Raw genomic sequence first — 91,838 nt, forward strand, 5'->3', positions numbered from 1 at the left:
AGGATTGTCGGCTCGTTAAGGCTTCCGTTACACTTTCCCGTCTTTATAAGCCGCGAGCCGTCGCCAGTGGCGGGCCCGCGGTGAACTTCGATATCAAGATTTGCGGAGTGCCGGATGGCCAACCAAGGGGTCAACGATCCTATCCATGAACCCGTCAACACCGGCCGACGCCGGTTCCTGACGGCGACCACCGCCGTGGTCGGCGCCGTAGGCGCGGGTGTTGCGGCTGTGCCGTTCATCAAGTCCTGGAACCCCAGTGCGCGCGCCAAGCTGGCCGGCGCACCGGTGACCGCGGACATCACGGCCCTGCAGGAAGGCGAGCGGCTCGTGCTGGAATGGCGCGGGCAGCCGATCTGGATCGTCAAGCGGTCCAAGGCGATCCTCGAGGCGCTGCCGACCCTGGACAGCCACCTGCGCGACCCGATGTCGGAGAACCCCGACCAGCAGCCCGCCTACGTGCTCGAGCACGACCCCGAGCTGCGCTCGATCAAGCCCGAGGTCTCGGTGCTCGTCGGCCTGTGCACCCACCTGGGCTGCTCGCCGGAGATGAAGGCCGAGATCCGGCCCGAGCCGTTCGATCCGGAGTGGAAGGGCGGTTACTTCTGCCCCTGCCACAAGTCGCGCTTCGACATGGCCGGCCGCGTGTTCCAGGGCGTCCCCGCCCCGACCAACCTGGTGGTGCCGCCGCACTACTACGAGAACGACACCACCATCGTCATCGGCGTCGATCCGCAGGGGGCCGCGTAAGCCATGTCCAACATCATCACCCGTACCGCCAACAACGTCTTCGACTGGGTCACCGCACGCGCGCCCGGCATGATGCCGGCCTACCGCAAGCACATGACCGAGTACTACGCGCCGAAGAACTTCAACCTCTGGTACTACTTCGGGTCGCTCGCGATGCTGGTGCTGGTCAACCAGATCCTGACCGGCATCTTCCTGACGATGCACTTCAAGCCGTCCGCGGCCGAGGCGTTCTCGTCGGTCGAGTACATCATGCGCGACGTCGAGTGGGGCTGGCTGATCCGCTACATGCACTCCACCGGCGCCTCGCTGTTCTTCATCGTCGTCTACCTGCACATGTTCCGCGGCCTCATGTACGGCTCCTACCAGAAGCCGCGCGAGCTGGTGTGGATCCTGGGCATGCTGATCTACCTGGTGCTGATGGCCGAGGCCTTCATGGGCTACGTGCTGCCGTGGGGCCAGATGTCGTTCTGGGGCGCCAAGGTCATCATCTCGCTGTTCGGCGCGATCCCCGTGATCGGCGGTGGCCTGGTCGAGTGGATCATGGGCGACTACCTGCCCGGCGACGCCACCCTCAACCGCTTCTTCGCGCTGCACGTCATCGCGCTGCCGCTGGTCCTGCTGCTGCTGGTCGTGCTGCACCTGGGCGCCCTGCACGAGGTGGGTTCGAACAACCCGGACGGCGTCGACATCAAGAAGGGCCCGAAGGGCAACCGCTGGGACGCGAACAAGCCCAAGGACGGCATCCCGTTCCACCCGTACTACACGGTCAAGGACCTGTTCGGCGTCGGCTTCTTCCTGATCATCGCCGCCTTCATCATCTTCTTCGCCCCGGCGTTCGGCGGCTGGTTCCTCGAGCACGACAACTTCGTCGAGGCCAACCGCCTGGTCACGCCCGAGCACATCAAGCCGGTCTGGTACTACACCCCGTACTACGCGATGCTGCGCGTCGTGCCGGACAAGCTGGGCGGCGTGATCGTGATGTTCTCGGCGATCGCGATCCTGTTCCTGGTGCCGTGGCTGGACAAGGCCAAGGTGAAGTCCTACCGCTACCGCGGCGTCTTCTCCTGGGTGATGCTGCTGGCCTTCGCCTTCGCCTTCGTGTGGCTGGGCAAGATCGGCGCCGGCCCGGGCACCGACCCGGTCGAGACCATCATCGGTCGCGTCCTGACCTTCTTCTACTTCGCTTTCTTCATCTCCATGCCGCTTTGGACCAAGCTCGACCGGACCAAGCCGGTGCCGGAACGGGTGACGATGCATGACTGACACCACCGCCAAGCACCGAACCGACCGAACCGACCGGACCCTGACCATCGTGAAGAAGTTCGCCCTGTCTTTTGCTGGAGTCTTCGTCGCCGCGATGCTGGTTTCCGCCAGCGCCGCCGCCGCGGAGGGTGGCGCCGTCGAGCATGCCGGCACCGACCTTGGCGACCGCGCGTCCCTGCAGCGCGGCGCCCACCTGTTCATGAACTACTGCTCGGGCTGCCACTCGCTCAAGTACCTGCGTTATTCGCGCATGGCCGACGACCTGGGGCTGACCGAGCAAGAGGTGATGGACAACCTCAACTTCACCGGTGCCAAGTTCGGCGAGCAGATCCAGGTGGCGATGACGGCCGAGCACGCGAATGCCTGGTTCGGCAAGATGCCGCCGGACCTGAGCCTGATCGCCCGCTCGCGCGGCAGCGACTGGATCTACACCTACCTGAAGTCGTTCTATCTCGACGAGTCGCGGCCGCTGGGCTGGAACAACAAGCTGTTCCCGAACGCCTCCATGCCGAACCCGCTGTGGGAGCTGCAGGGCCTGCAGCACGCCGAGTACGGCGAGCCGGACGAGAACGGCGAGCGCCACGTCACCGGCCTGAAGGTCACCGAGGCCGGTACGCTCGACACCGCCGGCTTCAACCAGGCGGCCCGCGACATCACTGCATTTCTCGAGTACGCCGGCGAGCCGGCCGCCCTCAAGCGCCACAGCCTTGGCGTCTGGGTGATCCTGTTCCTGACGGTGTTCACGCTGCTGGCCTGGGTGCTGAAGAAGGAATACTGGCGCGACGTGCACTGACCCGGGGGAACCGCCGATGCGTCAAGGCCCCGGCCGGGCGCATCGCAGCCGTCGGGGGCTTTACTGACAGGCGGCGGGCAGGCAGTCTCGAGACCGTGGCGACCGACCACAAGGGGTGGGCGGCGTCTTGATGACGGGTGGGCGCGGCAGTGCCCGCCGGTCCCAGGAGAGGTCGATGATGGCGGCAAGTCCCCGTATGCGAAATGCCCTGACACTGTTTTCCTCGACCGACTGCGTCCTGTGCCATCGGGTCCGGCTGGTGCTGGCCGCCAAGGGCGTCACCTACGATCTGATCCCGGTGGATCCGCAGAACCCGCCGGAAGACCTGATCGACCTCAACCCGTACCACTCGGTGCCGACCCTGGTCGAGCGCGAACTGGTCCTGTACGCCGCCAGCGTGGTCAGCGAATACCTCGACGAGCGCTATCCGCACCCGCCGCTGATGCCGGTCGATCCCTTGTCCCGCGCCCGACTGCGGCTGGCCATGCTGCGCCTGGAGCACGACTGGGTGCCGCAGGTTCAGGCCATCCAGCTGGGCAACAAGGCCCAGGCCGACGCCGGCCGCAAGCGCCTGAAGGACCTGCTCACCGCCTCGGTCCCCCTGTTCAAGGCCAGCAAGTTCTTCCTGAACCCGGAAATGAGCCTGGCCGACTGCGCGATGGCGCCGATCGTCTGGCGGCTTCCGGCCCTGGGCGTGGCCCTGCCCAAGGACGCCAAGGCGATCGAGGACTACGGCAACCGCATTTTCCGCAGCCCCGGCTTCTCGCGCAGCCTGACCGAGGACGAGCGCAAGCTGAACGAATTGCCGGTCTGATCACACCGGCCCTGCGAAGATCCGTGCGGGGCGCCGCGTCGACGCCCCCGGTAGGCCCGCCTGCCGCGTTCCCTGTGCTGACGAAGGGGTAAGGATCATGAAGACGCAGATTTGGCTGACCGGCGTGTCGCTGACCGTCGTGCTGGCGTTCGTGCCGGCCTGCGCGGGCGTACTCGACCCGCATTGCACGCCCGCCAAGGCCGCCAAGAGCGCCGCGGCGAAGGCAACGGTGGGCGTGGGCGGACGGTGCGATGCCAAGGAAACCATCAAGGACACCGCCGACGACGCCCTCGACCTGGACCTGGATGCGGACGACGCGAAGGACAAGCTGGACGACGTACGCGACAAGGCGGACGACGCCCACGACAAGCTCGACGACGCCGTCCACGACCGCGGCGATCGCGACGACTGACCTCCCGGGCGGCGTCCGCGCACGGGCCTGCCCCGTCACCGGCATCGACAAGCGCGCGCCGGGCCTGCAAAGTAGCAGGGCCCGCAGGGGGCGCGCGGCAACGCTTTTTTCTCGACCCGGCAGTAAATGCGCAATGACTGATGACTCACCCGGCATGACCAGCCACCGCCCCTACCTGCTGCGGGCGCTGTACGAGTGGATTGCCGACAACGACATGACCCCGCACCTGCTGGTGGACGCCACCCGGCAGGGCGTGCGGGTGCCGTCCCATGCGGTCAGCGAAGGCAAGATCGTGCTCAATATCGCCCAGCGCGCGGTCTCGCACCTGGAAATGGGCAACGAATCGATCGACTTCAGCGCGCGCTTTGGTGGCGTCAGCCAAGCCGTGTCGGTGCCGGTGAGCGCGGTGCTGGCGATCTATTCACGTGAAACGGGGCAGGGCATGGCCCTGCCCGATGACTCGGCGATGGCGGGCAGCGGCGGCGACGCCGGCCCGGACGAGGCGAGCGGGGACGACGTCGCGGGAAGCCCGTCGTCGCCGGCCTTGAGCGCGGTGCCCAGCGAGCGTGCCCCGGACGGGGATGGCGACGGCGACGACGACGGCCCGCCTTCCGGCCCGCGGCGTACCGGCCACCTGCGCGTGGTCAAGTAGGCGCGCCAGGGCGCTGGGGCCGTTTCAGGGCGTCGTGCGCCCGTCGGGCAGCGGCGGACCGCTGAACACGACGAGGCGGTCGCCCCGCAGCACCATCCGACCCGAACGGCGGTCCTCGCCGTCGACCGAATAGTCGAAACGGAAGCTGCGCTCCAGGCCCAGCCTGCCGTCCTCGTGGCGACACAGGCGCAGCCCGTGCGCATGCACGGTCTGGTCCAGCCATTGCACGCCGGCCGCTCTGCAGGCCTCGCGGCCCAGGCGCTCGGCCTGTTCGGCCGCGGCACGCGCGGCATTCCACCAGGCATAGCCGATGGCACCCAGCAGCATCACCACGATCGCGGTCGGCATGGGGGTTCCGGGTCAGTGCGGCGCAGGGCCGAGCTTGAGGGACAGGTCGATCGCGTGGACATGCTTGGTCAGTCCGCCGATCGAGATGTAGTCGACCCCGTCCTCGGCGATCGCGCGGAGGCCGGCGAGGTCGACGCCGCCGGAGACTTCCAGCGGAATGCGGCCGGAGAACGGCGCGGCGCGCGCGATCGCGACCGCCTCGCGGCGCATCGCCGCGCTGAAGTCGTCGACCAGGATGCGATCGCAGCCTGCCTCGAGCGCCTCGCGCAGCTGGTCGATCGATTCGACCTCCACGATCAGCGGCAGCGTGGGATGCATGGCGCGCGCGCCGCGGATCGCGGCCGTGAGCGAGCCTGCGGCACGCACGTGGTTCTCCTTGAGCATCACCTGGTCGTAGAGGCCCATGCGGTGGTTGACCCCGCCGCCGGTGCGCACCGCGTATTTCTGCGCCTGGCGCAGGCCGGGCAGGGTCTTGCGGGTGTCGAGGATGCGCGTGCCGGTGCCGCGGACGGCGTCGACGTGGGCCGCGGTGACGGTGGCCGTGCCGCTCAGGGTCTGCATGAAGTTGAGCGAGGCGCGCTCGGCGCTGACCAGGGCGCGGTTGCGCCCCTGCAGGGTCGCCAGCACCGTGCCAGCGTCTACCCGCTGGCCTTCCGCGACCCGCCAGTCGATGCGCACGAGCGGGTCCAGTGCGCGGTGGCAGGCGTCGAACCACGGCCGCCCGCAGACGACCGCGTCCTCCTTGCACAGCAGGTAGGCGACGTCCCCGGCATCGGGGAGCAGGGCGGCGGTGACGTCGCCGCTGCCGATGTCCTCGGCCAGGGCCGCGGCCACGTCGGCCTGTACGGCCGACGCGGGCGGGGGCGCGACGTCCGGCGCGTTCATGCCGCGGCGAAGCCCGCGATACCGTCGGTGGCGATGGCGTCCTCGGCCAGCAGCACCGGGATGCCGTCGTCCACGCGGTACACCGTGCGGCGGTCGCGGGTGACCAGCGCCTGCGCCAGCGGCGCGGCCTGGGCGCTGCCGTCGCCGCGCAGGGCCGTGCCGGCGTCGATGGCGGCGTTGACGGCCTTCAGGCCCGCGTCGTCGAGCAGGGCGAGGGGCTGGCGGGTGGTCGGGCAGACCAGGAGGTCGAGCAGCTTGCGATCCATGGCTTCACGTCGGTTCGGGAGGGAATGCGGCGGCACGGGAGCGCTGAACTACTCTGGCCGTGCCAACCGGCCTAGAATACCGTTTTGACGTTGGGCCAAGCCATGACTGATAGCAAGGCCGCGACCGACGCCCAGCCGCTGGTGGGCATCGTGATGGGGTCGCGTTCGGACTGGGAGACCATGCAGCACGCCGCTGCGAAGCTCGAAGCGCTGGGCGTGCCGCACGAGGTACGCGTGGTATCCGCGCACCGCACCCCTGACGTGCTGTTCGACTATGCCGCGACCGCGCGGTCGCGTGGGCTGCAGGCGATCATCGCCGGCGCCGGCGGCGCCGCCCACCTCCCGGGCATGCTCGCCGCCAAGACGCCGGTGCCGGTGCTGGGCGTGCCGGTGCAGAGCAAGGCGCTCAACGGCATGGACTCGCTGCTCTCGATCGTGCAGATGCCGGCCGGGATCCCGGTGGCGACCTTCGCGATCGGCAACGCCGGGGCCGCCAATGCCGCGTTGTTCGCCGCCGCGATGCTGGCGCCGACGCATCCGCCCATCGGCGAGGCGCTCGACGCGTTCCGCCGCAAGCAGACCGACGACGTCGCCGGCAACGACGACCCGCGCCAATGAGCGGCGGCACGATGACCACCGTGGGCATCCTCGGCGGCGGCCAGCTGGCGCGCATGCTGGCGCTGGCCGGCGCGCCGCTGGGCCTGCGCTTCAAGGTCATGGACACCTCGGCCGAAGCCTGCGCCGGGCAGTTCGCGCCGATGGTCGTGGGCGATTACCGCGACGATGCGGCACTGGCCGAGTTCGCCTCCAGTGTCGACGTCGCCACCTTCGACTTCGAGAACGTACCCGCCGAATCGGCGCAATGGCTGGCCGAGCGCTTCCCGGTGTTCCCCAGTCCCCGTGCGCTGGCGGTGGCCCAGGACCGGCTCGCAGAGAAGACCCTCTTCCGCGAGCTCGGCATCCCGGTGCCGGACTTCGCGCCGATCGACACGCGCGAAGACCTCGACGCGGCGCTGGCACGCGTCGGCGTGCCGTGCATCCTGAAGACGCGCCGGCTGGGCTACGACGGCAAGGGGCAGTTCCGCATCCGTTCGCTGGCCGACGCCGACGCCGCCTGGGCCGCGCTCGGCGAGCAGGCCGCTACCGTCGGCCTGATCCTGGAGGGCTTCGTCGCCTTCGACCGCGAGCTGTCGGTGGTGGCCGTGCGCGGCCGGGACGGCGAGTTCCGCACCTGGCCGCTGACCGAGAACTGGCATGTCGACGGCGTGCTCTCGGCCAGTCTGGCGCCGGCGGTGGCCGACGACGTGCTCACCGCGACCGCGTTCGACTACGCCCGCGCGCTGGCCGAGGCGCTCGACTATGTCGGCGTCTTCGCCCTCGAGCTGTTCTGCCGCGATGGCGAGCTGCTGGCCAACGAGCTGGCGCCGCGGGTCCACAATTCCGGCCACTGGAGCATCGAAGGCAGCGAGACCAGCCAGTTCCAGAACCACCTGCGCGCCGTCCTCGGCCTGCCGCTGGGCGACACGCGCATGGTCGGCCATGCGTGCATGCTCAACTGGATCGGCGCGATGCCCGATGCCGGCCCGGTGCTGGCCGAGCCGGGCGGGCACTGGCACGACTACGGCAAGTCGCCGCGCGAGGGCCGCAAGGTCGGCCACGCGACCCTGCGCGCCGACGGCGTTGCCGACCTGGGCCATGCCCTGGAGCGCGTCGGCCGTGCCCTGGGGCGCGAGGCGCAGGTCGCGCCGGTCATCGCCCGCCTGGGCTGAGTCCGGGGCGGCCGCGCCGCCGTCCGCCCCAACGCAGGACGGCCGGGTTGCCCCGGCCGTCCTGGTGGTACCGGTGGATCGCCCGCTTACTTCATCTGCGAGGCGATGAACTCCCAGTTGACCAGGTTCCAGAACGCGTCCATGTACTTCGGGCGCGCGTTGCGGTAGTCGATGTAGTAGGCATGCTCCCACACGTCGCAGGTCATCAGCGGGGTGTCCTCGCCGGTGAGCGGCGTGGCCGCGTTGGAGGTGCTGACCAGGGCGACGGAGCCGTCGGCGCGCTGCACCAGCCAGGCCCAGCCGGACCCGAAGGTGCCGACGGCGGTCTTGGTGAACTCGTCCTTGAACGTCGCGAAGTCGCCGAAGGCCTTGTTGATCGCCTCGGCCAGCTTGCCCGTCGGCTCGCCGCCACCGGCGGGGGACAGGCAGTTCCAGTAGAAGGTGTGGTTCCAGACCTGCGCCGCGTTGTTGAACATGCCGCCCTGCGACTTGCGGACGATCTCTTCCAGCGACAGGTCGGCGAACTCCGTGCCCTCGATCATCTTGTTGAGGTTGGTGACGTAGGTCTGGTGGTGCTTGCCGTAATGGAAGTCGATCGTCTCGCCGGAGATGTGCGGTTCCAGCGCGGTGCGGTCGTAGGGCAGGGCAGGCAGTTCAATCGCCATGGGGGGCTCCTTGTGGCTCGATTTGGTTGGCTGAAGGCGAACCCTGACGTGCCGGCGGCGGCCACGTCCAGGACTTCTTGAGGGCTTACAATAGGGGCAGTCGGCGCAGGCGGGATCGGCCGCGAGCCTCTCGACTGACCGCCCCATTCTATCCCCACCACGTGTTGGCGCACCGTCAAGCCGCGCAACAGCCCATTCCAGGAGTAGTCGATGTCCGTGCTCGAACGGATCCAGGCCGAGGTCGAGGGCCACCCGATCGTGTTGTTCATGAAGGGGACGCCGCAGTTCCCCATGTGCGGGTTCTCCAGTCGCGCCATCCAGGCGCTGACCGAGGCCGGCGCTACGCAGCTGCATACCGTCAACGTGCTCGAGGACCCGGAGGTCCGCGCCAACCTGCCCCGGTTCTCCAACTGGCCGACCTTCCCGCAGCTGTTCATCCATGGCGAACTGATCGGCGGTTGCGACATCACCGTCGAGCTGTTCGAGTCGGGCGAGCTGGCGCGCATGATCAGCGAGACGCAGGCATCGTGAGCGACGCATCGCCGCAGGCGGCCGACCCGGGCACGCGCCTGGACGGCCGGGTGGTGCTGGTCACCGGTGCGCACGGCGGGCTGGGCAGCGCCGCCGCCCGGGCCTGCGCCGAGGCCGGCGCGACGGTCGTGCTGCTGGGCCGCAAGCTGCCCAGGCTCAATCGCGTGTACGACGCCGTGGCCGCCGCCGGCCCCGAGCCGCTGCTGTATCCCTTCGACCTGGAGGGCGCGGCGCCGGACGATCATGCCGAACTGGCGGCGCGGATCGAATCCGAGCTTGGCCGGCTCGACGGGCTGCTGCACTGCGCCGCCGAGTTCCGCGGCCTCACCCCGCTGCCGCAGACCGACCCGGCGCAGGTGGCGCGCGCGATCCACGTCAACCTGACCGCGCCGGTCTGGCTTACCCAGGCCTGCCTGCCCGTGTTGTCGAAGGCCGCCGACGCGGCGGTCGTGTTCACCCTCGACGCGCCCGAGCGGGTCGGCGGCGCCTATTGGGGTGGCTACGGCCTCGCCCAGCACGGGCTCGCGGCCGCGGTCGGCATGCTGCACCACGAACTGATCGGTTCGAACATCCGCGTCAGCGGCCTGCGTCCCGGGCCGATGCGCACGCCGCTGCGCTCACGGGCCTATGCCGACGACAACGATCCGCGCACGCGCGATCCGTCGGTCTACGCACCGGCCTGCGTGACCCTTCTATCGGCGCGGGGCGGCGTGCACCGCGGCCAGGTCTGGAGTCCTCCGGCATGACCATCGCATCGGCGGCGCTGTTGCTGTTCCTGATCCTCGATCCGCTCGGCAACATCCCCATCTTCCTGAGCCTGCTGCGCAGCCTGCCGCCCCGGCGGCAGCGCATCGTCCTGGCCCGCGAGCTGCTGATCGCGCTGGCGGTGCTGATGATGTTCCTGTGGGGCGGCAAGTACGCGCTGGAGCTGATGCACCTGCGCCAGGAGTCGGTGTCCATCGCCGGCGGCATCGTGCTGTTCCTGATCGGCATCCGCATGATCTTCCCGCGACCGGAGGGCCTGATGGGCGAACTGCCCGACGGCGAGCCGTTCATCGTGCCCATGGCCATCCCATTGGTGGCGGGGCCATCGGGGATGGCGGCGGTCATGCTGATGGGCAGCGACGACCCCACCCGGCTGGGCGACTGGAGCATCGCGCTGCTGATCGCCTGGGGCGCCACCGCGGCGATCCTGTTCTCGGCCACCCTGCTCTACAAGTTGCTGGGCGGACGGGCACTTTCGGCCATCGAACGCCTGATGGGCATGTTGCTGGTGGCGATCTCGGTGCAGATGTTCCTCGATGGTCTCGGGACTTACCTGCAGATCGCCGCACCTTGAGCGAACTTGACGTCTTGTTCAGGTCCGTGTGAGGGGCGTGGGCCAATTCGATGACTTTCTTCACGATACTGTAACGTAGGGATCGTAGCGTGTTAAAGTGCCGTTAACCCGGAGGGGCGCACTGCGCCAGCCGGGCTCTAGCGGATGCACTTTGCTGATCGATGCGGGCGATGCGTTTCCGCTGCAAGGAAGCGTTCGCCTGCCAGAACTCCACGTTATTCGAGGCCCCGCCATGACCCATCCGAACCGTGTCCGGCTGTCCAGGCTTACGCTTGGCCTGCTCGCCGTACTCGCCACCGCTCCCGTCTTTGCCCAGAGCACGTCCGCCGGTATCGGCGGCGTCGTCACCGATGCCAGTGGGCAGCCCGTCCAGGGCGCCAACGTCACCATCACCCACGTCGAGTCGGGCACGGTGAGCCGGACCACCACCGACGACAGCGGTCGCTACAACGCGCGCGGCCTGCGCGTGGGCGGTCCCTACACCGTCACCATCACGGCGGCCGACGGTGAGACGACGACCGAGGACAACGTATACCTCGACCTGAACCGGGTGAACGCGATCAACGCGCAGCTCGACGGCGGCGACGCGGTCCTGCTGGACACGGTTTCGGTGACGGCCTCTTCCGACCTGTACTCGGTCTTCAGCCCCGACAACAAGGGCGTGGGCACCTCGGTCGCCGGCCGCGTGCTGGAGCTGACCCCGCAGGCGAACCGCTCGCTCGACGACGTCGCGCGCCTCGATCCGCGCGTCCAGGTGACCGACGCGGGCGATGGCTCGATCTCCGTCGCCGGCGTGAACAACCGCTTCAACAACATCTCCGTCGACGGCATGTCGCAGGGCGACCCCTTCGGCCTGAATGCCAACGGCATGCCCTACATCGGCACCCCGATCTCGGTCGACACCATCGACGCCTACGACATCAAGGTGGCCGATTACGACGTGGGCTCCGACACCGTCGGCGCCACCGTCAATGCGGTGACCAAGTCCGGTACCAACGAGTTCCACGGCTCGGTGTACGGCGCCCTGCGCGACGCCGACTGGATGGGCGACCTGGACGGCGACGGCTACCAGGGCTTCGACAACGACCGTACCTTCGGCGCCACCCTCGGCGGCCCCATCCTCAAGGACCGCCTGTTCTTCTTCGGTTCGTACGAAGAGCAGACCATCAAGAACTTCGGCGGCTCGGCCACCTCCGACGGCGTCGCCAACGGCGACGTCACGCAGGCCGACGTCGACCGCGCGATCGCCATCGCCGAGAGCCTGGGCATGCAGCCTGGTTCCTACGGCGCCACCGGCGTCAACCTCGAAACCAAGCGCTACCTGGCCAAGCTGGACTGGAACATCAGCGATTTCCACCGCGCCAGCCTGACCTACCAGCAGACCGAGGAGTTCCGCCCGTCGCCTTACGACGCGTTCTCCGACACCGTCGTGCTGACCAGCCACTGGTACAACATCGACAACGTCACCAAGAACACGTCGCTGCAGCTGTTCAGCGACTGGACCGAGAACTTCAGCACCGAAGCGAAGATCAGCTACAACAAGTTCGACCAGGTCAACGGCAATCCCATCGACCAGCCCGAGGTCGAGATCGAGACCGCCAACGGCGGTTCGATCTTCATCGGCGAGGACAACAACCGCCACGAGAACCAGATCAACACCGAGCGCGTCTCGGCGTCGATCTTCGGTACGTACTACGCGGGCGACCACGTCATCAAGGGCGGTTTCGACTACCTGCGCCACGACGTGTTCAATCTGTATGGCCGCGACCTGCATGGTTCGTACGTGTTCGAGAGCCTGGACGATTTCGCGGCGGGCGACTACGACGTCTACAACCTGCGCACGCCGGCCCCCGGCTTCGGCGTCGACGACACCGCCGCCGCGCTGGTCTACAGCCAGTGGAGCCCGTACCTGCAGGACACCTGGCAGGTCAACGACAACCTCTCGCTGACCTACGGCGTGCGAGTCAACATCCCCAGCGTCGACAAGGCCCCGGTCCGCAACGACGGCTTCGAGCAGGCCTTCGGTTTCCGCAACGACTACAAGCTCGGTTCCGACAACAAGGTCGTCCTGCCGCGCGTGTCGTTCAACTACATGTTCGACACCGATCGCTTCATGCAGCTGCGCGGTGGCCTGGGTTCGTTCCAGAGCGTGCCGCCCTTCGTGTGGCTGGCCAATCCGTACCAGAACAACGGTGGCATGACCGCCGTGTCGTATCGCGTGTTCGACCCGACCGAAGCGCCGTTCAGCCCCGATCCGTACAACCAGAACGTGCCGGCCGGAGGCAGCCCGTCGAACCAGATCGACACCATCGACCCGGACTTCAAGCTGCCGACGGTGTGGAAGGCCAGCCTGGGCTTCGACGCCGAGCTGCCGTGGTACGGCATGATCGGTACGGTCGAGCTGCAGTCCATCCAGGCGCGCGACGCGGCGTTCTACAAGGCGCTGAACATCGGCCAGGCCCAGGGCACGCTCGCCGACGGCCGCGAAAGCTACTGGTGCACGCTGGGCAACACCTCCAGTTCCAACAAGAACTGCGGCCGCAACCCGGACTACAGCTTCAACTCGACCGTGCTGGACAACACCGACAAGGGCGGTTCGAACTCGCTGACCCTGTCGCTGAGCAAGCCCATGTCGAACGGCTGGTACGGCAACATCAGCTACACCTACACCGATGCCGACGAAGTGGGCTCGGATGCCAGCTCGCAGGCATGGTCCAGCTACCAGTACGTCTCGCGCGTCAACCCGAACCAGGAGATCGCCACCACCGCCAGCCGCGAGATCCCGAATTCGATCAAGGCGTCGCTGGGCTGGGAGCACGCGTTCTTCGGCGACTACAAGTCCAGCGTCTCGCTGTTCTACTACGGGCGTGACGGCCTGCCGTACACCTGGCTGGTCAATGGCGACGCCAACGGCGACGGCATCTTCCAGGATCCGGCGTACATCCCGCTGGTCAACGATCCGAACGTGAGCTACGGCGGCGCAACCGCGGAGCAGATCGAAGCGTTCCACCGCTTCATCGCCAACGATCCCTACCTGCAGGCGCACCGTGGCCAGATCGCCGGTCGCAACGAAGGCCGCCTGCCGTGGGTCAACCAGCTCGACCTGGGCCTGCAGCAGGAGTTGCCGGGCTTCTTCGCCGACCACAAGTCGACGATCCGCCTGGACATCTACAACGTCCTGAACCTGCTCAACAAGGACTGGGGCGTCACGGACGAGATCGGTGGTTTCGATACGCGCTATCTGGCCCGGCTTGGCGGCGTGAACGCCGACGGCACCTACGTCTACGACCTGGGCACGCCGGACAACCCGAGCTGGCAGGACCTGCGTCCCTACGAGGGCCGCGTCCCGCGCGTGGTCTCGCGTTGGGCGGCGCAGCTGACCCTGCGCTACGAGTTCTGATCCCAGCGCTGTGCGCATGGAACGGCCGGGGATTCCCCGGCCGTTTTTTTTTGCGCGGCCTGCGCTAGAGTCGTCGCAGACCAGACGACACGAAAACGAGAAGAAGAAATGAGCAAAGAAGTCCCCGCCAGCCTGCCCACCGTCAACGCGCGCATCCACCCCAGCGGTGCGCTCGACATCCTGTCCCGCGACGAGGTCGCCCGCCTGCGCGACGCGTCGACCGGCATGCACGACCTGTTGCGCCGCTGCGCCCTGGCGGTGCTGACCACCGGCAGCGTGTCCGACGATCCGCGCGCCGCACAGGCGCAGTACGCCGATTTCGACATCCAGGTGCACCAGCAGGACCGTGGCATGCGCATCGACCTGGCCAACGCGCCCGCGATGGCCTTCGTCGACGGCGAGATCATCCGCGGCGTGGCCGAACTGCTGTTCGCGGTCGTGCGCGACCTGGCCTTCACCGCGATCGAGCTGGGCGAGGCCTGCGGTCGCGACCTCAACACCAGCGCCGGCATCACCGACGGCGTCTTCGACCTGCTTCGCAACGCGCGCATCCTGCAGCCCACCGATCCCCGCCTGGTGGTGTGCTGGGGCGGCCACTCGATCTCGCGCGACGAGTACATCTACACCAAGCAGGTCGGCTACGAGCTGGGCCTGCGGGGCCTGGACATCTGCACGGGCTGCGGCCCCGGTGCCATGAAGGGCCCGATGAAGGGCGCCAACATCGCGCACGCCAAGCAACGGCGCGAGCACCCGCGCTACATCGGCGTGACCGAGCCGGGCATCATCGCCGCCGAATCGCCGAATCCGATCGTCAACCACCTGGTGATCCTGCCCGACATCGAGAAGCGCCTGGAGGCCTTCGTCCGCATCGGCCACGGCATCATCGTGTTCCCGGGCGGCGTCGGCACGGCGGAGGAGATCCTCTACCTGCTGGGCATCCTGCTGCGCGAAGAAAATGCCGGGCTGCAGTTCCCGCTGATCTTTACCGGCCCCACGGCGTCGGCGGCGTACTTCGAACAGATCGACCGCTTCCTGCGGCTGACGCTGGGCGAGGCCGCGACGTCGCGCTACGAGATCATCATCGCCGACCCGGCCGCGGTGGCGCGGCGCATGACCGCGGGCATCCGCAAGGTCCGGGAGCAGCGCATCGCGCAGAAGGATTCGTTCTTCTTCAACTGGTCGATCGACATCCCGCTCGAGTTCCAGCAGCCGTTCCGGCCCACCCACGAGGCGATGGCGGCGCTGGACCTGCACAAGGGCCGCAAGCCGCACGAGTTGGCGGCCGACCTGCGGCGTGCGTTCTCGGGCATCGTCGCCGGCAACGTCAAGGAAGACGGCATGCGGCGGATCGATGCGCACGGACCGTTCGAGATCCACGGCGACCCGGAGATGATGCAGTCGCTCGACGCGTTGCTGCGCGCATTCGTCGAGCAGCGGCGCATGAAGATCGACGGCGACTACGACCCCTGCTATCGCGTCGTCGCCTGAGCCCCCTCGTGCAGCGCCCATCGCCCCTGGGCGGGGCGCTTCAGTGGCCGTTGACGGGCAGGCGGACGGTGGCGACGTAGAGGTCGCCTTCCCGTGAGGTGGTGACGCTGCCCTTGCCGCGGGTGAGCGCCTCCACGCGCTCCTGCGCGGCGTTCAGCCCGACGTTGTGCCCCGGTCGCGCGTCGCGGCCGCTGCCGGGCACGGGATTGCTGATGCGTACGATCACGCGCGCGTCCGACGTGGTGACCGCGACCTCGATCGTGCCGCCCTTCGGCAGGCGCTCGATGCCGTGGCGGATCGCGTTCTCGACCAGGGGCTGGATGGTCAGTGCCGGTACGGTCACGTCGGGTAGCGAGCGGGGCAGTTTCCATGCCACCTGCAGGCGCTCGCGGAAGCGCAGGCCCTCGATCTCCAGGTAGCGGCGAGCCAGGTCCAGTTCGTCCTGCAGCGGGATCTCGTGGGGGCCGGCGAGGGCGGCGCGGAACAGGTCGGACAGGTCCAGCAGCAGTTGCTCCACCGCCTCCGGGCGCTGGTGCACCAGTGCCGCGCCGGTGTTGAGGGTGTTGAACAGGAAGTGCGGCCGGATGCGCGCCTGCAGTGCCTCGAGCTCGGCCTGCTTGGTGCGGATCGCGAGCTGGCGGGCCTGCCAGTGGTTCTGGAACGTCGCCAGGCCGAGCAGGGCCACCGCCAACACGATGCCGGTGAAGCGCAGGGCGAGCCCGTCCCAGCCGTCCTCGGCCAGCGGCCAGTCCGGTCCGAGCGTGAAGCGCGCGACCGCGAGCACCAGCCACGTGTTGACCAGCAGCAGGCCCATCGCCGTCCAGGCCAGTTGCTGGGGAGGACGTAGCGAAAGCCGCCCGCGGAACAGGTACAGGGTGAGCAGCGTCAGCAGCGATATCCACTGGATCAGCAGCGACGCCAGTCCAAAGTAGACCCAGCGGTTCCCGCTGGCGCCGGGGGCAAGCGCGAGCACGCTGGCGAGGCATTCGCCGACCAGCAGGACCGAAATCAGCACCGGCGGCTGCCACAGCGCGTCGAGGGGCTGCAGCGAGGGTGGCGGGCGTGTCGGCATGTCGGCTTTCAAGGGCGCATCCAGGTCGTCGGGTGACGGGGCGTCGCGTGCCACCGCTGGAGCGGCCGTGAAGCCCGTCCGTCGGTGCCGGGTGGCGTTGCCGCCTGCGTCCCTTTACGTTACCCGAACGGAACCGTGCCAGGGGATAGCCACGTGCCAGCAATACCCGTCAGGTCACCCAGCGCCGCTTCGCGGTCGGGGGGCTTCACCGTCATCGAACTGATGGTCGCCATCGCCGTCCTGGCGATCCTGGTGGCCATCGCCACGCCCAGCTTCGTGGGCGTGATCAACAGCAATCGCCTGGCGAGCCACGTCAACGAATTCGTCGGCGCGGTGCAGACCGCCCGGATCGAGGCCGTGCGCCAGAACCGCCGGGTGGCGGTCTGCCGCAGCGCCGACAACGCGACCTGTTCGGCCGGCGCGGCCTGGACGGGCTGGATCACCATCGCCGACACCAACGGCAACGGCGCCTTCGGCGCGGGCGACACCGTCCTGCGCACCGGCAGCGCGAAGGCGCCCGTGCAGGTCAGCGTCGGGGCCACCATCACCAACAACAACAATGCGATCGTGTTCCGTCCGGACGGCCTGGCCTACGACACCAACGGCGCCCTCCTGGTGGGCGCGGTGACGGTCTGCATGCCCACCGACAAGCCCCGGATGAACCAGCGCGTCGTCAACATCGCCACCGGCAGTCGTGTGTCGACCACCCAGGCCAACGGTGCGGGAGCCTGTCCATGAACATGCGTGGGATCCATTCGGGCAGGGCGCCCGCCGCCCGCCGTCGTGCCCGGGGTGCCGGCCTGATCGAAGTGCTGGTGGCCGTCCTGGTGATGGCGATCGGCCTGCTCGGCATTGCCGCCATGCAGGCGACCGCGTTGCGCAACAGCCAGAGCTCGACCGAGCAGAGCATGGCCGTCGTCTACAGCTATTCGATCATCGACGCGATGCGCGCCAACCGCGACGCCGCGCTCGCCAATGCCTACAACATCGGCATGACCTGCGCGCCGCCCGCCGTCGGCACCCTGGCGCAGACCGACCTCAATGCCTGGCTCACCTCGATGCAGCAGGCGCAGTCGCTCGGGCCGGCGGCCTGCGGGCAGATCCAGCGCAATGGCGACATGTTCATCGTGACGGTGCGCTGGGACGACCGCCGCGCCACCGGCGCTGCCGCCGCCGACAATAAATCCATCGAAACACGGACCCGGCTATGACCTCCAGGCGCAATCACTCCCGTCGGGCCCGCGACATCGCCGGCTTCGGCCTGATCGAGCTCATGGTCGCGCTGGTGCTGGGCCTGCTCATCACCGGTGCGGCGATCAGCGTGTTCCTGTCCAACCGGCAGACCTATCGCACCACCGAGAATCTCGGTCGCGTGCAGGAAAGCGCGCGCGTCGCCTTCGAGCTGATGTCGCGCGACGTGCGCGAGGCGGGCGGCTTCCCCTGTGCGCGCAACCTGCCGGTCGGCAATGTCCTCGAGAACCAGGCGGCCAACTGGTATACCCAGTGGAGCGGGGGCATCGAAGGCGTCGACGGCGCTTTCGCCAATGGCAACCCCGCCAACCGCGTCGCCAATACCGATGCGGTCGAGCTGAAGTCGGGTGCGACCGGAGGCGTCACCGTCACCAGCCATAACGCGACCTCCGCACAGTTCAAGGTCAATACCGTCAACCATGACCTGCACGACGGCGACATCGTCATGGTGTGCGACTACCGCCAGGGCTCGATCGTCCAGGTCACCAACGCACAGCCGGGCACCAACGAGACCGTCGTGCACAACCCCGGCGGCGGCGTGGCCGTGCCGGGCAACTGCACCAAGGGCCTCGGCGTGCCTGTCGACTGTTCCAATCCGCTCGGCACGGCGTATACCTATGGTGTCAACTCCATGGTCGCCAAGCTCCACGCTTCGCGCTGGTACATCGGCACCAACGGCAACAACAACCGTGCCCTCTACCGGCAGAGCCTGCGCACCGTCGGCGGCGCCGCCACGGCGGTGTCGGAAGAGGTGACCGAGGGCGTGCGCGACATGCAGATCACCTATCTCCTGCCTGGCAACGCCGCCTACGTGAATGCCGGTGCCGTGGGCGCCCGCTGGAACGAGGTACTCGCCGCGAGGATCGAGCTGACGCTCGAAAGCCCCGAGGCCGTGGGTACCGACGGCAACCCCCTGCAGCGCACGCTCGTACACACCGTCTCGCTCCGGAACCGCAGCTCATGAAACGCGTCCACATGCCCACGTCCCCGCGCCACGCCCAGGAGGGTGCCGTCCTGATCGTGGTGCTGATCCTGTTGCTGGTGCTCACCCTGTTGGGCCTGGCCAGCCTGCGCGGCACGGTGATGGAGGAGCGCATGACCGCCAACCTGCGCGACCGCGGCCTGGGCTTCCAGGCGGCCGAAGCGGCACTGCGCGAAGCCGAAGCCCGGATCCTGGCCAACGGACATGCCGGTTTCCCCGCGGCGGGCGCGGGCGGCTGCAATGGACCGCTGTGCGACACCCCCGACGGCATCCAGGCCGATCGCTGGTGGAATGCCGCCGCCGCCTACTGGACGAATGCGAATGCCGGGGTAGGCAACATCGCGATCAGGCCGCAGTACTTCGTGGAATACATGGGCGAGGCGCCCAGCTGGCCCAAGTGCGACAGTGAAATCCCCGTGCACCCGCTTTGCCTGAAGCCCCGCTACCGTGTTTCGGCGCGCAGCAGCGCGGACGATCGCGCGACTGTGATCCTGCAATCCAACTTCGCCGGACCCTGATGGAGACCGACGTGAATATCCCCCGTATCCGCAAGAACGCCCCGCACCTGCTGCAGGCGGCCACCGTGGCCTTCCTGGCCACCCTGATGGGCCTGCCCGTACAGGCCGCGTTGACGGTACCTCCGGTGCCACCGCGCGCGGGCAACGGCGTGCCGCCGAACATCCTGTTCATCCTCGACGATTCCGGCTCGATGTCGTTCGAGAGCATGGAGAGCGCCACCGTCCCGTCGGTGACCTCGCCCACGATCACGAACAACACCTACGTCTCCAACACCATCTACTACAACCCGGCGATCACCTACCGGCCGTGGATGATGTCCAACGGCACGCGGCGCACCGGTGGTACCAGCTACAACGCCGTCTATCCCAGTTTCAATTACGTCACCGGCAACACGATCAACCTCGGCAACAGCAACGACTGCGAGTACGAGGACCGCAACGGCAGCAACACCCAGGTGTGCGGCGGCACGCAGACGTTCTACGTGCCCAAGAACCCCGCCAGCACCTCGGCGACCTACCTGTCGAGCGGCGCGAACTACTGGCGCTACCGGATCCTGGACAACAGCAACGGCGGCAATTCCGGCCGGGTGCAGCGCTGCGAGCGTGTCGGCAACAGCTGGACCAATTGTTCCTACAACACCCCGACCGGCCGCACCGAGGCCCAGGAACGCGACAACTACGCGACCTGGTTCTCCTACCATCGCACCCGCATCAAGGCCGCCAAGGCGGGCTCCAGCGAGGCGTTCCAGACGCTCGACGGGGACAAGTACCGCGTCGGCTTCACGACGATCTGGGGACCCAATGGCAGCGGTCCCGACAATCCGGAATTCCTGATCCCGGTGGGTACCGACAACGGCCTGTTCCGCGGCAGCAACCGGACGACCTGGTTCAGCTACCTGCACGGCGCGCGCGGCTACAACGGCACGCCCTTGTTGCCGGCCCTCGATCGCGCCGGCGGCTACTACTCCAATGCCTCCGACAACGGTCCCGGTGGCGGCCTGAAGAACAGCAACGGCCAGCAGTTCGCCTGCCGTCAGAACTTCGCCATCCTGACCACGGACGGTTTCTGGAACAACGGCTCGTCCGGCAAGGGCGATGCCGACAGCACGGCGGGCGCCACGATCACCGGCCCCAACAACGCCGACTACACCTATTCGCCCGTCAGGCCCTATGCCGACAACCGCGGCACCACGCTGGCGGACGTCGCGATGTACTACTGGAAGACCGACCTGCGGAACGACCTGGACAACATCGTGCCGCTGTCGCCGGGCAACCCCGCCTTCTGGCAGCACATGGTGACCTTCGGCATCTCGATCGGCCTGCAGGGTACCCTCGATCCGCAGACGGCCGTGACCGCGCCCGGCGCGAACAACGACCTCACCGACGGCGGTCTGTCCTGGCCCAATCCGCTCGACGCGGAAGACAACCATCGCATCGACGACCTGTTCCACGCAGCCGTCAACAGCCGCGGCAAGTTCGTGGCGGCGAGCGACCCGGTTGCCTTCGCGCAGGGCCTGCAGGACGCGCTGGCGGCGATCGCCAACACGACCAGCTCCAGCTCGAGCGTCTCGGCCAACAGCTCCTCGCTCAGCAACGACACCACGCTGTTCCAGGCCAGCTACATCGGTGGCCAGTGGACCGGCGAACTCCGCGGTCTCGCGGTCAGCTCGACCGGCATCGACGAGACCACGCCGAAGTGGGAAGCGTCCAAGAAGCTGCCTGCGTTCGGCAGCCGGAAGGTCTTCACCTTCGAGCCCACGCTCAGCGCGGGCGCCACCTTCCCGACGGTGACGCAGACAGTAGGCCTGAGCACGGCGGTGTCGCCGGCGCCGGCCAACGGCCTGGCCGTGGCGAACTACGTGAAGGGCGACACCTCGCAGGAAGTGCGCAACGGCGGAAGCTTCCGCGATCGCGTCAGCGTGCTGGGCGACATCATCCACAGCTCGCCTTACTACCTCGAGGACAACGACACCGTCTTCATCGGCGCCAACGATGGCATGCTGCATGCCTTCAACGCGACCACGGGCGTGGAGCGCTTCGCCTATGTGCCGCGCGGCGTGACGATGCCCAACTTGAAGACGCTGACCGACACCGCCTACGTGCACAAATATTTCGTCGACGGTCCGGTGATCGTTTCGACCAAGACCCAGACCCCGAACAAGAACATCCTGATCGGTACGCTGGGCCGCGGCGGGCGCGGAATCTTCGCGCTCGACGTGACCAATGCCGCCAGCTTCGGTGCGACCGACGTCAAGTGGGACATGGACGCGATCCCGCAGATGGGCAGCGTGCTTGGCAAGCCCTTCATCGCACGCCTCAACAACGGCAAGACCGGCGTGGTGGTCGGTAACGGCATGAACAGTCCGGGCGACAAGGCCTACCTGATAGTGCTCGACATCACCGATGGTTCGGTCATCGCGACGATCCCCACCGACGATGTCGCCGGCAATGGCCTGTCCTCGCCGCAGGGCTGGGACGAGGACGGCGACGGCGACGTGGACTACGTCTATGCCGGCGACCTGCGCGGCAATGTCTGGAAATTCGACCTCAGCGAATCCAACACCGGCAAGTGGGAGTCCGCGAACAAGACCGGCAGCACCCCGGTGCCGATGTTCGTGGCGAAGGACGCCAGCGGCAACCGCCAACCGATCACCGGCGGCATCACCGTCGCGATCGACCCGGCCACCTTCAAACGCTGGATCTTCGTCGGTACCGGACGCTACATCACCGATACCGACCCGCGCGACAAGTCGGTGCAGACGATGTACGGCCTGATCGACGAGGGCGCCACCATCAACTCGCGGGCCAACCTGCAGGAGCGGACGACGGTGGCGGTGTCCACCATCGACGGCCGCACGGTGCGTGGCTTCGAGGCCGCGAGCACCGCGCTGCCCCTGGACAAGAAGGGCTGGTTCATCGACTTCACGCCGCCTGCGCCGGGCACCGCGGAGGGTGAGCGGATGATCGGCGATCCGGCCGTCGTCGGTACCGTGCTCGCGTTCTCCACGATCATTCCCAGCGACGATCCGTGCACGCCGGGAGGCCGGGGCTTCATCAACGCGATCAATCCGTTCACCGGTGCCAGCGTCGCGCAGAACTTCTTCGACGTGGACGGCGACGGCAGCTACACCGACGACACCGTGGGCGGCATGCCGGTGGGATCGGTCGACACCGGCGTGGGCATGAACACCGACGGCGTCCTGCTCGACAAGATCCTCGGTGTCGGCGGCTCGAAGGGCAATACCGGTTCGGTCGGCGTCAACAATCCGGTCGCGCCGGGCCGAATCTCCTGGCGCGAAATCCTGAGGAACTGATGAGCATGCAGACAATGGGCACTTATGCGCGCCGGGGCACCCGGCGCTCCGGGAACACGGGATCGGCGGTGGGCGGTTTCACCTTGATCGAATTGATGGTCGTCGTGGCCGTCATCGCCATCCTCGCGGCCATCGCGATCAGCAGCTACGACTGGGCGGTGGTGAAGAGCCGGCGTGCGGCGGCCACCGGTTGCCTGACCGAGCGCGCCCAGTTCATGGAGCGCTTCTACACGACCAACATGTCCTACGTGGACGCGGCGGGCAACCCACCCGCGCTCGCGCCCTGCGAGGCCGACGTCGCCAATTTCTACAACGTCGGTTTTTCGGCCGCTCCCGCCCCCTCGGCGCGGGCGTACTCGCTGCAGGCGGTGCCCCAGGGCAAGCAGGCCTCCAAGGACACCAAGTGCGGCACCCTGACGATCAATTCGCAGGGCCTGAAGGGCGAGTCGGGTACGGCGGCTTCAGCCGACGACTGCTGGTAAACCGCCTCAAGAGCCCCGTGCCTGGGGCTCACACGACAAAAAGCCCGCCTAGGCGGGCTTTTTGCTTTCTGGTGTCTGGCGCCCGAAGTTGGACTCGAACCAACGACCCCCTGATTAACAGCTGTTCCAGAATCCCCTTCAACCCTCACCCAGCAACGCTCGCCGCTTGCCCGGGCCAGTTAGAATCAGCAGTTCGCAGTCCAAATTGGCTACGATATGGCTACGCTGCCAAAGCAATCCATAGGGGCCGCCTGAGCCCGTAGAGGAGGGGAACATGTCCGAGCGGGTCTGCGCGCCTTTGGATCAAATTCCGGATGCTCTGGCAAAGACGGGGTTCATCCTTGAGCATCAAGTTGCCCAGGAGTTCAAAAAAGCCGGATGGGCAACGATTGGTGGCCGTTTCTATGCGGATGATGTCGATGGACGGGCGAGAGAGTTAGACATAGTTGCTTATCGCACCTATAAGTCTAAAGAGCTTGACGTCGTAACTGGCGTTCTTATCAGCTGCAAGAAGGACGAGGAAACGACCTGGGCCTTTCTCACAAAAGATAAGCCTAAATACGATCCCAACTTTGATTGGAATCCCGTTCACTACTGGACGGATGTTGAGCCGCTACGCTCTTATCTGGCGAGTGACCCGTGGAAAGAGAAGTACATTACCTCCGCAGGAAAGCTTTACGACGAAAACTTCAGAGCCGCTCGGGATGTCTTCGCATTTCAGCAAGTCGCCTCGCTTAACGTCGCCGCCCGGAATGACAAGGCAATCTTTAACTCAATTGCGTCCCTGATGAAGGCGCTTGATCACGAGGTGGAGGCTGTTCCGAAACGCGCCAAAGGCCGAAAGCGCCTCTACTATTTCTCACTTGTCTCGGTCGTTGATGCCCCAATGGTCGACGTCAGCTACTCGGGAGAAGCGCCTGTAGCGGCGGAAGTGGCGCGCCTGACGCACCTTGCGCGCTATATGGTTCGAAGGCGAGACCTATCTGCCCTCATTCATTTCGTTCGAAGCGACAAGTTGCCGCAGTTTGTGGCGGCGCTTTCCAAGCTCGCGGATTTCAATGCGGCCCACATGACAAAACTGTTGGCTACGTCGTATGAGTCGATCCGCTGGAACGAAAAAGTTCGTGCGCATTTCGCGGATAGATTGAAGTGGCGGCTCGTCCTGAGAATTAACCAAGCTCTGCGCAAGAATGGAATCCCAGCTCCAAAGGTTGAGGACATGCGCATTGATTTTGAGGAGGGCCGGCTTAAGATTCTTATCGACACCTTCGACGGCGACGAATTGGAAATTCTCAATTCTGACGAGCCTTTGAAGACCCAAACCGCCAAGCTTTTAAAGGATGCCGCACGATACGAGGGCGACTTCGAATTCGAAGCCGACTTCCCCTTCTAGATGGGTCCGAATCACGATGCGTTATCCACGGACAGAGCTACCCGAAGCCCGCGCGGCGGTTCGGCGCCTCTGCCGAACCGAGCCGCCGCGCGGGTTGCTTCGCGCAGCGGAGCAAGGCTGTGGAGTCGGTGGGCAACGCGTACTTGACGACGCCGCGAGCCCTGTGGCAGCTTTGTCTCACACAAGTAGTAAATCGCAGCGCATAGTCGCGAAGTCGTGGTCGCGTCCACGACCCTCCAGAGCAGAAATAGGCAGGCTCTGGGGTGATGAAATAGATGCGCACTCATCTCGGGCCTGCCCCCTCCTTGTGATTTCCCGCAGCCATGCGGTGGAGTCATTTGGGCGCTCGAATGCCGTGACTCCTCCGCGCTTACCGGAGTCACGCTATGTCGATCAATTCAACCTCCTGCGGGCCGCTGGGCGCTGCATGCGATGTCGCGCAAGCGACACGCATGGGCGCCGGAGGCCCGGTGGTCGAGCAAGAGCCCCGTCCAGTAACACGGGGCGAAAGTCACACACACACCACGGCGCACGTAGATTGGTTTGCCTGCACGTTCCTCCCGGGAAGCGCAGGACTTGGCATTGTCGAATCTGTCTTCCTCCTCCCTCGCGCCGACTGGGTCAAGCGACCGGGAGGCTGGCAGGGTTACGACACGAGGATTGACCTTGGCGGGCTTGGACTGCTTGGCTACGGTGGTGAGCATCAGCGGGGCACCGTGCATCTGGAGCTCAACGCACTGGGCTGTGCTCGCGTCCGAGATTGGAACGCGGTGAAAGTCTGGTGTGAGGCTTACGGCGTACGAATCACCCGCGTAGATCTTGCCCACGACGACTTCACCGGAGAGGTTGTCAACGTGTCGCAGGCGCGAGCGTGGTTCCAACAGGGCCAGTTCACTACGGGGGGGCGTGCGCCCACTGCACGGTTGCTGGACGACCTCGGCTCCGACCGGGGCAAGACGCTCTACGTCGGGCAACGGCAGCACGGCAAGCTATGTCGCGTCTACGAGAAGGGCAAACAGCTGGGCGATAAGCAAAGCCCATGGTGTCGCGTCGAGGTCGAGTTCCGTGGGAAATCGCGCGTAATTCCCTATGACGTCCTCGTAAGGGCAGGGGACTACCTTGCCGGTGCGTATCCCTGCCTTGCCTACCTTTCGAAGCGCCAGGACAAGGTGCGGACCCTAAAGAAGTCCGCTGAAATTGGCTATGCCCGGATGGTTGAGTGCCTGCGAACGCAGTACGGCCCGGCACTAAACGCCATGCTCCGCGTGGAGGGCGGGGACCCCTTCGCGGTGCTTGAACAAGCCGTACGGCCGGGCGTGCCCAAGCGCCTCGCAAACCTGCCGCTGCCCCGACGAGGCAGCCGGGAAGGCCACGCAAAGTGATCACCCTCACCCTGCAAGAGGCCGCCGACCTGCTCAAGCTGCATCCGGTGACGGTTGCGGAGCGCGCCGCCGAAGGACGCATCCCTGCCGCCAAGATCGGCCGGCGGTGGGTGTTCATCCAAGATGACCTCATCGGCTACGTTCGGGCACACTACAAGCGGCGAGCGTTGCAGGGTGACAGCTCGGAGATTTCACAATGTCACTCTACAAGCGCAAGGACTCACCGTACTGGTGGGTCAAGCTCACGGTCAGCGGTCATCGCGTGTCGGAAAGCACTGGGACTGCCAACAAACGGCAAGCTCAGGAATACCACGACAAACGACGAGCGGAACTGTGGGAGCAGCAACGACTCGGCATAAAGCCGCGTCGGTCGTGGGATGAGGCGGTACTTCGGTACCTAGGTGAGGAGGTGAAGAAGAAGTCTGTTGGCGATGACAAGCTGCACCTTCGTTGGTGGCAGCCTCGACTCGAAGGCATGTGCCTGACCCAGATCACCCGTGATGTGGTGGACCGGTACAAGCAGGAAAGCCAGCGTAGCGGCGTCAGCGATGCAACTACGAATCGGCGTCTTCAGGTCTTGCGTGCAATCTTGAGGCGGGCCGCATTGGAGTGGGACTGGCTCGACAAGTTGCCTCGGTTCCGTCTGTTGAAGGAACCGCAAGGTCGCGTCCGTTACCTGACGCGAGAGGAGGCCGGGCGGTTGCTGGCTGAACTGCCGGAGCACTTGCGGGCCATGGCGCGTTTCTCGTTGGCAACGGGTTTGCGCCAAGGCAATGTCAAGGGGCTGCGCTGGGCGAAGGTCGATCTGGAACGTTGTTCCGCGTGGGTCGAAGCATCGGAGGCCAAGGGCAAGCGGGCAATTCCCGTTCCCCTGAACGCCGAAGCGATGCGGGTCCTCGAAGAACAGCGCGGGAAGCATCCCGAGTGGGTCTTCACGTTCCGGGGTCGGCCTTTCGAGTTCAAGACCAGCACGAAGGCATGGAGGAGGGCGCTACAGCGGGCAGGGATTGAGAACTTCCGCTGGCACGATCTCCGCCATACGTGGGCCAGCTGGCACGCCCAGAGCGGGACACCGATGCATGTGTTGCAGAAGCTCGGGGGGTGGCAGACCCCGGCCATGGTCCAACGCTACGCACACCTCGGCATGGATGACCTGAAGCGGTACGCAGAACAAGTTCAAATGGAGGAATCGAGCAGCGGCTACGATTTGGCTACGCCAGAAATGAAGAAGGGCCGCCGAAGCGACCCTAAATCATTGAAATTTTTGGCGCCCGAAGTTGGACTCGAACCAACGACCCCCTGATTAACAGTCAAGTGCTCTAACCAGCTGAGCTATTCGGGCGGGGACGTGAATTGTAAGGCCTCCAGAGCCGGGGTCAAGCCCTTTGGCGGCACGTCTTCAGGGCGCGCAGTCTTGGCCTCGCGGCAGGCGTTCGGTCCGAGGCCGTCCTGCATTGTTCACGATTATCCGGTGGGTGGCGCCCTTGCGTGGGGTGCACACTTCGATGGTCAGGTTGTGCCCGGCGGACCAGCCGTCGGGGCTGAACCGCACCCGGCTGCGGCCCGGCGTGCTGCGAATCGACAGGCCGTGGCCGACGCGCCCATCGTGTTCCAGGACGCGATCGGCCTTCACGGGTGCCGCCTGCCTGTCGGGATCGGCGTAGACGATCCATCCCGATTCCCATACGCCGTCGGTGCGGCAGTGCTGGCCGTCACGGCTGGGGCATACGGTGACCGGGTGCCCCAGCTTCACGGCCGCGAGGCGGCCCAGGGCGAGGGCGGTGGTCAGCCGATGCCGTGCGGCCGTCGCGGCGTGTGCCTCCAGCAGGGCGCCGAGCGGTGGCGATGCCAGGGCCGCGACGACACCCAGCACCGCCATGGCCGCCATCAGCTCCACGAGGGTGAATCCGCGGTTCAATGAGTTCCGGTCCATGCTTGCCTCCCTGGCCTTCGCTGGAGCCAGACTAGGCCGGCCGGCGGGGTGCGTCTGTCAGCAGACCCCGGACGCGGGGGTAGGAAAACTCCGCGGCGTCCCCATTCCTTTGTCTGACTACAATGGAGCCGACACCGCGATCGCCATGACTGACGCCTCCCCCGACAACCGTGTCGCCGATGCCGCTGCCGGACTCGATTCCCGCGGCTTCCGCCTGGTCGCGCCCTATACGCCGGCCGGCGACCAGCCCCAGGCCATCGAACGCCTGGTGGCCGGCTTCGAGGGCGGCCTGGCCCACCAGACCCTGCTGGGCGTGACCGGCTCCGGCAAGACCTACACCATCGCCAACGTCGTCCAGCAGGTGCAGAAGCCGACCCTGGTGATGGCGCCCAACAAGACCCTGGCGGCCCAGCTGTACGGCGAATTCAAGGCCTTCTTCCCCGACAACGCGGTCGAGTACTTCGTCAGTTACTACGACTACTACCAGCCCGAGGCCTACGTGCCCTCGTCGGACACCTTCATCGAGAAGGACAGTTCGGTGAACGAGCACATCGAGCAGATGCGGCTGTCGGCGACCAAGGCCCTGCTCGAGCGCCGCGACGCCCTGATCGTCTGCACGGTCTCGGCGATCTATGGCCTGGGCGACCCGAACGAGTATTTCCGGATGGTCCTGCACATGGTGCGCGGCGAACGGATCGACCAGCGCGAGCTGATCCGGCGGCTGACCGAGATGCAGTACACCCGCAACGACACCGAGTTGCGGCGCGGTACCTACCGCGTGCGCGGCGAGGTCATCGACGTGCATCCGGCCGAAAGCGACACCGAGGCGCTGCGCATCGAGCTGTTCGACGGCGAGATCGAGCAGCTGACGCTGTTCGACCCGCTGACCGGCGAGACGCTGGACAAGGTCCAGCGCTACACGATCTACCCCGGCTCGCACTACGTGACGACACGGCGGACCGTGCTCGACGCCATCGATACGATCAAGGAGGAGCTGCGGCTCCGCCTGGAGCAGCTGTATGCCGACAACCGGCTCGTGGAGGCCCAGCGCCTGGCCCAGCGCACCCAGTTCGACCTGGAGATGCTGGCCGAGGTGGGGTACTGCAACGGCGTGGAGAACTATTCCCGCCACTTGACCGGGCACATGCCCGGCGAGCCGCCGCCCTGCCTGTTCGACTACCTGCCGCCCGACGCGCTGCTGGTGATCGACGAGTCCCACGTCACCGTTCCCCAGGTGGGCGCGATGTACAAGGGCGACCGCTCGCGCAAGGAGACGCTGGTCGAGTTCGGCTTCAGGCTACCCTCGGCGCTGGACAACCGCCCGCTGAAGTTCGAGGAGTGGGAAGGCCGCTCGCCGCGCGCGATCTTCGTCTCGGCCACCCCCGGTCCCTACGAACTGAAGCATTCCGGCGACGAGGTGGTCGAGCTGGTGGTGCGCCCCACCGGCCTGATCGACCCCGAGGTGGAGATCCGCCCGGTCGCGACCCAGGTCGACGACGTCCTGGGCGAGATCCACGAGCGCGTGAAGCTCGGCGACCGCGTGCTGATCACGACCCTGACCAAGCGCATGGCCGAGAACCTGACCGAGTACCTGGGCGAACACGGCGTGCGGGTGCGTTACCTGCATTCCGACATCGACACGGTCGAGCGCGTCGAGATCATCCGCGACCTGCGCCTGGGCAAGTTCGACGTGCTGGTGGGCATCAACCTGCTGCGCGAAGGCCTGGACATGCCCGAGGTCTCGCTGGTGGCGATCCTGGACGCCGACAAGGAAGGGTTCCTGCGCTCGGCCGGCTCGCTGATCCAGACGATCGGCCGCGCGGCCCGCAACGTCCGTGGCAAGGCGATCCTGTATGCCGACCGGATCACCAATTCGATGCAGAAGGCGATCGACGAGACCGACCGCCGTCGCCAGAAGCAGGTCGAGCACAACGCCGAGCATGGCATCACCCCGACCTCGGTCAACCGGGCGGTGATGGACATCATGGAAGGCGCGCGAACCGAGCCCGATGCGGCGCGAAGCCGCGGCCGCGGTCGCAAGGTGGCCGACGACACGCCCGATTACGCCGCGATGGAGCCCCGCCAGGTGGCCGCCCGGATCAAGGCGCTGGAGCAGCAGATGTACCAGCACGCCCGCGACCTGGAGTTCGAGCAGGCCGCGTCGGTGCGCGACCAGTTGCGCCAGCTCAAGGAGCGCGGGTTCGCGGGCTGAACCCGGCAACGGGCCCGGATGCGACGAAACCTATTGTCGGGCGGCGCAGGCTGGGATACACTGCGCGCCCCTCGTCGGGTGGTTCGACGACGAATGGGCGGTTAGCTCAGCGGTAGAGCACTACCTTGACATGGTAGGGGTCACAGGTTCGAACCCTGTACCGCCCACCAGATTTGGTGAAGAAAGCCCCCGGTCCTCCGGGGGCTTTCTGTTTCTGGCGTCCGCAGCGGCGAGGGCGGTCATCAGGGCCGCAGTCGCAGGGCGTGCAGGCGTTCGTACGCGGGCCGGCAGGCCTCGGCGACGGCCCGCGCCGCGGGGGCCAGCCCGATCTCGCGCGGGCGGGGGCGCTCGAACCCGGTGGACTTCCAGACACTGTCGTACCAGTAGGGCGCCCAGATGCCGTCGCTGTCGCGCGGCCCGGCGGGCCAGGCCAGCATGCGCGTGCTGAAGGCGATCCCGAGGCGCTCGCACAGGGCCCTGAGGTGGGCTTCAGGGGCCTGCAGGAAGTCGGCGGCGTCGATCACCGGCGGGGTGGCACCCGCGGCGGTGAGTTCGGCATGCAGGCGGTCCTGCTGCAACAGGCCAATGTCCTCCGGGGCCACCGTCGCCCGCGACTGCAGATAAGACGCCACTACTTCGATGGGGTCGCGCACCAGGAACACGTTCGCCAGGCCGTGGATCCAGTCGTGGTCCATCTCCGGCAGCAGGTGGTGGCTCATGTGCTTCTGGTACCAGATCGGTGCACCGTCCGGGACAGGGCCGGAGGCCAGCGCTTCGACGACGTGTCGCCAGTCGGTCTCGCCGGCGGCGATCACCGCCGCGGCACCCGGGTGGTCCAGCCCGGTCCGCGCCAGGTAGGCCGCGTAGAGGGGCTCGTCGCTGACCACGCAGTCCGGCCGGTTCTCCCAGGCCCGCATCATCGCCGTGGAGATGTTGCGCGGGCCGCTCCACATCGCGATCCGCAGGGCGCTCACGCCAGCCGCTCTCCGGCGCGGAAGGCGATGTCGCGGGCCACGCGCTCGCGGTACAGCCCCTGCAGGCGCTCGACCATCGGCCCGGGGCGGCCGTCGCCCATGACCCGTCCGTCGACCTGGCGGACAGGCACCACGCCGGCGAAGGTCCCGGTGACGAAGGCCTCGTCGGCGCCGTAGACCTGGGTCAGGCTGAAGTTCTTCTCGAACACGGGGATGCCGGCGTCGCGGCAGGCGCCGATGACGTTCTCGCGGGTGATCCCGCCCAGGCAGTAGTCGCCGGTCGAGGTCCAGACCTCGCCCTTGCGGACAATGAAGAAGTGGGTGGAGTTGCAGGTGGCGACGAAGCCGTGCGGGTCGAGCATCAGGCCTTCGTCCGCGCCGGCCTCGGTGGCCTGGATGCAGGCGGTGATGCAGTTGAGCTTGCTGTGGCTGTTGAGTTTCGGGTCCTGAACGTCGGGGAAGCCGCGCCGCACGTGGACGGTGAACAGGCGCAGGCCGGTCGCCAGCGTCTCGGGCTTGGCGACCTTGTGCTCGGGGATGATGACCACCGTCGCCGGCCCCACGGTCACCCGCGGGTCCTGGTAGGGCGTCCGCTTCACGCCGCGGGTCACCATCAGGCGCACGTGCACGCCGTCGTGCATGCCGTTGGCGGCCAGGGTCTCGTAGAGCGCGGCGGTGAGCGCCCGCCGGTCCAGGCCGATGTCCATGGCGATGGCGCGGGCGCCTTCGTAGAGCCGGTCCAGGTGGGCGTCGAGGAAGGCGGGATGGCCGCCGACGATGCGCAGGCCCTCCCAGACCCCGTCGCCGAGGACGAAGCCGCTGTCGAACACCGACACCGTCGCCTCCGCCCGGGGCTTGAGCTGGCCGTTCATCCAGATGCGGATGTCGGCGTTGCGCGGGTCGTCGTGGAACTCGTGGATGCTGTGGGCCATGCGGCGTGCCTCGGGTCCGGTCGTGGGCGGGGGCTTATCGGCCGGCGCCGTCTTCCACCGCCTGCCAGGTGCGCAGCAGGTTGCCGCCCAGCAGCTTGCGGATGTCGGCATCGGAGTAGCCGCGCGCCTGCAGGCCGGCGACCAGGCGGGGATAGTCGGCCACGGTCTTCAGCCCGCTGGGCAGGTTGCCGCTTACGCCGTCGAAGTCCGAGCCGATGCCCAGGTGGTCGATGCCGACCAGGGCCACGCCGTGGTCGACCTGGTCGAGGACGGCGTCGATCGGCACCGTGCGGTTGGGGTGCGAGGCCTTCCATTCGGCGTCGAACTCGGCCTCGGTCTGCAGCGGCTGGCCGGCCGCCGCACGCGCGGCATTGGCCTGTTCCCAGGCCTCGGCGGCGACGAAGTAGTCCTGCAGGTCCTGCGCGGAAGCCGGATCGACGAAGCCGTTGCCGAAGGCCAGCTGGACGACGCCACCCTTCGCGGCGAGCTGCTTGGCCAGCGCGTCGCTGATGTTGCGCTCGAAGCCCGGGGTGAAGTGACGGAAGGCCGAGTGCGAGGCGATCACCGGCACGGTGCTCAGCTCGATTGCCTGGGCGGCGGCGTCGTCGGAGAGGTGGGAGACGTCGACCATGATGCCGAGGCGGTTCATCTCGGCCACCGCCTGCCGGCCGAGCGGGCTGAGCCCGTTCCACTTCTTGTCGCGCTGGTAGGAGGAATCGGCCAGCGCGTTGTTGGCACTGTGGGCCAGGGTGATGTAGCGGATGCCGCGGTCGAAGAAGAAAGCGATGTTCGACAGGTCCTTGCCGATCGGCGCGCCGTTCTCCATGCCCAGCGGCAGCAGCACCTTGCCGCCCTTGCGCAGGCGCGCCACGTCGCCGGGCGAGCGCAGCAGGGCGAATTTGTCGGGATGGCGCTGCACCAGCGCCTCGACCGCGTCGATCATCTGGTTGGCCACGCCCCACGCGGTACCGGCCTCGTCCTGGCCGGCCGAGGTGTAGATCGACATGAAGGCCACGTCCAGGCCGCCGGCCCGGGCGCGCGGGTAGTCGAACTCGCGGTCGGGCGCCTCGCCGTCCAGGTCGGCCCACTTCGACATCAACTGCCCGGGGGCATCGATGTGGGTGTCGACGATGACCGCGTCGCGCGCCAGCTTCTCCGCGGCCGGCGTGGCCTCGGCCGCGGCGGCCGTCGAGATCGCCAGCCAGCCGATCGCCAGCCCCAGTGGAATGCTCAAGCCTGTACGCATGCGGGTCGTTCTCCAATGTGAAGGGATGCCGGGCCCCCGGCGGGACGTCCCCAATGTAGCGGTCCGCGCGCCCGGATGCAGGCCCGCCGCCGCACCCGGTCCCCGTGGACCGTCGGCGGGGCCAGCGCGATCGTGCCCGTTTGATTGACTTGCGGCCCCCGGGCCACTAATTTGACGGTCCCCACGAGCAGAACAGGTGGCCCGCGGCAACCCGCCGGCCGAGCGTGCGACATGAGCACTACCACTGCCCATCGCTGAACCGCCCGAGGCCCCTGCACGCGCCGGCGCCCTCGTGGCGCTTTTTTTGTGCCTGTTCTTTTCTGCCACCACATATGTGATCCGTGATTCAGGCGCTTGATCGCGCTTGCCAATCACGAATATCCAATCACCAATAACGGTCTCCGTAATGATCACCATCACGCTCCCCGACGGCAGCCGCCGCGAGTTCGTCAATCCCGTGTCCGTCATGGACGTCGCCCAGTCCATCGGACCGGGGCTGGCCAAGGCCACCATCGCCGGCGCGGTGGACGGCAAGCTGGTCGACGCCAGCGACGTCATCGACCACGACGCCGCGCTGCGCATCATCACCGCCAAGGACGAGGAGGGCGTGGAGATCATCCGCCACTCCTGCGCCCACCTGGTCGGCCACGCCGTGAAGCAGCTGTACCCGGACGCCAAGATGGTGATCGGCCCGGTCATCGACGAAGGCTTCTATTACGACATCTACAGCGAGCGCCCCTTCACGCCGGAGGACATGGCCGCCATCGAGCAGCGCATGAAGGAGCTGATCGACCAGGACTACGACGTCATCAAGAAGATGACCCCGCGCGAGGAGGTCATCCGCGTGTTCGGCGAGCGTGGCGAGGACTACAAGCTGCGCCTGGTCGAGGACATGCCCGACGAGACGCAGATGGGCCTGTACTACCACCAGGAATACGTCGACATGTGCCGCGGCCCGCACGTGCCCAACACGCGCTTCCTGAAGGTGTTCAAGCTCACGCGCATCTCCGGTGCGTACTGGCGCGGCGACTCCAAGAACGAGCAGCTGCAACGCATCTACGGCACCGCCTGGGCCGACAAGAAGCAGCTCAATGCCTACATCCAGCGGATCGAGGAAGCCGAGAAGCGCGACCACCGCAAGATCGCGCGCCAGCAGGACCTGTTCCACCTGCAGGAAGAAGCCCCCGGCCTGATCTTCTGGCACCCGAAGGGCTGGTCGATCTGGCAGGTCGTCGAGCAGTACATGCGCCGGGTGTACCGCGACAGCGGTTACCAGGAGGTGCGTTGCCCGCAGATCCTGGACGTCTCCCTGTGGAAGAAGTCCGGCCACTGGGACAACTACCAGGAGAACATGTTCTTCACCGAGTCGGAGAAGCGCACCTACGCGCTCAAGCCGATGAACTGCCCCGGCCACGTCCAGGTGTTCAACCACGGCCTGCACAGCTACCGCGACCTGCCGATCCGCTACGGCGAGTTCGGCGCCTGCCACCGCAACGAGCCCTCCGGCGCGCTGCACGGCATCCTGCGCGTGCGCGGCTTTACCCAGGACGACGGCCACGTCTTCTGCACCGAGGGCCAGGTCGAGGCCGAGGTCACCGCGTTCCACGCCCAGGCGATGAAGGTCTATGCCGACTTCGGTTTCAGCGACATCCAGGTGAAGCTGGCCCTGCGGCCTGAATCGCGCCTGGGCGACGACGACACCTGGGACAAGGCCGAGGACGCCCTGCGCGCGGCCCTGCGCGCGGCCGGGGTGGACTGGGAGGAACTCCCGGGCGAGGGCGCGTTCTACGGCCCGAAGATCGAATACCACCTGCGCGACGCCATCGGCCGGACCTGGCAGCTGGGCACCATGCAGGTCGATTTCATGATGCCGGGCCGGCTGGGGGCGGAATATGTCGACGAACACAGCCAGCGCCGCCACCCGGTCATGCTGCACCGGGCCATCGTCGGCTCGATGGAGCGTTTCATCGGCATCCTGATCGAGCACCACGCCGGCCAGTTCCCGGCCTGGCTGGCCCCGGTCCAGGCCGTCGTCATGAACATCACGGACGCCCAGGCAGACTATGTCGATGGCGTTCGGAAAACCCTTTCAAATCAAGGCTTCCGGGTCCAGTCCGATTTGCGGAACGAGAAGATCGGCTATAAGATTCGCGAGCACACGCTGCAACGGGTGCCTTATCAGCTGGTGGTCGGCGACCGCGAGCGCGAGAATGGCATGGTCGCAGTGCGGACGCGAGGAGGGGAGGACCTGGGCACGATGACCGTCGCCGAGTTCGCCTCACGTTTGCGCAGTGAGCAGGTCGGCGCCGAAGGCGAAGGCTGACCCCGCAGTAGATTCACGGCACCGCCCCCGGCATGAACCCCGGGGCCGGCCCAACCCTCATTGGAGATCGCACAATCAGTACCCCCGACAAACCGAACCGCAGAAACCATGAGATCCGCGTGCCCCGCGTGCGCGTGATCGGTAGCGATGGCGAAATGATCGGCGTGCTCACGCGCGACGAGGCCCTCGGCCGCGCCGAGGACGAAGGCATGGACCTCGTGGAGATCCAGCCCAACGCCGATCCGCCGGTCTGCCGCATCATGGACTTCGGCAAGTACAAGTTCGAGTTGCAGAAGAAGGCCAACGCGGCCAAGAAGAAGCAGAAGCAGGTCGAGATCAAGGAAGTCAAGTTCCGTCCCGTCACCGACGAGGGCGACTACCAGATCAAGCTGCGCAAGATGCGCGGTTTCCTGGAGGAAGGCGACAAGATCAAGGTCAACATCCGCTTCCGTGGCCGCGAGATGAGCCATCAGGAGCTGGGACGCGAAATGGCGGCCCGGATCGAGGCCGACCTGGGCGAGGACATCGTCATCGAGTCGCGCCCGCGTCTGGAAGGCCGCCAGATGGTGATGATGATCGCGCCCAAGAAGAAGCAGTAGCCCGGCCGGCGCCTGGCTGAACCGCCTGGCGCCGCCAAAGCCACTGATTCGCAAGGAAAACATTGCAAGCCCGGCGAGCACCCGTCATACTAGGCGGCCCGGTTCGCCGGGTTTGTTGTTTCCGGTGGTTCCGTGCCGCCGGGTGACGACGTTCAGGACCTGTCGCTGATTCGTTTTGGATCAATGACTTACAAGCCGGCAAGGGCAGGACGGAAAGCGTGGCGCAGCCACCGCCCAGGCCAGTGACAAACATTCCGAAAGGACCCCGTTATGCCCAAGATCAAGACCCACCGGGGCGCGGCCAAGCGTTTTCGCAAGACCGCTTCCGGCAAGTACAAGGCTGGCCACGCCAACCGTAGCCACATCCTCACCAAGAAGGCGACCAAGCGGAAGCGCAACCTCCGGCAGACGAACCACGTTCGTGCCGAGGACGCAGGCCGTCTGGACCGCATGCTGCCGTATCTCTGAGGAGGACTGAAAAATGGCACGAGTCAAGCGTGGCGTCACTGCACGACGCCGTCACAAGAAGATCCTCAAGCAGGCCAAGGGCTACTACCACGCGCGCCGCAAGGTGTTCCGCGTTGCCAAGCAGGCCGTCACCAAGGCCCTGCAGTACGCCTACATCGGCCGCAAGCAGAAGAAGCGCAACTTCCGCTCGCTGTGGATCACCCGCATCAATGCCGCGGCCCGCATCAACGGCCTGAGCTACAGCCGCTTCATGAACGGCCTGTCCAAGGCCGGCATCACCCTCGACCGCAAGGTGCTGGCGGACATCGCCGTGCACGACGCGGCGGGTTTTGCCGCGCTGGCCGAGAAGGCGAAGGGCGCGCTCGCAGCGTAATTGTCACCGAAGGGCGCCCGCGCACCGCGCGGCCGCCCGGCCGGACAATGCAGTACACGCATGGGGAAGGGCGCAAGTCCTTCCCCATGTTCGTTTTTGGCGCGGGTGGATAGATGACTGGAATCGAATCACTGACAGACCGGGCGCTGGCCGAGATCGCCGCCGCCGACACTTCGGCCGCGCTCGAGGCCCTTCGCGTGGGGCTGCTGGGCAAGTCCGGCAGCGTGACCGCGCAGCTCAAGCAACTGGGCGCCTTGCCGGCCGACCAGCGCAAGGCCGCGGGCGAGGCGATCAACCGGGCCCGCGATGGCCTGGCGACCGCCCTGGCCGCGCGCAAGGCCGAACTCGACGCCGCCGCCCTGGAGGCGCGCCTGGCGACCGAGACCCTGGACGTCACCCTGCCGGGCATCGATGCCGGTCGTGGCGGCCTGCACCCGGTCAGCCGCACCCTCGAGCGCATGGCCGAGATCTTCGCCCGGCTGGGCTTCGAGCTCTCCGACGGGCCCGAGATCGAGGACGACTGGCACAACTTCGAAGCGCTCAACTTCCCCCCGCACCACCCCGCGCGGGCGATGCACGACACCTTCTACATGGCCCCCGACGGCACGGGCACCCCGCGCCTGCTGCGCACGCACACCTCCGGCGTGCAGGTGCGCTACATGAAGGAGCACTCGCCGCCGCTGCGCATGATCGCGCTGGGCAAGGTCTACCGCAGCGACAGCGACCAGACCCACACGCCGATGTTCCACCAGTGCGAGGGCCTGCTGGTCGACGAACACGCCAGCTTCGCCGACCTCAAGGGCACGCTGACCGAGTTCGTCCGCGCCTTCTTCGAGCGCGACTTCGAAATGCGCTTCCGCCCCAGCTACTTCCCCTTCACCGAACCCTCCGCCGAGCTCGACATCGCCTGGCAGCAGGCGGACGGCACGACGCGCTGGCTGGAAGTGCTCGGCTGCGGCATGGTGCACCCGAACGTGCTGCGCAACGTCGGCATCGACCCGGAGAAGTACACCGGCTATGCCTTCGGCATGGGCGTGGAGCGCCTGGCGATGACCCGCTACGGTGTCGACGACCTGCGCGCGTTCTTTGAAAACGACGTCCGCTTCCTCAGGCAGTTCGCTTGACGGCCGTGATGGGTGATGGGTGATTGGTGATTCGTGGTTTCACGAGTTGAATGCCAGTCCGCGTCTCCCCGTTGCGCCCCTCGAATCACTCATCGCGAATCACGCATAACGGCTTCGATACATGAAATTCAGCGAGAACTGGCTGCGCCAGCACGTTCCCACCTCCGCCGACCACGACAGGCTGGTGGCCACCCTGACCGCGATCGGCCTGGAGGTCGAGGACGTGGCGTCGATGGGCGATTCGCTCGACGGCGTGGTGGTGGCCTGCATCGTCAGCGCCGAGAAGCATCCCGAGGCCGATCGCCTGCAGGTCTGCCAGGTCGACACCGGGGACGGTCGGGTGCAGATCGTGTGCGGCGCGCCGAATGCGCGGCCCGGCCTGAAGGCGCCGCTGGCGAAGGTCGGCGCGGTGCTGCCCGGCGGCATGGCGATCAAGCCGGCCCGGCTGCGTGGGGTGGAGTCGATGGGCATGCTGTGCTCGGCCAAGGAGCTGGGTACCGACGTCGATGCCTCCGGCCTGCTCGAGCTGCCGGCCGACGCGCGGGTCGGCCAGCCGATCGCCGAGTGCCTGGGCCTGCCCGACGCCAGCATCGAGATCAAGCTGACCCCCAACCGCGCCGACTGCTTCAGCGTGCGCGGGATCGCCTACGACGTCGCCGCCGCCCTCGGCGGCCAGGTCGAACCGCTCGAGGCCGCGCCGGTGCCGGCGGCCAGCGCGATCGCGCCCCAGGTGCGCCTGGAGGCCGGCGAGAAGGTGCCGCGCTTCGTCGGGCGTGCGATCGACGACGTCGACGCCGGCGTCGACACGCCGCTGTGGATGGCCGAGCGCCTGCGTCGCAGCGGCGTGCGGCCGATCAGCTTCCTGGTCGATGTCACCCAGTACGTGATGCTGGAGCTGGGCCAGCCGATGCATGCCTTCGACCGCGACCGCCTGGTCGAGCCGGTCGTGGTCCGCCATGCGAACGCGGGCGAAGCGCTCAAGCTGCTCGATGGGCGCACGGTGGACCTGGACGGCGACTTCCTGGTGGTCGCCGACAGCCAGGGCGGCGAGGGCGCCCGCGCAGTTGCCCTGGGCGGCATCATGGGCGGCCACGACACCCGCGTCACCGACACCACGCGCCGGGTCTTCCTGGAAGCCGCGCACTGGGTGCCCTCGGCCATCATCGGCCGCAGCCGGCGCCTGGGCCTGCACACCGACGCCGGCCACCGCTTCGAGCGCGGCGTCGACCCCGAGCTGCCGCGGATCGCGGTGGAGTACGCCACCCGCCTGATCCTGGACATCGCCGGCGGCGCGCCCGGCCCGGTGGTCGAGGTGGCGCGCGAGGGCGACATCGCCCGGCCCGGGGCCATCGTCCTGCGCCGCGAGCGCCTGGCCCGCGTGCTCGGCGTGCGCGTGCCCGACGACGAGGTCGAGCGCATCCTGCGCGCGCTCGGCCTGGCGGTGGACACGGTCGACACCGGTTGGCGCGTGGTCGCGCCGACCCGGCGCTTCGACATCGCCATCGAGGAAGACCTGATCGAGGAGGTCGTCCGCATCCACGGCTACGACGCCGTGCCGACGACGCTGCCCGCTGGCGCGTCGCGCCTGGCGGCACCGGGCGAGGGCCGTGTGGACCTGCCCACGCTGCGCCGCCACCTGGTCTCCCGCGACGCGCTGGAGGCGATCAACTACGCCTTCGTCGACCGCGAGCTGCTCGAGGCCTGGTCGATGGACGCGGGCGCCGTGCCTCTGGCCAATCCGCTGAGCGCCGAACTGGGCGTGATGCGCACCGCGCTGGTCCCCGGCCTGGTCGCCGCGCTGGGGCGCAATGCCGCGCGCCAGCAGTCGCGCGTGCGCCTGTTCGAGGTCGGCAACGTGTTCGCCGCCAACCCGGCGGGCGGTGCCCGCGAGACCCTGCGCGTGGCGGCCGCCGTATGCGGCAGCGCCGGCGCCGAGCAGTGGGGCCAGCCGGAGCGGCCGGTCGGCTTCCACGACCTCAAGGGCGACCTGGAGAGCCTGGCGGCATTGGCGGGCGCGCGCCTGTCCTTCGTCGCCGCTCAGCCGGCCTGGGCCCATCCGGGCCGTTGCGCGGACGTCCTGCGCGACGGCGTGCGGATCGGTTGGCTGGGCGAGCTGCACCCCCGCCTGCGCGAACTCCTCGAGCTGGACGTGCCGGTAGTGGCCTTCGAGATCGACCTCGTGCCCTTGGCTGAACGGGCGATCCCGCGCGCCGGGCGCATCTCCAAGTATCCGTCCGTCCGCCGGGACCTTGCGTTCGTCGTCGCCGAAGGCCTGGCATGGGCGACGGTTTCGGCCTGCGTGGAAGCCGCCGCGGGCCCGGTGCTGCGGGATCTGGTGCTGTTCGACCAGTACCAGGGCAAGGGGGTGGAATCAGGATTCAAGAGTCTCGCTATGGGCTTGATTCTGCAGGATGAATCCCGCACTCTCACAGACCGTGACGTGGACGGGATCGTGGCCGCAGTGACGGCTTCGCTCCAGCGCGAGCACGGCGCGGTCATCCGCGGCTGAGGCTGAGGCAGGGGATAGAAATGGCATTGACCAAGGCGGAAATGGCCGAGCGACTGTTCGACGAGGTCGGCCTCAACAAGCGCGAGGCGAAGGAGTTCGTCGATGCATTCTTCGACGCGCTGCGCGAAGCGCTCGAGCAGGGACGCCAGGTGAAGCTGTCGGGTTTCGGGAATTTCGACCTGCGCCGCAAGAACCAGCGGCCGGGACGCAACCCCAAGACCGGCGAGGAAATTCCGATTTCGGCCCGCACGGTGGTGACCTTCCGTCCGGGCCAGAAGCTCAAGGAGCGTGTGGAGGCCTATGCTGGATCCGGGCAGTAATCGCGAGCTACCGCCGATCCCGGCGAAGCGCTACTTCACCATCGGTGAGGTCAGTGAGCTGTGCGACGTGAAGCCGCACGTGCTGCGTTACTGGGAGACCGAGTTCCCGAGCCTCAACCCCGTCAAGCGCCGCGGCAACCGTCGCTACTACCAGCGCCACGAGGTGCTGATGGTCCGCCAGATCCGCGCGCTGCTCTACGAGCAGGGCTACACCATCGGCGGCGCCCGGCTGCGGCTGGAAGGGGACTCGGCGAAGGAAGAGTCCGCCCTGAGCGGCCAGATCATCAAGCAGGTGCGGATGGAACTGGAGGAAATCCTCCAGCTGCTGCGCCGCTGACGCCACGCCGGCCGCGCCGGCACGCAAAAAAACATCGAAGGGATCGTTCCGGGCATGGCCGGAAGTCCCGACACTGGTTATACTTGCCGCCCGCTCGACCCAAGCGTCGGCGGCCGAAGCAGCATTCGGGGTGTAGCGCAGCCTGGTAGCGCACCTGTCTGGGGGACAGGTGGTCGTCGGTTCGAATCCGGCCACCCCGACCAATTTCCCCTTCGTGTTCAATAGGTTGAAGCGCCGCGCAACGCGGCCGAAATCGCCTTCACCCTATTCCCACCCTATTCCCACCCTATCCGGGCCGCTTGATGCCGGTGGTCACGTCCTGCCAGGGCGGCTCGTGCCCCTCAAGGTAGTGCTCCGTCATGGACGCGCTGGCGTGTCCCATGAGCGCCTGCACCTGCGCGACTGACCAGCCGGCTTCCTGCAGCAGCGCGCCGCCCAGGCTGCGGATCTCGTGGAAGGTCGGCGGGTTGTCGCCGCCCACCTCGGCCGCGTCCCGCGCCTTCGCGAATGCACGCGACAGCTGCTCGGGCAGTACCTGGGTGGCGTGCTCGCGGCCCTTGGCGCGCAGCCCCATGGGCCTGGCCTTCTCCGGCAGTCGGTGCACGATGAAGGGTGACACGACGTCGTCGCGCGCCTGCGCCAACACGCCTAGCGCCTCGTCGCTGAGGGCGATGCGCAAGCGCACGCGTGTCGAGCCCTCCGTCTTCGCCGGCACCACGTGGAGCATGCCGTCACGCACGTCTGCGAAGCGAAGCGACACCACGTCCTCGCGCCGCAGCAGGGTGAGCAGCGACAGGTCCATGGCCACCTGGAGCCACCGCGGCGCCTGCTGGCTGATGGCGGCATAGTCGGCCGCGGTCAGGCGCTCGCGCTTGCGCTGGTGGCCGAACTTGCGGGTCTGCATCGCGGGGTTCGAATCGATCCAGCCCTCTTCGACGGCGCAGGCGAGAATCCAGCCCAGCACCAGCCGAATCACCTGCCGGCTTCTTGTCGACTCGGTCTCGCCGCGGATGAACTCGGCGCAGTCCTTCACGCCCAGGGACTCGAGGTCGCGATCGCCGAGGCCGCGCTCAATGCGCTTGATGGTGATCTCGTACTCCGCGGCGGTCTTCGGCGCCCAGCGGCGGCCCGGGATGTCGTCCCGGCGGAACACCTCGATCGCGTCGCGCACCACCTTGCCGGCGCCGACCACGCGCGCGACGAGGTCGTCCGGCGCCGTCAGCAGTGCGTTCGCCTTCTTCGCCGCAGCGAACGCGCGGGCCTTGTCGCGGCCCAGCCACGTCTCCCGCTTCGTCACCGGGTTCCGATACTTGAACCCGTCGCGGTTCGGGTAGAGGTTCGGCGGCCAGCCAATGCGGCGCCTCGAGCGGGCACGTCCCATCATCGGAGGTTACCCCGCTTCCAGAATGCGCTGCACGAGGTCGTCGTCGCCAGCGAGCCAGGCGGTCTCGTCGATGTACCAGGTGCCCCCGACCTTGCGACCGGGCAGCTTCCCGTCGCGCAGCAGACGCAGGACGTTGAGGTGGGAGGGCGCCGACTCCGGATCGAAGTGGCGCGCCAGCCAGACGGGGACTGCTACGAGATTCATCACCCTTCCCCCGTTCCAGGCGGCGAGGGGGCGGCCCCGCCCCCTGCGAATCCGTACTTGCACGCCCCGAGACAATCGCATCGGGTTCGATGCGGGCATTTCACCTCCGCCACCGGCTTGAAGTTCTCCCAAGAGCTTCCCGGCTGGCCCGGCTCGTTACTTCCGGTGCAGGCGTTGACGTGATTGGTCGCCTTCGGGCATCGCTTGTTGCCGCAGTTCGGGCACATGATGAAGCGCATGTTGGTCGGCGTGTTCGGCCTGCATGTCTCGCACCAGCACATCTCCGTACCTGGCGGCGAGGGGAGGGGCATCCAGTGGGTCGGGTAGCAGGCGCTATGCCCGAACATCGTGGCCGCCGCGTCATCGGGGCAGTCGATTGGGCGTAGCGCGATGTAGCTCTCTCCGATGCCGCTCTCGTGGACAAGGATCGGAGTAACCCCATCCTTCGGCGCAGTCTCAATCGGCCGCCACGTCCCTGCGATTTCCCCCGACTCCACCGCAGCGAGCAGCGCCAGGGCGCGGGTGATGCGCGGGGATCGGCGGTTCCATGCGGCGATGGCTTCGGCCTCGCTGCTGTATCGGTCCTCGACTCTCGTCACGCATCCGGGGTTGCCGCAGTCGGCGACCCACAGCGTGCGCTCTCGATTCAGCGGGTAAATCTCCGGCTCCGTCGTGTCGCAAAACGGGCACGCGGCCAGATCGTTGATGGCTGAGTCTGGCATCACTCTCCCTCCTTTGCTCGGGCGGCGTCGATTTCCTCGTCCCACTCGTCAGCCTCGCGCCTCTCAAGAAGCAGGAACTTCGTCACGAGATCGGCCTTGTCTTTCAGCCACCGATACCGCTCCGCATCCTCCCGCAGCCGCGCCACCTCGGCCTCTAGCTCGGTGATGCGTTCCTGTTGACGCTTTGATCTGCGCTCGTTGACTTCTTCCATCAGGCGGCAGGTTTCCTGAAACGCCTTCAGCTTTTCCACAGTCACGACTGGCGGGTGTTCGTTTGGCTTGTCCATCACCCCTCCTCGCCGGGCTGGCTGGGCTGCGTGAGGGCGGCCAGTGCCGCGTCCAGTGCCAGCCCGACCATTCGCGCATCAGGCTGGTCACCATCGCCGCCACGTCGCCAGTCTGCGAAGTAGCGCAGCGTTGCCAGCGTCTTGTCTCGCGCCAGCACGCCGACAGGCCACGCCTCATCGACCACAACCGGCGCGGGGTGGGCGTCGAGCATCGGAAGCCAGCCGACAGGGGTGCCCTTGCCCTCGATGAAGTGATCGTGCGACCAGCACCAGCCAGCGAACTTCCATCCTTCGTTCTCGCCGGTGTTGTCGTCGGTGCAGGCGCCGATGGTCGGTGACGGTTCAGGCGAATCCTCGGTTGCATGGTCGGTGAAATCGACCAGCAAACGGATCATTGTCCCGTCCTTCGGTGCAGTGCTCATCGATCGCCAAGCCACCGCCTCCCCCGAACCGGCAGGCTCGGACAGGGCTGCCATGATTGCGCGGATTGCCTGTCTGTATGCGCCCCGCCCACTTCGGATGGTTGCGGCAATCGCCACATATCCGTCTTTTTGAAACTCCGCAGCCAGCAACTCCCGCGCCCGCTGCTCTGTCGCGTTCATCGCGCACCGCCTTGGGACTGGTGGGTGAAGGCGGCGAGTGCGGCATGCCGGTTGGCGATTGCTTCCTCGATTCGAGTGGACGCAGACTTCCATTCCTCGTCGGAAACATCATCAGGATCAACGCCTGTCGTGAACTCCCACAACCGCCTTGCTTCGTCGTATTCCATATCCGCCTCCACCAGCCGCATCACGTCCTCGTGCGTGTAGGGGGTGGGGTCGACGGGCTTGGTGATCGGGTGGAGTCCGAACGTGACGTAATACTCGAAGTCGCTGTCACCAGGTGCGGGCATCCTCGATTCTTCGAGGCAATGCCCCATCAGCTCGCCGTAGTAGATGCGCGGCGGTTCGTTCTCCCACCCGTAGTCAGCAGCGGAGTCGCTTGCGTCGAAGAGCATTCGCTCGGCAGCGCTGCGCGCCTCGTCCAACGTCGCGAAGGTTCCAAAATCCCCCTCGCTGGCGTCCGCCGCAAAGTACCTGTCCACCGCCTGCGCGGCCTTCTGTTCTTCGATGCTCATACTCCCTCCGATTCCTGGGTGTGGTGTGGGTGTCGGTTACCCCAGCAACCCCACGTCCTCCGGGTGCACGCGGTACAGGTGCAGCGGGCAGGCGAAGGTCGGGGCCGGCCTCGGCGCGGCGTCGTCCCACTGCCCATCGGCGGAGGAAGTAGCTCCCGGGACCAGGTGCCAGATCTGGATGCGGCAGCCGGCGGCGTGCGCGGCCTTGAGTTGGTCGATCGTCATTGCGGCTTCCTCGTGAAGATGCGGCGCCACCAGGGCAGGTTGAGGTAGAGGCGGAGCCGGATGTTCTCGTCGGTCAGGGCTTCCACGGCTTCGCGGAGCTGATCCTTGCGGGGCTGTTTCATGCGGCGGGGTGCCTTGGGGAAGAGCTGGGTCATGCGGCGAGCCGTTCCGGCATCTCGGCCGGGTCCAGATTCGCGCGCGCGATCGCGGCCAGCGGCGGCGGGCTGACACTGTTGCCGACCATGCGCACGGCGTGGGTGTTGGAGATCGGGCGGCCATCGGCCGTGCGGTCAATGACGTAGTCACGCGGGAAGCCTTGGGCCCGGAACAGCTCGGCCGGCTTGAGCATGCGCAGCTTGATGTCGACGATCACGTAGGGCGTGCCGTGCACCATGACCGTGACCAGCGCCATGCGGTCGCGGGTGGTGACGGTGTCGAGCGGGTCGCGGACGTCGAGGGCCTGGCCGTTCCCGTAGTAGTTGACCAGGAAGGCGGCGACGCGGAGGGCGCCTGCTTCCTGCTCGGGATCAAGTTGTGCGAGATCTGCGGACACCACGCCGAATCGCGTCGCCCCTGCAAGGATCGTTGGCACCGGTTCCCGCAAATCGTTACCCACCACGTTCTGTGCCATCGCCGTCAGGAAAGCCGACATCACTGCGAGGGAGTGCGCGGCGCCGGCGGGGCGCTTGCAGTCACCGCCCGCGGTGATCGTCGGGACCGGGTCGGTGACCGGGTGGCCGGTGCTGTCCCCCTTGAACTTCACCAGCGCAGGTGCGACCAGCGCGAAGTGCCCGCCCTTCACCCCGGCGCACTGCGTCCGCAGGGGCTCCATCGCCGACCAGGTGCGGCCGTTGCTCGCGTTCGCGAACTCGGTCAGGAAGAAGGGTTCATCGGCCTGCAGGACGTGGCGCACGAGGCCCTTAGCGATGCGCCGCATAGTCGCGTCCGCTAGCGGCCGGGGGCGGTCGAAGATGCTCCGGCCGAGGTCGCCGAAGTCGATGCTGTCCGCCGCCGTCGCCGGCTTTTGCAGACCCGGACCAGTCCCGTGGGTGGGCTCAGGCCAGACGATGGCCTCGCCGTCGCGCCGCGCCACCAGGAACAGCCGCTCGCGGGAGGTGCCGGCGCCGTAGTCGCTGGCGACCAGCTTCCGCCACTCGACCACGTAGCCCAGGGCCTCAAGCGCGGCGATGAACTGGCGCCACGTGCGGCCGGCGTGGCCCTTGTCCGGCACCAGCTGCTGACACTCGACGGGAACGCGCTCACCGGGCACGGCGACGGTGCCGTCCATCTTGAGCACCCGGCCGGTGGCCTTGTCGCGCTTGGCCACCAGCGGACCCCACGTCAGGATCTGCCAGACGTTCTCGAGGCTGATGATCCGCGGCGCCGTGTTGGTGCCGTAGAGCGCGTCCGCGCGCAGCAGCTGACCGACCCACTTCAGCACCACCCAGGTGAGCGCGCGGATCTTCCGGTTGCGCGGCTGGCCGCCCTTGGCCTGGCTGAAGTGCGTGCAGTCCGGCGAGGCATGGAACCAGCCCACGGGCCGGCCGGCGACGTCGCGCCGCGGGTCCGCGTGCCAGATGTCCTCGCGATGGTGGTCGGTCAGCGGGTGGTTCGCCGCGTGCATGCCGATTGCCCAGGCGTCGTGGTTGTAGGCCAGCGCCGGATCGACCCCGAGCGCCTGTTTCAGTGCCTCGGAGGCACCGCCGCCGCCAGCGAACAGGTCGACGACGATCTCGCCGGGCCTGAGCGCGGACAGCTGCGGGGCGGGGAAGTTGAAGGAGCGGGATCCGTCAGCCATCAGGCAGCCCTCGCGAAGCGCCCGGCGCGGTCGCGGGCCTGGCGCATGGTGTGGGTGGGGACGTAGCGCCGGCGCGCGCGCTCGGCCGCGGCCTCGCGCTCACAGGCGATGCAGGCGTGGTGCAGGCCGTCGCGGCTGCGCCCGGGGCGCCGGTCCGGGTAGAACTCGGCGGCGGACTTCCAGCGGGTGCAGGTGCTGCAGGCCTTCATCCGCGTGCCTTCCGCTGTGCCTCGTCGCGCAGCTGCTCGAGCGTGTGGAGTCGGTTCCGGTCGAGCTGGCTCTGGTAGCCGCCCTGCGGCGCGCGGAACCGGAGCTGCTGCAGCGCCCAGTCCAAGGCGTCCAGCTTGTCCTGCGGGTGGATGTCGCTCATGGATGGTTCCTCGCCTTCGTGAGCAGCATGGAGGCCGTGGCTTGCGCCAGGCCGTATTTGCGAACTAGGTCGCGCGGCCGGAGGATCGCGAGCAGTGCGGGGCGATCCTTGAGCATGTCGACCAGCGCCGCGTTCCGGCGCTGCGGGTCGGAGATGCGCGCCAGCAGCGGCATGTCCGGTAGGTCCTCGGCGGATACGCCGCCCATGACCGAGCCGGGGAACCATCCCCAGCCGGTCGGGGCGTAGACCAGGGTGCTCATGCGGCCTTCTTCTGCGCGGCGCGGGCCGGCGCCGCCTCGACGATCTGCCCCAACTTCGTGCAGATGGCGGGCAGGTCGGCCAGCGCATAGAGCTTCGCCGCACGCTCGCTGCCAACCGGCTTGAAGCCGATGGACGCCAGGCCTTGGGCGGTGATCGATATCGGCGCGATCAGCTCGTTCAAATCACCGAGCTTGATGCGAGCCCCTGCCGGCGTGGGCGCAGCGCCGGCACTCGCAACGGACGCCACGGTGCTTCGTGCCGTGGCAACAGGCTCGGCCGCTGCGCTGGCCTCCGCGTCCGCTGGGGGGGTGGGGGGGGCCTTCTCGGCCTCGCGCGCCTGCGCCGCTTCGAGCTGCTCGCGCTCCAGCCGCTCGGCCTCTTCCTTTCGGATGCGCTCGCGCTCTTCCTCGAGGCGCTTGGCCTCCCGGGCCTCGAAGTCGGCGATGCGCGCGGCGACCAGGTTGCCGAGGTCCTCGGGCGACTTGCTGGCGCACAGCAGGATCCGGTCCGCGAACAGGCTGGCGTGGTCATCGTGCTTGGCGAGGATCGCCACGTTGGCGCGCACGCGCTCGGCGGTCTGGCTGGAGGCGATCTTCGCATTGGCCACCGTCGCGTCGACGGCGTCGCGCATGCTGGTGAACGACTTCTTGCCCTTGATGGCGGCGGCGAGGTCGGCGGTCAGCGTCGCCGGCAGCGGGATGGCGTGCTGACCGAGCGAGCTGTTGATCTGGTCCACGTGCGCGCGGACCGCCTCGCGGCCTGCGGTGAGGATCTCGGTCCGCACGGCCTCCTTCCGGGACTTCACCAGCTTGTCGAGCTCCAGGCGCTTGGCGCGCGCCTCCGCGCTGATGGCGTCGATCGTGCGGAACAGCTCGTCGATGCTGGCGGTCTGGCCCAGGGCATGCTGCTTCGCGGCCTTCAGCTGGTCCTCGATCTCGCCGCACCACTTCACGGTCTTCTCCGCGTCGGCGAAGTCCTGGTCCGTGGTGAGGTCGGTGCTGATGCCCTGGAACACCGCGATGGCGGCATCCTTCCACTGGTGGAGGTTCGACGCGGTCACCATGCCGGTGACCTCGATGTGCAGGGCAGGGAGCTGGTCGGGGGCGCGGCCGACGGCCTCGGGCGCCGCCGCGGGCTCGGTCTGATAGCTGTCGACGTCCAGGTCGAACTGCTCCCAGCCCGCGATGATCTCGGCGCGCAGTTCCGGGTCTGGGGTGTACCAGCAATGCCGCTCCTCGATCAGGTCGCCGGCGGCGTCCCACTTCGATGCCATGAAGAGCACGCGCTCGGCACCGGACACAAGGGCCTGCTGCTCCATCTGGACCCGATAGAGCTTCGGCAGGTCGGCCCCCGTGCAGCCGTCGACCATGGCGGCGCGCAGCTCGTTGTTGAGCGACTTGTGTTCCCACGCCGTGTCCTCGAGCAGGGTCAGGCCGTCGAAGCTCGCCGAGTAGATGCCGCCGTCGGCGACGCCCACGCACGGAAACAGCTCTTCACCGATGATCTCTTCGGCGAGCGTTCGTGCCCATGCCTCGAAGCGGTGGCCATCGTCGAATCGCTTCTGCGTCGCCGCGTCGACCTCGGGGACGATCCCAGTGGCGACTTCCCGGAGGAGGTCCTGGCGCGACTTGTACGGGCTGCAGCCGAGCATCGCCGGCGCATCGCTGGCGTTGTAATGCTGGGCGCGATGAGCATGCCATTCGGGGGTGCCCTGGGTGAGCTGGACGATCTTCATGCCTCGTCCTCCTCGCCACCGTCCGCGGTGAATTCTTCATCCTTCGGCGGGTTCCGGATCTCGTGGAGCTGCTTCTCGGTGAAGCGTGACTTCGTCTGCAGCACTGAGATCAGCTCGTCGGCGGTGCGCTTGCCGCTCTCGATGATTCCCCACCAGGTCGGGAGGTTTTTTTCGAAATCGGACTCGGAGTAGAGCGGCAGCTCGGTGTTGACCACTTTCGCGACGACGCGGTCCTGTTGCTGGGCCGGGGGCGCGTCCTCGAGCTCATCGGGTGTGTAGACGCCCAGCAGCGCCTCAGGGGCGTATCGTCGTGCCCACTGTCGCGTGCCACGGTAGACCAGCATGTCGTCGGGCTGCTTCTTCCACTGCTCGTTGCCGGTCTTCCAGTTAGCGACGGTGCCCTCGACTGTCTGGTCGACGCCAGCGCCTCGCGGACGACCGGTGACCTTGACGGCTCGGTTATCGCCAGTTCCGCTGAACTCGTACTTCAACCTGCCCTCGACAGCGCCCATGGCATACAGCGCGGCGGCGACGAGCTTGCCCTCGTAGCAGAGCTTCCCGTGGACCACAGACGTGGCCTGGGCGACGCTGGCCGCGTCCATACCCCAGCGCTGCGCCTGCATCACGATCAGCAGGCAGTCGCCTGGCTTTCCCTGCAAATGCGCCGGGATCAGGCTTGCCTTGGCCATCACGTCAGCCAGCTGCAGCGCATCGGCGATGGAGTTCGGGACCAGCGCGTTCATGCGCGACCCGGTGGATACCGGCGCTTGTACCGGAAGAGTGGCAATGGCGTTCATGGTGCTCCTTCGAATCTATGCAGGGACGCGCTCAGGCGGCGTCGGCGATGGGCGCGGAGGGCTTGGCCTCGACGCGCGTGTAGGGGTACTTCTCCGGGAACGGCTTGATGTGGGCGCCGAAGTGGCGGCCCTTGGACTCGGCCTCCTGGAAGGCGGCGAAGTCGTCCGCGGTGAAGTTCGCGTAGTGGTAGAGGCTGCTCGGCTCGCCCTTCCAGGTCTTGAAGCGGATGGCGAGCGTGTTGGTTTCGGGGTCGTGGCCGATGGCAGCGATCTGGCTGGAATCGACGTCGTTCAGGGCAATGCGGTTCATGGCGATGGTCTCGGCGGCGGCGGAAAAGGTCCCGGTAGCCCTCCGGGGCTGCGCCGGGCTGATCGTCTTTCGACTCCAGCGAGGGCAGCGGCTTTGCCGGGCGAGGGGGCGCCCGGGTACGCGCGTCAGGCGGCTTCGCGGGAGTCTTCGGGATCACCCTGGGCCTGGCGCTTGGGGGGAGTGACGGTGAGGCGCACGTCCTCGCGGACGAACGCTTCGCACAGCTCGCTGACTTCGTCCTGGCCGACGTTCGTCGAGGCCGTGAACGTCAGTTCGACGCTCCCGCCTTCCAGCGGCGCGACGACGAACTTCTTGAGCTTCACGTCGACCAGCAACAGCGGCTCGACGTGGTCCATCAGGCCGGCGATCTCGATCTCGTAGCCTTCGAACTCGTGCGACAAGCGCAGCGGCTCGATGGACGGGTGCTTCACCGCGACGAGCTGGTCGCCGCCGATCTCGGGGATATCCGGCTGTTCACCGCGCGACGGCTTGCGGAAGATGTCCTTCCTCAGCCCGGGCTCGAGCTGGTCGAGGATCGTGTTCTGCGCCCGCAGGCTCAGCTTGATGTCGGCCGCGAGCTCGCGCTCGTCGCCGTGCCGCTCGATGCGGGTGTTGAGGTTGACGAACGTGGCGTCGTGCTTGTCCAGGGTGAGCATGGGTGGTCCTCAGTGCTTGACGCAGGTGGAGAGCGCGCGGCGTACCGCATAGGCAGCCAGGCGCACGGGGTTGGGTTGCTGGCGCAGGTCCTTCGTGACCGGGCGCAGGCCGCGGCTGGCGTAGAAGCGGGCCCACGCTCGGTCACGCGCCACGGGATCGCGGAAGCGGTTCACGCGGCCGGCCTCGGGTAATCGCTCGATACGATGGGCTGGCGAAACACCCGCTTCGCCATGGCCACCGCGGCGCCGACGGACGAACCACCGGCCATCAGCCGCCTGGCCTCGGCGTGCGCAGCCCTGAGGGTCGCGGCGTTGGCGCCAACCGCCTTCGCGCGCTCGGACAGCGCGCCTCGCGCGGCGTTGAGGAAGCGCGGGTCGGAACCGATGGGAATCACGTTGCTCATGTCCTACTCCTCGTTCGATTGATTGACTGGGCACGCGTACGGCACCGGCGCCGCAGGGCACGCGATGTCGCTGATTCGGGGGGAGGGAAGGGCGCCTGGCGCGTTTCGCGGGTCGACCGCGGCGTTCAGCGCCGCCTGGAGGCGGCCGACGTCGGCGCGAGACATCGTCACGGACACCGTGGCGCCGCCGTCCTTGATCCAGAGCACTATCGATCCGAACTCGAGCTCGGCGTTGAAGGACAGGTGGCGGGGCTCGTCGCAGCCTATGTGGACGAGGCTGCTCATGAGAGGCACCTCGCGGCGATCAGGGCCAGGCTGGCGCCGAGCGCGATCCAGAAGCCGCGGCGGGCATGCCATTGGCTGGTGCTGGTCATGCCGCACCCCCGAGCACGCGCTGCATCGTCGCCCGCGCCTTCTCCCGACGCTCGTAGGCCATCTGCAGGTCGTGCTTCATCGCTGGGGTCTTGCGGTCGTAGCGCGCAAGCCGGGCGATGTTGGCCGTCTCCACCTGGTCGCGACGGAAGGCGATGCGCGCCTCGCGCAGCAGGGTGGCGGCGTCCTCGGCGACGCGGGGGAGGGTGGCCACGGCGCTCACGAGTCGAGCCCCTTGAGGACCTGGCCCAGTTCCGCGTCGGCCTGAGCAGCGCTCGCCAGCTCGGCGCGCAGGTTCAGCTCGGCAGTCGCCTCTTCGATCGTCAGGCCACGGTTGTTGACCAGGATGGCGGCGTGGATCTCGTCGCGCTGGTCGGCGTTCAGAAACTCCGGCTCAAGCGGCGGAAGGACTTCGGTGGCGTGTCGCATGCCCATCTCCCTGTCGGGGGCCCCGAAGTGGGGCGATGGGCTGATTGTTATGCGGAACCGGATAAGTAGTCAATCCGGAACGGGATAATTTCATACAAAAACCGACGAACGGTAGCTTCCGGCCTGAGCCGTTGGAGTCGGTACGTCTAGATTGCCGCCCTACCGGCTGCCAATTGCGTGGCGGCTACCTTGCTGTGAAAGGCATTGGTCAACCTTGTCTGGCAGATCGCCAACGGGTCCTTCCCAGTTGACCGCGCTGCCAGAAGGAAACGGCCAGAACTGCGTGAGGATCTTCTCTCCAGCCCTAAGCTGAGCCAAAAACTGGCGACCATCGTCCTCGTAACTCCTCGTGGTCACCTGCTCGATCCGAGCACGAAAGCTTACCGGCTCGTTCGTGTCGACTCGGATCTTTGAGATCGAACCCGGATAGGCCTTCCCCACAATGCTGAAGATCACCTCGCCATCCATCACTATCACCAGGAGCCCACCCTTTTCAGGAGCGGTAGGCGAAATCAGGCAAGAGGAAGAATTTGCCATGGGATCCACGCGACTTTCTGACTTCCAAAATACCTGCGCGTCAGTCTTGCTGTAGGACCCTTCAGGGCCGTCAGCATGCGCAAAAGAACTCATCGCGGCTACGGCTATGAGTAGCACCCATGGCGCTGCGGCATTCGTATTCATCTCAGCATCCCGATTCTCTGACCAGACCAGCCTCGTCGAATGCAATTCCCTCGATTCGGCACTCGCGTCCACGTTCCATCTTCTCCAGTAGTTGAGTGAGTTCCTTGTCGCTGAGACATTCCATCACGCCCATGACTTCCGCAGTTTCTTGGCGGATCAGCCAGTTCAGCCAGTACATGTTGCCCAGGTCGCGGATCCTTCCGTAGACGACGTCACGCTGTAAAGCATTGAGGCCTGGCGCGACTGTCGAACCGACGACACTGAGGTGTCGCACCTTCGCTCGGACCTTTCCACCTCGACTGGCTGCAATCTCCCGGGCAAGAGCCCTGATTTCCTGTTGATCCACCTTCTACCCCCTCGCTTTGGAACGAATCTCCGCGATCACCTTCTTGGCCACTTCGGGCAGGTCGGACGCTTCGGGGAGCCGGCTTCTGGCCTGCACCAGCATGAGCGCTTCGGCAAGGAAGTCTTCGTACTGCTCTTCCGACACTTTGTCGAGAGAGATGTCCCGCAAGTAATCCGCCACCTTGATCGCAAAACCGATCATGCGTCCGTTCAGTCCCGCTGGCTGAGACGAGGCAACGGGCCCCGCGGTCAGGTCCTTCGTCATGAGGTCCGACAGGGAGACGCCAAGGACCTGGGCGACTGGGGCGAGCATCTCCGGGTTGGGCTTCTTGATGCCGCTGGGCTTGTCCGGGTTCATGTACCGCTGCAGCCAGCTCTGCTGGATGTCGGCGGCGATAGCAATGCTGTTCAGCGCTCTGCCGTCGGCGAGGTGGAGGATGTTGCGTCGTATCTGATCCATATCCGCATGTTCATGGATACCGTTCGTCGGGCGATATTCGGATAGGGATTGCCAAGCTATCCGGAACGGGATAACTTTCCTGCCCATGACTCCCTCAGAAGCCATCGGGCACCTCAAACGCGCGCGCATGACCGAGGTCGCCATCGCGGCGGCCGTGGGGGCGCGTCAGTCCACGATCAACCGGATCGCCAACGGGCACATGAAGCCCAACTGGGAACTTGGCCAGGCGCTCGTCGCCTTGGCAAAGGCCACGGAGATCCCGCCGGCCAACGACGGGCAGGACCTTCCCAATGCCGCGTGAAGACGCCCCAGCTACCGTCGCCAAGCGCCGGATCCATCCCACTGCGCAAAGGCAGGAGCAGGCCTTGGCCCGCTCCCGTGCAGCGCAGATGGTTGCCGTCAACGCGTTCTTCGACCGAGTTGCTACGGCACTTGGCGTTGAACTCGAGCAATCGTCTGGCTCGCCGTCACATTGCCCGGACTGTGGGCCATCAACTGCTGAACAAGGATCTTCGCCCGCTGAAACAGATCTCGGCGCTGATCTTGGGGAATTGCCTTGATGGTCTCGACCATCAATGCCTCGAGTGCCATCAGGTGCCCCTGGAGGGCGTCGAACCGCTGGTGCTCTGAGTTTGGATCGATGTTCATGTCCGTCTCCGGTCAGTTGGTTGGGTCGCACCTCCAACTGTACCGGCAGGCGGGCGCCCGCACTTCCTGAATCCATCGGCTCGATCCTTCGGGGTCGGGCCTTCATTACGCCCTGATGGGCTTGGCAACAGAAGGCAACGCATGGCAACCGATGGAAACCAAAAGGTGCTGAAGCTCGTCTGGGGCGTCCACAACGCCCCGAAGGACGCGCCGGACAAGGTCGTCCGCCAGTGTGAGAGCGAAGCGCAGGCCCTGGCCGTGGCGATCGCTGCCGGGCACCACAAGCTGGCCTATGTCGCGGCCTCGGTGGGGGTGTCCGTGGCCTACCTGTCCCGCCTGCAGAACGGCAAACGCCCCATTCCCGAGAAGCTGGTCGGCCCGCTGTGCTCGGCGACCGGCTCCAACCTCCTGCGCCAGTACCTCGACCTGCAGCGCGCCATCGAAGGCGTGAGCGAGGTCGACCGTCTGGCCCGCCTGCTGAGAGAGGCCGCCTGATGCGCCACAACGCCGCCGCCCACCACCCGACCCGGGAAACAGCCCGCATCCGCTGGCCGCGCAACGCGACCGAGCGCGCCATCCAGGCGGTCATCTTCAACTGGCACATCGCCGGGATCCTGCAGGAACTGCGGAGGGGTGGCTGATGGCCAGGATCCGCACCATCAAGCCGGAGTTCTGGACCAGCGAACAGGTCATGGACCTTTCGCCGAGCGCGCGATTGCTGTTCATCGGACTCTGGAATTTCTGCGACGACGCCGGCATCCATCCGGCCAGCACGAAGCGACTAAAGGCCGAAATCATGCCCGCGGACGACGTGCGTTCTGAGGATGTTCGGCGAATGATCGACGAATGCATAGGCGTCGGACTGGTTCGTGAGTACGAAATCGACGGAGAGCCTTACTGGGCGGTCACCGGCTGGCATCACCAGAAGATCGACCAGCCGTCGTACAAGTACCCGAATGAGGATGGAACGGTTCCAGAAGGTCCGGCAAAACGTCGTCAGGCGAGCAAATCTAAGAAGGGATCGCAGAGTGATCGTCGAACGCTCGGCGAACGTTCACCCCCGGAAGGGAAGGGAAGGGAAGGGAAGGGAGAGGAAGGGAAAGAGCAATCCTCCCTTCGGTCGGATTCGTCCCCGCCGCTGGCGCTGAGCGGCGACCCCTCGCCACCTGCTGACCTCAAGGCTCGCCAGGCCTCGAGGATCAAGCAGATCGCCGAGCAGGCCCAGGAGGCCTACAACCGGATCCTCGCCAAGCCGCAGGGGAACCTGCCGAAGTGCACGATCCTGAACCGTCCGAGGTTGAAGGCGGTCGAGAAGGCGATCCCGACCTGCAGGCAGATTTGCCGCGACCTCTACGGCAGCGACCGCGTGACCCCGGAGTTCTGGAGCGACTACTTCGAGGAGGCGAGCCGCGACGACTTCCACGCCGGTCGCAAGCCAGGCGGCCCGGGCCATGAAGGCTGGTCGCCGGACTTCGAATACCTGCTCCGTGACGGCGTCATGGCGAAGCTGTTCGACCGCGCGCAGAGCGAAGGGGAGGCCGCTGCATGAACGCGATGATCCGCGACGAGCGCCAGGAGAACCGCCACGCGGACCTGGTCCAGCTGCGCTTGCCGCCGCAGGCGATCGAGGCCGAGCAGGCGGTGCTGGGCGCGCTGATGATCAAGCCCAAGGCCTGGGACGAGGTGTCGGACCTGCTCACCGCCGACAGCTTCTACCGCCGGGACCACCGGCTGATTTGGGAAGCGATCGAGACCCTGCACAAGGCGCGCAAGCCGTTCGACGCCATCACGCTGGGCGCGTGGTTCGAGGACATGGGCTTGGGCGAGCAGGTCGCCGGCGGCGCCTACCTGATCGAACTGGACAGCACCACACCGTCGGCCGCCAACGTGCGCGCCTACGCCGAGATCGTTGCCGAGAAGGCAATGCTGCGCAGGATGATCGACGTCGGCACCGACCTGGTGAACGACGCCTACTCGCCGGAGGGGCGGCCGTCGGTCGAACTGATCGGCCAGGCGCAGACCCGGATTGGCTCGCTGATGGAGAACGAACCCTGCGACCTCGAGCCGGTCCAGTCGGTCATGCAGCGGGTCTTCGACAACCTGCAGGACCGGCACCAGCGCGACACCGAGATCCACGGCCTCAGGACGGGCATCGATGACCTCGACCGGCTGCTGGCCGGCATCCGACCCGGCCAACTGGTGATCCTCGCGGCGCGGCCGAAGATGGGCAAGACGACCCTGGCCCAGAACATCGCCGAGCACTGCGCGATCGAACAGAAGCAGCCGGTGGCCGTCTTCACCTTCGAGATGAGCCCGGAGGAGTTGGGCGACCGCATGCTCTCGTCCCAGGGAGGCGTCGATGGCAACCGCGTGCGCTCCGGTCAGCTCGATGATGTCGACTGGGCGAACGCCGACCGGGCGGTGAAGCGGCTCCGCGGCGCCTCCCTGCTGATCTCGCGGCCGCGAAGTGCGCGGGTCGAGCACATCGTCGCCCAGGTGCGCCGGCAGCATGCGCGCCAGCCGCTGGGCCTGGTGGTGATCGACTACCTGCAGCTGATCGAGGTGCGGGGCGACAACCGGTCCGCGGCGTTCGGCGACGTCACCCGGGCACTGAAGCTGATGGCCGTCGAGCTGGGCGTCCCGGTGATCCTGCTGTCGCAGTTGAACCGCGGACTGGAGTCCCGGAACGACAAGCGACCGGTGCCGGCCGACCTGCGCGACTCCGGCGCGATCGAGCAGGACGCCGACGTCGTGATCTTCATCTACCGCGACGAGGCCTACGACAAGGCGACTCGTTACCGCGGCACCGCCGAGATCATCGTCGCGCTCCAGCGCAACGGGCCCAGTGGCGACGTCCGCGCCAAGTACCAGCCGGAGCTGTTCCGCTTCAGCAACCTGCCGATCGACTGGGAACCGGCGCCGCTGCCGGAATCGGATGGGGAGGGCGGCACGCGCCGGCGCGGCTTCCGCAAGGTGAAGGGTGGGAACGCGGCCGCCGACCGCGCGGCGGGTGACGAATGAGCCTCACCTCAGCCCAGAAGAAGATCCGCGCCAAGCGCGCACGCCGGCCCATCTACGTCACCTGCATGCGACTGGTCGACCCGAGCACCGGCGTCGAGTACGGCGCATTCGTCCCGTCGCACCCGATCGATCAGCGCTTGGCCAAGGAACGCGGATTCCGCGTCGGCCGCGAGTACCGGGCAGAGATCAAGCAGGCGAGGGAGGGCTGGCAGCACCGGCTCATCCACAAGATCGGCCAGCTGATGGTCGACAACGTCGACGGCTGGGAGGACCTGCGTAGCCACGACGCGGTGAAGCGGCTGCAGCGCGAATCCGGGACCTGCTGTGAGGAGCTGGAGATCGACGTGCCTGGTGTCGGCGGGCTGATGGTCAAGCAAGCCGAGAGCCTGGCATTCGATGAAATGGAGCAGGACCGGTTCGAGCAGCTGTTCGACGGCATCACAGAGCACATCGGGAGCAACTACACCCAGGTCCTGCTGGATGACGTTCGCGCGGAGTTCTGGAACATGGCCGGCACGCGGAGGGCTGCCTGATGCACAGCAAGAACAAGCGCCCGATGACGAAGGCCGAGCGCGCCCACGTCGACCGAGTCAGGCAGCTCCCGTGCTCCGTGTGTGGCGCGAGCGGTCCGAGTGAGGCACACGAGCCCGTTCAGGGCTTCTGGTTCATCTCGATCGCTCTGTGCGCCGACTGCCACCGCGGCAGCGTCAACGGCCTGCACGGCCAGCGGGTCATGTGGCGGGTCCACAAGCTGGACGAGTGGGGCGCGCTGAACATCACCATCCGAAGACTGGAGGAAGCGGCATGACGCTGAAGTTCATGGGCCGCGAGTTCGACGGGCCCTATGCGTTCCGCCAGGCCTTTCCGGCCTTCGCCGCGCCCGACGCGGTGCGGGCGGTGCAGGCCGGCTGCCAGTCGCCCACCGAAGTCGAAATCTACTGCTGGCGTCGCCGGCAGAAGAGCTACCAGAAGGCGCGCGACGGCGCACACAAGAGCCCATTCCGCGAGACGTTGGCGAACCTCGCGAAGGCACCGAAGCGGAGGAGCAAGGCATGACCATGCGAGTGACATTCGGCATCGACCCAGGCCTGACCGGCGCGGTCGCAGTACTGCTGGACGGAGAGCCCGGCCCGCTGATCGACATGCCCACGCGGGAGGTCGGCGATTGGGGAGAGGTAGATGCGCAGCAGCTTGCGCTGTTCCTGCGTGATCAGCGAGCCGCGCACCCCGGCGCCTACATCAGCGCGTGCGTGGAGAAGGTGGGGGCGAGGCCGGCGGACGGCGGCACCAGCGCGTTCCGATTCGGTGAAACCGCGGGAAAGATCAAGGGGGTCCTGGAGGCCCTGGGCATCCCGTACTCGCGCGCGATCCCCGCCGTGTGGAAGCGCGGCATGGGTCTGATCGGGACGGAGAAGGACGCGGCACGACTGCTGGCGATCCGGCGCTTCCCTGGAGCCGCGGACAGGCTGAAGCGGAAAAAGGATGGCGGCAGGGCGGACGCGCTGCTGATCGCGCTGCACCACGAGAACACTCAGCTGCAGGGGAGGGCGGCGGCATGACGGCTGAGAAGCCGCGCCGGCGGTCGAAGGTGCAGGTCAAGTTCCGTCTGCCGAAGGCCACGCACGAGGCGCTGACAGCGATCGCCGCTGCGCGTGGCCTCAGCCTGACCGAGGTCATCAATGGGGCGGTGGACGCGTATGTGCATCCGGTGAAGCGACGCATCCGCCAATGGCCGATGCCACCAACGGATCACGCCGCATGACCCTGAACCCCGACAACCTGAGTCGGCCCGAATCGTTCGTTATGGCCCGACAGGCGAAGCGCTACCGCGCCGCGCTGCGTCGCCGCGGGCTGTGCGCGTTCTGCACCTGCAGGGTCGTGACCTTCGGGGTCGTGCACTGCCGCGGCAATGAAAGCCGCCAGCGCGGCATGTGCCAGGACGATGGCCGTCTGCCCCAGTTCCGCCTGGACGACACCACGCTCGAGGAGTTCCGTGATGCGGCATGAGGGGAGGTTTCCATGAGCCAGACCGATGCGTTCGGCGCCTACGTGCGCACGCGGCTCGAGGGCTGGGGCCGCGAGTTCGCGCTCCACCGCGACTGCGAATACTTGGGCCACCAGTCGAAGAACATGCTGCAGGTGCTGATCGAACACCGCGGCGAGATGCCGGGTCGAGTGACTGGGTTCAAGCCAATCGAGGTCAATCAGGAAGCGCTCCAGATTGAGTTCATCGTGTCGGACATGGCCAGGACCCAGCGCGAATTGGCGTGCGTGCTGCGCGGCTACTACTGCGGCAGCGGCCGGAAGAAGCACGAGCGAAGGGACACAGCGAACCAGCTCCTGCAGGCCGTGGGTAGCACGCCGGTATCGGCTCGCCACTTCCTGACCTTGCACGACGTGGGGTTTGCGCACGTACGGGGCGTGCTCGTGGGATTGGCCATCGCCGCTTGACAGGTGCGCACCTCTACCGTAGTTTTTCAGCCACTGTGGGGTATTTGCCCCATGACGAAGCCCTGACCTAACCGGTCGGGGCTTTTGCGTTTCAGGCCGGCGGCGGCCTGGCCCGGGCGGCGGATCCCATGAAGACCGACCTGCCCGGGCACCCTACCGAGGACCCGCGATGCTCCCCTCAGCCCGTCAGATCTTCGAGGCGGTGGGATGCTCGTGGGCGACTGCCCAGCGCTTCGAGGAGCCGATCCGCGAGGCGTGCAGGCTGTACCAGATCAACACCCCGGCGCGGGTCGCGGCGTTCCTTGCCCAGACCGGTCACGAGTCGATGAGCCTGTCGCGGACCGTCGAGAACCTGAACTACAGCGCCGCGGGGCTGCTGGCGACGTGGCCCAGCCGGTTCACCAGGCAGATGGCCGAGGACATGGCCCATAAGCCCGAGGTCATCGCCAACCACGTCTACGGCGGCCGTCTCGGCAACGACACCGCCGGCGACGGCTGGCGCTACCGCGGCCGGGGCCTGATCCAGGTGACGGGCGAGGTGAACTACGAGGCGATCACCGAGGCGCTGCACGAGCGCATGCCGACCGTGCCGGACCTGGTGCTGAACCCGGAGAAGCTGGAGGAGCCCTTGTGGGCCGCCCTCAGCGCCGGCGCCTACTGGGACGACCACGGCCTGAACGAGCTGGCGGACCTGGGCCGCTTCGACAAGATCACCACGCGGATCAACGGGGGCCAGCACGGCAAAGCCGACCGCCGGGCCCGCTACAGCCGCGCGATGCGCGTGTTCGCGCACTGAGGCATGCCGATGGAAGTCCAAAGGGAAGGCGACGGGCACTGGCGCTTCGCACTGGGGCCCGTCGAGAAGTGGATCGTGGCAGTAGCTGCCAGCGTGCTGGTGTCCGGCGGCCTCTGGTTCGCCAACAGCCTGACGACGCGCCTGGACAGGCAGACCGAGCGCCTGCAGGCCGTGGTGACGCAGCAGGCCGTCACGAACGGGCAGATCGCGACGCTGTCGGCGCAGCTGGCCGACGTGCCGGCGCTGACCCGGGAGATGGCGCAGGCGAAGGTCCAGATCGACCGCAACACCCAGGACATCAAGGAACTGAGGCAGACGAGGGGCCTGAGATGAGCGAGCAGCGTTTCGATTTCACGAAGGTCATGCGCCGGTTGTCGACCTGGCTGGGCCTGGCCTCGGCCTCGGCCACCTCCGGCCTCGCGGCGTACGCGCTGCTGAACGAGGCCGCGCAGGCGGCGTTCCCGCAGTGGGCGCTCGCCGGCATGGGCCTGGTCGCGGTGGTCTCGGCCATCCTGATCCCGGTCGCCACCAGCTTCAGGCAGAAGGGCCTGCCCTGATGGGCCCTGGCGCGATCATCCAGGCCGTCGTGGCCAGCGCAATCGCGCTGCTGCTGTTCTTCGGCGGGCGCTCTTGTGGCGCCGCCTCGGTGTCCGACGACCGCGCCGAGCTGAAGGAAACCCTCAGCGCGTGCGATGCGCGGGTGGATAGCCTCGAGACGAGCCTGACCGAGATGGTCGCCATGTACGACGATGCCAACGCCGCGACGGAAGCCGCCGAGGAGAAAGCCGAGGCCTGGCGCATTCGCGCCGACGATGAGGCCAAGCTCGCCGCGGATGGAAGGCGCCGGCTGCAGGCAGAGATCCACGCGCGCGACGAAGAGCTCGCCGAGTTCAAGAAGGACCCCACCTGCCGGGCCCAACTGGAGGCACGACTGTGCGCAGCGCTGTACTGATCGCGATCGCCCTCATGGCCGGCTGCCGCAGCTGCCCGGACATCAAGGTGCCCGAGCTGGTCCGTGTGCCGGTGCCGACCATGGTGCCGGTGCCGGCCGAGCTGACCGAGCCTTGCGCGCAGGTGGCCAAGCGGGACAACACCGTAGGCGAGGCCGTGCGGCTGGCCAACGCCCGCAAGGCTGCGCTTGAGGAGTGCTCTAAGCGTATGAGCCAGATCCGTTCACTGGGCACCGAGGTGAAGCCATGAGCCTGACCGATCGACTGAACCGCATGGAGGCCACCATCCGCCAGCAGGGCCAGCAGTTGGCGGAGCTGGCGCAGCTTGTGCAGCACCTATTCAACATGCGGCTGGACATGGGCGAGGCCATGCCCGAGGACGATGAGCTCGAGCCCGAGCGCGACCTGGATGGCAACGTGTACGGGCGCGAGCGCGACCAGAGCCAGAGCCTCGATGGGTAGGCTCACCACCCTCAAGCCTCGTGTCGCCACGCTCGGCGATCGCCTGCAAGCCCCGGCAGAGCAGAACGGCTACGGGCAGGGACGAGGCGGCCGGCCTTGGCGCAGGCTCAGGGCCCAGGTCCTGAAGCGCGACGGGTTCATGTGCCAGTGCGAGCAGTGCCAGGGCCGCGTCCTGATCGCCCACGAGGTGGACCACATCACGCCGGTGTTCGAGGGCGGCACCGATGACCCGAGCAACCTGCGGGCCATCAACCGCGACTGCCACAGCCTGAAGACGCAGGCAGAGGCTAAGCGGGCACGAGGCTGAACGGGGGGGCGGGGCGAAAGTTCAGGCAGCCCTTCGCCGGACACCCGCCGCCCACTCACGCAGAGGTTTTTTCTTCGCCCGAGATTTCGGGCTGAACAGGATTTATGCGCAAGAACTCGAAACCCGGCCGACCGGCCTACAAGCCGACTCCGGTGAGCCGGAGAAAGGTCACGAATGCGGCGGCCGGCGGCATGTCGCACGAGGAAATCGCGATCGCGCTGGGCATCTCGCGCAACACGCTGGAGAAGTACCACGCAGCCGACCTGTCGAACGGCGCGCTCAGCCGGCGGATGGAGGTGCTCGACGCGATGGCTCGAACTGCTCTGAAGGGCAACGTCTCGGCGCAGAAGTCGTTCCTGGCAATGACGCCGACGCTCGCCGCGCCGCCGGTGGACAAGGAGAAGCCGGTCGGGAAGAAGGAGCAGGCCAACCGTGACGCGGTCACCGCGGCGGATGGCACCGAGTGGAGCGACCTGCTGCCCGACGGCGTGACGCCGATCCGACGCCAGGCCTGACGCGATGGCGTGGGACCTGAGTTGTCGTGACTGGTGGTCGCGGTTGCAGGCAGGTCGATCACTGGTGCCGGGGCTGCCGCTGTGGACTGCGGAAGCCGAGCGGGCCGTCCGGGTATTCAACAAGCTGCGCCTGGCCGACGTTCCGGGAACGCCGACGATGGAGGAGGCCGGAGGCGAATGGTTCCGCGACATCGTCCGTGCCATGTTCGGGTCGGTCGACCCTGCCACGCGCGAGCGGATGATCCGGGAGCTGTTCGCCCTGGTCCCGAAGAAGAACAGCAAGACCACCGACGGCGCGCTGCTGATGGTGACCGCGCTGCTGCTCAATCAGCGGCCCCGGGCTGGCTACGTGATGACGGCACCGGTACAGGACGTGGCGCAGCTGGCGTTCGACGCTGCAGCTGGCGCGATCGAGTTGGACCCGGTGTTGGACAAGAAGCTGCACGTCCGCCACCACCTGAAGACGATCATCCACCGGGAGACGAAGGCGGAGCTGGAGATCATGACGTTCGACCCGTCGGTGCTGACGGGCCAGAAGATCAGTGGCGGGGCGCTCATCGACGAGTTGCACGTGTGCGCGAAGATGGCCAAGGCGCCCAAGGCGCTGCGCCAGATCCGCGGCGGCATGCTGCCGTTCCCGGAGGCGTTCCTCGCCTTCATCACCACGCAGAGCGACGAGGCCCCGGTCGGGATCTTCGCCGACGAGTTGCAGAAGGCCCGTGACATCCGGGACGGCAAGCGCGAGGGCGCGATGCTTCCGGTGCTGTTCGAGTTCCCAAAGGAACTTCAGGAGTCGAAGGATCGGAAGTGGGAGAGCCCCGCGCTCTGGCCGCTGGTGACGCCGAACCTCGGGAAGTCGATCACGATCCAGCGCCTGCAGTCGGACTATCAGGAGGCGAAGGACACCTCGGAGGTCGAGCTTCGCATCTGGGCTTCGCAGCACCTGAACCTCCAGATCGGCGTCGCGCTCCACGCCGCGGCATGGGCCGGCGCCGAGTACTGGGAGGCTCAGAGCGAGCTAGGAATCACGCTCGAAGAGTTGCTGGAGCGGTGCGAGGTCGTCGACGTCGGCATCGACGGTGGTGGCTTGGACGACCTGCTCGGGCTGGCGGTCGTCGGCCGGGACAAGGAGACGCGCGACTGGCTGGTGTGGAGCCGCGCCTGGGCGCACCCGTCCGTAATGGAACGGCGCAAGGCCGAGGCTGAGCGTTTCAACGACTTCGCCTCAGACGGCGACCTGGTGCTGGTGCAGCAGATCGGCGAGGACGTCGAGCAGGTGGCGGACATCGTCGCCCAGATCGAAGAGTCCGGCCTGCTGGACAAGGTAGGAGTCGACCCCGCGGGGCTCGGCGCAATCTTGGATGCGCTGGAGGAGGCCGGCGTTCCGAAGGACAAAGTGGTAGGCGTGTCGCAGGGCTGGAAGCTCACCGGCGCGATCAAGACGGCCGAGCGGAAGCTCGCCGAGGGCACGCTGTGGCACGCGGGGCAACCGCTGATGGCGTGGTGCGCAGGTAACGCGAAGGTCGAACCGAGGGGCAACGCGATCGTGATCACGAAGCAGGCTGCCGGCACGGCGAAGATCGACCCGCTGATGGCAATGTTCAACGCGGTGACGCTGATGTCGCTGAACCCAGCGGCGGCGCCGTCGATCGACGACTTCCTCCGGAGCCCGGTAATCGCATGAACAGCACGATCCTAGTCGTGATGCTGCTGCTGGTGCTGGGCCTCGGCCTCGCGGTCGCGGGCGTCTACTTGCTCGCCGGCCCCGGCTGGGCACTGCTGACGGCTGCCTCCGGCCCCCTCGGACTCGCGAGCGTCATCTTGCGAGGTGCTCGCCGTGGGTGACTTGGCAACGGCAATCGCTCGTGGACTGGAGCCTGAGCAGCGGGCGACCGGACCAGGCGGCGTAAAATCTGCACTGTTGAACTGGTTTGGCTTCCGGTTCACCGACTACTCGCAATGGGCCGCGTTCTATGGTCGCGAGGCGGCGACCGGCGAGCGGGTTACCGCTGAGCGAGCGATGCAGCTGGCCGCGGTGTATCCGTGCGTCCGGCTCATCTCCCAGCGCATCGCGACCCTGCCGCTAAACCTTTACCGGATGACGGAGACCGGACGGCAGTTCGAGCGCAAGCACCCGCTCAACCGGCTGCTGCGCATGAAGCCGAACGCCAGAATGATCGCCCCGGTCTTCTGGGAGGCGGTCTATTCGTCCATCCTGCTACAGCGCGGCGCGTACCTTGAGCCGAAGCGCCAGGGCGCCGGCGGCATGTCGTCGATCGAGTTTCTCCATCCATGCCGGATCGCCCGGCACGGGGACAAGTACAAATACACCGAGCGCGACGGCACCACGCGCGAGATCGGGGCCGACAAGGTCTGCTACATCCCGGCCTTTACGACCGATGGGGAGAACGGCAGGAGCGTCATCGAGCACGGCATCGAGGTCATGGGCCTGGCGATGGCAGCGGACAAGGCTGCCGGCAACACCTTCCGCCGCGGCCTGATGCCGACGACCTACTTCAAGTTCCCGAAGATCCTCAACCCCACGCAGCGAAATGATGCGCGCGAGCTAATCGAGAACCGGATCTCCGGCGCCGTCAATGCGGGTAAGCCGGCCATCCTCGAAGCCGAGATGGACGTCGGCACCATCGGGATCAACCCGAACGACGCGCAGCTGCTGGAGTCGCGCAACGTCTCGGCGGAGGAGATCTGCAGCCTGTTCGGCGTGCCCCCGACGATGATCGGCCGTGGCGACAAGGCCTCCTCCTGGGCGAGCTCGTCGGAGAACCTGAACCTGTGGTTCCTCGCCTACACGCTGATGCCGTGGATGAAGCGGGTCGAGACGGCGATCTGGGATGCGTTCCTGACGCCGGCTGAGCAGGTCGACCTGTACGCCGAATACAACTTCGAGGGGCTGCTGCGCGGCGACAGTGCGGCGCGCCAGGCCTTCTACGCCTCGGCGCTTCAGAACGGCTGGCTCAGCCGGAACGATGTACGGCGACTCGAGAACCTTCCGCCGATTCCGGGCGGCGACATCTACACCGTGCAATCGAACCTTGTCCCCATCGAACAGCTCGGCAATCAGGACGCCGGGGCGAGCGTGCGCTCCGCCCTGATGAACTGGCTGAAGCAGGAGGAAGCCGCATGAACACCAGGCACATTGAACGAAAGGACGGCGCCCCGAAGCTGAAGCACTTGGCTCTGCCTTTCGAGGTGAAGAGCGTTGACGCTGAGGGCCGGTTCTCTGGCTACCTCGCGGTCTTCGGCAATCGTGACGCCTACGGCGACACGATCCGCAAGGGCGCATTCAAGGCGACGCTGAAGGATCACGCAGCGAAGGGCCGGAAGGTCGTGATCCTCTGGCAGCACCGGTGGGATATGCCGCTCGGCGTGTTCGACGTGCTGAAGGAAGACGACACGGGACTGTATGTCGAAGGCCAGCTGCTCGTAGCCGATGTGCGACAGGCGGCTGAGGCGCACGCGCTCATGAAGGCCGGCGCCATCACCGGCATGTCGATCGGCTTCGAGACCGTCGGCTACAAGGTCGACAAGGACGGGAATCGCGAGCTCACGGAAATCCGACTCTGGGAAGGCTCGATCGTGACCTTCCCTGCGAATGAAGAGGCGCGGATCGATGCCGTCAAGTCAGCACTGGAGGCCGGCAACCTGCCGACCGTCCCAGAATTCGAGAAGTTCCTGCGCGAGGCAGGCTTCTCGAAAACCCAGGCCGTCGCCATCGCCAATGGCGGCCTGGTGAAGTTGCTCCGGAGTGAGTCCGGCAACACCGAGGCGAAGAACCCGGTCAGCTCTGCGCTGGCCATCCTTCGAAGCAACTAAGGAAACCTCCCATGAAATTCGATTCCCGCTGGGCCATGTGGGCCCTGGTGGCGGTGGCACTCGCCTGCGTGATGGCGTTCGATGCTTCCGCTGGTTACCTGATCGCGCCGGCCGCTGCCGTTGCCTTGGACGACCTGCCCGAGCTCGCGAGCGAGTTCAAGACGGCCGTCAAGGATTTCGACGCCAAGGCGAACAAGCTTTCCGAGGCGATTGCCAAGGCCGATTCCGACGTCAAGGAGCACGGCAAGGTGCTGGACGAGACGAAAGGCTTGATCACCGAGCTCGGTAACAAGCACGAGCAGGCCGAGAGGGAGTTCGAGGCCCGTCTCCACGCGCTCGAGCAGATCCGCAATGCAGCGAACGACGACCCCGAGCAGCGCAAGTCGCTCGGCGAGATGTTCGTCGAGTCCGACGCCCTGAAGCAGTTCGCATCGAAGGGTCGCCACAAGGGCATGTCGGCGCCGATGGAGCTGAAGGACATCACCTCGGTCGAGGCCTCGGCTGGTGATGGCATCTGGTCGTACCGCGACCCCGACATCGTGTCGGACCCGTACCGGCCGCTGATGCTGCGCAGCCTGATCCCGACGGTGCCGGTGAACTCCAACCTGGTCGAGTGGGTGCAGACCAACGTCCGCACGAACAATGCCGGCCCGGTGTCGGAGACCGGTACGAAGCCGAAGTCGGACCTGACGTTCGACAAGAAGCAGTCGGCGGTGAAGAAGATCGCCCACTACTTCAAGACCTCGTCTGAGGTTCTCCAGGACATGCCGCGTCTGCAGGCCGAGATCAACACCGAAGGCTTCGAGATGCTGCGCCAGGAGGAGGAGGACCAGCTGCTCGAGGGCGACGGCACCGGCGAGAACCTGCTCGGCCTGATTCCGCAGGCCACGGGGTTCGACTACGGCCTGGTCAACTCCGGGGACACCCGGGTCGACGTGCTGCGTCGGGCGATCCTGCAGGTTCGCCAGTCGTTCTACTCGGCCAGCGGCATCGTGCTGAACCCGGCCGACTGGGCGGCGATCGAGCTGATGAAGGACGGCGAGAATCGCTACCTGTTCAGCTCGGTCACCAACGGCGCCGAACCGCGCCTGTGGCGCCTGCCGGTGGTCGAGTCGGATGCGCTGGCCGAGGGCGAGTTCCTCGTCGGCGCCTTCCGCCAGGCCGCCACGATCTACGACCGCATGGTCGCGGCCGTGTTCGTGTCGACGGAGAACGAGGACGACTTCATCAAGAACATGGTCTCGATCCTGTTCGAAGAGCGCCTCGCGCTCGCGGTGAAGCGCCCGCTGGCCTTCGTCCACGGCAACCTGTCCGGCCAGTCGGCGTAAGCCTCTGAGCTCTGTGTCACTCGCGGGGCCGGTCTTCGGGTCGGCCCTGCTTCTTTGAGGTGATCCCATGAAACAAGCAATCTCGAAGGCGGCCTTCCGGCGCGCCGATACGGGTGAGCGCGTTCGTCGCGGGCAGGCAATCAAGGGCGACGACAAGTACATCGACGATCTGGAGCGGGGCGGTCTTGTCTACGGCACGAAGGCAAAGCCAGGCGCGCCGGAGGAAAAAGGCAACCCTTCGAAGGCCGCTGGCGGGGCGAAGAAGTCGTCTGCATCGCAAGCGGCCCAAGCCTCAACCAAGAAGACTGCGAAGCCGTCCGCCGGTGGCGAGAAGGCGGACAAGGCCGACGAGTAATCGTCACGAACACGACGTTCCGGCTCTGCCCTTGGGCTGACGTATTGTTCGCGATGGACGGTGATTGGTGGAAGGTCCACCACGCAGAGGTCGCCACTACCTTCACTGGGGAGCGGCTTACCTGCAGTAGCGCTGTCACGCGACTCGGGCTCCGCCAGCTGAAAGTCAACGGTCGAGCGTTCAATCCATTCGGCAACAGCGGGGCAGGGGCAATCGTGCTGGCGAAGCTTTTCGGCGCGGGTCGAATCCTGCTTCTGGGTTACGACTGTCAGCACACCGGCGGACGCACTCACTGGCACGGCGACCACCCTCCGGGTACTGCCGGCAATGCAGCACCCAAGACCGTGCGGAAGTGGCCTGGTCAGTTTCGGCAGGTGCGACAACACATGGGCCGGATCCCGGTCATCAACGCGACTCGCGAGACGGCGCTGGACGTCTTCCCGCGGGCTGAACTGGAGCAGGTGCTGGCATGAGCTATGTCACTTTGGCTGAGGCGAAGAAGCACCTGCTGGTGATCCACGACGATGACGACGAGATCATCCAGCAGTACATCGACGCTGCCGAGAGCTACGCGGCCGGGTACATGAATCGTGCATCGATCGCGGACGAGCAGGAGTGCCCTTGGCTTTTCGCCGACGGATGTGTGAGCTCCTCGTCGTCGTCTGAGCCGCTGGGCGAAGTCCCGGCGGGCGTGAAGCAGGCGGTCCTGCTGCTGGTGGGCGAGTACTACGAGAACCGGACGCAGGGTGTCACCGGGACGATCTACTCGAAGATGCCTGCGGTGGAGTCGCTGCTGCACCAGCACCGGGTAGGCCTGGGAGTCTGACGTGCTGAACCCGGGACGCCTGCGACATCGCATCACCTTCCAAGAGCTTTCGAGCGAGCGGGACAGCGAGGGCGTGCTGCAGGAGTTCTGGCAGAACGTCTGGCTCGACAGCGAGACGGAACTGGCCAACGTGCCGGCCGAGGTGCTGACCGGACCCGGCCGTGAGTTCAGCGCCAGCGGCGCAGTGCAGGCGGAGGTCGCGGCTCGTATCACCTGCCGGTGGTTCCCTGGCCTGCAGCAGTCCTGGCGGATACTGTGGGACGGGGAGGAGTTCGGCATTGGCAGCGTGGAGGTCGACCGCACCGCGCGCCGCGAGTACCGGATGAAGTGCACCGCTGGGCCGTCGGCTGGCCAATGAGGATTCTCCTGGCCGCCAAGCACGCGCCGCTCGGGCGCCGGCAGATCGGCGGCGTGCAGAGCTGGTGCACGACGGTCGCCGCGTTACTGGGGCGGTTGGGTCACTCGGTTGCCATGTGGGGGCCTGAGCTGCCCGTCCCGCGCGACCGGTTCGACCTGGGCATCATGGCAAACCTCGGCGACACCGCGCCGGCGGCTGGGCTCTGCGACCGAGTGCTGAACGTCTGCCACGGCATCATCCCGGCAGAGGCACCGGTCGGTGACCGGGTGGTGTTCACGTCCGAGGGTATCCGCGACCACTGGAACGGCTCGGGGCCGGTGATCCGGCAGCCGATCAACCTGGACTTCTGGAGTCCGGCTGTCGTGGTGCGCGAGAACCTGACCCGGTTCAGCTATCGCGGCGGGCTCGGCTTCCTGCCGGCGGTCGCCGCGGACCTGAGCCTGCAGTTCCGGCACGTCCGGGACCTGGGCGGCGTGGAGCTGCGGCACATGCTGCGGCGCTCTGTGTGCGTGCTCGCAACCGGACGCGCGGCGCTGGAGGCGATGGCGTGCGGCGTGCCGGTGGTGATTTGCGACCACCGCAGCGCCTACCAGGGACCGCTGCTGGACCCGGACACGCTCGGGTCGATGGCGCGAAACTACAGCGGCCGCGGCGGGGTTGAGCCGACGCCGGAGATCGTCGCGGAGGCGGTGCAGGCGGCAGTAGGGCGCGGCAGCCTGCGCGACCACGTTGCCCAGCACCACGATGCAGGCACTGTGACCAAGCAGATTCTGGAGGCTGCCGGATGTTGACCCTGCTGACCGCCACCGGCGCCAGGCCGCAAGCATGGGGGCTGTGCGAGCGCCTGATGGCCGCGCAGGACTACGCCGGCCCGGTGCGCTGGGTGATCGTGGACGACGGTCCGGAGCCGCAGCCGGTTGCATTTCGGCGCGATGGCTGGACGCTGGAGACGATCCGGCCGACGCCGCACTGGCAGCCCGGCCAGAACACGCAGGCGCGAAACCTGCTGGCAGGCATGGAGGTGGTCGGCGCCGGGGAGCGCGTGGTGGTGATCGAGGACGATGACCACTACGCCGCGGACTGGCTGACGCACGTCGCCGGCGAACTGCAGCGCGCAGAGCTGGTCGGCGAGCGCCGGAGCCGCTACTACAACATCGCCACGCGCCGCGCGCGGGAGATGGGCAACACCGGACATGCAAGCCTGTGCGCGACTGCGATGCGCGGCGGTGCGCTGGATGCCTTCAGGCAGGTCCTGCGCACGAATCTCACCGGCATCGACATGCAGCTCTGGCGCCGGCACCGCTCTCGTCACCTGTTCGACGGTAACCGGGTGGTGGGCATTAAGGGGCTTCCGGGCCGCGGCGGGATCGGTATGGGGCACCGGCAGGACTTCGGGACACCTGATCCGGGTGGCCAGGTCCTGCGCAACTGGATCGGCGACGGAGCGAGGCACTACCTGTGAAGGTCGAGTTCAACATCACCGGCGTCGACGGCATCGTCCAGACCCTGAAGTCGCTTCCTGAGGAGGTGGTTTCAAAGCGAGGCGGACCTGTGAAGCTTTCGCTGGCCAAGGGCGCGCGCTACCTGCGCGACCGCGCACGGGAGAACCTGAGGCGGTCAATCGCCATCGGTGGCAGCCGGTCGACCGGTGAGTTGGAGAAGCGCGTCATCGCCAGTCGAGGGAAGAAGCCATTCGGCACGAAGGGCGAGCGGTACCTGGTCCGGGTCAAGCGGCGCGACTACATCAATGCCGACGGAGTGCGGACGAATCCCCTGATGACCGCGAACCTGCTCGAGTACGGGTCCCAGCACCAGCCGGCCACGCCATGGCTCCGGCCGGCGCTGACGGAGAACGGACAGGCGGTCGTGACGCTGGTGGTCGACGACTTGAAGAAGCGGATCGATCGCGCGGTGGCGCAGTTGGCGTCCCAGAACAAGGCGCGCGGCTGATGTTCCCTCCGGTTTACCAGACGCTGCGGGCGAACGCGACGGTGCTGGCGCTGGTGGGAGAGAGCATCGGCATGAACATGCCGGCTGAGACGCCGCCGCCGTACGTGACCTGGTTCATCGTCACTGGCCAGCCGCACGACACCTTGAGCGAAGCACCGCAATCGGACTTCACCAGCGTGCAAATCGACTGCTACTCCGGCCCCACGGCTGAGCGCACGGTGCGCGACCTCGCCGAAGCGGTGCGCGCCGCGCTGGATTCGGCGGGGGTGCACAACAGGGTCGTGGTGAACCTGCGCGAGCCTGACACGAAGTTCTACCGAGTCGGTATCGAGGCCGACTTCATCACCCAGCGCTGATCGGCGCGACAACCGAAGTTCCACCCCCGGCCCGATGAGGGCTTTTTTCATGCCCGACAACAGGAGGGGCAATCACCATGAGCGTCAAAACCCAAGGTTCCGAGTTGTTCATCGCCGACACCCTGTCGAGCAGCGTCGCGGCGGTGCTCAAGATGGCATGCCCGACTGGCATCACCGGCCTGGGCGGCCCCGCCGACCAGATCGACACCACGTGCCTGGACAACACCGAGGACCGTTCGTTCGTGCGCGGTCTCGGCAATCCGGGGCAGGTCTCCGTCCCGTTCGTCCTCAAGCCGTGGGAGACCTCCCATCAGGTGCTGTTCGACCTGAAGGAAGCCGGGGACACCCTGTCCATGATGATCTGCCTGAGCGACGGCAGCGATCCGCCGACGCTGGACAGCAACGATGCACTGGCGGCTCCGGCTGACCGCACGTCGTTCGGCTTCAGCGGCTACATCGCCGACGTGAACCTGGACATCGCAACGAACGAGGTCGTGCGCGGCACGCTGACCATCCAGCGCTCCGGTGCGGTCACGCCGTACTGGAACGGCCCGACCCCGTAACGGCTGACTCTGCTATGGGGTGGGCCTGGGGCGGTGTCTAGCCGTGCCGTTCCCGCCACCCCGCTCACATTTGGAACGGCTATGACCATCGACCTCAAGGCGCTGGGCGCCTTCACCAGCGACGAGCTGGTACCCCAGGAAGTCACCATCGGCGACACGACGGTGACGGTTCACGTCCGGGTCCTGCCATCGATCGACGTTGACCGGTTCGTCGAAGAGACCCGAGATCCGGACCGCGAGATCCGGATCAATTCCCTGCCTCGCGTTCTGGCCAAGGCCATTCGAGACGAAGAAGGCAAGGCGATCTTCACCGCGGACGCCGCGCGCAGCCTTAGGCCGCTGGTGCGGAAGGAGTTCGTCCGCGCCTTCCAGGCGGTGAACAACCCGCAGAAGGATGGCGACTCGGGAAACGACTAGCCCGCAAGGGCGGGCTCTGGTTCCTGTGCACGCTCGGCCTGGCGCTGGGGAAGTCCCTTGGCGAGATCCGGCAGATGTCGCCGGCCGAGCTCGACGTCTGGCGTGAGTTCTTTCGGCTCTACCCGTTCGACGACCACCACCGCTACCACCGGCCTGCCGCGCTGGCTTCGGCATCAATGGGTGGTGACTTCCAGAAGAAGCTCGACTTCCTCTCCCCGCCGGTGTTCGGCGACCAGTACTCCGAGGCGGACATCGCGACGATGCGCGCCCTCGGATTCGATCCTTCCACGAGGCCCTGAGCAATGGCAGCCGGCAGTGTAGTCATCGACCTGATCATGAAGACGGGGGGGTTCGAGACGGACTCGAAGCGCGCCGAGCAGCGCATGCGGGCGCTGGAGAAGGAGGCCAAGCGCGTCGGTGCCGCGATAGGTGCTGCGTTCGTGGCAGGCGCGACGCTGGTGGTGACGGCGCTGAAGCAGTCCATCGACCACATGGACGAGCTTTCGAAGGCAGCGCAGCGGGCGCAGATGCCAACCGAGCAGTTCAGCCAGTTGGCCTATGCCGGGTCCCTCGCCGACGTGGCGGTGGAGGACCTGACGAAGAGCATGGGCAAGCTGGCCAAGGCCCAGGGCGATGCGGCGCGCGGCCTGACCGAGCAGGTCGATGGCTTCAAGGCCCTAGGGATCGAGTTCAAGAACGCAGACGGTTCGCTCCGGCCGACCTATGAGGTATTCCTCGACTTCGCCGACGCCTTCCAGAAGCACCGCGGATCGCCCGAGATCATGGCGCTCGGCATGCAGGTGTTCGGTCGCTCGTTCCAGAACCTGATCCCACTGCTGAAGGACGGCCGCGCCGGGCTGGAGGCGATGGCTGACGAGTCGGACCGTTTGGGGCAGACCATCACGACGGAAGCCGGTCAGGCCGCCGAGGCCTTCAACGACAACCTGACGCGGCTGAAGGGCGCAGCGACCGGGCTTGCGAATGCTGTCGCGAGCGACCTGTTGCCCGACCTCGAAGCGCTCACGGACGAATGGGCCGACTCCGCGAAGAGCGGTGACGGGTTCAGCGAGACGGCAAAGGACATCGCAGACGTCATCCGGACAGTAGGTGGCGCCGTGAAACTTGCGGTCTGGCTCTTCACCACGTTGACCGAGAAGCTGGACGATGCGATTCAAGGCTTCTACGGCCTTGCCGAAGCAGCGAAAGGAGTCGCAAATCTCAACTGGGATCAGGTAACTCGGGGGCTCGGTCTGGCCGCTCAAGGCGCCACGTCGTCCGTACTAGGTCGACCAGAAGGACCCAAGAACAGGAACACCACGAACTTCACCATCATCCGGCAGTCTACGGACCCGCGCTTCTCCAACGTCAACACGCCGGGTGCCCCTGTCGACCCGCTCGTGATAGACCCGCCCAGCAAGAGCGGCGGTAAGGGCGGCAAGAGCGAAGCCGAGAAGGCGGCCGAGTCGCTCGAGCGCGCCTACCAGTCGATGAACGACCAGCTCGACCAGCAGATCGCGCTGCACGGCGAAGTAAGCGAGGCCGCGCGCGTGCGCTACGAGCTCGAGCATGGATCGCTGACCGCCCTCGACGCGGCAAAAGCCGCACAGCTGATCCAGGACGCCGAGCACCTGGACATGCTGGACCTCATCGCCGAGCACGAGCAGATCGTTGCCGACGCCGCGCGCGACGTGGCGGAGGAGCAGGCCCGCCGGCAGGAGCAGGCGCAGGACGTGCTGTCGGCAATCCAAGAGGAGACGCAACTGGTACAGATGTCGGCCGACGCCCAGGAGGTCTGGAACAACCTGAAGTGGGCCGGTGTCGACGCTGAGTCCGAGTTTGGGAAGGCCATCATCGAGTCCACGCAGGACCTGCAGCGCCAGCGCGACATCATGGACGACCAGATCGATGCCATGGACGGGCTGCGCGGCGCGTTCCGTGGGTTCTTCGGCGACCTTCGCGAGGGCGAGGGCATCATGGGGGCACTGGAGAATGCCGCCGATCGATTCCTCGACGTGCTGATGGATATCGCCGCGCAGCAGTTGTCCGACAGCCTGCTGGGGAAGGACGGGGATCCTGGTGGTGGTAGCTGGGGGGATGCCATCGGTAGCTTTATCGGCGCGGTCTTCGGCGGCGCCCGCGCCACCGGCGGCGACGCCATGCCAAGGCACGCGTACCTGATCGGCGAGCAAGGGCCTGAACTTTTCATCCCGCGTACCGCTGGCACGGTGCTCTCGAATGGACAGACCCAACGCGCCATGGCCGGCGGCCGTGGCCAGTCGAACAACGTCAGCGTGGTGGTTCAGGGGCAAGTCGACTACCGGTCTCGCCAGCAAATCGCGCGCGAAACCGAGCGCGCGCTCCGTGAGTCGCAGAGGAACAATTGATGTCCGAGTATCTGCCGGCTTTCATCCCGACGTGCGAGGCCTATGGCTGGACCGGCGGTCCTGAGTTCAGGACGCGGCTGGTCATGTACAAGAACGGGCGCGAGCGCAGGAACGCCGACTGGCAGCAGCCCCAGTTCTCGTTCGAACTTCCCTTCCAGAACATCACCCAGGCGCAGTACGCGCCGATCTTCAGTATGTTCCTGAACCGCCGGGGACGCTGGGGCGTGTTCCTCTACCGCAATCGCCTGAACTACTCCGCCGACAACGATCTTGTCGCCGTCGCGGAGGCCGGCCAGACCGAGTTCCAGCTGGGAAAGTGGAGCATCATCGAGGGCGTGGGCTTCTACCACCAGGTCTATGCGCTGTTCGTGCCTGACACGGACGGATCAGCGATCGAAGCCGATCCCACTGTCACGGTCGACGGCGCCGTCACCACGGCCTTCACCGTTGACCACGAGCGCGGGCTGGTGGTCTTCGACAGCCCGCTGGCGGGCGGGGAGGTGGTCCGGTGGTCAGGGCAGTTCGCGCACTGGGTGCGCTTCGACGCTGACACGCTGCCGTTCTCGATCGACAACGCCACCCGGGACGACGGCGCGGGCCCTTACGTGGTGAACGGCTCGGTCTACCTGCGGGAGATGCCGGCGCCCGAAGAGGTGGCCTCGAGCGGCTCATGATTCGCTACGTCCATCCCGCCTTGCTCGCCGAGCTGCAGCGCGGCGCGACCACGCTTTGCACCCTGCTGCTGATCCGCCCGGTCACGCCCGGGATGAGCCCCTATGGGCTTACGGACACGAACCAGTCCGTGCGGTACAACCCCGGCACGGGCGAGGTGCTGTTCTCGGCCCCCATCGGTTTCGAGGCCTCGCTGGTCGAGGCGCAGGCAGACCTGTCGGTCGCCAACGCCGAGGCCCGTTCCCTGATGCCCGTCTATGACGTGCCCGTTTCGGAGGAGTTGATCAACGCTGGGCAGCTCGACTATGCCGAGTTCGCGCTCTACCTGGTCAACTACGAGGACCTGACGACCGGCCGTCACATCACGCTGCAGGAGGGGACGATCGGCAAGGTCTCCGTCCGCGACGATGGCCTGAGCTTCATCAACGAGTTGCGCGGCCTGGCGGCGCAGTTGAAGCAGGAGGTCTGCTCCAAGTACACGAAGACCTGCAGGGCGATCGAGGGCACCCAGGAGCTCGGGTCGCTTCTCCCCGGGCCGCAGGTGAGGCGCGACTGGTGCGGCGTCGACTTCACGGTCTACCTCAAGACCTCCACGGTCTCGGCAGTCGGCCTGGAGAACACCCTGAACTTCCGGATCGACCCCGGCGACGTCGACAGCGAGTGGGACGTGAACGCGTTCGTGCCAGGCCGGGTGATCTTCACGACCGGACGGAACGCAGGGCGCACCCTGGAGATCATGGGCAACACGGCCGACGGATGGATCACCCTCCGACACGAGGCCGGATTCCCTATCGAGGTCGACGACGAGCTCGAGTATCGGGTGGGCTGCACGTTCATCGCGCGCGACGCGGAGAAAGGGTGCCTGGCCCACGCTGGCTCCGGCTGGATCGACGTGTTCAAGGGCTATCCCGACATCCCGACCGAGAACGCGGACCAACTGTCCACGCCGGGCGCCGCGGTCGGCCCGGCAGGCGGCGGCGGTACCAGCGTCCCATACGCGACGGTCGAAGCATGAGCCGCGTCGTTTCTCAGGCGCGAACCTGGCTCGGGGTTCGCTACCTTCACCAGGGGCGCAACCGCTTCGGTGTCGACTGCGTCGGCATGCCGCATGGGGTCTACCGCGAGCTTGGCGTCGACCTGCCGGACTTCCGCGCCTACGGCACCGAGGCTGACCCGGCCGAGCTTCTCGCGCGCCTGCGCGCCGCCCTGGGCGATGAGGTGGCGATCGCACCGATCTCGGCCGCCAGCCTCCTGCCAGGGGACATCGTGGTGTTCCACTTCCCGCGGTCGGGCATCCCGCGGCATCTTGGCATCGTCGCCGACCGCGCCGGCGGCGGCCTGAACTTCATCGAATCCAACGGGAACGAGGGGCGCGTGATCGAACGTCGGCTTGACGACCGCTACCGAGCGCGGATCACGCACGTCTTCCGGAGGCCCGTGTAATGGCCCGCCAAGCGCTCACCGTCGCCGGCTACGTTGCCGGCTTTTTCTTGCCTGGCGGTCCAGCGGTCTGGGGCGCGATCGGCGCAGCCGTCGGCAGCTACGTCGACCCGCAGGTCATCAAGGGACCGCGTCTGGGCGAAGGACAGGAGAACACCGCAAGCGAAGGCGGCTTCCGCCCGATCGTCCTGGGCAAGGGCGCCGTTGGCGTGTGCATGATCCACCAGGGTCCGCTGATCAAGCGCACCATTCGCCAGCGCCAGAGCAAGGGCAGTGGGACGGAGACGGAACAGGACCGCTTCTACCGCACGATGGCCTTCGGGCTCGGCGAGTCGGCCTATCCCGACGACGGCGTCATCCTGCTGCGGCTTTGGATAGACGGGAAGCTTCGGTACGACGTGACCCCGACCAGTCAGATCGCCGCCGAGTCGGCCGAGTTCGCCCAAGAGTTCACCTTCTACCCGGGCAACAACTCCCAGGACCCGGATCCCGACCTCGAGGCCTACATGGGCGCCGGCAACGTCCCATCGTACCGGGGCGGCGCACCCTACATCGTCTTCCCCAACTACGACGTGACCAGCAGAGACGGGAAGGCGCCGCAGATCAAGGCCGAGATCGCCTCGGCGGGGCAGACGGCTCCGCTCGTCGACACCGTCTGGGCCCGCTTCGGCGGTTTTCGCGTCTCGCTCGATGGCCAGAACTGGAGCGCGTGGAAGCTGCCACCCCCGGTCAACGCCTCCAACCTGATTCCGACCCCTGAGCGCTACATTCTCTACGGCAGCAGCGGTTCCTATTACTGGACGGACGACGCCGGCGACAACTACACCGCGGCGACCGGCGCGGGGCCTTCTGGAAGCGGAAGCGGGCAACTGGGCCAGTGCTCCCCCGACGGGCAGACGATCATCATCTCGGGCGGCGTCCAGAACTGCCGCAAGAGCGTCAATGGCGGGCTGCAATTCGTCGAGGTCGGCAAGCCTGCGCAGGGCTGCTTCCAGACGCTATACCTCAACGGTGCATGGGTAGCGGTCCAGGACTACCGGCTGTTCCGGAGCCCCGACGAGGGCGGGACCTGGCCGCTAACGTACAACGTTGGCGCCGGCTACACGCTCGTCTGCGCATGGTCCAACTACTTCGAGATGATGGTGGGCGGCACTCAGTCCGGTGTGCCGTTCGTCGGGCGCTCCACCGATGCAGGCGACCTGACGCCCGAGACGCTCCCGACGTTTGCTTCGGCCACCCAAGTCACGGCAGTGCACTACGGTGTGATCGATGGCGAGCCCTACTGGGTCGTCGGCACCGATTCCGGCGAGCTTGCCTATCGCTCGTCCGGCGCTTGGATCCTTGCGAACGACGCACTGCCTGATCGCGTCACGTCGATCACGTTCAATGGCACCGGGTTCAGCGCGGTATCTCGCGACAACGGAACGGGCACCCAACGGCAGGTCACGGTCTACAGCGCGAACGCGGCGGATTGGGACGTGACGGCCGACGAGACGGTCGCCGAGTCGACCTTTCCGATGCTGGCGTCGTTTCCTCCCGTGGGAGGCGCGTCGAGCGCGGAGAAGGTGCTGCTCTCGACGATCGCCACCTGGCTCCACGACCGGGTCGACGTCCCGAGCACGAAGATCGACGTGTCGGAGCTGACCGACCTGGTCGAGGGCGTCGTCCTCGCCGGCGACTACAGCGCCGCCGACGCGATGCGCACCTTCATGACGCTGTACTTCTTCGACGCGGGCGAGTTCGATGCTGGTTCCGGCTATCGCCTGAACTACGTCAAGCGCGGCGCGGACGCGGTGGTGACCCTCACCGAGGACGACATCATCGAGGGGCCCGAGGACTGGGAGCGCGAGGACAGCTACGAACGGCCTAAGGTGCTGCACGTCGCCTACCAGAACCCGATCGCGGACTATGGCGCGCCCAACATCTCGATCAAGCGGACCTCGCCGGACGCCCTGGTGGTGGGCGAGCGCTCGGCGTCCGTGCCCGTGGTCTTCAGCGACGCAGACGAGATCACGCGCCGCGCCGACATCATGATGACGGTGATCTATGCGGAGATCGCCGGCACTTACGAGATCGTCCTGCCTGACAGCCTGCTGGCGCTGCCGCCGACGGTCGTGATCGGGTTCAGCATCCGCGGGAAGGTGCGCCGGCTGCGCATGACGGGCTGGCGCTACGGCGGGGGCGTCATTCGCACCGAATGGATGGCCGATCGCCAGTCCTGCTACACCTCTAACGTGAGCGGCTTGCCGGCGGTGGCCACCACGCCGCCGCCGCCAAGCATTGTCGGCGCTACGGTTGGCGTCGTGCTGGACATCCCGGCGCTCGCGGACAGCCTCGACACGCTGCACCAGGGCGTCGCGGCGGTAGGCCAGACGGAGGCGTGGTGGGGCGCTACGCAGCAGCGGAAGCTCGAGGCGGACACCAGCTTCTCGAACGTGCTGGCCCTCAACCCCCCAGGCTCGGTCATCGGCCTCACCCAGGGCACCGTGACCGCGGCCAGCCCGCACTACACCGACACGACGAACACGATCACCGTTGACCTGTACAGCGACGACGAGATCGAGACGCTGACCCAGCAGCAGTTCCTGAGCGAGGGTGGCGCCTTCGCGCTGTCCTGGGATGACGGCGGGGTGCGCAGGTGGGAGGTCATGCAGTACCGAGACGCCGTGAAGGTCGGCGAGCGGACCTGGGAACTGACGTACCTCGCGCGCGGCCGCCTGAACACGGTTGCCGCGGAGCATCCCCCGGGCTCGCTGTTCGTGCTCCTGGACTACGGGATCAGCTTCATGCCGATGCAGTCGGCCTGGATCGGCACGGACATCACACACCGGACCGTGTCGAACGGCCAGCTGCCAGAGAACGCCGCCTCCTACGTGGAGGAGTGGACGGCGCAATGCCAGGTCGAGTTCCCGGTCGCGCACCTGTTCGCCGAGAAGGACGGCGACACCCTCGAGCTGTCGTGCGTGCCGCGGCACCGCTTCGGCACCGAGGTGCGGCCTGTCCGGTCTCAATACTGGATTGGCTACCGCTGGACCGCTACCGACGGCAGCAACGCGGTCCAGGTGGACACCCTCACCGAAAGCACCAGCATCGACGTCACCGGCTGGTCGACCCCCATCACCGTCACCGTCGCTCAGCGCAACAGCTACACGGGCGCGGGCGAGACCGTTTCCGAGGAAGTTACCTGATGAGCACACCTATCAGCCCAGGCGCCCCGTGGCAGTCAGGCACGAACGAGAACAGCCTGCCGGCGAACGACAACGTGCTCAGGCATGCGATCTTGGACGGACTCGTAATCAGCGAGAGCACGGACGCCCAGCCGGGCAGCCCCAGCGACTACGACATCTACATCATGACGGGTTCCGCCACGGGCGCGCAGTGGTCGACGTTCGATGAGTTCGACCTCGCGATCTATGCGGAAGGGACGTGGATCGCGTACGCGCCGTCGCTAGGTATCCGCGTGAACGTCGCCGGCACCCTGAAGCAATGGAACGGCTCGGCCTACGTGGATGCCGCCAGCGGCGGATCGGCCTCAGCGCCGACGGTGACGACGGTCAGCAGCAGCAGTGGCACGCTGACAATCGACCTGCAGGGTGGCACGCGCAAGTTCTTCAAGACCACGCTCACCGAGAATGTCTCCACCCTGGCCTTCAGCAACCTGCCGGCGGCCGGCTTCGCAGCCGAGTACGAACTGCACATCACCCAGGACGGTACCGGCTCGCGCACCTTCGCCATCCCGGCCAGCCACAAGGCCCTGGGCGGCTCCGATACCGCGATCGCATCCGCAGCGGCCGCGGTGACCGTGCTGTCGGCGGCGACGGTCGACCAGGGCACCACCTGGCGCTACGCGATGCAGGAGTCCGCGTAATGGGCTTGCGCCGGCTCATGATGGCTCAGCCCACGGGCGGCGATCCCTATTTCGGGAGCGTCACCTCGCTGCTGCACATGGAAGGCGCAAATGGCGGGACCACCTTCACGGACATCAAGAGCAACACCTGGACGCGCACGGCAAGCGCGGTGACGAGCACGGCCCAGGCGGTGGCGGGCTCATCGTCCATGTTCGTGGCGTCGGGCAACATCCAGTCGACGACAGCCATAGGCGGTGGAGGCGTAGGCACCGGCAACTTCACCATCGAGGGATGGTTTCGTGCCACGGCGACAACCGCGCGCGGGCTGTTTCACACCGCGCTGTCGGGGAGCGCGGCAGGCATCGCCGCCGGCTGGGACCAGACGTCGGGCATGTGGCAGGTCTACTTCAACGGCTCCGTGTTCAGCAGCAGCGCGACCTCGCTGACGCTCAACACCTGGATCCACTTCGCTCTGGTTCGCAACGGCACGTCCTGCGTTCTCTACATCAATGGGACGGCGGTGGTCTCCTTTACCAGCTCTGCCAACATCACGGCCGCCGGCATGACGGTGGGCGCCTACTTCAACGCCAGCTTCCCATGGGTCGGCTACATCGACGAGTTCCGCATTACGAAGGGGGTAGCCCGCTACACCGGAGCGTTCACGCCACCATCCGTGCCGTTCCCGAACAGCTGAGCGGACACGAAGTGGCGTGCCCGCTTCGATCGAGAGCGCAGCTATCGACTCACGCTACTGCGTGAGTTTCGCGACGATCTCCTCAGCATGCTTGTCGATCATGCCGCCGGTGGTGCCCCACGCGGTCGCGTTCGTGCTTTCGACCTCGAAGGCCCCAATCTGCTTCCCTTCACCATCGAACACGCGCACGCGGCTGCGCAGGCTGTCGCGGCCGGCCATGATCCCCACCATGAAGCGCGCGCCGCCGTGGCGCATGTAGTAGTTGGTGATGGTGATCTCGACCGGGATCGCCGGTCCTTCCGGCGTGGCAGCGAGCCTGCCGGCCGCCTGCAGATGCTCGTCCAGCGATTCGCGCAGCATGGCCAAGCCCTCGACGCTGGCCTCCTCGGTGTTGAGGATGGTGTAGCGGAACGGCAGATCGGCCGGCGCGGTTATTGCCTGATGCGTCACGCTGTTGGTTGCGCAGGCCGAGAGCAGCGCAAGCACGCCGAGCAGGATGGCATTTCGAAGCATGGTGGTTCCCCCTGTGGAATCGAGCCTGAAGGGTACACCGGTGCCGGCGCGGGTGGGATCGGACGAATCCTCGGGCTCGGGTCGGAAAAGTCCTACACGCCGGCGCGGCGCGCTCCGATGGCTGAGGCCGGTAGTGCAGGGCATGCTCTCTCCCGGCGAACAGGGCGGGCCTCAGGCCATCCGCCGTCCTGGGCCCCGGTAGGGATGCCGGGGCTGCCATCCCATCGAGTGCGACGTCCGGGCGTAGCATGGCCGCATGCTCCCCGACGGATTCAAATGGACGAAGCGCAGCCAGTACGACGAGGAGGGCACCGCCGTGGTGCTGGGCGACGCCCAGGTGGCCATGCTGCTCGAGCGCGTGGATGGCGGCTGGGTCGCGCGCCTCAACTCACACTGGCCCGTCGACGCGCCGCTGGTGACCCGGCGATGCCAGAGCAAGGCCACCGGTACCGCCGGCATTGAAGCCTGGGTCTGCCGCCACGAGGCGCGGCTCAGGGCCGAGGCCGGCGCACTGGCCAAGGTGGCGCCCCACGGGCGTAAACTCGCCCCATGAACGCCAACCCCTACGCCTCCCTCGATGACCTGCTCGAGCGCTGCGACGCGCTCGAGGCCCAGCTCCCCGCGCTGCGCGCCGAGTACCCAGAGGAGGGTGACTTCTGGAGCGCCTTCGCCGGCATCGCCGACGAGATCATCGAGGACGCGAACCGGGCGGACGCCGGCGGCGACCTCAACGCCGTGCACTGGCTGCCGGTGAACGGCCGGCTGGTCGAGATGCTTGACGCCCTGGGCATCGCCCACGACCTGCCGCGCGTCGGGTAGGCGTCCTCAGGCCATCGCGGCCATCACCCTATCCGCATGCAACCCATTGATGGATATGGGCATGAATCGTCGCTTATGAGACCCCCAAATCCGGGTGATTCCGCAGCAGATTCAAAGAGATAGGCGCGACAGCGCAGCTGTCTGGGGGACAGGTGGTCGTCGGTTCGAATCCGGCCACCCCGACCAAATCTGAATGAGCGACCAACAGCCGGGACTTCCGGCTGTTCTTGTTTGCGGGGCGCTTTGCTGTACTTCGCCGCATCCCCCCGCAAGGACCCCGGCATGCGCATCCGTTCCCCGTTCCGTCCCGCACTCGTGCTGGCGGCGTTGTTGCCCATGGCGGCCAGCGCCCAGGACGCCGCGTCCCCGGCCGTGCCCGTCGCCGTGCCCTCTCCGGCGATCCGCGATATCGATGCGGTGGTCGTCAGTGGCGTGGTGCCCGGGCCGGGCCTGTGGCGGGTCAGCCGCGACGGCCACGAGATGTGGGTCCTGGGCGTGCTGTCGCCGCTGCCGCGGCGGATGGAGTGGGAGGCGCGCGATGTCGAGGCGGTGGTGGCGCGTGCCAACGAGGTGATGCTGGCGCCGAACGTCGATGTCGAGGCCGACGTCGGCTTCTTCAGTGGCCTGGCGCTGGCGCCGCGCCTGATTGGCGCGCGCAGGAACCCCGGCGACAAGCGCCTGGAGGACCTGGTGCCGCCTGCCGATTACGCGCGCTGGCGGACCCTGAAGGCGCGCTACATCGGTCGCGATGGCGGCATCGAGCGCTGGCGCCCGATGTTCGCCGCGCTCAAGCTCTATGGCGAGGCGGTCGAGGACGTGGGCCTGGAAAGCGAGCCGGACGTCGCCGACCGCGTCGAGCGCATGGCCCGGACGCACGGCGTCACCCTGAGCAAGCCGGGAGTGGAGGTGCGCATCGACGACCCCAAGGCCGCGATCGAGGAGTTCAAGCAGGGCCGCATCGACGACCTGGCCTGCTTCACCCGCACCCTGGACCGGCTGGAAACCGACCTGGGAATGATGCGCGAACGCGCCAATGCCTGGGCGGTGGGCGACCTCGAGGGCCTGCGGGCCTTGCCCTACACCGACCAGTTCGAGGCCTGCCGCGACGCCGCGCGCAGCATCGAGGCCCTGCGCAGCCGCGCCGGCGACATCGGCGGCCGCCTGCGGACGGAGTGGCTGCGCGAGGCCGAGCGGGCCTTGTCCGCGAATACGACCACCCTGGCCCTGCTGCCGATGCGTGAACTGCTGACCGACGACGGCCTGGCCGCGGCCCTGCGCGAGCGCGGCTACCGCATCGAATCGCCCGACGAAATCGCCGCGGTGGAGGCCGATGAGGCCGTGGAGGCGTTGGCGGAGCCGGCGGAGGCGGCCGCCACGGCCGACTGAGCGCGGGCCTCGCGCTGCGCGCGCAGCTGCACCAGCAGGCCGTGCAGCATCTCGGTGGACAGGCCGTGCAGGGTCAGGCGGAAGCCCGCGCGCAGGGTCGACATCGGCACCAGCGGATGCCGGTTGTTGAGCAGCACCAGGTGGTCGCGGGCATCCAGCAGGGTCGCTGCGTACAGGCCGATGGTCTCGTCGAGTTGAAGCGAGTTGGTGGCGCGCCAGAAGTCGCTGTCCGTGAGCAGCAACTGGTAGATCGGCGTGAACAGCTCGATCGAGCTCTGCAGGTCGAGGAAGTTGCGCCGCCGCCTCGGCATGTCGTCCAGCGACAGCGCTGGCTGTTCGATCATCGACAGGTCCGGGTCGTCGACGTGGCCCAGCTGCTGGCCGGCATCGCGCAGGCCCTGGTTGAGCCGGATGATGAAGTTGTAGAGGTTCAGGTCGTGGATGAGGAACATCTCCTCGCGCACGTCGCTGATCCGCGCCGGCGTGAGCGGGTGGGTCGGCACCTCGACCGGCGCGTTCTTCGCAATGAAGCCCAGGACCTGCGAGCCCAGGTGGAAGTGGCGCAGGATCAGCCAGTTGGCTTCCGGGCGGATGAAGTTCTCCATGCCCCAGGCCAGCAGCCGGTGCAGGAAGCGCGAGAACGCCAGCTTGCGCGGGGTGAACACCTTCACGACCTGGATCAGCACGATCAGGGTACGCGCCAGCGGGCGCACGAAAGGCAGGATGTACTGGCGCGAGGCCGAACTCGAGTCGGACAACCAGGCGCGCTTGACGGTCTCGTCGATCGGCGTGCTGCGGTCCAGGTACATCGCCAGCCACGGGCTGGGGTCGCGCGGGTCGTGCGCCTGGTCGAGGAAGTCGGGTGCGTGCTTCATGCGCGTGCGCTACTCCAGGTCGATCGCGAGGTGGTCGAACTGCATCAGGTACAGCTCGGCGGTGCGGCGGGCGGTGTCGATGATCGCACGCGCGCCGCGGCCGTCGGTGTCGTGCTCGAACACGATCTCGACCGCGCGCAGCCAGCGCGCCAGGTGGTGGGCATCGTTCTCGCCATGGTATTCGAGGAAGCGGAAGGCGTCGGCCGGCAGCGCGAGGCTGGCCTTCATCAGCGGCAGCAGGGCGGGGATGATGCGTTGCCCGGTGCCTTCGATGATGTAGATCGCGCCGAGCAGGCCCAGCGGGTTGGGCGTCGCGGCCAGTGCATGCAGGTAGCTGTTGAGGGCTTCGCCGCCCGGATTGCGGCGCAGGGCATCGAGCTCGGCGACCTCGCCGCCCGCCTTGCGGTAGTCCTCGAACAGGATCATGTAGTCGTCCTGCTCGTCGCCGGCGTGGGTCTCGATCAGGCCGGCCAGCGCTTCGTACGGTGCACGCACCGAAGCCGCGCCCTCGCGCATCCACTTGCTGCCCTCGCGGACCTGCGGGATCCAGTGTTGCATCCACTGCCGGTAGTCCTCGATAGCGAAGCGGCGCTCGCGCAGCTTTCGGATCATCGGCGTGCGCCACGCGCGCGATCGGTAGTCGTGCCAGATCGTGGCCAGCTCGCCCAGCAGGTGGCGCAGCGCCGCCGGCGCGTCGGCGGGATCGTGCGGGGGGGCGATCATGTCCGGTGCCGGTCGTGGCGTGGCGGCCGGGGCGCTGCGTTCGACGGGAGCCTCGTCGGCGGCCTCCACCTCGAGCATCACGAAGGCGACGGTGAAGCGGCCCGATTCCGGGATGAAACACAGGATGCGCTCGCCCGGCTCCAGCGCGTGGGTACGGCGGAACTCGTCGAGCATCACGAAGATCGAGGCCGCGCCCGTATTGCCGCGTTGCGTGAGGTTGCTGTACCAGCGCTCGCGCGGGATGGCCAGGCCGGCCTTGGCCATCAGCTCCTCGACCACCGGGGCGAAGCGTTCGGACGAGTAGTGGCACAGGAAGTGGTCGACGCGGTCGGGCTGGATCCAGCCCGCATGGCAGAGCGAGGCGTACTCGTGCACGCCGACGTCGAACAGGTGCGGCAGCAGGCGGATGTCCTGGCGCAGGAACAGCGCGCCATCGGCCTCGGCATCGCGCCACGCGGCGTAGTCCAGGTGCGAGCGCGCACGGTCGGGCGTGAGGCCCAGTTGCATGCACACCGGATAGTCGCCGGCGAAGGAGCGCTGGTGCATGAAGCGCAGGCGCAGGCGCACGCCGTCGTGGCGCGGCGCGGTCGAGGTCAGCTGCAGGGCGCCGGCGCCGTCGGACAGCATCCAGCGCAGGAAATGGGCGTCGAAGTCCGCGTCGTAGTCGCGCCCGGCGTAACGCGAACGCTTGAACAGCCGCGACGGCATTTCCGCCGCCGCGACCAGTGCGCGCTCGTGCGCGCCCAGTTCGACCGCCGCCGCGGCGCTTTCCCAGGCCGCCACGCCGGAGGCGCAGATACCATGGCTGGAGTGCACCTGCATCGGCGGTGCCGCCAGTTCGCCGTGGACCATGCTGGCGAAGCCGGGCATCAGCGCGTCGCCACCCGAGGTGCCGCAGGCGAGCAGGCCGATCTCGGGCAGGCGGCTGCCGGCGTCGGCGAGGCAGTCGTGGATCGCGCGGACCGCCATGCCTGCGCAGGAATGCACGGTGCGCCCGTCCGCGTCGATGGCGTAATGGCGCGACTGGATGCCGTTCTCGGCGAGGATGCGCCGCTTGATACGTCCGGAGATACGGTTGAGGGGCGCAATGAAGGCGTCCATGGCCGTGTTGTCGACGGCAGCGCCGGGGAGGAAGCGTCCGGTGCCCTGGAGCCAGGTGCGATGGAAGACAGTGGGCATCAACAATCCTTGTGGGAACGGGGCGCAGTCGCCGGGGCGAGGCGCAACGAACGTGAACGATAGCGCGGCACGAACGGCGCCAGCAGGAACACGCGGGCGACGTACGCAGGGAACGATGGCTCGAGCAGCCGCGGATCGATGCGCGCGCGGTATTGGCGATGGAGTCCGGGCAGTTGCGACCAGTGCGCGCGTGCGTGCGCATGGTGGGCCGTGTGCAGGCCGATGTTGAACAGCAACGGATTGAGCACGCCCTCGAAGTTGCGCGCGCGGGCCAGCGGTTCGCGATCGTCCGCGTGCGCGTGCTGCAGGTAGTTGGCCGCCAGCAGCCAGTGCAGCCCGAACAATTGCGGGACGATCACCAGTAGCAAGGCCTTGCCCGGGTCGAGCAGGATCAAAGTGGCCCAACTGCCGATCCAGGCAAGGTATTGCAGGGCATACCAGCGCCACGCGCCGGGATGGCGGGCGCGCATCCGGCGCAGCCAGGCCAGCACCAGGGGATAGACCGCGGTCAGCGCCTGTAGCGGGTGCAGCATCCAGCCCGCCAGGTGGTTGTGGTCGCCGAATCGCCAGGTCCGCGCGACGTCGCGCGGACCGTGGTTGTGGCGATGGTGGTTGAGCCGGTGCGCGGGATGCATCGCGCAGGTCGGGTGGCCCTGCAGCAGGGTGATCGCGAGGTCGGTCGCGCGATTGGGACCGCGCCGCGTCCACATCGGCAGGTGCGCGTGGTTGTGGTGGATGACGGTGATGCCGACCGCCAGGAACAGGCTGGCGGCGAACGCCAGCGGGTGGAAGCCGTGGTGCCATTGCCAGGCCATCGCCAGTGCCTGCGTCGCGAGATAGGCCAGGCTGCGCAGGTCGTGCCGGTCGCGCAGTGGCCCGAGCGGCTGCAGGCTCATGGGGCGTGCTCCCCGGTGCCGCCCCTGCGCTGTCGTGCGATCACGGCATCCGCCGCGTCGAGCGGGAGCACGCTGCCGAACATGCGGTCGAAGACCTCCAGCAGGAAGCCGTAGTTGCCGTGGTAGCACGCATGGTGGAGGTGGTGGCGCCGGCTGGCGGCGCGCCAGCCGCGCGCCGGTGCGTGCGCGCTGGCCTCGTAGTTCGCATGCCCGAGGTTGTTGAGCACGATGCTCAAGACCGGCAGCGCCATCAGCGCGGCGAAACTGAAGTCGTGGACCAGCATCGGCAGCAGCGGCACGCTGCCCAGCATCGCGGCTTCCACCGGATGGAAGGCATAGGTCGACCACGGCGTCGCCACGTGCGAACGGTGGTGCATGGCGTGGAAACGACGCAACGCGCGGGTGTGCAGCAGCCGGTGGCAGGCGTAGAAATGCAGCTCGTTCCAGAAGAACAGCAACACGATCTCCAGGGCCACCTGCCAGCCGGTTGGCGCGTCGGCGAGCCCGGCCCAGCCCAGGCGCAGCATGCCCCAGGGCACGACCAGGCCCAGGCCGAAGACCAGGATCGAGCTGGCGGACGCACGCAGTTCGCGCTGCAGCTGCACGCGCGTCACCGGCCGCGGGTCGAGGCGGCGGCCATAGCCAAGGCGGCGCATCGCGGACGCGAGCAGCATGGAGAGGGCCCCGGTGCCGAGATAGAGCAGGCTGAACCACGCCACGCCGACGGCCATCACGACCCAGGCATCCTGCGCGACGAACCATGTCCCCATTGCCTGCTCCTGCCCCGATGTCTGCCGGACCGCACCGGCGTGCCCACCCCCGCGGGTGCGGGGGCGCCGCTGACTCACATGCGTGGATTCAACGCGAAGCGCTCTGCAGGGGCGGCGTGCCCAGGTCGGGCCAGCGCGCCAGCACCGCGGCGCGGATGCCGTTGGCGTCCAGGCCCGACTCGGCCAGCAGCTCCTCGCGGCTGGCGTGGTGCTGGAAGGCGTCGGGCAGGCCCAGGTGGACGATCGGCAGGCTCACGCCCTCGGCTGCCAGCAGCTCGGCGACGCCGGACCCGGCGCCGCCGGCGACCACGTTGTCCTCGATGGTGACGAAGCCCTGGTGGTCGCGCGCGAGGTCCAGCACCAGCTCGCGGTCGAGTGGCTTGACGAAGCGCATGTTGACCAGGGTCAGGCCAAGCGACGCGGCGACTTCCGCGGCCGCGGGCACGACCGCACCGAAGGCGAGCAGGGCGACGGGACCACCGCGCTGGCGCAGCTCCGCCTTGCCGATCGGCAAGGTGTCGAGGTTGTCGCGCACGGCGACGCCCGGGCCGGTGCCGCGCGGGTAGCGGACGGCGGCGGGGCCGTCGTGGTGGTGGCCGGTGGACAGCATCATCCGGCACTCGTCCTCGTCGGCGGGCGCCATCACCACCATGTTGGGCACGCAGCGCAGGTAGCTCAGGTCGAGGTTGCCGGCATGGGTCGCGCCGTCGGGCCCGACCACGCCGCCGCGGTCGATCGCGAACAGCACGTCGAGTGCCTGGATGGCGACGTCGTGCACCAGCTGGTCGTAGCCGCGCTGCAGGAAGGTCGAGTAGATCGCGCAGACCGGTTTGGCGCCCTCGCAGGCCATGCCGGCGGCGAGGGTGACCGCATGCTGTTCGGCGATGGCGACGTCGAAATAGCGCTGTGGATGGGCCTTGCTGAAGCGCACCAGGCCCGAACCCTCGCGCATGGCCGGGGTGATGCCCATCAGCCGCGGATCGGCGTCGGCCATGTCGCACAGCCAGTCGCTGAAGACGTCGGTGTAGGTGGGCTTCTTCGCGCCGGCTTTCTTCACCATGCCCTGCGCGGGGTCGAAGGGACCGACCGCGTGGTAGCCGATCTGGTCGCCCTCGGCGAGTTCGTAGCCCTTGCCCTTGGTGGTGATGATGTGCAGCAGTTGCGGGCCCTTGAGGGTCTTGAGCGTCTTCATCGCCGCGAGCAGCGACGGGACGTCGTTGCCGTCGATCGGGCCGGTGTAGTGGAAGCCGAGTTCCTCGAAGAAGGTGGAGGGGACGAACATCCCCTTCCAGTGCTCCTCCCAGCGCCGGACGAAGCGCGCGGGTGCGCCGTGCTTGTCGCCCAGCAGTTTCTTGCCGCCTTCGCGCAGGGCATTGAGCGTGCGGCTGCCGGTGAGTCGGCCCAGCATGCGGGTGACGCCGCCGACGTTCTCCGAGATCGACATCTGGTTGTCGTTGAGCACCACCAGCAGGTTGGGTTCGGGCGTGCGGCCGTCGTCGCCCATGCCGCCGGCATGCGCGAGCGCCTCGAAGGCCATGCCCGCGGTCATCGCGCCGTCGCCGATGACCGCGACCACCTTGCGGTCGTCGCCCTGGCGCTGCAGCGCGATCGCCATCCCGAGCGCCGCCGAGATGCTGGTCGAGCTGTGGCCGACGCCGAAGGTGTCGTACTCGCTCTCTTCGCGCTTGGGGAACGGCGCGACGCCGTCCTTCTGCTTGACCGTGTGGATGGCGTCGCGGCGTCCGGTCAGGATCTTGTGCGGGTAGGTCTGGTGGCCGACGTCCCACACCAGGCGGTCGACCGGGGTGTCGTACAGCCAGTGCAGGGCGACGGTCAGCTCGATCACGCCGAGGCCGGCGCCGAAGTGCCCGCCGACGCGCGCGACCTGTTCGATGAGGTAGGCGCGCAGTTCGTCGGCGATCGCGGGCAGTTCCTCTTCCGGGAACTGGCGCAGGTCGGCGGGGACCTGGATGCGGGACAGGCGCGGGTAGCGTTGCGGATCGATCATTACGACGACGGCTTCCTCGCTGCGGCATGCAGCGCGTCCGTCATTGTCCTGCGGTCAAACGGGAGGGGCAAGCGCAAGCGTGAACGCGCCATGCCTGCCCGGGGCGCGCGGGGCGGGCACCGGGCCCGCCCCGGAGCGGTCAGCGTCCGCGCAGGCGACCGAAAAGGCCCGACTTGGCCTGGTCCGCCTCGGGTTCCGGCTCGCGGTACTCCTCGGCGAAGCCGGTAGCCAGGTTGGCGTTGATGAAGTCGGCCACGTCGGCCTCCGGCACGCCACTGGCGGCGGCGATCTCGCCCAGCGTCGCCGGCCCCTTCATCATCACGGTCGAGATGCGGAAGTGCTTGGGATATTCGCGCTCGGTCTGGGGCCACTTGACCATGTGGAAGCGGCTGTCGATGCCGTATCCGCCGACGACGCGGCCCTGTCCGGCCAGCAGGCCGCCGAGCCAGGCGAGCCGGGTCAGCGGCTGGGCCTCGCCCGCGCCCTCGACCGCCGCACGCCAGGCGGCATCGTCCAGGGCCTGGAAGTCGCTCGCCGACACCGGGCCCTCGAACAGCGGCGCGAGCGGCTTGAGCGCCGTGCCGGCGTGGTACTGGCCGGCGGGCGCATCGATCAGGACGGTCTGCCCGCCGCGTTCCAGCCGGACGCGGCCCTGGACCCGGTTGTCCACCAGCCACACCGCCAGGCTGCCGGCCGTCGAAGTGGCGGGTTCGGGGGCGCGGGCTGCCGGTGCGGGCGCGGGCGTCGCGACGGGGGGCGGCGCCACTGCAGGCGTCGGCGTGGGGCGCGGCGGGGCGGCGGGCGCGGCGGCGGCCACCGGC

The 91,838-nt window shown here is 67.3% G+C and carries 118 protein-coding genes, 3 tRNA genes and 1 pseudogene; 80 read left to right on the top strand and 42 right to left on the bottom strand.

Annotation, left to right across the window (positions count from 1 at the left end):
* Positions 1–114 precede the first annotated feature (114 nt).
* The 6 genes from petA (at position 115) to H4F98_RS07070 (ending at position 4,681) form a co-directional block, all read left to right on the top strand.
* Complete coding sequence (gene petA, locus H4F98_RS07045; protein ID WP_182686223.1) at positions 115–747, top strand: ubiquinol-cytochrome c reductase iron-sulfur subunit; 633 nt, start codon at positions 115–117, stop codon at positions 745–747.
* 3 nt (positions 748–750) lie between these two features.
* Positions 751–2,010 (top strand): cytochrome b, encoded by a 1,260-nt coding sequence (locus H4F98_RS07050; protein ID WP_182686225.1) that lies wholly within the window; start codon positions 751–753, stop codon positions 2,008–2,010.
* Positions 2,011–2,104: 94 nt separating this feature from the next.
* The gene (locus H4F98_RS07055; protein ID WP_182686416.1) at positions 2,105–2,803 is read left to right on the top strand and encodes a cytochrome c1; all 699 of its coding nucleotides are present in this window, start codon (positions 2,105–2,107) and stop codon (positions 2,801–2,803) included.
* Positions 2,804–2,981: 178 nt separating this feature from the next.
* Positions 2,982–3,617 (top strand): glutathione S-transferase N-terminal domain-containing protein, encoded by a 636-nt coding sequence (locus H4F98_RS07060; RefSeq protein ID WP_141516880.1) that lies wholly within the window; start codon positions 2,982–2,984, stop codon positions 3,615–3,617.
* Between the two features lie 97 nt (positions 3,618–3,714).
* Entirely contained in the window at positions 3,715–4,029 is a 315-nt protein-coding gene (locus H4F98_RS07065; protein ID WP_182686227.1) for a hypothetical protein, read from the top strand.
* A gap of 133 nt (positions 4,030–4,162) precedes the next feature.
* Positions 4,163–4,681: a ClpXP protease specificity-enhancing factor gene (locus H4F98_RS07070; RefSeq protein WP_182686229.1), complete on the top strand. Its 519-nt coding sequence runs from the start codon at positions 4,163–4,165 to the stop codon at positions 4,679–4,681.
* A gap of 24 nt (positions 4,682–4,705) precedes the next feature.
* Here H4F98_RS07070 and H4F98_RS07075 read toward each other — a convergent pair whose 3' ends face one another.
* From H4F98_RS07075 to H4F98_RS07085, 3 genes are read right to left on the bottom strand one after another with little or no spacing between them, the layout of a single operon-like run.
* On the bottom strand, positions 4,706–5,029 hold the full coding sequence (locus H4F98_RS07075) for a DUF3301 domain-containing protein (RefSeq protein ID WP_182686231.1): 324 nt from the start codon (positions 5,027–5,029) through the stop codon (positions 4,706–4,708).
* 12 nt (positions 5,030–5,041) lie between these two features.
* Positions 5,042–5,914: a carboxylating nicotinate-nucleotide diphosphorylase gene (gene nadC, locus H4F98_RS07080; RefSeq protein WP_182686233.1), complete on the bottom strand. Its 873-nt coding sequence runs from the start codon at positions 5,912–5,914 to the stop codon at positions 5,042–5,044.
* Positions 5,911–6,180 carry a Trm112 family protein gene (locus H4F98_RS07085; protein WP_182686234.1) on the bottom strand — a complete coding sequence of 90 codons (270 nt, stop codon included), beginning with the start codon at positions 6,178–6,180 and terminating at the stop codon, positions 5,911–5,913. The genes nadC and H4F98_RS07085 overlap by 4 nt, the downstream gene beginning before the upstream one ends.
* A 102-nt stretch (positions 6,181–6,282) precedes the next feature.
* Here H4F98_RS07085 and purE point away from each other — a divergent pair, with 102 nt between their 5' ends.
* Positions 6,283–6,798, top strand: a complete 516-nt coding sequence (gene purE / locus H4F98_RS07090) for a 5-(carboxyamino)imidazole ribonucleotide mutase (RefSeq protein WP_182686236.1) — start codon at positions 6,283–6,285, stop codon at positions 6,796–6,798.
* 11 nt (positions 6,799–6,809) lie between these two features.
* Positions 6,810–7,949: a 5-(carboxyamino)imidazole ribonucleotide synthase gene (locus tag H4F98_RS07095; protein WP_182686417.1), complete on the top strand. Its 1,140-nt coding sequence runs from the start codon at positions 6,810–6,812 to the stop codon at positions 7,947–7,949.
* An 86-nt stretch (positions 7,950–8,035) separates the two neighbouring features.
* Here H4F98_RS07095 and sodB read toward each other — a convergent pair whose 3' ends face one another.
* A complete protein-coding gene (gene sodB, locus H4F98_RS07100) occupies positions 8,036–8,614 on the bottom strand; it encodes a superoxide dismutase [Fe] (RefSeq protein WP_141516874.1) in 579 nt (192 codons plus the stop codon).
* Between the two features lie 210 nt (positions 8,615–8,824).
* Between sodB and grxD the strand changes: the two genes are divergently transcribed.
* From grxD to ppnN, 5 genes are all read left to right on the top strand, one after another.
* Positions 8,825–9,145 (top strand): Grx4 family monothiol glutaredoxin, encoded by a 321-nt coding sequence (gene grxD / locus H4F98_RS07105; RefSeq protein ID WP_182686238.1) that lies wholly within the window; start codon positions 8,825–8,827, stop codon positions 9,143–9,145.
* Positions 9,142–9,891 (top strand): SDR family NAD(P)-dependent oxidoreductase, encoded by a 750-nt coding sequence (locus tag H4F98_RS07110; protein ID WP_343064743.1) that lies wholly within the window; start codon positions 9,142–9,144, stop codon positions 9,889–9,891. Before grxD ends, H4F98_RS07110 begins: the two co-directional genes overlap by 4 nt.
* On the top strand, positions 9,888–10,484 hold the full coding sequence (locus H4F98_RS07115) for a YhgN family NAAT transporter (RefSeq protein ID WP_182686241.1): 597 nt from the start codon (positions 9,888–9,890) through the stop codon (positions 10,482–10,484). The genes H4F98_RS07110 and H4F98_RS07115 overlap by 4 nt, the downstream gene beginning before the upstream one ends.
* Before the next feature lie 232 nt (positions 10,485–10,716).
* Entirely contained in the window at positions 10,717–13,884 is a 3,168-nt protein-coding gene (locus tag H4F98_RS07120; RefSeq protein ID WP_182686243.1) for a TonB-dependent receptor, read from the top strand.
* 108 nt (positions 13,885–13,992) lie between these two features.
* Positions 13,993–15,372, top strand: coding sequence for a nucleotide 5'-monophosphate nucleosidase PpnN (gene ppnN / locus H4F98_RS07125; RefSeq protein ID WP_182686245.1), 1,380 nt, complete (start codon positions 13,993–13,995; stop codon positions 15,370–15,372).
* 40 nt (positions 15,373–15,412) lie between these two features.
* On the opposite strand, the gene H4F98_RS07130 is transcribed toward ppnN, so the two are convergent.
* Positions 15,413–16,444: a sensor histidine kinase gene (locus H4F98_RS07130; protein ID WP_182686247.1), complete on the bottom strand. Its 1,032-nt coding sequence runs from the start codon at positions 16,442–16,444 to the stop codon at positions 15,413–15,415.
* A gap of 153 nt (positions 16,445–16,597) precedes the next feature.
* On the opposite strand from H4F98_RS07130, the gene H4F98_RS07135 reads away from it, so the two are divergent.
* From H4F98_RS07135 to H4F98_RS07175, 10 genes and pseudogenes are all read left to right on the top strand, one after another.
* On the top strand, positions 16,598–17,182 hold the full coding sequence (locus H4F98_RS07135; RefSeq protein WP_343064744.1) for a GspH/FimT family pseudopilin: 585 nt from the start codon (positions 16,598–16,600) through the stop codon (positions 17,180–17,182).
* On the top strand, positions 17,179–17,655 hold the full coding sequence (pilV, locus tag H4F98_RS07140) for a type IV pilus modification protein PilV (protein WP_246372958.1): 477 nt from the start codon (positions 17,179–17,181) through the stop codon (positions 17,653–17,655). The genes H4F98_RS07135 and pilV overlap by 4 nt, the downstream gene beginning before the upstream one ends.
* Positions 17,652–18,659, top strand: coding sequence for a PilW family protein (locus H4F98_RS07145; RefSeq protein WP_182686249.1), 1,008 nt, complete (start codon positions 17,652–17,654; stop codon positions 18,657–18,659). The genes pilV and H4F98_RS07145 overlap by 4 nt, the downstream gene beginning before the upstream one ends.
* The gene (locus H4F98_RS07150) at positions 18,656–19,195 is read left to right on the top strand and encodes a pilus assembly PilX family protein (protein ID WP_246372959.1); all 540 of its coding nucleotides are present in this window, start codon (positions 18,656–18,658) and stop codon (positions 19,193–19,195) included. Before H4F98_RS07145 ends, H4F98_RS07150 begins: the two co-directional genes overlap by 4 nt.
* Before the next feature lie 11 nt (positions 19,196–19,206).
* A complete protein-coding gene (locus tag H4F98_RS07155; protein WP_343064745.1) occupies positions 19,207–22,509 on the top strand; it encodes a pilus assembly protein in 3,303 nt (1,100 codons plus the stop codon).
* Entirely contained in the window at positions 22,509–22,991 is a 483-nt protein-coding gene (locus H4F98_RS07160) for a type IV pilin protein (protein ID WP_343064746.1), read from the top strand. Before H4F98_RS07155 ends, H4F98_RS07160 begins: the two co-directional genes overlap by 1 nt.
* A 274-nt stretch (positions 22,992–23,265) precedes the next feature.
* Positions 23,266–24,384, top strand: a complete 1,119-nt coding sequence (locus H4F98_RS07165; protein ID WP_182686251.1) for a hypothetical protein — start codon at positions 23,266–23,268, stop codon at positions 24,382–24,384.
* Between the two features lie 386 nt (positions 24,385–24,770).
* Positions 24,771–25,766: a replication initiation factor domain-containing protein gene (locus H4F98_RS07170; protein WP_182686253.1), complete on the top strand. Its 996-nt coding sequence runs from the start codon at positions 24,771–24,773 to the stop codon at positions 25,764–25,766.
* Positions 25,763–25,903, top strand: a pseudogene (locus H4F98_RS17030) (helix-turn-helix domain-containing protein); the annotation flags it as partial. The gene H4F98_RS07170 and the pseudogene H4F98_RS17030, both read left to right, overlap by 4 nt.
* 59 nt (positions 25,904–25,962) lie before the next feature.
* Positions 25,963–27,069 (top strand): tyrosine-type recombinase/integrase, encoded by a 1,107-nt coding sequence (locus H4F98_RS07175; protein ID WP_182686255.1) that lies wholly within the window; start codon positions 25,963–25,965, stop codon positions 27,067–27,069.
* Here H4F98_RS07175 and H4F98_RS07180 read toward each other — a convergent pair.
* Positions 27,032–27,108: transfer RNA gene (locus H4F98_RS07180), tRNA-Asn, on the bottom strand. The genes H4F98_RS07175 and H4F98_RS07180 overlap by 38 nt on opposite strands.
* Positions 27,109–27,165: 57 nt before the next feature.
* Positions 27,166–27,699 (bottom strand): GspH/FimT family pseudopilin, encoded by a 534-nt coding sequence (locus H4F98_RS07185; protein WP_182686430.1) that lies wholly within the window; start codon positions 27,697–27,699, stop codon positions 27,166–27,168.
* A 145-nt stretch (positions 27,700–27,844) separates the two neighbouring features.
* Here H4F98_RS07185 and uvrB point away from each other — a divergent pair, with 145 nt between their 5' ends.
* Both uvrB and H4F98_RS07195 read left to right on the top strand, forming a co-directional pair.
* On the top strand, positions 27,845–29,911 hold the full coding sequence (uvrB, locus tag H4F98_RS07190) for an excinuclease ABC subunit UvrB (RefSeq protein ID WP_182686257.1): 2,067 nt from the start codon (positions 27,845–27,847) through the stop codon (positions 29,909–29,911).
* Between the two features lie 95 nt (positions 29,912–30,006).
* Positions 30,007–30,081, top strand: a tRNA-Val gene (locus H4F98_RS07195).
* 72 nt (positions 30,082–30,153) lie between these two features.
* On the opposite strand, the gene H4F98_RS07200 is transcribed toward H4F98_RS07195, so the two are convergent.
* Genes H4F98_RS07200 through H4F98_RS07210 form a run of 3 tightly spaced genes read right to left on the bottom strand, consistent with a single transcriptional unit; the run spans position 30,154 to position 33,063 of the window.
* On the bottom strand, positions 30,154–30,885 hold the full coding sequence (locus tag H4F98_RS07200; RefSeq protein WP_182686259.1) for a sulfotransferase-like domain-containing protein: 732 nt from the start codon (positions 30,883–30,885) through the stop codon (positions 30,154–30,156).
* Complete coding sequence (locus H4F98_RS07205) at positions 30,882–31,817, bottom strand: aminotransferase class IV (RefSeq protein WP_182686261.1); 936 nt, start codon at positions 31,815–31,817, stop codon at positions 30,882–30,884. Before H4F98_RS07205 ends, H4F98_RS07200 begins: the two co-directional genes overlap by 4 nt.
* Before the next feature lie 34 nt (positions 31,818–31,851).
* On the bottom strand, positions 31,852–33,063 hold the full coding sequence (locus tag H4F98_RS07210; RefSeq protein ID WP_182686263.1) for a dipeptidase: 1,212 nt from the start codon (positions 33,061–33,063) through the stop codon (positions 31,852–31,854).
* Between the two features lie 406 nt (positions 33,064–33,469).
* Between H4F98_RS07210 and thrS the strand changes: the two genes are divergently transcribed.
* The 9 genes from thrS to H4F98_RS07255 all read left to right on the top strand — a co-directional run bounded on the left by thrS (position 33,470) and on the right by H4F98_RS07255 (position 41,319).
* Positions 33,470–35,386, top strand: coding sequence for a threonine--tRNA ligase (gene thrS, locus H4F98_RS07215; RefSeq protein ID WP_182686265.1), 1,917 nt, complete (start codon positions 33,470–33,472; stop codon positions 35,384–35,386).
* Between the two features lie 59 nt (positions 35,387–35,445).
* A complete protein-coding gene (infC, locus tag H4F98_RS07220; RefSeq protein WP_170218456.1) occupies positions 35,446–35,985 on the top strand; it encodes a translation initiation factor IF-3 in 540 nt (179 codons plus the stop codon).
* A gap of 270 nt (positions 35,986–36,255) precedes the next feature.
* The gene (rpmI, locus tag H4F98_RS07225) at positions 36,256–36,453 is read left to right on the top strand and encodes a 50S ribosomal protein L35 (RefSeq protein WP_024889803.1); all 198 of its coding nucleotides are present in this window, start codon (positions 36,256–36,258) and stop codon (positions 36,451–36,453) included.
* A 13-nt stretch (positions 36,454–36,466) separates the two neighbouring features.
* The gene (gene rplT / locus H4F98_RS07230) at positions 36,467–36,826 is read left to right on the top strand and encodes a 50S ribosomal protein L20 (protein WP_141516857.1); all 360 of its coding nucleotides are present in this window, start codon (positions 36,467–36,469) and stop codon (positions 36,824–36,826) included.
* A gap of 113 nt (positions 36,827–36,939) precedes the next feature.
* Entirely contained in the window at positions 36,940–37,950 is a 1,011-nt protein-coding gene (pheS, locus tag H4F98_RS07235; RefSeq protein WP_182686267.1) for a phenylalanine--tRNA ligase subunit alpha, read from the top strand.
* A 121-nt stretch (positions 37,951–38,071) separates the two neighbouring features.
* The gene (gene pheT, locus H4F98_RS07240) at positions 38,072–40,459 is read left to right on the top strand and encodes a phenylalanine--tRNA ligase subunit beta (protein WP_182686269.1); all 2,388 of its coding nucleotides are present in this window, start codon (positions 38,072–38,074) and stop codon (positions 40,457–40,459) included.
* Positions 40,460–40,479: 20 nt separating this feature from the next.
* On the top strand, positions 40,480–40,779 hold the full coding sequence (locus H4F98_RS07245) for an integration host factor subunit alpha (RefSeq protein ID WP_115858637.1): 300 nt from the start codon (positions 40,480–40,482) through the stop codon (positions 40,777–40,779).
* Complete coding sequence (locus H4F98_RS07250) at positions 40,760–41,116, top strand: MerR family transcriptional regulator (RefSeq protein WP_182686271.1); 357 nt, start codon at positions 40,760–40,762, stop codon at positions 41,114–41,116. The genes H4F98_RS07245 and H4F98_RS07250 overlap by 20 nt, the downstream gene beginning before the upstream one ends.
* Positions 41,117–41,242: 126 nt before the next feature.
* Positions 41,243–41,319: transfer RNA gene (locus H4F98_RS07255), tRNA-Pro, on the top strand.
* A gap of 83 nt (positions 41,320–41,402) precedes the next feature.
* Here the strand turns inward: H4F98_RS07255 and H4F98_RS07260 are convergent.
* The 24 genes from H4F98_RS07260 to H4F98_RS07370 all read right to left on the bottom strand — a co-directional run bounded on the left by H4F98_RS07260 (position 41,403) and on the right by H4F98_RS07370 (position 53,760).
* On the bottom strand, positions 41,403–42,500 hold the full coding sequence (locus H4F98_RS07260; protein WP_182686273.1) for a tyrosine-type recombinase/integrase: 1,098 nt from the start codon (positions 42,498–42,500) through the stop codon (positions 41,403–41,405).
* A 6-nt stretch (positions 42,501–42,506) separates the two neighbouring features.
* Positions 42,507–42,704, bottom strand: coding sequence for a MerR family transcriptional regulator (locus tag H4F98_RS07265; RefSeq protein WP_182686275.1), 198 nt, complete (start codon positions 42,702–42,704; stop codon positions 42,507–42,509).
* Positions 42,704–43,426, bottom strand: a complete 723-nt coding sequence (locus H4F98_RS07270) for a Lar family restriction alleviation protein (RefSeq protein ID WP_182686276.1) — start codon at positions 43,424–43,426, stop codon at positions 42,704–42,706. Before H4F98_RS07270 ends, H4F98_RS07265 begins: the two co-directional genes overlap by 1 nt.
* Positions 43,426–43,713: a hypothetical protein gene (locus H4F98_RS07275; protein WP_182686278.1), complete on the bottom strand. Its 288-nt coding sequence runs from the start codon at positions 43,711–43,713 to the stop codon at positions 43,426–43,428. The genes H4F98_RS07270 and H4F98_RS07275 overlap by 1 nt, the downstream gene beginning before the upstream one ends.
* Positions 43,713–44,315, bottom strand: coding sequence for a cupin domain-containing protein (locus H4F98_RS07280; protein ID WP_182686280.1), 603 nt, complete (start codon positions 44,313–44,315; stop codon positions 43,713–43,715). The genes H4F98_RS07275 and H4F98_RS07280 overlap by 1 nt, the downstream gene beginning before the upstream one ends.
* Complete coding sequence (locus H4F98_RS07285) at positions 44,312–44,830, bottom strand: hypothetical protein (protein ID WP_182686282.1); 519 nt, start codon at positions 44,828–44,830, stop codon at positions 44,312–44,314. Before H4F98_RS07285 ends, H4F98_RS07280 begins: the two co-directional genes overlap by 4 nt.
* Before the next feature lie 36 nt (positions 44,831–44,866).
* Entirely contained in the window at positions 44,867–45,055 is a 189-nt protein-coding gene (locus H4F98_RS07290; protein WP_182686284.1) for a hypothetical protein, read from the bottom strand.
* Positions 45,052–45,210 carry a hypothetical protein gene (locus tag H4F98_RS16700; protein WP_220479122.1) on the bottom strand — a complete coding sequence of 53 codons (159 nt, stop codon included), beginning with the start codon at positions 45,208–45,210 and terminating at the stop codon, positions 45,052–45,054. The genes H4F98_RS07290 and H4F98_RS16700 overlap by 4 nt, the downstream gene beginning before the upstream one ends.
* Entirely contained in the window at positions 45,207–46,853 is a 1,647-nt protein-coding gene (locus tag H4F98_RS07295; protein WP_182686286.1) for a DNA cytosine methyltransferase, read from the bottom strand. The genes H4F98_RS16700 and H4F98_RS07295 overlap by 4 nt, the downstream gene beginning before the upstream one ends.
* Entirely contained in the window at positions 46,853–47,062 is a 210-nt protein-coding gene (locus tag H4F98_RS07300; RefSeq protein ID WP_182686287.1) for a hypothetical protein, read from the bottom strand. The genes H4F98_RS07295 and H4F98_RS07300 overlap by 1 nt, the downstream gene beginning before the upstream one ends.
* Positions 47,059–47,223: a hypothetical protein gene (locus H4F98_RS07305; protein WP_182686289.1), complete on the bottom strand. Its 165-nt coding sequence runs from the start codon at positions 47,221–47,223 to the stop codon at positions 47,059–47,061. The genes H4F98_RS07300 and H4F98_RS07305 overlap by 4 nt, the downstream gene beginning before the upstream one ends.
* Complete coding sequence (locus tag H4F98_RS07310) at positions 47,220–47,483, bottom strand: hypothetical protein (RefSeq protein ID WP_182686291.1); 264 nt, start codon at positions 47,481–47,483, stop codon at positions 47,220–47,222. The genes H4F98_RS07305 and H4F98_RS07310 overlap by 4 nt, the downstream gene beginning before the upstream one ends.
* The gene (locus tag H4F98_RS07315; RefSeq protein ID WP_182686293.1) at positions 47,480–49,219 is read right to left on the bottom strand and encodes a lambda-exonuclease family protein; all 1,740 of its coding nucleotides are present in this window, start codon (positions 49,217–49,219) and stop codon (positions 47,480–47,482) included. Before H4F98_RS07315 ends, H4F98_RS07310 begins: the two co-directional genes overlap by 4 nt.
* On the bottom strand, positions 49,216–50,016 hold the full coding sequence (locus tag H4F98_RS07320) for a recombinase RecT (RefSeq protein ID WP_182686295.1): 801 nt from the start codon (positions 50,014–50,016) through the stop codon (positions 49,216–49,218). The genes H4F98_RS07315 and H4F98_RS07320 overlap by 4 nt, the downstream gene beginning before the upstream one ends.
* 31 nt (positions 50,017–50,047) lie before the next feature.
* Positions 50,048–50,326, bottom strand: coding sequence for a KTSC domain-containing protein (locus H4F98_RS07325; protein WP_182686296.1), 279 nt, complete (start codon positions 50,324–50,326; stop codon positions 50,048–50,050).
* A 125-nt stretch (positions 50,327–50,451) separates the two neighbouring features.
* Complete coding sequence (locus H4F98_RS07330) at positions 50,452–50,982, bottom strand: hypothetical protein (RefSeq protein WP_182686298.1); 531 nt, start codon at positions 50,980–50,982, stop codon at positions 50,452–50,454.
* Positions 50,983–50,991: 9 nt separating this feature from the next.
* Entirely contained in the window at positions 50,992–51,135 is a 144-nt protein-coding gene (locus H4F98_RS07335; protein WP_182686299.1) for a hypothetical protein, read from the bottom strand.
* A gap of 17 nt (positions 51,136–51,152) precedes the next feature.
* The gene (locus tag H4F98_RS07340) at positions 51,153–51,386 is read right to left on the bottom strand and encodes a hypothetical protein (protein ID WP_182686301.1); all 234 of its coding nucleotides are present in this window, start codon (positions 51,384–51,386) and stop codon (positions 51,153–51,155) included.
* 3 nt (positions 51,387–51,389) lie between these two features.
* Positions 51,390–51,671 carry a hypothetical protein gene (locus tag H4F98_RS07345; RefSeq protein WP_182686303.1) on the bottom strand — a complete coding sequence of 94 codons (282 nt, stop codon included), beginning with the start codon at positions 51,669–51,671 and terminating at the stop codon, positions 51,390–51,392.
* A gap of 85 nt (positions 51,672–51,756) precedes the next feature.
* Positions 51,757–51,972 (bottom strand): hypothetical protein, encoded by a 216-nt coding sequence (locus tag H4F98_RS07350; RefSeq protein ID WP_182686305.1) that lies wholly within the window; start codon positions 51,970–51,972, stop codon positions 51,757–51,759.
* 5 nt (positions 51,973–51,977) lie between these two features.
* Positions 51,978–52,187 (bottom strand): hypothetical protein, encoded by a 210-nt coding sequence (locus H4F98_RS07355; RefSeq protein ID WP_182686307.1) that lies wholly within the window; start codon positions 52,185–52,187, stop codon positions 51,978–51,980.
* A 159-nt stretch (positions 52,188–52,346) separates the two neighbouring features.
* Entirely contained in the window at positions 52,347–52,868 is a 522-nt protein-coding gene (locus H4F98_RS07360) for a hypothetical protein (RefSeq protein WP_182686308.1), read from the bottom strand.
* 1 nt (position 52,869) lies between these two features.
* Entirely contained in the window at positions 52,870–53,214 is a 345-nt protein-coding gene (locus tag H4F98_RS07365) for a hypothetical protein (protein WP_182686310.1), read from the bottom strand.
* Between the two features lie 3 nt (positions 53,215–53,217).
* Positions 53,218–53,760: a hypothetical protein gene (locus H4F98_RS07370; protein ID WP_182686312.1), complete on the bottom strand. Its 543-nt coding sequence runs from the start codon at positions 53,758–53,760 to the stop codon at positions 53,218–53,220.
* A 40-nt stretch (positions 53,761–53,800) separates the two neighbouring features.
* Here H4F98_RS07370 and H4F98_RS07375 point away from each other — a divergent pair, with 40 nt between their 5' ends.
* Positions 53,801–53,974, top strand: coding sequence for a helix-turn-helix domain-containing protein (locus tag H4F98_RS07375; protein ID WP_182686314.1), 174 nt, complete (start codon positions 53,801–53,803; stop codon positions 53,972–53,974).
* 122 nt (positions 53,975–54,096) lie between these two features.
* Here H4F98_RS07375 and H4F98_RS07380 read toward each other — a convergent pair whose 3' ends face one another.
* Positions 54,097–54,321: a hypothetical protein gene (locus tag H4F98_RS07380; protein ID WP_182686315.1), complete on the bottom strand. Its 225-nt coding sequence runs from the start codon at positions 54,319–54,321 to the stop codon at positions 54,097–54,099.
* A 141-nt stretch (positions 54,322–54,462) separates the two neighbouring features.
* Between H4F98_RS07380 and H4F98_RS07385 the strand changes: the two genes are divergently transcribed.
* The 42 genes from H4F98_RS07385 (at position 54,463) to H4F98_RS07590 (ending at position 81,848) form a co-directional block, all read left to right on the top strand.
* Positions 54,463–54,816 carry a hypothetical protein gene (locus H4F98_RS07385; protein WP_182686317.1) on the top strand — a complete coding sequence of 118 codons (354 nt, stop codon included), beginning with the start codon at positions 54,463–54,465 and terminating at the stop codon, positions 54,814–54,816.
* A complete protein-coding gene (locus tag H4F98_RS07390; protein WP_182686319.1) occupies positions 54,816–54,962 on the top strand; it encodes a hypothetical protein in 147 nt (48 codons plus the stop codon). Before H4F98_RS07385 ends, H4F98_RS07390 begins: the two co-directional genes overlap by 1 nt.
* Positions 54,962–55,870 carry a hypothetical protein gene (locus H4F98_RS07395; RefSeq protein WP_182686321.1) on the top strand — a complete coding sequence of 303 codons (909 nt, stop codon included), beginning with the start codon at positions 54,962–54,964 and terminating at the stop codon, positions 55,868–55,870. Before H4F98_RS07390 ends, H4F98_RS07395 begins: the two co-directional genes overlap by 1 nt.
* Positions 55,867–57,342, top strand: a complete 1,476-nt coding sequence (dnaB, locus tag H4F98_RS07400) for a replicative DNA helicase (protein WP_182686323.1) — start codon at positions 55,867–55,869, stop codon at positions 57,340–57,342. The genes H4F98_RS07395 and dnaB overlap by 4 nt, the downstream gene beginning before the upstream one ends.
* Entirely contained in the window at positions 57,339–57,875 is a 537-nt protein-coding gene (locus H4F98_RS07405; protein ID WP_182686325.1) for a hypothetical protein, read from the top strand. The genes dnaB and H4F98_RS07405 overlap by 4 nt, the downstream gene beginning before the upstream one ends.
* Entirely contained in the window at positions 57,875–58,150 is a 276-nt protein-coding gene (locus H4F98_RS07410; RefSeq protein WP_182686327.1) for a hypothetical protein, read from the top strand. The genes H4F98_RS07405 and H4F98_RS07410 overlap by 1 nt, the downstream gene beginning before the upstream one ends.
* On the top strand, positions 58,147–58,398 hold the full coding sequence (locus H4F98_RS07415; protein ID WP_182686329.1) for a hypothetical protein: 252 nt from the start codon (positions 58,147–58,149) through the stop codon (positions 58,396–58,398). Before H4F98_RS07410 ends, H4F98_RS07415 begins: the two co-directional genes overlap by 4 nt.
* Positions 58,395–58,901 (top strand): RuvC family protein, encoded by a 507-nt coding sequence (locus tag H4F98_RS07420; RefSeq protein ID WP_182686331.1) that lies wholly within the window; start codon positions 58,395–58,397, stop codon positions 58,899–58,901. The genes H4F98_RS07415 and H4F98_RS07420 overlap by 4 nt, the downstream gene beginning before the upstream one ends.
* A complete protein-coding gene (locus H4F98_RS07425; RefSeq protein WP_182686333.1) occupies positions 58,898–59,104 on the top strand; it encodes a hypothetical protein in 207 nt (68 codons plus the stop codon). Before H4F98_RS07420 ends, H4F98_RS07425 begins: the two co-directional genes overlap by 4 nt.
* Positions 59,101–59,349, top strand: a complete 249-nt coding sequence (locus H4F98_RS07430; protein WP_182686335.1) for a hypothetical protein — start codon at positions 59,101–59,103, stop codon at positions 59,347–59,349. The genes H4F98_RS07425 and H4F98_RS07430 overlap by 4 nt, the downstream gene beginning before the upstream one ends.
* 12 nt (positions 59,350–59,361) lie before the next feature.
* Complete coding sequence (locus tag H4F98_RS07435; protein WP_182686337.1) at positions 59,362–59,793, top strand: hypothetical protein; 432 nt, start codon at positions 59,362–59,364, stop codon at positions 59,791–59,793.
* Between the two features lie 169 nt (positions 59,794–59,962).
* Positions 59,963–60,589: a glycoside hydrolase family 19 protein gene (locus H4F98_RS07440; RefSeq protein WP_182686338.1), complete on the top strand. Its 627-nt coding sequence runs from the start codon at positions 59,963–59,965 to the stop codon at positions 60,587–60,589.
* 9 nt (positions 60,590–60,598) lie between these two features.
* Complete coding sequence (locus H4F98_RS07445; RefSeq protein WP_246372960.1) at positions 60,599–60,922, top strand: hypothetical protein; 324 nt, start codon at positions 60,599–60,601, stop codon at positions 60,920–60,922.
* Positions 60,919–61,146 carry a hypothetical protein gene (locus H4F98_RS07450; protein WP_182686342.1) on the top strand — a complete coding sequence of 76 codons (228 nt, stop codon included), beginning with the start codon at positions 60,919–60,921 and terminating at the stop codon, positions 61,144–61,146. The genes H4F98_RS07445 and H4F98_RS07450 overlap by 4 nt, the downstream gene beginning before the upstream one ends.
* Positions 61,146–61,541 carry a hypothetical protein gene (locus tag H4F98_RS07455; protein ID WP_182686344.1) on the top strand — a complete coding sequence of 132 codons (396 nt, stop codon included), beginning with the start codon at positions 61,146–61,148 and terminating at the stop codon, positions 61,539–61,541. Before H4F98_RS07450 ends, H4F98_RS07455 begins: the two co-directional genes overlap by 1 nt.
* Complete coding sequence (gene lysC, locus H4F98_RS07460) at positions 61,523–61,789, top strand: Rz1-like lysis system protein LysC (RefSeq protein WP_182686346.1); 267 nt, start codon at positions 61,523–61,525, stop codon at positions 61,787–61,789. The genes H4F98_RS07455 and lysC overlap by 19 nt, the downstream gene beginning before the upstream one ends.
* Positions 61,786–62,001: a hypothetical protein gene (locus H4F98_RS07465; protein WP_182686348.1), complete on the top strand. Its 216-nt coding sequence runs from the start codon at positions 61,786–61,788 to the stop codon at positions 61,999–62,001. Before lysC ends, H4F98_RS07465 begins: the two co-directional genes overlap by 4 nt.
* Positions 61,994–62,308, top strand: coding sequence for an HNH endonuclease (locus tag H4F98_RS07470; protein ID WP_220479123.1), 315 nt, complete (start codon positions 61,994–61,996; stop codon positions 62,306–62,308). Before H4F98_RS07465 ends, H4F98_RS07470 begins: the two co-directional genes overlap by 8 nt.
* Positions 62,309–62,412: 104 nt before the next feature.
* On the top strand, positions 62,413–62,823 hold the full coding sequence (locus H4F98_RS07475; protein ID WP_182686352.1) for a hypothetical protein: 411 nt from the start codon (positions 62,413–62,415) through the stop codon (positions 62,821–62,823).
* Between the two features lie 4 nt (positions 62,824–62,827).
* A complete protein-coding gene (locus H4F98_RS07480; RefSeq protein ID WP_182686354.1) occupies positions 62,828–64,507 on the top strand; it encodes a terminase large subunit in 1,680 nt (559 codons plus the stop codon).
* Positions 64,504–64,668 (top strand): hypothetical protein, encoded by a 165-nt coding sequence (locus tag H4F98_RS07485; protein WP_182686356.1) that lies wholly within the window; start codon positions 64,504–64,506, stop codon positions 64,666–64,668. The genes H4F98_RS07480 and H4F98_RS07485 overlap by 4 nt, the downstream gene beginning before the upstream one ends.
* 76 nt (positions 64,669–64,744) lie before the next feature.
* Positions 64,745–65,968: a phage portal protein gene (locus H4F98_RS07490; protein ID WP_182686358.1), complete on the top strand. Its 1,224-nt coding sequence runs from the start codon at positions 64,745–64,747 to the stop codon at positions 65,966–65,968.
* A complete protein-coding gene (locus H4F98_RS07495; RefSeq protein ID WP_182686360.1) occupies positions 65,965–66,657 on the top strand; it encodes an HK97 family phage prohead protease in 693 nt (230 codons plus the stop codon). Before H4F98_RS07490 ends, H4F98_RS07495 begins: the two co-directional genes overlap by 4 nt.
* A gap of 11 nt (positions 66,658–66,668) precedes the next feature.
* Positions 66,669–67,985, top strand: coding sequence for a phage major capsid protein (locus H4F98_RS07500; RefSeq protein ID WP_182686362.1), 1,317 nt, complete (start codon positions 66,669–66,671; stop codon positions 67,983–67,985).
* Positions 67,986–68,052: 67 nt separating this feature from the next.
* The gene (locus H4F98_RS07505; RefSeq protein WP_182686364.1) at positions 68,053–68,340 is read left to right on the top strand and encodes a hypothetical protein; all 288 of its coding nucleotides are present in this window, start codon (positions 68,053–68,055) and stop codon (positions 68,338–68,340) included.
* 215 nt (positions 68,341–68,555) lie between these two features.
* Positions 68,556–68,813 (top strand): hypothetical protein, encoded by a 258-nt coding sequence (locus H4F98_RS16705; protein WP_220479124.1) that lies wholly within the window; start codon positions 68,556–68,558, stop codon positions 68,811–68,813.
* Positions 68,810–69,166: a head-tail connector protein gene (locus H4F98_RS07515; protein WP_182686368.1), complete on the top strand. Its 357-nt coding sequence runs from the start codon at positions 68,810–68,812 to the stop codon at positions 69,164–69,166. The genes H4F98_RS16705 and H4F98_RS07515 overlap by 4 nt, the downstream gene beginning before the upstream one ends.
* 1 nt (position 69,167) lies before the next feature.
* A complete protein-coding gene (locus tag H4F98_RS07520; RefSeq protein WP_220479125.1) occupies positions 69,168–69,524 on the top strand; it encodes a head-tail adaptor protein in 357 nt (118 codons plus the stop codon).
* On the top strand, positions 69,521–70,315 hold the full coding sequence (locus tag H4F98_RS07525; RefSeq protein ID WP_182686369.1) for a glycosyltransferase: 795 nt from the start codon (positions 69,521–69,523) through the stop codon (positions 70,313–70,315). Before H4F98_RS07520 ends, H4F98_RS07525 begins: the two co-directional genes overlap by 4 nt.
* Positions 70,309–70,986: a glycosyltransferase family 2 protein gene (locus H4F98_RS07530; RefSeq protein ID WP_182686370.1), complete on the top strand. Its 678-nt coding sequence runs from the start codon at positions 70,309–70,311 to the stop codon at positions 70,984–70,986. Before H4F98_RS07525 ends, H4F98_RS07530 begins: the two co-directional genes overlap by 7 nt.
* Positions 70,983–71,474: an HK97-gp10 family putative phage morphogenesis protein gene (locus H4F98_RS07535; protein WP_182686371.1), complete on the top strand. Its 492-nt coding sequence runs from the start codon at positions 70,983–70,985 to the stop codon at positions 71,472–71,474. The genes H4F98_RS07530 and H4F98_RS07535 overlap by 4 nt, the downstream gene beginning before the upstream one ends.
* On the top strand, positions 71,474–71,830 hold the full coding sequence (locus tag H4F98_RS07540) for a DUF3168 domain-containing protein (RefSeq protein WP_182686372.1): 357 nt from the start codon (positions 71,474–71,476) through the stop codon (positions 71,828–71,830). Before H4F98_RS07535 ends, H4F98_RS07540 begins: the two co-directional genes overlap by 1 nt.
* A 77-nt stretch (positions 71,831–71,907) precedes the next feature.
* Entirely contained in the window at positions 71,908–72,393 is a 486-nt protein-coding gene (locus H4F98_RS07545; protein WP_182686373.1) for a phage tail tube protein, read from the top strand.
* Between the two features lie 81 nt (positions 72,394–72,474).
* Entirely contained in the window at positions 72,475–72,810 is a 336-nt protein-coding gene (locus H4F98_RS07550; protein WP_182686374.1) for a hypothetical protein, read from the top strand.
* A 74-nt stretch (positions 72,811–72,884) separates the two neighbouring features.
* Positions 72,885–73,109: a phage tail assembly protein T gene (locus H4F98_RS07555; RefSeq protein ID WP_182686375.1), complete on the top strand. Its 225-nt coding sequence runs from the start codon at positions 72,885–72,887 to the stop codon at positions 73,107–73,109.
* A 3-nt stretch (positions 73,110–73,112) separates the two neighbouring features.
* Complete coding sequence (locus H4F98_RS07560; protein ID WP_182686377.1) at positions 73,113–75,194, top strand: hypothetical protein; 2,082 nt, start codon at positions 73,113–73,115, stop codon at positions 75,192–75,194.
* Positions 75,194–75,868 (top strand): DUF2460 domain-containing protein, encoded by a 675-nt coding sequence (locus H4F98_RS07565; RefSeq protein ID WP_182686379.1) that lies wholly within the window; start codon positions 75,194–75,196, stop codon positions 75,866–75,868. Before H4F98_RS07560 ends, H4F98_RS07565 begins: the two co-directional genes overlap by 1 nt.
* Positions 75,865–76,881 (top strand): DUF2163 domain-containing protein, encoded by a 1,017-nt coding sequence (locus H4F98_RS07570; protein WP_182686381.1) that lies wholly within the window; start codon positions 75,865–75,867, stop codon positions 76,879–76,881. Before H4F98_RS07565 ends, H4F98_RS07570 begins: the two co-directional genes overlap by 4 nt.
* Entirely contained in the window at positions 76,878–77,309 is a 432-nt protein-coding gene (locus tag H4F98_RS07575; protein WP_182686383.1) for a C40 family peptidase, read from the top strand. The genes H4F98_RS07570 and H4F98_RS07575 overlap by 4 nt, the downstream gene beginning before the upstream one ends.
* The gene (locus H4F98_RS07580; RefSeq protein ID WP_182686385.1) at positions 77,309–80,494 is read left to right on the top strand and encodes a phage tail protein; all 3,186 of its coding nucleotides are present in this window, start codon (positions 77,309–77,311) and stop codon (positions 80,492–80,494) included. The genes H4F98_RS07575 and H4F98_RS07580 overlap by 1 nt, the downstream gene beginning before the upstream one ends.
* The gene (locus tag H4F98_RS07585; RefSeq protein ID WP_182686387.1) at positions 80,494–81,174 is read left to right on the top strand and encodes a DUF2793 domain-containing protein; all 681 of its coding nucleotides are present in this window, start codon (positions 80,494–80,496) and stop codon (positions 81,172–81,174) included. Before H4F98_RS07580 ends, H4F98_RS07585 begins: the two co-directional genes overlap by 1 nt.
* Positions 81,174–81,848 (top strand): LamG domain-containing protein, encoded by a 675-nt coding sequence (locus H4F98_RS07590; RefSeq protein ID WP_182686389.1) that lies wholly within the window; start codon positions 81,174–81,176, stop codon positions 81,846–81,848. The genes H4F98_RS07585 and H4F98_RS07590 overlap by 1 nt, the downstream gene beginning before the upstream one ends.
* Positions 81,849–81,902: 54 nt before the next feature.
* Here the strand turns inward: H4F98_RS07590 and H4F98_RS07595 are convergent, their stop codons facing one another.
* Entirely contained in the window at positions 81,903–82,361 is a 459-nt protein-coding gene (locus H4F98_RS07595) for a DUF4410 domain-containing protein (RefSeq protein WP_182686391.1), read from the bottom strand.
* A gap of 256 nt (positions 82,362–82,617) precedes the next feature.
* Between H4F98_RS07595 and H4F98_RS07600 the strand changes: the two genes are divergently transcribed.
* The 3 genes from H4F98_RS07600 to H4F98_RS07610 all read left to right on the top strand — a co-directional run bounded on the left by H4F98_RS07600 (position 82,618) and on the right by H4F98_RS07610 (position 84,566).
* Complete coding sequence (locus H4F98_RS07600; RefSeq protein ID WP_182686393.1) at positions 82,618–82,914, top strand: hypothetical protein; 297 nt, start codon at positions 82,618–82,620, stop codon at positions 82,912–82,914.
* On the top strand, positions 82,911–83,180 hold the full coding sequence (locus tag H4F98_RS07605; protein ID WP_182686395.1) for a hypothetical protein: 270 nt from the start codon (positions 82,911–82,913) through the stop codon (positions 83,178–83,180). The genes H4F98_RS07600 and H4F98_RS07605 overlap by 4 nt, the downstream gene beginning before the upstream one ends.
* 282 nt (positions 83,181–83,462) lie before the next feature.
* Positions 83,463–84,566, top strand: a complete 1,104-nt coding sequence (locus H4F98_RS07610; protein ID WP_182686397.1) for a TraB/GumN family protein — start codon at positions 83,463–83,465, stop codon at positions 84,564–84,566.
* On the opposite strand, the gene H4F98_RS07615 is transcribed toward H4F98_RS07610, so the two are convergent.
* The 6 genes from H4F98_RS07615 to H4F98_RS07640 all read right to left on the bottom strand — a co-directional run.
* Positions 84,467–85,441: a DUF6999 family protein gene (locus tag H4F98_RS07615; protein ID WP_182686398.1), complete on the bottom strand. Its 975-nt coding sequence runs from the start codon at positions 85,439–85,441 to the stop codon at positions 84,467–84,469. The genes H4F98_RS07610 and H4F98_RS07615 overlap by 100 nt on opposite strands.
* A 9-nt stretch (positions 85,442–85,450) precedes the next feature.
* On the bottom strand, positions 85,451–87,343 hold the full coding sequence (locus tag H4F98_RS07620) for an iron-containing redox enzyme family protein (protein WP_182686400.1): 1,893 nt from the start codon (positions 87,341–87,343) through the stop codon (positions 85,451–85,453).
* Positions 87,343–88,239 (bottom strand): fatty acid desaturase, encoded by an 897-nt coding sequence (locus H4F98_RS07625; RefSeq protein ID WP_182686402.1) that lies wholly within the window; start codon positions 88,237–88,239, stop codon positions 87,343–87,345. Before H4F98_RS07625 ends, H4F98_RS07620 begins: the two co-directional genes overlap by 1 nt.
* Positions 88,236–89,009, bottom strand: coding sequence for a sterol desaturase family protein (locus tag H4F98_RS07630; RefSeq protein WP_182686404.1), 774 nt, complete (start codon positions 89,007–89,009; stop codon positions 88,236–88,238). The genes H4F98_RS07625 and H4F98_RS07630 overlap by 4 nt, the downstream gene beginning before the upstream one ends.
* Positions 89,010–89,097: 88 nt before the next feature.
* Positions 89,098–91,017, bottom strand: coding sequence for a 1-deoxy-D-xylulose-5-phosphate synthase (dxs, locus tag H4F98_RS07635; RefSeq protein WP_182686406.1), 1,920 nt, complete (start codon positions 91,015–91,017; stop codon positions 89,098–89,100).
* A gap of 139 nt (positions 91,018–91,156) precedes the next feature.
* A partial coding sequence (locus H4F98_RS07640) for a cupin domain-containing protein (RefSeq protein WP_220479126.1) occupies positions 91,157–91,838 on the bottom strand: 682 nt, incomplete at its 5' end.

Origin of the sequence: Marilutibacter spongiae, assembly GCF_014145325.1 — a bacterium.
Classification (GTDB): domain Bacteria; phylum Pseudomonadota; class Gammaproteobacteria; order Xanthomonadales; family Xanthomonadaceae; genus Marilutibacter; species Marilutibacter spongiae.

Bases quoted from the DNA above. Each gene is read 5' to 3' on its own strand.
- H4F98_RS07595 (WP_182686391.1), bottom strand. From the start codon at position 82,361: ATGCTTCGAAATGCCATCCTGCTCGGCGTGCTTGCGCTGCTCTCGGCC.
- H4F98_RS07050 (WP_182686225.1), top strand. From the start codon at position 751: ATGTCCAACATCATCACCCGTACCGCCAACAACGTCTTCGACTGGGTC.
- H4F98_RS07575 (WP_182686383.1), top strand. From the start codon at position 76,878: ATGAGCCGCGTCGTTTCTCAGGCGCGAACCTGGCTCGGGGTTCGCTAC.
- H4F98_RS07170 (WP_182686253.1), top strand. From the start codon at position 24,771: ATGTCGATCAATTCAACCTCCTGCGGGCCGCTGGGCGCTGCATGCGAT.
- H4F98_RS07540 (WP_182686372.1), top strand. From the start codon at position 71,474: ATGTTCCCTCCGGTTTACCAGACGCTGCGGGCGAACGCGACGGTGCTG.
- H4F98_RS07310 (WP_182686291.1), bottom strand. From the start codon at position 47,483: ATGAGCACCCTGGTCTACGCCCCGACCGGCTGGGGATGGTTCCCCGGC.
- pheT (WP_182686269.1), top strand. From the start codon at position 38,072: ATGAAATTCAGCGAGAACTGGCTGCGCCAGCACGTTCCCACCTCCGCC.
- H4F98_RS07185 (WP_182686430.1), bottom strand. From the start codon at position 27,699: ATGGACCGGAACTCATTGAACCGCGGATTCACCCTCGTGGAGCTGATG.
- H4F98_RS07175 (WP_182686255.1), top strand. From the start codon at position 25,963: ATGTCACTCTACAAGCGCAAGGACTCACCGTACTGGTGGGTCAAGCTC.
- thrS (WP_182686265.1), top strand. From the start codon at position 33,470: ATGATCACCATCACGCTCCCCGACGGCAGCCGCCGCGAGTTCGTCAAT.
- H4F98_RS07265 (WP_182686275.1), bottom strand. From the start codon at position 42,704: ATGAATCTCGTAGCAGTCCCCGTCTGGCTGGCGCGCCACTTCGATCCG.
- H4F98_RS07120 (WP_182686243.1), top strand. From the start codon at position 10,717: ATGACCCATCCGAACCGTGTCCGGCTGTCCAGGCTTACGCTTGGCCTG.
- H4F98_RS07320 (WP_182686295.1), bottom strand. From the start codon at position 50,016: ATGAACGCCATTGCCACTCTTCCGGTACAAGCGCCGGTATCCACCGGG.
- pilV (WP_246372958.1), top strand. From the start codon at position 17,179: ATGAACATGCGTGGGATCCATTCGGGCAGGGCGCCCGCCGCCCGCCGT.
- H4F98_RS07570 (WP_182686381.1), top strand. From the start codon at position 75,865: ATGATTCGCTACGTCCATCCCGCCTTGCTCGCCGAGCTGCAGCGCGGC.
- H4F98_RS07435 (WP_182686337.1), top strand. From the start codon at position 59,362: ATGAGCCAGACCGATGCGTTCGGCGCCTACGTGCGCACGCGGCTCGAG.
- H4F98_RS07055 (WP_182686416.1), top strand. From the start codon at position 2,105: ATGCTGGTTTCCGCCAGCGCCGCCGCCGCGGAGGGTGGCGCCGTCGAG.
- H4F98_RS07070 (WP_182686229.1), top strand. From the start codon at position 4,163: ATGACTGATGACTCACCCGGCATGACCAGCCACCGCCCCTACCTGCTG.
- H4F98_RS07280 (WP_182686280.1), bottom strand. From the start codon at position 44,315: ATGAACGCGACAGAGCAGCGGGCGCGGGAGTTGCTGGCTGCGGAGTTT.
- H4F98_RS07415 (WP_182686329.1), top strand. From the start codon at position 58,147: ATGACGCTGAAGTTCATGGGCCGCGAGTTCGACGGGCCCTATGCGTTC.
- H4F98_RS07600 (WP_182686393.1), top strand. From the start codon at position 82,618: ATGCTCCCCGACGGATTCAAATGGACGAAGCGCAGCCAGTACGACGAG.
- H4F98_RS07445 (WP_246372960.1), top strand. From the start codon at position 60,599: ATGGAAGTCCAAAGGGAAGGCGACGGGCACTGGCGCTTCGCACTGGGG.
- H4F98_RS07530 (WP_182686370.1), top strand. From the start codon at position 70,309: ATGTTGACCCTGCTGACCGCCACCGGCGCCAGGCCGCAAGCATGGGGG.
- H4F98_RS07420 (WP_182686331.1), top strand. From the start codon at position 58,395: ATGACCATGCGAGTGACATTCGGCATCGACCCAGGCCTGACCGGCGCG.
- H4F98_RS07465 (WP_182686348.1), top strand. From the start codon at position 61,786: ATGAGCCTGACCGATCGACTGAACCGCATGGAGGCCACCATCCGCCAG.
- H4F98_RS07085 (WP_182686234.1), bottom strand. From the start codon at position 6,180: ATGGATCGCAAGCTGCTCGACCTCCTGGTCTGCCCGACCACCCGCCAG.
- H4F98_RS07455 (WP_182686344.1), top strand. From the start codon at position 61,146: ATGGGCCCTGGCGCGATCATCCAGGCCGTCGTGGCCAGCGCAATCGCG.
- H4F98_RS07295 (WP_182686286.1), bottom strand. From the start codon at position 46,853: ATGGCTGACGGATCCCGCTCCTTCAACTTCCCCGCCCCGCAGCTGTCC.
- H4F98_RS07305 (WP_182686289.1), bottom strand. From the start codon at position 47,223: ATGAGCGACATCCACCCGCAGGACAAGCTGGACGCCTTGGACTGGGCG.
- H4F98_RS07300 (WP_182686287.1), bottom strand. From the start codon at position 47,062: ATGAAGGCCTGCAGCACCTGCACCCGCTGGAAGTCCGCCGCCGAGTTC.
- H4F98_RS07315 (WP_182686293.1), bottom strand. From the start codon at position 49,219: ATGAAGATCGTCCAGCTCACCCAGGGCACCCCCGAATGGCATGCTCAT.
- nadC (WP_182686233.1), bottom strand. From the start codon at position 5,914: ATGAACGCGCCGGACGTCGCGCCCCCGCCCGCGTCGGCCGTACAGGCC.
- H4F98_RS07605 (WP_182686395.1), top strand. From the start codon at position 82,911: ATGAACGCCAACCCCTACGCCTCCCTCGATGACCTGCTCGAGCGCTGC.
- H4F98_RS07370 (WP_182686312.1), bottom strand. From the start codon at position 53,760: ATGGGCAGGAAAGTTATCCCGTTCCGGATAGCTTGGCAATCCCTATCC.
- H4F98_RS07440 (WP_182686338.1), top strand. From the start codon at position 59,963: ATGCTCCCCTCAGCCCGTCAGATCTTCGAGGCGGTGGGATGCTCGTGG.
- pheS (WP_182686267.1), top strand. From the start codon at position 36,940: ATGACTGGAATCGAATCACTGACAGACCGGGCGCTGGCCGAGATCGCC.
- H4F98_RS07585 (WP_182686387.1), top strand. From the start codon at position 80,494: ATGAGCACACCTATCAGCCCAGGCGCCCCGTGGCAGTCAGGCACGAAC.
- H4F98_RS07620 (WP_182686400.1), bottom strand. From the start codon at position 87,343: ATGCCCACTGTCTTCCATCGCACCTGGCTCCAGGGCACCGGACGCTTC.
- ppnN (WP_182686245.1), top strand. From the start codon at position 13,993: ATGAGCAAAGAAGTCCCCGCCAGCCTGCCCACCGTCAACGCGCGCATC.
- H4F98_RS07275 (WP_182686278.1), bottom strand. From the start codon at position 43,713: ATGGACAAGCCAAACGAACACCCGCCAGTCGTGACTGTGGAAAAGCTG.
- H4F98_RS07560 (WP_182686377.1), top strand. From the start codon at position 73,113: ATGGCAGCCGGCAGTGTAGTCATCGACCTGATCATGAAGACGGGGGGG.
- H4F98_RS07065 (WP_182686227.1), top strand. From the start codon at position 3,715: ATGAAGACGCAGATTTGGCTGACCGGCGTGTCGCTGACCGTCGTGCTG.
- H4F98_RS07515 (WP_182686368.1), top strand. From the start codon at position 68,810: ATGAGCTATGTCACTTTGGCTGAGGCGAAGAAGCACCTGCTGGTGATC.
- H4F98_RS07425 (WP_182686333.1), top strand. From the start codon at position 58,898: ATGACGGCTGAGAAGCCGCGCCGGCGGTCGAAGGTGCAGGTCAAGTTC.
- H4F98_RS07375 (WP_182686314.1), top strand. From the start codon at position 53,801: ATGACCGAGGTCGCCATCGCGGCGGCCGTGGGGGCGCGTCAGTCCACG.
- H4F98_RS07385 (WP_182686317.1), top strand. From the start codon at position 54,463: ATGGCAACCGATGGAAACCAAAAGGTGCTGAAGCTCGTCTGGGGCGTC.
- H4F98_RS07290 (WP_182686284.1), bottom strand. From the start codon at position 45,055: ATGACGATCGACCAACTCAAGGCCGCGCACGCCGCCGGCTGCCGCATC.
- H4F98_RS07340 (WP_182686301.1), bottom strand. From the start codon at position 51,386: ATGAGCAACGTGATTCCCATCGGTTCCGACCCGCGCTTCCTCAACGCC.
- H4F98_RS07270 (WP_182686276.1), bottom strand. From the start codon at position 43,426: ATGCCAGACTCAGCCATCAACGATCTGGCCGCGTGCCCGTTTTGCGAC.
- H4F98_RS07430 (WP_182686335.1), top strand. From the start codon at position 59,101: ATGACCCTGAACCCCGACAACCTGAGTCGGCCCGAATCGTTCGTTATG.
- H4F98_RS07325 (WP_182686296.1), bottom strand. From the start codon at position 50,326: ATGAACCGCATTGCCCTGAACGACGTCGATTCCAGCCAGATCGCTGCC.
- H4F98_RS07060 (WP_141516880.1), top strand. From the start codon at position 2,982: ATGGCGGCAAGTCCCCGTATGCGAAATGCCCTGACACTGTTTTCCTCG.
- grxD (WP_182686238.1), top strand. From the start codon at position 8,825: ATGTCCGTGCTCGAACGGATCCAGGCCGAGGTCGAGGGCCACCCGATC.
- H4F98_RS07590 (WP_182686389.1), top strand. From the start codon at position 81,174: ATGGGCTTGCGCCGGCTCATGATGGCTCAGCCCACGGGCGGCGATCCC.
- H4F98_RS07205 (WP_182686261.1), bottom strand. From the start codon at position 31,817: ATGGCCCACAGCATCCACGAGTTCCACGACGACCCGCGCAACGCCGAC.
- H4F98_RS07115 (WP_182686241.1), top strand. From the start codon at position 9,888: ATGACCATCGCATCGGCGGCGCTGTTGCTGTTCCTGATCCTCGATCCG.
- H4F98_RS07165 (WP_182686251.1), top strand. From the start codon at position 23,266: ATGTCCGAGCGGGTCTGCGCGCCTTTGGATCAAATTCCGGATGCTCTG.
- petA (WP_182686223.1), top strand. From the start codon at position 115: ATGGCCAACCAAGGGGTCAACGATCCTATCCATGAACCCGTCAACACC.
- H4F98_RS07500 (WP_182686362.1), top strand. From the start codon at position 66,669: ATGAAATTCGATTCCCGCTGGGCCATGTGGGCCCTGGTGGCGGTGGCA.
- H4F98_RS07550 (WP_182686374.1), top strand. From the start codon at position 72,475: ATGACCATCGACCTCAAGGCGCTGGGCGCCTTCACCAGCGACGAGCTG.
- sodB (WP_141516874.1), bottom strand. From the start codon at position 8,614: ATGGCGATTGAACTGCCTGCCCTGCCCTACGACCGCACCGCGCTGGAA.
- H4F98_RS07475 (WP_182686352.1), top strand. From the start codon at position 62,413: ATGCGCAAGAACTCGAAACCCGGCCGACCGGCCTACAAGCCGACTCCG.
- H4F98_RS07610 (WP_182686397.1), top strand. From the start codon at position 83,463: ATGCGCATCCGTTCCCCGTTCCGTCCCGCACTCGTGCTGGCGGCGTTG.
- H4F98_RS07395 (WP_182686321.1), top strand. From the start codon at position 54,962: ATGGCCAGGATCCGCACCATCAAGCCGGAGTTCTGGACCAGCGAACAG.
- dnaB (WP_182686323.1), top strand. From the start codon at position 55,867: ATGAACGCGATGATCCGCGACGAGCGCCAGGAGAACCGCCACGCGGAC.
- H4F98_RS07160 (WP_343064746.1), top strand. From the start codon at position 22,509: ATGAGCATGCAGACAATGGGCACTTATGCGCGCCGGGGCACCCGGCGC.
- H4F98_RS07625 (WP_182686402.1), bottom strand. From the start codon at position 88,239: ATGAGCCTGCAGCCGCTCGGGCCACTGCGCGACCGGCACGACCTGCGC.
- H4F98_RS07390 (WP_182686319.1), top strand. From the start codon at position 54,816: ATGCGCCACAACGCCGCCGCCCACCACCCGACCCGGGAAACAGCCCGC.
- H4F98_RS07480 (WP_182686354.1), top strand. From the start codon at position 62,828: ATGGCGTGGGACCTGAGTTGTCGTGACTGGTGGTCGCGGTTGCAGGCA.
- H4F98_RS07355 (WP_182686307.1), bottom strand. From the start codon at position 52,187: ATGCGACACGCCACCGAAGTCCTTCCGCCGCTTGAGCCGGAGTTTCTG.
- H4F98_RS07630 (WP_182686404.1), bottom strand. From the start codon at position 89,009: ATGGGGACATGGTTCGTCGCGCAGGATGCCTGGGTCGTGATGGCCGTC.
- H4F98_RS07615 (WP_182686398.1), bottom strand. From the start codon at position 85,441: ATGAAGCACGCACCCGACTTCCTCGACCAGGCGCACGACCCGCGCGAC.
- H4F98_RS07095 (WP_182686417.1), top strand. From the start codon at position 6,810: ATGACCACCGTGGGCATCCTCGGCGGCGGCCAGCTGGCGCGCATGCTG.
- H4F98_RS07360 (WP_182686308.1), bottom strand. From the start codon at position 52,868: ATGAATACGAATGCCGCAGCGCCATGGGTGCTACTCATAGCCGTAGCC.
- H4F98_RS07495 (WP_182686360.1), top strand. From the start codon at position 65,965: ATGAACACCAGGCACATTGAACGAAAGGACGGCGCCCCGAAGCTGAAG.
- H4F98_RS07130 (WP_182686247.1), bottom strand. From the start codon at position 16,444: ATGCCGACACGCCCGCCACCCTCGCTGCAGCCCCTCGACGCGCTGTGG.
- H4F98_RS16700 (WP_220479122.1), bottom strand. From the start codon at position 45,210: ATGACCCAGCTCTTCCCCAAGGCACCCCGCCGCATGAAACAGCCCCGC.
- H4F98_RS07405 (WP_182686325.1), top strand. From the start codon at position 57,339: ATGAGCCTCACCTCAGCCCAGAAGAAGATCCGCGCCAAGCGCGCACGC.
- H4F98_RS07485 (WP_182686356.1), top strand. From the start codon at position 64,504: ATGAACAGCACGATCCTAGTCGTGATGCTGCTGCTGGTGCTGGGCCTC.
- H4F98_RS07410 (WP_182686327.1), top strand. From the start codon at position 57,875: ATGCACAGCAAGAACAAGCGCCCGATGACGAAGGCCGAGCGCGCCCAC.
- H4F98_RS07250 (WP_182686271.1), top strand. From the start codon at position 40,760: ATGCTGGATCCGGGCAGTAATCGCGAGCTACCGCCGATCCCGGCGAAG.
- H4F98_RS07545 (WP_182686373.1), top strand. From the start codon at position 71,908: ATGAGCGTCAAAACCCAAGGTTCCGAGTTGTTCATCGCCGACACCCTG.
- rplT (WP_141516857.1), top strand. From the start codon at position 36,467: ATGGCACGAGTCAAGCGTGGCGTCACTGCACGACGCCGTCACAAGAAG.
- uvrB (WP_182686257.1), top strand. From the start codon at position 27,845: ATGACTGACGCCTCCCCCGACAACCGTGTCGCCGATGCCGCTGCCGGA.
- rpmI (WP_024889803.1), top strand. From the start codon at position 36,256: ATGCCCAAGATCAAGACCCACCGGGGCGCGGCCAAGCGTTTTCGCAAG.
- H4F98_RS07525 (WP_182686369.1), top strand. From the start codon at position 69,521: ATGAGGATTCTCCTGGCCGCCAAGCACGCGCCGCTCGGGCGCCGGCAG.
- H4F98_RS07145 (WP_182686249.1), top strand. From the start codon at position 17,652: ATGACCTCCAGGCGCAATCACTCCCGTCGGGCCCGCGACATCGCCGGC.
- H4F98_RS07075 (WP_182686231.1), bottom strand. From the start codon at position 5,029: ATGCCGACCGCGATCGTGGTGATGCTGCTGGGTGCCATCGGCTATGCC.
- H4F98_RS07150 (WP_246372959.1), top strand. From the start codon at position 18,656: ATGAAACGCGTCCACATGCCCACGTCCCCGCGCCACGCCCAGGAGGGT.
- H4F98_RS07450 (WP_182686342.1), top strand. From the start codon at position 60,919: ATGAGCGAGCAGCGTTTCGATTTCACGAAGGTCATGCGCCGGTTGTCG.
- H4F98_RS07260 (WP_182686273.1), bottom strand. From the start codon at position 42,500: ATGATGGGACGTGCCCGCTCGAGGCGCCGCATTGGCTGGCCGCCGAAC.
- H4F98_RS07210 (WP_182686263.1), bottom strand. From the start codon at position 33,063: ATGCGTACAGGCTTGAGCATTCCACTGGGGCTGGCGATCGGCTGGCTG.
- H4F98_RS07330 (WP_182686298.1), bottom strand. From the start codon at position 50,982: ATGCTCACCCTGGACAAGCACGACGCCACGTTCGTCAACCTCAACACC.
- H4F98_RS07285 (WP_182686282.1), bottom strand. From the start codon at position 44,830: ATGAGCATCGAAGAACAGAAGGCCGCGCAGGCGGTGGACAGGTACTTT.
- H4F98_RS07380 (WP_182686315.1), bottom strand. From the start codon at position 54,321: ATGAACATCGATCCAAACTCAGAGCACCAGCGGTTCGACGCCCTCCAG.
- dxs (WP_182686406.1), bottom strand. From the start codon at position 91,017: ATGATCGATCCGCAACGCTACCCGCGCCTGTCCCGCATCCAGGTCCCC.
- H4F98_RS07580 (WP_182686385.1), top strand. From the start codon at position 77,309: ATGGCCCGCCAAGCGCTCACCGTCGCCGGCTACGTTGCCGGCTTTTTC.
- H4F98_RS07565 (WP_182686379.1), top strand. From the start codon at position 75,194: ATGTCCGAGTATCTGCCGGCTTTCATCCCGACGTGCGAGGCCTATGGC.
- H4F98_RS07245 (WP_115858637.1), top strand. From the start codon at position 40,480: ATGGCATTGACCAAGGCGGAAATGGCCGAGCGACTGTTCGACGAGGTC.
- H4F98_RS07470 (WP_220479123.1), top strand. From the start codon at position 61,994: ATGGGTAGGCTCACCACCCTCAAGCCTCGTGTCGCCACGCTCGGCGAT.
- H4F98_RS07345 (WP_182686303.1), bottom strand. From the start codon at position 51,671: ATGAGCAGCCTCGTCCACATAGGCTGCGACGAGCCCCGCCACCTGTCC.
- purE (WP_182686236.1), top strand. From the start codon at position 6,283: ATGACTGATAGCAAGGCCGCGACCGACGCCCAGCCGCTGGTGGGCATC.
- H4F98_RS07505 (WP_182686364.1), top strand. From the start codon at position 68,053: ATGAAACAAGCAATCTCGAAGGCGGCCTTCCGGCGCGCCGATACGGGT.
- H4F98_RS07555 (WP_182686375.1), top strand. From the start codon at position 72,885: ATGTCGCCGGCCGAGCTCGACGTCTGGCGTGAGTTCTTTCGGCTCTAC.